The sequence below is a fragment of the Aeromonas taiwanensis genome (assembly GCF_000820165.1).
Lineage (GTDB): Bacteria > Pseudomonadota > Gammaproteobacteria > Enterobacterales > Aeromonadaceae > Aeromonas > Aeromonas taiwanensis.
The window spans coordinates 56,804-148,163 of sequence record NZ_CDDD01000087.1 but is presented as its reverse complement, the minus strand read 5'-3'; the positions used below and the strand labels follow the sequence as shown (position 1 = coordinate 148,163).

General features: G+C 60.4%; 79 protein-coding genes (1 of these 79 only partly in view). 47 read left to right on the top strand and 32 right to left on the bottom strand.

The features are described 5' to 3' along the window. Positions 1-100 precede the first annotated feature (100 nt). The 12 genes from mtnN (at position 101) to BN1136_RS15520 (ending at position 10,918) form a co-directional block, all read left to right on the top strand. Complete coding sequence (gene mtnN, locus BN1136_RS15575; protein ID WP_043761470.1) at positions 101-793, top strand: 5'-methylthioadenosine/S-adenosylhomocysteine nucleosidase; 693 nt, start codon at positions 101-103, stop codon at positions 791-793. 59 nt (positions 794-852) lie between these two features. Next, positions 853-1,752, top strand: coding sequence for a cobalamin biosynthesis protein (locus tag BN1136_RS15570; RefSeq protein ID WP_043761488.1), 900 nt, complete (start codon positions 853-855; stop codon positions 1,750-1,752). Beyond that, positions 1,745-2,587 (top strand): cobalamin-binding protein, encoded by an 843-nt coding sequence (locus BN1136_RS15565; protein WP_043761473.1) that lies wholly within the window; start codon positions 1,745-1,747, stop codon positions 2,585-2,587. The genes BN1136_RS15570 and BN1136_RS15565 overlap by 8 nt, the downstream gene beginning before the upstream one ends. A gap of 103 nt (positions 2,588-2,690) precedes the next feature. Continuing rightward, complete coding sequence (gene pseB / locus BN1136_RS15560; protein ID WP_043761475.1) at positions 2,691-3,695, top strand: UDP-N-acetylglucosamine 4,6-dehydratase (inverting); 1,005 nt, start codon at positions 2,691-2,693, stop codon at positions 3,693-3,695. Continuing rightward, the gene (gene pseC / locus BN1136_RS15555) at positions 3,692-4,834 is read left to right on the top strand and encodes a UDP-4-amino-4,6-dideoxy-N-acetyl-beta-L-altrosamine transaminase (protein ID WP_043761478.1); all 1,143 of its coding nucleotides are present in this window, start codon (positions 3,692-3,694) and stop codon (positions 4,832-4,834) included. The genes pseB and pseC overlap by 4 nt, the downstream gene beginning before the upstream one ends. Next, entirely contained in the window at positions 4,825-5,670 is an 846-nt protein-coding gene (locus BN1136_RS15550; RefSeq protein ID WP_043761479.1) for an aldo/keto reductase, read from the top strand. The genes pseC and BN1136_RS15550 overlap by 10 nt, the downstream gene beginning before the upstream one ends. Further along, positions 5,667-6,422: a cytidylyltransferase domain-containing protein gene (locus BN1136_RS15545; RefSeq protein ID WP_043761482.1), complete on the top strand. Its 756-nt coding sequence runs from the start codon at positions 5,667-5,669 to the stop codon at positions 6,420-6,422. Before BN1136_RS15550 ends, BN1136_RS15545 begins: the two co-directional genes overlap by 4 nt. Then, complete coding sequence (locus tag BN1136_RS15540) at positions 6,419-7,708, top strand: aminotransferase class III-fold pyridoxal phosphate-dependent enzyme (RefSeq protein WP_043808833.1); 1,290 nt, start codon at positions 6,419-6,421, stop codon at positions 7,706-7,708. The genes BN1136_RS15545 and BN1136_RS15540 overlap by 4 nt, the downstream gene beginning before the upstream one ends. Further along, the gene (locus BN1136_RS15535; protein WP_043761496.1) at positions 7,709-8,653 is read left to right on the top strand and encodes a hypothetical protein; all 945 of its coding nucleotides are present in this window, start codon (positions 7,709-7,711) and stop codon (positions 8,651-8,653) included. Then, entirely contained in the window at positions 8,635-9,198 is a 564-nt protein-coding gene (pseH, locus tag BN1136_RS15530; RefSeq protein ID WP_043761498.1) for a UDP-4-amino-4,6-dideoxy-N-acetyl-beta-L-altrosamine N-acetyltransferase, read from the top strand. The genes BN1136_RS15535 and pseH overlap by 19 nt, the downstream gene beginning before the upstream one ends. Further along, a complete protein-coding gene (gene pseI, locus BN1136_RS15525; RefSeq protein WP_043761501.1) occupies positions 9,195-10,235 on the top strand; it encodes a pseudaminic acid synthase in 1,041 nt (346 codons plus the stop codon). Before pseH ends, pseI begins: the two co-directional genes overlap by 4 nt. A 17-nt stretch (positions 10,236-10,252) precedes the next feature. Next, on the top strand, positions 10,253-10,918 hold the full coding sequence (locus BN1136_RS15520) for a class I SAM-dependent methyltransferase (RefSeq protein ID WP_043761503.1): 666 nt from the start codon (positions 10,253-10,255) through the stop codon (positions 10,916-10,918). A 93-nt stretch (positions 10,919-11,011) separates the two neighbouring features. Here the strand turns inward: BN1136_RS15520 and BN1136_RS15515 are convergent, their stop codons facing one another. The 9 genes from BN1136_RS15515 to BN1136_RS20295 form a co-directional block, all read right to left on the bottom strand. Then, the gene (locus BN1136_RS15515; protein ID WP_043761505.1) at positions 11,012-13,114 is read right to left on the bottom strand and encodes a motility associated factor glycosyltransferase family protein; all 2,103 of its coding nucleotides are present in this window, start codon (positions 13,112-13,114) and stop codon (positions 11,012-11,014) included. Then, positions 13,114-13,407 carry a hypothetical protein gene (locus BN1136_RS15510; RefSeq protein WP_043761694.1) on the bottom strand — a complete coding sequence of 98 codons (294 nt, stop codon included), beginning with the start codon at positions 13,405-13,407 and terminating at the stop codon, positions 13,114-13,116. The genes BN1136_RS15515 and BN1136_RS15510 overlap by 1 nt, the downstream gene beginning before the upstream one ends. Before the next feature lie 29 nt (positions 13,408-13,436). After that, a complete protein-coding gene (fliS, locus tag BN1136_RS15505; RefSeq protein ID WP_043761507.1) occupies positions 13,437-13,859 on the bottom strand; it encodes a flagellar export chaperone FliS in 423 nt (140 codons plus the stop codon). Between the two features lie 20 nt (positions 13,860-13,879). Continuing rightward, the gene (gene fliD, locus BN1136_RS15500) at positions 13,880-15,274 is read right to left on the bottom strand and encodes a flagellar filament capping protein FliD (RefSeq protein WP_043761510.1); all 1,395 of its coding nucleotides are present in this window, start codon (positions 15,272-15,274) and stop codon (positions 13,880-13,882) included. Positions 15,275-15,308: 34 nt separating this feature from the next. Beyond that, positions 15,309-15,782 carry a flagellar protein FlaG gene (locus BN1136_RS19990; RefSeq protein WP_231557900.1) on the bottom strand — a complete coding sequence of 158 codons (474 nt, stop codon included), beginning with the start codon at positions 15,780-15,782 and terminating at the stop codon, positions 15,309-15,311. A gap of 41 nt (positions 15,783-15,823) precedes the next feature. Then, a complete protein-coding gene (locus BN1136_RS15490; RefSeq protein ID WP_043761512.1) occupies positions 15,824-16,723 on the bottom strand; it encodes a flagellin N-terminal helical domain-containing protein in 900 nt (299 codons plus the stop codon). Between the two features lie 515 nt (positions 16,724-17,238). Then, entirely contained in the window at positions 17,239-18,138 is a 900-nt protein-coding gene (locus tag BN1136_RS15485; protein WP_043761515.1) for a flagellin N-terminal helical domain-containing protein, read from the bottom strand. A gap of 599 nt (positions 18,139-18,737) precedes the next feature. Next, the gene (locus tag BN1136_RS15480; RefSeq protein ID WP_043761517.1) at positions 18,738-19,637 is read right to left on the bottom strand and encodes a flagellin N-terminal helical domain-containing protein; all 900 of its coding nucleotides are present in this window, start codon (positions 19,635-19,637) and stop codon (positions 18,738-18,740) included. Continuing rightward, positions 19,634-20,020 carry a hypothetical protein gene (locus BN1136_RS20295; RefSeq protein WP_152552625.1) on the bottom strand — a complete coding sequence of 129 codons (387 nt, stop codon included), beginning with the start codon at positions 20,018-20,020 and terminating at the stop codon, positions 19,634-19,636. Before BN1136_RS20295 ends, BN1136_RS15480 begins: the two co-directional genes overlap by 4 nt. On the opposite strand from BN1136_RS20295, the gene BN1136_RS15475 reads away from it, so the two are divergent. Both BN1136_RS15475 and BN1136_RS15470 read left to right on the top strand, forming a co-directional pair. Further along, positions 20,019-20,651: a trimeric intracellular cation channel family protein gene (locus tag BN1136_RS15475; RefSeq protein WP_043761701.1), complete on the top strand. Its 633-nt coding sequence runs from the start codon at positions 20,019-20,021 to the stop codon at positions 20,649-20,651. The two genes, BN1136_RS20295 and BN1136_RS15475, sit on opposite strands and share 2 nt — an antisense overlap. 113 nt (positions 20,652-20,764) lie before the next feature. Then, a complete protein-coding gene (locus BN1136_RS15470; protein ID WP_043761519.1) occupies positions 20,765-21,157 on the top strand; it encodes a hypothetical protein in 393 nt (130 codons plus the stop codon). 68 nt (positions 21,158-21,225) lie between these two features. On the opposite strand, the gene thiI is transcribed toward BN1136_RS15470, so the two are convergent. Continuing rightward, positions 21,226-22,674 (bottom strand): tRNA uracil 4-sulfurtransferase ThiI, encoded by a 1,449-nt coding sequence (gene thiI / locus BN1136_RS15465; RefSeq protein ID WP_043761521.1) that lies wholly within the window; start codon positions 22,672-22,674, stop codon positions 21,226-21,228. A 164-nt stretch (positions 22,675-22,838) separates the two neighbouring features. Here thiI and BN1136_RS15460 point away from each other — a divergent pair, with 164 nt between their 5' ends. Then, a complete protein-coding gene (locus tag BN1136_RS15460; RefSeq protein WP_043761522.1) occupies positions 22,839-23,798 on the top strand; it encodes a hypothetical protein in 960 nt (319 codons plus the stop codon). 93 nt (positions 23,799-23,891) lie between these two features. Here the strand turns inward: BN1136_RS15460 and pbpC are convergent, their stop codons facing one another. Beyond that, complete coding sequence (pbpC, locus tag BN1136_RS15455; RefSeq protein ID WP_043761524.1) at positions 23,892-26,111, bottom strand: penicillin-binding protein 1C; 2,220 nt, start codon at positions 26,109-26,111, stop codon at positions 23,892-23,894. Between the two features lie 73 nt (positions 26,112-26,184). Continuing rightward, positions 26,185-31,041 carry an alpha-2-macroglobulin family protein gene (locus tag BN1136_RS15450; RefSeq protein ID WP_043808830.1) on the bottom strand — a complete coding sequence of 1,619 codons (4,857 nt, stop codon included), beginning with the start codon at positions 31,039-31,041 and terminating at the stop codon, positions 26,185-26,187. A 541-nt stretch (positions 31,042-31,582) separates the two neighbouring features. Here BN1136_RS15450 and BN1136_RS15445 point away from each other — a divergent pair. Genes BN1136_RS15445 through BN1136_RS15425 form a run of 5 tightly spaced genes read left to right on the top strand, consistent with a single transcriptional unit; the run spans position 31,583 to position 36,705 of the window. Next, positions 31,583-32,620: an AI-2E family transporter gene (locus tag BN1136_RS15445; RefSeq protein ID WP_231557899.1), complete on the top strand. Its 1,038-nt coding sequence runs from the start codon at positions 31,583-31,585 to the stop codon at positions 32,618-32,620. Between the two features lie 4 nt (positions 32,621-32,624). Then, the gene (locus tag BN1136_RS15440; protein WP_043761528.1) at positions 32,625-34,136 is read left to right on the top strand and encodes an efflux transporter outer membrane subunit; all 1,512 of its coding nucleotides are present in this window, start codon (positions 32,625-32,627) and stop codon (positions 34,134-34,136) included. Beyond that, a complete protein-coding gene (locus tag BN1136_RS15435) occupies positions 34,129-35,223 on the top strand; it encodes an HlyD family secretion protein (protein ID WP_043761530.1) in 1,095 nt (364 codons plus the stop codon). The genes BN1136_RS15440 and BN1136_RS15435 overlap by 8 nt, the downstream gene beginning before the upstream one ends. 23 nt (positions 35,224-35,246) lie before the next feature. Next, positions 35,247-36,275, top strand: a complete 1,029-nt coding sequence (locus BN1136_RS15430; RefSeq protein ID WP_043761531.1) for a DUF2955 domain-containing protein — start codon at positions 35,247-35,249, stop codon at positions 36,273-36,275. Position 36,276: 1 nt separating this feature from the next. Further along, positions 36,277-36,705 (top strand): ion channel, encoded by a 429-nt coding sequence (locus BN1136_RS15425; protein WP_043761533.1) that lies wholly within the window; start codon positions 36,277-36,279, stop codon positions 36,703-36,705. 86 nt (positions 36,706-36,791) lie between these two features. Here the strand turns inward: BN1136_RS15425 and BN1136_RS15420 are convergent, their stop codons facing one another. Beyond that, on the bottom strand, positions 36,792-38,477 hold the full coding sequence (locus BN1136_RS15420; RefSeq protein ID WP_043761535.1) for an FAD-dependent oxidoreductase: 1,686 nt from the start codon (positions 38,475-38,477) through the stop codon (positions 36,792-36,794). Between the two features lie 134 nt (positions 38,478-38,611). Here BN1136_RS15420 and BN1136_RS15415 point away from each other — a divergent pair, with 134 nt between their 5' ends. From BN1136_RS15415 to BN1136_RS15405, 3 genes are all read left to right on the top strand, one after another. Then, the gene (locus BN1136_RS15415) at positions 38,612-41,551 is read left to right on the top strand and encodes a sensor domain-containing phosphodiesterase (RefSeq protein ID WP_043761537.1); all 2,940 of its coding nucleotides are present in this window, start codon (positions 38,612-38,614) and stop codon (positions 41,549-41,551) included. Positions 41,552-41,626: 75 nt separating this feature from the next. Continuing rightward, positions 41,627-42,469, top strand: coding sequence for a pyruvate formate lyase 1-activating protein (pflA, locus tag BN1136_RS15410; protein WP_081843780.1), 843 nt, complete (start codon positions 41,627-41,629; stop codon positions 42,467-42,469). 97 nt (positions 42,470-42,566) lie between these two features. Next, positions 42,567-43,208 carry an energy-coupling factor ABC transporter permease gene (locus tag BN1136_RS15405; protein WP_043761538.1) on the top strand — a complete coding sequence of 214 codons (642 nt, stop codon included), beginning with the start codon at positions 42,567-42,569 and terminating at the stop codon, positions 43,206-43,208. 74 nt (positions 43,209-43,282) lie between these two features. Here BN1136_RS15405 and BN1136_RS15400 read toward each other — a convergent pair whose 3' ends face one another. Then, positions 43,283-43,807: an acyloxyacyl hydrolase gene (locus BN1136_RS15400; RefSeq protein WP_081843781.1), complete on the bottom strand. Its 525-nt coding sequence runs from the start codon at positions 43,805-43,807 to the stop codon at positions 43,283-43,285. A gap of 738 nt (positions 43,808-44,545) precedes the next feature. Here BN1136_RS15400 and BN1136_RS15395 point away from each other — a divergent pair. From BN1136_RS15395 to BN1136_RS15340, 14 genes are all read left to right on the top strand, one after another. Beyond that, positions 44,546-44,920 (top strand): hypothetical protein, encoded by a 375-nt coding sequence (locus tag BN1136_RS15395; RefSeq protein ID WP_043761540.1) that lies wholly within the window; start codon positions 44,546-44,548, stop codon positions 44,918-44,920. A gap of 26 nt (positions 44,921-44,946) precedes the next feature. Continuing rightward, complete coding sequence (locus tag BN1136_RS15390; protein WP_043761541.1) at positions 44,947-46,716, top strand: polysaccharide biosynthesis/export family protein; 1,770 nt, start codon at positions 44,947-44,949, stop codon at positions 46,714-46,716. A 61-nt stretch (positions 46,717-46,777) separates the two neighbouring features. Continuing rightward, positions 46,778-47,578 carry an ABC transporter permease gene (locus BN1136_RS15385; protein ID WP_043808827.1) on the top strand — a complete coding sequence of 267 codons (801 nt, stop codon included), beginning with the start codon at positions 46,778-46,780 and terminating at the stop codon, positions 47,576-47,578. An 11-nt stretch (positions 47,579-47,589) separates the two neighbouring features. Continuing rightward, a complete protein-coding gene (locus BN1136_RS15380; protein WP_043761542.1) occupies positions 47,590-48,240 on the top strand; it encodes an ABC transporter ATP-binding protein in 651 nt (216 codons plus the stop codon). Positions 48,241-48,255: 15 nt separating this feature from the next. After that, a complete protein-coding gene (locus tag BN1136_RS15375; protein ID WP_043761543.1) occupies positions 48,256-49,458 on the top strand; it encodes a sugar transporter in 1,203 nt (400 codons plus the stop codon). 77 nt (positions 49,459-49,535) lie between these two features. After that, positions 49,536-50,522 (top strand): CgeB family protein, encoded by a 987-nt coding sequence (locus tag BN1136_RS15370; protein WP_231557898.1) that lies wholly within the window; start codon positions 49,536-49,538, stop codon positions 50,520-50,522. After that, positions 50,522-51,727, top strand: a complete 1,206-nt coding sequence (wecB, locus tag BN1136_RS15365) for a non-hydrolyzing UDP-N-acetylglucosamine 2-epimerase (RefSeq protein ID WP_407921455.1) — start codon at positions 50,522-50,524, stop codon at positions 51,725-51,727. Before BN1136_RS15370 ends, wecB begins: the two co-directional genes overlap by 1 nt. Positions 51,728-51,793: 66 nt before the next feature. After that, positions 51,794-53,050, top strand: a complete 1,257-nt coding sequence (gene wecC / locus BN1136_RS15360; protein ID WP_043761546.1) for a UDP-N-acetyl-D-mannosamine dehydrogenase — start codon at positions 51,794-51,796, stop codon at positions 53,048-53,050. Between the two features lie 59 nt (positions 53,051-53,109). Further along, on the top strand, positions 53,110-55,875 hold the full coding sequence (locus BN1136_RS15355; protein ID WP_043761548.1) for a glycosyltransferase family protein: 2,766 nt from the start codon (positions 53,110-53,112) through the stop codon (positions 55,873-55,875). A 9-nt stretch (positions 55,876-55,884) separates the two neighbouring features. Next, entirely contained in the window at positions 55,885-56,619 is a 735-nt protein-coding gene (locus tag BN1136_RS20290; protein WP_156135312.1) for a DUF6270 domain-containing protein, read from the top strand. 51 nt (positions 56,620-56,670) lie between these two features. After that, positions 56,671-58,575: a hypothetical protein gene (locus BN1136_RS20285; protein WP_156135311.1), complete on the top strand. Its 1,905-nt coding sequence runs from the start codon at positions 56,671-56,673 to the stop codon at positions 58,573-58,575. Positions 58,576-58,581: 6 nt separating this feature from the next. Next, positions 58,582-59,637: a galactosyltransferase-related protein gene (locus BN1136_RS15350; protein ID WP_082035002.1), complete on the top strand. Its 1,056-nt coding sequence runs from the start codon at positions 58,582-58,584 to the stop codon at positions 59,635-59,637. 19 nt (positions 59,638-59,656) lie between these two features. Beyond that, positions 59,657-61,699, top strand: a complete 2,043-nt coding sequence (locus tag BN1136_RS15345) for a capsular polysaccharide biosynthesis protein (protein WP_043761551.1) — start codon at positions 59,657-59,659, stop codon at positions 61,697-61,699. A gap of 3 nt (positions 61,700-61,702) precedes the next feature. Continuing rightward, positions 61,703-62,929, top strand: coding sequence for a capsule biosynthesis protein (locus BN1136_RS15340; protein WP_043761553.1), 1,227 nt, complete (start codon positions 61,703-61,705; stop codon positions 62,927-62,929). A gap of 162 nt (positions 62,930-63,091) precedes the next feature. Here the strand turns inward: BN1136_RS15340 and BN1136_RS15335 are convergent, their stop codons facing one another. From BN1136_RS15335 to BN1136_RS15320, 4 genes are all read right to left on the bottom strand, one after another. Beyond that, positions 63,092-63,784 carry an ABC transporter permease gene (locus BN1136_RS15335; protein ID WP_043761554.1) on the bottom strand — a complete coding sequence of 231 codons (693 nt, stop codon included), beginning with the start codon at positions 63,782-63,784 and terminating at the stop codon, positions 63,092-63,094. A gap of 3 nt (positions 63,785-63,787) precedes the next feature. Continuing rightward, positions 63,788-64,528 carry an ABC transporter permease gene (locus BN1136_RS15330; protein WP_043761556.1) on the bottom strand — a complete coding sequence of 247 codons (741 nt, stop codon included), beginning with the start codon at positions 64,526-64,528 and terminating at the stop codon, positions 63,788-63,790. Between the two features lie 109 nt (positions 64,529-64,637). Beyond that, a complete protein-coding gene (locus BN1136_RS15325; RefSeq protein ID WP_043808824.1) occupies positions 64,638-65,411 on the bottom strand; it encodes an ABC transporter substrate-binding protein in 774 nt (257 codons plus the stop codon). Between the two features lie 64 nt (positions 65,412-65,475). Beyond that, on the bottom strand, positions 65,476-66,246 hold the full coding sequence (locus tag BN1136_RS15320; protein ID WP_043761558.1) for an ABC transporter ATP-binding protein: 771 nt from the start codon (positions 66,244-66,246) through the stop codon (positions 65,476-65,478). Between the two features lie 532 nt (positions 66,247-66,778). Between BN1136_RS15320 and BN1136_RS15315 the strand changes: the two genes are divergently transcribed. Next, positions 66,779-67,681 carry a LysO family transporter gene (locus BN1136_RS15315; RefSeq protein WP_043808820.1) on the top strand — a complete coding sequence of 301 codons (903 nt, stop codon included), beginning with the start codon at positions 66,779-66,781 and terminating at the stop codon, positions 67,679-67,681. Between the two features lie 92 nt (positions 67,682-67,773). On the opposite strand, the gene iadA is transcribed toward BN1136_RS15315, so the two are convergent. Beyond that, a complete protein-coding gene (gene iadA, locus BN1136_RS15310) occupies positions 67,774-68,904 on the bottom strand; it encodes a beta-aspartyl-peptidase (protein ID WP_043808817.1) in 1,131 nt (376 codons plus the stop codon). Positions 68,905-68,962: 58 nt separating this feature from the next. Beyond that, complete coding sequence (locus BN1136_RS15305) at positions 68,963-69,742, bottom strand: ABC transporter substrate-binding protein (RefSeq protein ID WP_043761712.1); 780 nt, start codon at positions 69,740-69,742, stop codon at positions 68,963-68,965. A gap of 408 nt (positions 69,743-70,150) precedes the next feature. Here BN1136_RS15305 and BN1136_RS15300 point away from each other — a divergent pair, with 408 nt between their 5' ends. Continuing rightward, positions 70,151-70,750, top strand: coding sequence for an acyl carrier protein phosphodiesterase (locus BN1136_RS15300; protein ID WP_043761560.1), 600 nt, complete (start codon positions 70,151-70,153; stop codon positions 70,748-70,750). A gap of 38 nt (positions 70,751-70,788) precedes the next feature. On the opposite strand, the gene BN1136_RS15295 is transcribed toward BN1136_RS15300, so the two are convergent. The 3 genes from BN1136_RS15295 to arsC form a co-directional block, all read right to left on the bottom strand. Further along, positions 70,789-71,859, bottom strand: a complete 1,071-nt coding sequence (locus tag BN1136_RS15295) for a linear amide C-N hydrolase (protein WP_052365685.1) — start codon at positions 71,857-71,859, stop codon at positions 70,789-70,791. A 260-nt stretch (positions 71,860-72,119) separates the two neighbouring features. Next, positions 72,120-72,494: a DUF2069 domain-containing protein gene (locus tag BN1136_RS15290; protein WP_043761562.1), complete on the bottom strand. Its 375-nt coding sequence runs from the start codon at positions 72,492-72,494 to the stop codon at positions 72,120-72,122. Further along, a complete protein-coding gene (gene arsC / locus BN1136_RS15285; RefSeq protein ID WP_043761564.1) occupies positions 72,491-72,841 on the bottom strand; it encodes an arsenate reductase (glutaredoxin) in 351 nt (116 codons plus the stop codon). Before arsC ends, BN1136_RS15290 begins: the two co-directional genes overlap by 4 nt. A gap of 58 nt (positions 72,842-72,899) precedes the next feature. Here arsC and BN1136_RS15280 point away from each other — a divergent pair, with 58 nt between their 5' ends. Beyond that, entirely contained in the window at positions 72,900-73,388 is a 489-nt protein-coding gene (locus BN1136_RS15280) for a TlpA family protein disulfide reductase (protein WP_043761565.1), read from the top strand. A 72-nt stretch (positions 73,389-73,460) separates the two neighbouring features. Here BN1136_RS15280 and bepA read toward each other — a convergent pair whose 3' ends face one another. Further along, positions 73,461-74,915 carry a beta-barrel assembly-enhancing protease gene (gene bepA, locus BN1136_RS15275; RefSeq protein ID WP_231557897.1) on the bottom strand — a complete coding sequence of 485 codons (1,455 nt, stop codon included), beginning with the start codon at positions 74,913-74,915 and terminating at the stop codon, positions 73,461-73,463. A 127-nt stretch (positions 74,916-75,042) separates the two neighbouring features. Here bepA and BN1136_RS15270 point away from each other — a divergent pair, with 127 nt between their 5' ends. The 3 genes from BN1136_RS15270 to BN1136_RS15260 all read left to right on the top strand — a co-directional run bounded on the left by BN1136_RS15270 (position 75,043) and on the right by BN1136_RS15260 (position 77,413). Next, positions 75,043-75,279: a sulfurtransferase TusA family protein gene (locus BN1136_RS15270; protein WP_043761567.1), complete on the top strand. Its 237-nt coding sequence runs from the start codon at positions 75,043-75,045 to the stop codon at positions 75,277-75,279. A gap of 22 nt (positions 75,280-75,301) precedes the next feature. Next, positions 75,302-76,372 (top strand): AI-2E family transporter, encoded by a 1,071-nt coding sequence (locus BN1136_RS15265; protein ID WP_043761569.1) that lies wholly within the window; start codon positions 75,302-75,304, stop codon positions 76,370-76,372. 231 nt (positions 76,373-76,603) lie between these two features. After that, positions 76,604-77,413, top strand: a complete 810-nt coding sequence (locus tag BN1136_RS15260) for a MipA/OmpV family protein (RefSeq protein ID WP_043761571.1) — start codon at positions 76,604-76,606, stop codon at positions 77,411-77,413. A gap of 81 nt (positions 77,414-77,494) precedes the next feature. Here BN1136_RS15260 and BN1136_RS15255 read toward each other — a convergent pair whose 3' ends face one another. Continuing rightward, entirely contained in the window at positions 77,495-78,295 is an 801-nt protein-coding gene (locus BN1136_RS15255; protein ID WP_043761573.1) for an alpha/beta fold hydrolase, read from the bottom strand. A 177-nt stretch (positions 78,296-78,472) separates the two neighbouring features. On the opposite strand from BN1136_RS15255, the gene ppk2 reads away from it, so the two are divergent. Then, positions 78,473-79,300, top strand: coding sequence for a polyphosphate kinase 2 (ppk2, locus tag BN1136_RS15250; RefSeq protein ID WP_043761575.1), 828 nt, complete (start codon positions 78,473-78,475; stop codon positions 79,298-79,300). A gap of 66 nt (positions 79,301-79,366) precedes the next feature. Here the strand turns inward: ppk2 and BN1136_RS15245 are convergent, their stop codons facing one another. Both BN1136_RS15245 and BN1136_RS15240 read right to left on the bottom strand, forming a co-directional pair. Then, positions 79,367-80,440: a M14 family metallopeptidase gene (locus BN1136_RS15245; RefSeq protein ID WP_043761577.1), complete on the bottom strand. Its 1,074-nt coding sequence runs from the start codon at positions 80,438-80,440 to the stop codon at positions 79,367-79,369. Between the two features lie 9 nt (positions 80,441-80,449). Beyond that, the gene (locus tag BN1136_RS15240) at positions 80,450-81,211 is read right to left on the bottom strand and encodes a transporter substrate-binding domain-containing protein (RefSeq protein ID WP_043761579.1); all 762 of its coding nucleotides are present in this window, start codon (positions 81,209-81,211) and stop codon (positions 80,450-80,452) included. Positions 81,212-81,322: 111 nt separating this feature from the next. On the opposite strand from BN1136_RS15240, the gene BN1136_RS15235 reads away from it, so the two are divergent. Further along, a complete protein-coding gene (locus tag BN1136_RS15235) occupies positions 81,323-82,717 on the top strand; it encodes an aminotransferase-like domain-containing protein (RefSeq protein ID WP_043761581.1) in 1,395 nt (464 codons plus the stop codon). A 111-nt stretch (positions 82,718-82,828) separates the two neighbouring features. Here BN1136_RS15235 and BN1136_RS15230 read toward each other — a convergent pair whose 3' ends face one another. From BN1136_RS15230 to yejK, 5 genes are all read right to left on the bottom strand, one after another. After that, positions 82,829-83,965: an ABC transporter ATP-binding protein gene (locus BN1136_RS15230; protein WP_043761584.1), complete on the bottom strand. Its 1,137-nt coding sequence runs from the start codon at positions 83,963-83,965 to the stop codon at positions 82,829-82,831. A 69-nt stretch (positions 83,966-84,034) separates the two neighbouring features. Then, the gene (gene malG, locus BN1136_RS15225; protein WP_043761586.1) at positions 84,035-84,925 is read right to left on the bottom strand and encodes a maltose ABC transporter permease MalG; all 891 of its coding nucleotides are present in this window, start codon (positions 84,923-84,925) and stop codon (positions 84,035-84,037) included. A gap of 12 nt (positions 84,926-84,937) precedes the next feature. Further along, complete coding sequence (gene malF / locus BN1136_RS15220) at positions 84,938-86,593, bottom strand: maltose ABC transporter permease MalF (RefSeq protein WP_043761588.1); 1,656 nt, start codon at positions 86,591-86,593, stop codon at positions 84,938-84,940. A gap of 75 nt (positions 86,594-86,668) precedes the next feature. Further along, entirely contained in the window at positions 86,669-87,850 is a 1,182-nt protein-coding gene (gene malE, locus BN1136_RS15215; RefSeq protein ID WP_043761590.1) for a maltose/maltodextrin ABC transporter substrate-binding protein MalE, read from the bottom strand. A gap of 395 nt (positions 87,851-88,245) precedes the next feature. After that, positions 88,246-89,307: a nucleoid-associated protein YejK gene (yejK, locus tag BN1136_RS15210; protein WP_043761592.1), complete on the bottom strand. Its 1,062-nt coding sequence runs from the start codon at positions 89,305-89,307 to the stop codon at positions 88,246-88,248. A gap of 73 nt (positions 89,308-89,380) precedes the next feature. Between yejK and BN1136_RS15205 the strand changes: the two genes are divergently transcribed. Together BN1136_RS15205 and BN1136_RS15200 are read left to right on the top strand one after the other, a co-directional pair. Beyond that, positions 89,381-89,608, top strand: coding sequence for a YejL family protein (locus tag BN1136_RS15205; protein ID WP_043761594.1), 228 nt, complete (start codon positions 89,381-89,383; stop codon positions 89,606-89,608). A 43-nt stretch (positions 89,609-89,651) separates the two neighbouring features. Further along, positions 89,652-91,360 carry the 5' portion of a DUF3413 domain-containing protein gene (locus tag BN1136_RS15200; protein WP_043761596.1) on the top strand. Its footprint extends 139 nt past the window's final position, so the window shows 1,709 of its 1,848 coding nt (coding positions 1-1,709); the start codon lies at positions 89,652-89,654; the stop codon falls past the right edge of the window.

Below are 91,360 nucleotides of genomic sequence, written 5' to 3'. Positions count from 1 at the left end.
CCCCCCTATCCCCCCCTCGCAATGCTCGGCGCCACCGCCAAGTTTTGTTATCATCCCCGCCAACTTTTCCGGCCCAGCGGCCATCGAGACGAGGTAGATGATGAAAGTAGGTATTATCGGCGCCATGGAGCAGGAAGTAGCCCTACTGCGCAGCCAGCTGAGCGAGCCCACCACCCTGCAACTGGGCGGCTGCGAGTTCTACCAGGGCCGCCTGGCCGGTAAAGAGGTGATCCTGACCCGCTCCGGCATCGGCAAGGTCGCCGCCAGTGTCGCCACCAGCCTGCTGCTGGAGAAATTCGCCCCCGACTGCGTCATCAACACCGGCTCCGCCGGCGGCTTCGCCCAGGATCTGCACATCGGTGACGTGGTCATCGCGAGCGAAATGCGCTTCCACGACGTGGACGTGACCGCCTTCGGTTACGAGATGGGCCAGATGGCCCAGCAGCCCGCCGCCTTCCCCTGCGATGAAAAACTGATCGCCCTGGCCCAGGCCTGCATCGCCGAGCAGGGCAAGCACCAGACCAAGGTCGGCCTCATCTGCACCGGTGACCAGTTCATGTGCAAGCCGGACGCCATCGCGAAAGCGCGCGCCGACTTCCCGCAGATGCTGGCGGTGGAGATGGAAGGGGCCGCCATCGGCCAGGTGTGCCACATGTTCAAGGTGCCCTACCTGGTGGTGCGCGCCATGTCCGACATCGCCGGCAAGGAGCAGGTAGAGTCCTTCGATGCCTTCATCGAGGTGGCGGGCCAGCACTCCGCCGAAGTGATCATCGCGCTGCTCGGCAAGCTGTGATCGACGCCCCCGCCTGGGATGCCCAGCTGACCGCCCTCGCCTCGACGACGGCGGCCATCATGGTAGGCGCAGCCCTGCTGGAAGCCGTGCTGCCCTGGCCTGCCCGCTTTCGGCCTGGCGCCACCGTACCCCTGCTGGCCCGCCTCGGCCAGAAGGTGTATCGCCCCGACGGCTCACCCCGCCAGCAGGCCCAGGCGGGGCTGCTGGCCCTGCTGGTGGTCTGGGTACCCTGCGCCGCCGGGCTCTGGGCGGTGCGCAACCTCTCCCTGTCGGAGCCCCTGTTCGATCTCCTGTTCCTGCTGTTGATGCTCGAATCCCGGCCCCTGCGTGAACTCGCCCAGGCGAACCAGTCCCTGGCGACCCAGGAGAGCCTGGTCGTGGCGCGGCTGCAGGCGACCCCCTGGCTCCAGCGGGAGACGGGCAAGCTGTCGGTGATGGGGCTGAACAAGGCGATCGGCGAGACCTGCGTGCTGCGCCTCGTGGGCCAGTGGGCCGGTCCCTTGCTGGGCTTTGCCCTGGCCGGCGTACAGGGGGCCCTGCTCTGGCGCCTCGCCCAGCTGATGAACCAGGCATGGAACCCCAAGCAAGCGGCGTTCGTCCACTTCGGCCGCGCCGCTTCGGCGCTCTACCAGGGGCTCTGCGCCCCCGCGACCCTGTTGCTGGCGCTCCCCCTGTGCCTGCCCCGGCTGCGCCAGCTTGGCAGCACGCTGCGCCCGGCCCTGCAGTGGCCCTATCCGGCCATGGGTTGCCTGCTCAGCCTGCTGGCCCGGGTCACGGGCAGCCGGCTCGGCGGGCCGCGCTACTATCAGGGCCAGCTGGTGCGCCTCCCGGTGCTGGGGGAAGGCCGCGAACCCGATGCTCCCCTGCCACGGCGCCTGCTTCGCTGCCTGCTGCTGGCGGGCTGGGGCTGGCTGGCCCTGGCACTGCTCCTGACCCTGCTGGTACTGCACCATGGCTAATTCCTTCCACTGGCGGGCCTTCTGCCTGCTGCTCTGCCTGGTGAGCGCCCCCCTGCTGGGCGCGACGCCCCCGGCGCCACAGCGCATCATCACCCTCACCCCCCATCTGACCGAGCTGCTGTATGACATCGGGGCCGGGGATCGCATCGTCGCCACCGACGACGCCTCCGATTATCCCGCCGGGGTGGCGGCCCTGCCGCGCGTGGCAAACTATCGCAGCATCAACCTCGAGGCCCTGCTGGCCCTGAAACCGGATCTGGTGGTGGCCTGGCGCTCGGCCCAGGCTCGCATGCTGGCCCCGGTCGAGCGGCTCGGCATCCCGGTCTTCTACTCGGAGCCCACCGACTTTGCCTCCCTGGCCACCGAGATGCGAAGCCTCGGGCGCCTGCTCGGCGTCTCCCAGCAGGCCGACGAGCAGGCCGACGCCTATCTCGCCAGGTTAAGCAGCCTGGCGACACGCTATGGCGAGCCCAAGCCCGTCTCCGTCTTTTACCAGCTCTGGTACCCGCCGCTCACCAGCGTCAACGATTCGACCTGGCCAGGCCAGGCCATCGGCCTCTGCGGGGCCCGCAACATCATGGCGCAGGCGGCCACACCCTATCCCCAGGTCGGGCTGGAGCAGGTGATCAAGGCCAACCCCGGGCTCATCCTGGCCGGCGGCCGGGACCCCAAGGTGCTGGACCACTGGCGGCAGTGGCCCATGCTGGATGCGGTCAATCACCGCCGCCTCGCCCTCATCAACGCCGACGAGCTGCACCGCTTCACCCCCCGCGCCCTCAACGCGGTGGAGCAGATATGCGAGGCGATCGCCCAGAACGCTCAACCGGGCCCCTGAGCCATCATGGCAATGGGCTTGGGTCGCCCATGGCGTCCCAGTGATATGGCATAGAATATGCTTCACACTCTGACAGACACTCACTCCATAACGGGACAATGACATGTTCAACGGAAAAACGATCCTGATCACCGGGGGTACCGGCTCCTTTGGCAAGAAGTTCATCGAGATGGTCCTCTCCCAGTACACGCCGAGCCGTTTGATCGTGTATTCCCGTGATGAGCTCAAGCAGTTCGAGATGCAGCAGCGCTTCAACCATCCCTGCATGCGCTACTTCATCGGCGACGTGCGCGATGGCGAGCGCCTCGACATGGCCATGCACGGAGTGGACTTCGTGGTTCATGCCGCCGCCCTCAAGCAGGTGCCAGCCGCCGAGTACAACCCCATGGAGTGCATCAAGACCAACATCCATGGCGCGGAAAACGTCATCAAGGCGGCCCTCAACAACGGCGTCGAGAAGGTGATCGCCCTCTCCACCGACAAGGCGGCCAATCCGGTCAACCTCTATGGCGCTACCAAGCTCTGCTCCGACAAGCTGTTCGTGGCCGCCAATAATATGGCGGGCAAACATCCCACCATCTTCTCGGTGGTACGCTACGGCAACGTGGTCGGCTCTCGCGGCTCCGTGGTCCCCTTCTTCGACAAACTGATCCGGGAAGGTGCCAGCCGTCTGCCCATCACCCATGCCGAGATGACCCGCTTCTGGCTCACCCTGCCACAGGGGGTGGAGTTCGTGCTGACCAACTTCGCCCGCATGAAGGGGGGGGAAGTGTTCGTTCCCAAGATCCCGTCGGTGCGCATCACGGATCTGGCCAGCGCCATGGCGCCGGACCTGCCCCAGGAGATCATCGGCATCCGCCCGGGAGAGAAGCTGCACGAGGTGATGTGCCCGGCCGACGACTCCTACCACACCTATGAATTTGATACCTACTACGTCATCGCTCCCAGCATCACCTTCACGAGTCGCAACAACGACTTCGCCGTCAATGCACAGGGGGAGCGTGCTACTCAGGTCGAACACGGCTTCGAATACAATTCCCTCAACAATCGCCATTTCCTGTCGATAGAAGAATTGAAAGTCATGAATCAACAGGTGCTAGCCGAATGATCCCCTATGGACGCCAATCCATCACGGATGAAGATATCGAGGCTGTCGTCGCTGTCCTGAAGTCGGACTACCTAACCCAGGGCGAGACGGTGCCCGCCTTCGAGCAGGGACTGGCCAACTATTGCCAGGTTCCCCATGTGATCGCCTGCAACAATGGCACCACGGCCCTGCACCTCGCCTGCGCAGCACTGTCACTGGGTGAAGAAGATTGGGTCTGGGTCTCCGCCATCAGCTTCGTCGCCTCGGCCAACTGTGCCCGCTACTGCGGTGCCCAGGTGGACTTCGTCGACGTGGAGCCCGATACCGGCAACCTCAGCGTGACGGCGCTGCGCGAGAAACTGCAACGGGTTCAGGGTACCACTCGTCAGCCGAGAGCCCTGGTCGCCGTGCATCTGGCGGGTCAGCCCTGCGATCTCGCCGAGATAGGCGCCCTGTGCCGGCAATACGGCGTGCACCTCATCGAGGATGCCTGTCATGCTCTGGGCGCCAGCTATCAGGGGCACCCCATCGGCAGCTGCGTTCACAGTGACATGACCGTCTTCAGCTTCCACCCCGTCAAACCCATCACCACGGGGGAAGGGGGAGCCGTCACTACCCGCTGCGCCGAACTGGCCGCACGGCTTCGCCTCTACCGCAGCCATGGGATTACCCGGGATGCCGAACAGCTCTGCGCCCCCAGCCCGGGGGGCTGGTACTACGAACAGCAGGTGCTCGGCTTCAACTATCGTCTGACCGACATTCAGGCTGCGCTCGGGCTGAGTCAGCTCGGCCGCTTGCCTCGCTTCATCGAGCTGCGCCAGCAGTTGGCCGCCCGCTACGACGAACTGCTGACCCGGCTACCGGCGCAACCCCTGCGCCAAATAGATGACAGGCACAGTGGCTACCACCTCTATGTAATCCGGGTCACCGACCGGGATCGGGTGTTTGCCCAGCTGAGGGAGGCCGGCATCGGCGTCAACGTCCATTACATGCCCATTCCCGCCCAGCCTTACTATCGCGAGCTGGGCCATGATCCTGCGGCCTACCCCGGCGCCCAGACCTATTATCGGCAGGCAATCAGCCTCCCCCTCTTCCCCACCCTCTCTCTGGATGAGCAGGATCAGGTGGTGCGGGCGCTGGAATCCGTGCTATGCGCCTAGCCCTGGGGACAGTCCAGTTCGGACTCGACTATGGCATCAGCAATCATGCGGGCGAGGTGCAGGATGACGAGCTCGTCGCCATTCTGTCCCTGGCCCGCAAGCTGGGGATGGATACCCTGGATACGGCCCAGGCCTACGGCAAGGCCGAGGAGAGGCTCGGGCACCACCACAGCGCCGACTTTCAACTGATAGACAAACTGGCGCCGGGCATCCAAGCCGCAGACGTCGCCACCTCGGTGGAGGCCAGCCTGCAACGCCTGGCGCGCGCAAGGCTGGATGGCTTGCTGCTGCACCGCAGCCAGGATGCCAGCCCCGCCCTGTTCGAGCAGCTGGCAGAGCTGCAGCATCAGGGCAAGGTGGGCAAGGTGGGCGTCTCCGTCTATGCCCCCGAAGAGCTGGCACTGTGGCTGGATCAGGGTTATCCCCTGGAGCTGGTGCAGCTCCCTGCCAACCTGCTCGATCAGCGTTTCCTGCGTTCGGGCTGGCTCGACAGGCTGCAGGCAGCCGGATGTGAGATCCACGTGCGGTCCCTGTTCCTGCAAGGCCTGCTCCTGATGCGGCCAGATCTTCGCCCCGATTATTTTGATGCCTTCCGTGAACCGCTGGCACGGCTGGACGGGTGGCGCCCCCATCTCTCCTCCCTTCACAAAGCGCTCTCCCTGATCCCGGCTCTGCCCCAGGTCAGCCGCTTCGTGGTGGGGGTCTGCCATGCACACGAGCTGGCAGCCATCGCATCAGCCCATCTCCATCTGCACCCCAGTCATGACGACGAACTGGCCACCCTTGCCTGCAGCGAACCGGCCCTCATCAACCCAGCCATGTGGAGAACATCATGATCCTCGGAATACTACAGGCGAGGGCAGGCTCCAGCCGGCTGCCGGGCAAGGTGCTCAGGCCCCTGCTCGGTGTGCCCATGCTCGCCCGCCAGATCGAGCGGCTCCAGCGCTCGGCCAGGCTGGATCAACTGGTGGTCGCCACCAGCGACCAGGCCGGGGATGAGGCCATCGCGGCCCTTTGCACCGAGCTGGGCGTCCCCTGTTTTCGCGGCCCGCTGGACGACGTGCTGCAACGCTTCCAGCTGGCGGCCCAGCCCTTTGCCCCCGCTCATGTCGTCAGGCTGACCGGGGATTGCCCGCTGGCGGATCCCGCCCTCATCGACGAGCTTATCGAGCTGCATCTGACCGGCGGCTACGACTACAGCAGCAACTGCTGGGACCCCAGCTACCCGGATGGGCTGGACGCCGAGATCCTGAGCGCCGCCACCCTGGATCTGCTGGCTGGGTGCGCCCACACCCCGACCCAGCGCGAGCACGTGACTTACTACATCCGCCAGCACGAGGCGCAGTTCAAGATAGGCAAGCTGGTGCGCCAGCCGAGCCTCGCCCATCTGCGCTGGACGGTGGACGAGCCCGCCGACTTCGCCCTGGTCGAGCAAATCTATCAGCGGCTCTACCCGTCAAAACCGGCCTTTGCCACCGACGACATTCTCGCCCTGCTGGCGCGTGAGCCGCAGTTGGCGACCCTGAATACCCAACATCAACGCAATGAGGGGCTGGCAAGCTCGCTGGCCAAGGAGAACTACTCATGACCTCACGGTATCAGCATTCACTGACCCTCTCCGCCCGGGCCGAGCAGAGTATTCCCTTGGGCTCCCAGACCTTCTCCAAGAGCCGCCTCTGCTTCCCCTACGGTGCGGCGCCCCTCTTCATCGAACGTGGCCAGGGCGCCAGGGTCTGGGACGTGGATGGCAACGAGTATCTGGACTTTGCCAGCGGCCTTCTGGCCATCAGCCTGGGTTACTGCGACCCCGAGGTAAATCAGGCGGTGCAGGAACAGCTCAATCTGGGCTCCATCTTCTCCCTGCCCCACCGCCTGGAAACCGAGGTGGCGGAGCAGCTCATCGAGCTCATTCCCTGCGCCGAGATGGTCCGCTTTGGCAAGAACGGCACCGACGCCACCTCCGCCTGCATTCGCCTCTCTCGCGCCGTGACTGGACGGGAGCGGGTCGCCGTCTGCGGCTATCACGGCTGGCAGGACTGGTACATCGGCTCCACCACCCGCCATCTGGGAGTGCCCGAATGCGTGCGCGAGCTCACCCATCGCTTCGACTACAACGATCTGGCCTCGCTCAAGGCGCAGCTCGAGGCCCATCCCGGCGAATTTGCCGCCGTGATCCTGGAACCCATGAACGTCGCCTGGCCCGCCCCGGACTTCCTGCCCGGTCTGCGCCAATTGTGCGATGATCACGGCGCCCTGCTCATCTTCGACGAGACCATCACAGGTTTTCGCTTCCATCTGGGCGGCGCCCAGACCCTCTTTGGCGTCACGCCGGATCTGGCCGCCTTCGGCAAGGGCATGGCCAATGGCTTCCCCATCTCCGCCGTGGTGGGCCGCCGCGAATACATGCGCCGCATGGAAGACATCTTCTTCTCCGGCACCTTCGGCGGCGATGCCATCGCCCTGGCGGCGGCCAACGCCGTCATCAAGAAGATGCGCCGGCTCGATGTGCCAGCACGGCTGGCCGAGCGAGGCCAGCAACTGCAGAGCGGGCTCGATGCCCTGCTCCAGCAGTTGAACGCCCCAAGCTGGTTGCAGAGTGCCGGTCATCCGAGCTGGAGCTTCCTGCTCATCGGCGACTCCCCCAACCACTCCAGCTGGCTGCTCAAGAGCTATTTCATCCAGGAGCTGTGCAAGCGGGGCATCCTCAGCCTCGGCAGTCACAACCTGAACCTTGCCCACGGCGAAGAGGATGTCCAGACCCTCTTGGCCGTCTACGCCGAGGTCCTGCCGGCGCTTATCCGCCTAGACGCGGACAAGGCCATCCATCAGGCTCTGGACGGCGAACCCATCCAGCCGGTATTCAAGGTGCGCTGAGTGCTGCCACTGTGGATTTTCAGTGAAGGGGACAAGGCTCGGGGCCTCGGTCACCTCAGCCGCTGCGGCGCCTATGCGCAGGCCTGGCGACAACAGGGGGGCGCCGTCCACTGGGTGGTGGACGGCGATGCGCTTGCCAGTACCCTGCTCGAAGGGGAGTCCGTCAGCTGGGGGCGCTGGCAGCAGCAATCCATCCCCCCGCAACAGGCGGTCGCCATCGTCGACTCCTACTCGGCCACTCTGGAGACGCTGCAGAGCATGGCCGCGGGATTTGTGCGAGTGATGTACCTCGATGACACCGAACGGCTGGATTACCCCCGGGGGCTGGTGATCCACGCCTGCCCCGGCGCTCCGGGCATCCCATCCGGCTCCGCCACCTGGCGGTGGGGACCGGGCTGGCAGCCCCTGCGCCCCCCGTTCTGGTCCGTGCCTCCTCGCACTCGAGTCTCCGAGCGCATCGAGCGCATCCTGATCATCATGGGGGGAACCGACATCCGCGACCTGACGCCGAGTCTGGTGACCTTGCTGCACCAGCACGCCCCGGAAGCCGAGTTGCACGTCGTCAACCGCGAACCGGATCCCCGCCTGTGGGGATGCCAGCAGCATCACAACCTCGACGCCACCCAGATGGTCGATCTCATGTGTCACTGCGATCTGGCCATCAGCGCAGCCGGGCAAGCGGCCTATGAGCTCGCCCGCTGTGGCTTGCCTGGCATGCTGATTGGCGTCGCCGACAACCAGGCCAACCAGCTGGCGGGCTGGTGCGGCCCTGATGCCTTTCTCTCTGGGGGATGGTGGCATGATCCGGCCTTGCTCTCCCGCCTGGAGCTGGGGCTGTCCAGGCTGGCGGTATCGGACGAGCGTGCCAGTCGGGCGCACAGATTGCAGGCACTCATGGCAGGTAACGGCACCCTGGAGGCACTCGCATGGCTCAACCAGGCCTAGTGCTGCAGCAGCGCTTCAATCTCGCCGGGATCCACCTCATCCCTTTCGCCATGCTGGACGAGCAGCAAGTAGTCACCGTCTGGCAGATGCGAAACCACCCGGAGGTCGCGCGCTGGATGAACAGTGGGGGTGACATCAGCCTGGAGGCACATCTCGCCTTCATGGCGCGTCAGTCTGAGGACACTCGCAACGTCAACTATCTCTGCCTGGACGACCGAGGGTCTGCCGGCGTCATCTCCCTGCATCGGCTCGACTGGCACAACCGCCTGGGCTGGCTCGGGATCTATCGCAATCCCTTTCGCCCCGACAAGGGGCTGGGCGCCCGCCTGCTGGCCACCGTCAATCGGCTCGCCTTCGAGGTCGCCCAGCTACACACCCTCAAGCTCGAGGTCGCGGCAGACAATGAAAGAGCCATCCAGGCCTATCTGCGCGCCGGCTTTCGCCATGAAGGCGCCTGGCGAGAGGCCGTCAGCCGCCCCCAGACAACCAACTATGTCGATCTCGTGCTCATGGGGATCACTGAACAGGAGTGGAAACATCCATGACCCAAGCCATGGCTAACGTCATCAATCCGAATCACTGCTTCATCATTGCAGAGCTGTCGGCCAATCACGGCCACGACCTGGCAACGGCCCTCGCGACAGTGCGCGCAGCCAAGGCGTGCGGGGCCGATGCCATCAAGATCCAGACCTATACGGCCGACACCATCACCCTGGATTGCGACAATGAGTACTTCCAGATCAATCAGGGCACCCTCTGGGATGGCACCACCCTGTACAAGCTCTACCAGGAGGCATACACCCCCTGGGAGTGGCATGCCGCCATCCAAGCGGAAGCGCACAAGGAGGGGCTCATCTTCTTCTCCACTCCCTTCGACCCCAGTGCCGTCGATTTTCTGGAGGCTCTCGACGTCCCTCTCTACAAGATCGCCTCGTTTGAAATCACCGACATTCCTCTGATTGAGTACACCGCCAGCAAGGGCAAACCGATGATCATCTCGACCGGCATCGCCACCCTGGCCGACATCGATGCCGCCGTGCAGGCCTGCCGACGCGTGGGCAATCACGACATCACATTGCTCAAGTGCACCTCCTCCTACCCAGCCCCGGTGGAAGAGGCCAACCTGCTTACTATCCCCAATATGAGGCAGACGTTTGGTGTCCAGGTGGGGTTGTCCGACCATACCCTGGGAGAAGCGGTCGCCATGGCCGCCGCCGCCCTGGGCGCCCGCGTGATAGAGAAGCACTTCATCCTGGATCGTGCGCTAGGAGGACCGGATGCCTCCTTCTCCATGACACCTGACGAGTTCGCCCATATGGTCGAGGGGATCCGGCAAGTCGAGGCCGCCCTGGGAGTGGTCAACTACCAACTCAACGACAAGACGCTGCGAAATCGGCAATTTGCCCGCTCCCTCTTCGTCTGCGAGGACATGAAAGCGGGGGATACCTTCACGTCCCGTAATGTGCGCTCCATCCGGCCTGCCCACGGGTTGCCCCCAGTTCATCTTCCCTCCCTGCTGGGTCGCCGTGCCAGCCAGGATATCCAGGCCGGCACGCCCCTGGCCTGGTCATTGGTTTCCTAACGGTCGAGGAGCTCTGCATGGATCAGAAGAACGTCTTCATGTCCCGGGAAGGGAACGAGTGGTACGAACGCAACAAGACCGCCATCCTAGGCAAGTCCCTGGCAAGCGACCCCATCTTCAAGGCGCTGGAATACCTGGGCAGAAAACCCGCCAGGATCCTGGAGATAGGCTGCGCCAACGGCTGGCGGCTGGCACAGCTGGCCGAGCATTACGGTGCACGCTGCTATGGGGTGGATCCCTCGGCCAGCGCCATCCAGGATGGCCTCTCCCGCTACCCTGGATTGCACCTTACCGTGGGGACGGCCGACAACCTGCCCGAGATGGAACCCGTCGACCTCATCATCTTCGGCTTCTGTCTCTATCTGTGCGATCCCCAGGATCTGTTCAAGATTGCCGCCGGCAGCGATGCGCTGCTGGCCGATCGGGGCCTCATGACCATACTGGATTTCAACCCGCCAGCCGGACACTATCGCAACGACTATCAGCATCACGCCAATCTCTTCAGCTACAAGATGAATTACAGCGATCTGTTTGCCTGGCATCCGGGATACCACCGTCTGTTCGAGCATGTGCAGCATCACGACGGCGACACCGAACTCGAGCCGGATGCGCTGATCTCGGTGCAGATCCTGCGCAAGGATGCGAGGCTGCTCGCGGCGCAAAACCCCTACCCTTCAAGATAAAAAAATACCGACCTCAGGGTCGGTATTTTGTTGCTTCACGTCTGGCTCCGGGAACGGCATCAGCTCATCTCGCGGCACTCCCGGCGCGTCCAGTCAGCTTTTCACGGTTTTCTTTCTAAACAGCGCCATCACTTCGTTATCGATCATGTCTACGCTGTCGAGCGCCCTGGGATACATCTCCCTCACCTTCCCCAAAAACTCCAGCCAGAGTTCGATGGCGGGTTGCATCAGCTCCAGAGTCTCCTCTTCCCCCTCAAAGGAGTAGAGAATGGAGCTCAACAGGGTGAAGACATAGTTCATCGATCCCACCATGGTCTGGGAGATATGCTGCTGGCGCGTGGCGGCTATCTGGGCGAGATAGCCAAAGTTGCGCAGCATCAGCTGGTTCAGCTCATTTCGGGAGGAGAAGGGTTGACGCCACTCATCCATCATCTTGTCGACGAAGATATTGAAGAACTCGACGTCGAGCAGTGACGAGAAATCGTCCTTGGACAAGGGGATAGGGGCACAGAGCGCAGCAATCTCATCGAGCAGGGCGGCCTTGTCGACAGGCTGGGAGAGGCTTATCTCACCGCTTGGCAAGGCCCTGGTATGGGCAATCCTGGCGCCATCGCTGCAGTTGAAGCAGCGTACCTCGTCATTGTTTGCCAAGACCTGCTCCATCACGCGGCGGGAGGTATCAAACATGGCATTGCTGATGACGGTGCCGCCAAAGTTGCCTTCCCGCTGCCATAGGCTGTCGCCATACATCATCTCCCCCAGAGCACCGGCGTTCTCTTCGTCGTTGTAGTAGGAGCTGAGTTTGGAGTGGTGGTGTCCTTTGTGCTTGTAGCCATTGTCCAGACCGAACAAATAGAGCTGCTTGAAGCCCAGATGGACGGGGGCACTGATGCCGATGTTACCCACCAGGGGATTGACCCCACCGAGGGCGGCACAGGGCTTGAGCGACGAGAAGTAGTTCTGGTACAGCACTACACCGGGCTCGCTAAGTTTGAATGCGAGAGCCGAGCGGTTGAACAGTGTGGCGCAGTCGGGGTGGATGACGTCCGTACTCAGGAACAGCACGTCACGCAGATATTCGGGGTCTTCCAGATTCACCAGGAAGTCGTAGACAATCTTGGTGCGCTCGGTCTCGACATGGATATCCGGCTTGATCCCCACCCTGTGCAGCGCCGAGATGGCACTGCCACAAGAGATGATGACGGCCTTGTCCTTGTTGCGCTCGATGACAGCGATGGATTCGTCCAGCGAGGGGCCGTTGGCGACGATGAAAACCGGGGTACGCTGATACAGGGAGGAGAGCCGTCGATCTTTTTGCAGGAACGGAACCCCGCGCTCGATATTGTGGATGGTGTGGGACAGGGCGATCAGGTTGTCGTCGAAGAAACCCCATCCCATCACCAGCAGGTAATATTCCTGCTGCACCTTCTCGATCAGTTTCTTGATCTTGTCGTTCTGATAGCCCCACATGATGAAGGCATTGGCGATGAGGAAGGAACCACGTTGGTGAATGGCCGAGGCGAAATCCTTGACGATGGTCTCTTCATCCTGTCCCAGCAGGATCTGCATCCCCAGATTCTCCTGGTGCAAGTAATCGAGCAGCGGCGCCCAGTCGAAGCAATAGAGCGAGGCGTAAAAGAGATCCAGGTCCGGCTCGAACAGGAAGAGAGTGCCTATCTTGCACCTTTCATAGAGATAGCCGAGGTGATACCCGAGACCAACGCCGAATACCAGGGCACTGGGTACCTCGTTGGGCACGTGTCCAAGCAAGGCTTCCTTGGCAGAAATGTCGTCAAGGTAGGCGTTCAGCTTGTTGAGGTACTCGACGTGCATAAAGCCAAGGGGGTTCGCCTCCTGGCTGAAAGAGAACTTGGATAGCCCCCCTTTCTCCATGAACTCGGTGACCAGCGTCTCACAGATGAGGTAGGGCTCTTTGCCGTAGACTGCGACATCATCGTCAAGCCAGGCCAGGTTGGGTTGGCCATTCTCGTTGCAGAAGAACCGGAATGGGCGGATGGGCTGGTATGACTCATACATGTCGGCAACGTGGGGAATATATTGGCGAAATGCCGCCATATTCTGTTCAAAGCGCAGCGGCAAGGCCACCGCCATGGCCGCTTCCTGATCCGCCTGCTGTTGAAGCCGCCGAGCTTCCTGTTCTGCTTGAACCAGGGCCGCATCGATATTGAGGGACATCAGTACTCCTTGCTGTTCACGCGATAGGCTTGCCCGGCCCGGTTGGCTCTCCCGACCTGCGCCAGCCGTTCGAAAATGGCGTGATGATGGCTGGCCGCCAGGGCCTTCAGGTTCTCTTCCTGGATAGACAGAGCAGCGGCCAGGGCCGCCACTGCGGACTGCTGTGCCGGATCCGTGCTGGCCAGTTGCACCAGACTGTCGATCAATGCCAGCCGTTCATCCATGCATTGCAAGGCCTCGTCATACTCCTGGCGTTGCAATAGCTCTTCGATCAGATGGGCATTATTGGCCATTGCCGCTTCGAGGGCCGCCAACGTGCCGCTCACAGCTCACCCAACTGCTGTCTCATCTGAAAGCCTTGCTGCTTTTCTGCTTCTGGCACCTGATCCCAGCCAGACTTGATGGTCAGCATCAGCGCCATGACTTCGTCCAGGGGCGCGACGTCCCGCGCCAGGCTGGCATCCCAAACTCGTTCATCCATATAGGCATAGAGCCCGTAAAGATTCTCGGCCATGGCCCCCTGGCTCAGATCCAGTGCATCCTGCAACCCGTGCAACAATCCTTGAGCCTTGGAGACGGCGATGGATTTCGCCTCCATGTCGTTGCGCTCTATGGCGCCCTTGGCTTGGGCCAGGCGCTCCAGGCAACCCTGCATCATCAGCTGGATGACGCGATGGGGATCTGCCGTGGCCAGATCGGCAGCAAGATTGCCAGCCGTATATGCTTTGATATTGCGTTTGTACATATTTTACGTCTCTCGATCTATCAAGAGTTCTGATAATTCGTCTGCAAGGTGGCCAATGCAGAGGCAGAATTGTTCATCTTGACCAGCAAGGCATCCAGGCTGCCATATTGGGCACGCAATGCCGCTTCATATTTTGCCAGCTGGGCATTTGCCGTCGCCGTCTTCTGGGTCAGCGCACGCAAGTCCGAATTCAGAACATCTTCCCGCTGTGCCAGCATGCCGCCACTCTTGGTGTACTCCTTCAGGCCGGAATTCAGGGTGGCAGCCAGCCCCTTCTCCTCACCAAAGAGTGCCACTACCTGATCGAAGTTCTTGTCGACGGCCTCGCCGAACTTGGTCTTGTCCAGCGACAGCTTTCCCTTGTTGTCCATCTTGATGCCAACCTCGAAGATGGTGGAGTAGGTACTGCTGTTCTCGGAGGGGCTGACCAGCAAGTTGCTCATGAACGAGCTGATGGCACGGGTCGTGGAGTCCCCCGCCAGCGCGCCGCCATCGTCCTGCTTCTCCCCCCCCACGAAGCTGTTGCGTTTGCTCAGAGCAGTCATCTTGTCCTGCAGGGTGTTGTAACCATCCACAAACTGCTGAACCAGATCCTGAATGGATGTCTTGTCGGTCGTGATATCGACCTTGTTGGCCTTGAGATCCCCTGCGCTGTCCTTGTCCGACACACGAAGTACCGTCACCTTGAGATCCTGAATGGAATCATCAAAGGTGTTGGTGTCACTCTTGAGGACGTTGCCATCCACGTTGATCTCGGCACTGCTGGCCGCACGAGTCTGATTCATGACACCGCCACCCGCCTCGAAGATAGCAAGCTCGGCGGTATTCCCGGTGATGGTCAAATCTTTGCCATCGCCCGAGATGCCGGAGTCGATCACCAGCTTGGCCTTGCCGTCCGCGGTGTTGACGATGTTGGCGCTGAGGCCGAAGTTGTCGCCATTGCTGTTGATGCTCTTGCGAATGTCTTGCAGGGTATCCCCCGCTTTGACATCGACCGTGAAGGTCTTGTCGCCCGCCTTGAAGGTCAGCTGTCCGTCCTGAGTGGCCAGAGACGTGGTCGAGCTGTCGAAAATCCCCTCCTGGCGACTCGTCTCTGCCAACTTATTGACGATGATGTTGTATTGCCCATTGGAGGCGCCTGACTTGCTCTCCACCTTCAAGACAGGGTCATCTTTGCTCTGGGTAATGTTGATGGCACGCTTGTTGAACGCACCAGGGGCACTCAGCTTCTCGAGGATGTCGGTAAAGGCAGAGATGGAGGACTTGAGTTGCCCGATGCCAGACAAGGAGATCTGGGTACTGTTCTGCTTGGTAATGATCGGCTGTTGCAACTGGGCCTTCTTGGCTGACACACTCGCCGAAATCACGCTCTCAAGATCGAGTCCAGACCCCGCCCCCGCAGAGGTAATTGCCATCACGTCCTCCTGTCTATCAACTTAAAAAAGAGGGTCACACCTGACCATCAAACAGGATCCCGGAGAGGCTGGTCACATTGCCCCCGTCCTGTTCCATAGCCTGCAACCTTTTGTTCATCAAGAGCATTTCTTCACTGGGGATCTGACGGATGACCTGTTTGGTTTCCACGTCGATCACCTTGACCACAGGTTGTTCAAACTCGGGGACCAGACTGAAATTGATCGTCCACCCCTTCATTTTGCTGAGGTTGTCCAACCTTTCTTGCAATTCTTGGGCCTGTTTCTCCATCAAGGCTTTCTCTTTGTTCAACTCCTGCGCTTTGGCATGAACAGAGGGCTCCTTTGATGGCTTGGCTGCTGATGGCTTGACTGCCGGCTCGACACTTGCCTGTTTTGCCTGGCTTTCTCCACCCGCAATGGGGGAAGAGGCAGGCATGGCGGCCTGAGGGCCGCCATGTTGTGTGGGCGTCGAAGTAACAGAAGGCATGGCTATCGATTCATTGGCCATCTGCTGCTCCTCATATCAATGATGTTGACGTTATGGCCCGCTTAACCCAGCAGCTGCAGTGCAGACTGCGGACGCTGATTGGCCTGGGCCAGGATGCTGGAAGCCGCCTGTTGCAGGATATTCTGCTTGGTCATGTTGGCGGTTTCGGTCGCAAAGTCCGCATCACGGATACGGGAACGTGCTGCACTCACGTTTTCCGAGATATTGGCCTGGTTGCGAATGGTGGAGTCCAGACGGTTCTGCACCGCACCCAGCTCGGCACGCTTGCTGTCAACCACCCCCAGCATGGCATCGGCAGCAGCCAGAACCTGCTGAGCGCCACTCTGAGTGCTGATGCTGATAGAGCTACCTGCAGCAAAAATTGCCGTGACGTTGATGGCAGTACCGATGACGGTCCCGACATCCACGGTCGTGTTGGCCGCAGCGGCAATACCGGAGATGCTGAATCCATCAGCCTGGGAGAGGCTGAAACCGATGGTCTGGTTGGCATCCGCCCCCACCTGGAAGCTACCGCTGTAGTTACCATCCAGCAGCTTGGTACCGGCAAAGGTGGTGTCCTTGGAGATACGGTTGATTTCGGCCCCCAGCTGATCCACTTCCTTCTGCAGAGCCTCGCGGTCCTTGGAAGAGTTGGAGCCGTTGGCAGATTGCTGTGCCAGGGTGCGCATACGCTGCAGCATGCCAGTCACTTCGTCCATGGCCCCTTCTGCGGTCTGCGCCAGGGAGATGCCGTCGTTGGCGTTGCGGTTGCCCTGATCCAGGCCGTTGACCTGGGAGGTCAGACGGTTGGAGATCTGTAGCCCCGCCGCATCGTCCTTGGCACTGTTGATGCGCAGGCCAGAGGCCAGACGGGTGTATGAGGTATCCAACGATTTGGTGGTGTTCATCAAGTTACGCTGAGCGTTCAATGATGAAGTGTTGGTGTTGATAAACATGGCCATAAAAGAGTTCTCCTGATGAACAAGAAACTGCGGGCTCTGCTGATATCTATACAGTCAGGATCCCACCGTTCAGATGGACAGATTGAACGGTCTGTGCCATCTGGCGGATCCGCTGTTTGAACGGACATCGAACCCGCAGTTGCGCAAATGCTGGATTTCCGAACACCCCTCAATTTGCTTCATATCTTGTAACGGCAGCCTCATCGGAAGCTTTAGGAGATTTATTGCCGCTCTCGTCAATAAAGAGGCAAATCCCTTCCGCTCAGGAAGAGATCAGAAAGTAAATGTGTGTTGTGCGAACGCTGATGTCCGACTCTCGGCGCTTCAACAAAAGGAAAATTGCAGCAACTGATGGGTAAGTTCTGGCTAACCCCTTATGGTGCCAATAAAAAACCGACAAGCGTCGGTCAACAAAACATTCAGGCTCACCTAGAGCAGGATAGAAGGGGTCACCAGCGCTGATGCCCCCATTGTGCGGATCGGGGTGGTCTGAACGACCTCCCCTTTCAAGTCTATTAGCCCAGCAGCGACAACGCAGACTGCGGACGTTGGTTGGCCTGGGCCAGAATGCTGGACGCAGCCTGCTGCAGGATGTTCTGCTTGGTCATGTTGGCGGTTTCGGTCGCGAAGTCCGCATCCCGGATACGAGAACGGGCGGCGCTCACGTTCTCAGAGATGTTGGACTGGTTACGGATGGTGGAGTCCAACCGGTTCTGCACCGCCCCCAGCTCGGCACGCTTGCTATCCACTATCCCCAACATAGAATCGACGGCAGCCAGAACATTTTGCGCATTGGTTTGAGTACTGATACTGATGCCACCCGCACTACCACTCAAGAAGATGGTACTCACGGCCAGGGTACCACCACTCGCGGCAGTCACTGTTGTGTTTGCAGCAGCGGAAATACCGGAGATGCTAAATCCCCCAGCCTGAGAGAGGCTGAAACCGATGGTCTGGTTGGCATCCGCTCCCACCTGGAAACTACCGTTGTAGTTGCCATCCAGCAGCTTGGTGCCGGCAAAGGTGGTATCGGTGGAAATACGGTTGATCTCGGACCCCAGCTGATCCACTTCCTTCTGCAAGGCCTCGCGATCCTTGGCGGAGTTGGAGCCGTTGGCAGATTGCTGTGCCAGGGTGCGCATGCGCTGCAGCATACCGGTCACTTCGTCCATGGCCCCTTCTGCGGTCTGTGCCAGGGAGATGCCATCGTTGGCGTTGCGGTTGCCCTGATCCAGGCCGTTGACCTGGGAGGTCAGACGGTTGGAGATCTGCAGGCCCGCCGCATCGTCCTTGGCGCTGTTGATGCGCAGGCCGGAAGCCAGACGGGTGTAAGAGGTATCCAACGACTTGGTGGTGTTCATCAAGTTACGCTGGGCGTTCAATGATGAAGTGTTGGTATTGATAAACATGGCCATAAAAAATTTCTCCTGATGAACAAGAAACTGCGGGCCCTGCCGGTGCCAATACACGGTCAGGATCCCACCGTTCAGATGGACAGATTGAACGGTTCTGTCTCACCTGGCGGGCCCTCTGTTTGAACGGACATCGGACCCGCAGTTGCGCAAATGTTGGATTTCCGAACACCCCTCGATTTGCTTCACCTTCTGTAACGGCCATCTCGCCAGAAGCTTTAAGCAATTTATGCACGACCCTAATACTGTCCGAGTTTGGATATCACAAGAAAGGATCGGGAAGCCCGGCCATGTCGCCATGAGGCTCGTCATCAGTCCACGGAAGATATTAACTGGCACGGTTTGTGCTTTATTTTTGGTGTCGCCATTTTTTCGGCGCCCATAAAAAAGGCCGACAATGTCGGCCAAAGAAGAGCTTACGCTCAGGAGAACAACCTCGAGGATGACAGAGTGAACGATCTGCGCAACACTCGAGGGGTATACCAATAAGAGAACTTCTCTTTCGATAGAACAAGGCGTAAATCCGAACACCCCATTGTTCCATCTTGTTTACCAGGGCGGCCTGAACAACCGCCCTTTTCTTTTTCTCAAACTTCCCCTGCTTAGTTTTGCAGCAGGGAGAGTGCAGACTGCGGACGCTGGTTGGCCTGGGCCAGGATGCTGGAGGCGGCCTGCTGCAGAATGTTCTGTTTGGTCATGTTCGCAGTCTCGGTCGCGAAGTCCGCATCGCGGATACGGGAGCGGGCGGCGCTCACGTTCTCGGAGATGTTGGCCTGGTTGCGGATGGTAGAATCCAGCCGGTTCTGCACCGCACCCAGTTCGGCACGCTTGCTGTCAACTACGGTCAACATGGAATCAACGGCAGCCAGTACGTTTTGGGCGTTGCTCTGGCTGCTGATGCTGATGCCACCGGCGCTACCACCGACAAAGACGGTTGAAATGCCAACGGCTGCGGCCGTGGTGGCAATAGTGGTTGCCGCTGCTGCAGCAATCCCGGAGATGCTGAAGCCATCGGCCTGACTCAGACTGAATCCGATGGTCTGGTTGGCATCTGCACCGACCTGGAAGGTACCACCAAAGGTGCCATCGAGCAGCTTGGTACCTGCAAAGGTAGTGGCGGTGGAGATACGGTTGATCTCTGCACCCAGCTGATCCACTTCCTTCTGCAGGGCCTCACGATCCTTGGCAGAGTTGGAGCCGTTGGCAGATTGCTGGGCCAGGGTGCGCATACGTTGCAGCATGCCGGTCACTTCGTCCATGGCCCCTTCAGCGGTCTGCGCCAGGGAGATGCCGTCGTTGGCGTTGCGGTTACCCTGATCCAGACCGTTCACCTGAGAGGTCAGACGGTTGGAGATCTGCAGGCCGGCCGCATCGTCTTTCGCGCTGTTGATGCGCAGGCCGGAGGCCAGACGGGTGTAGGAGGTATCCAGGGATTTGGTGCTGTTCATCATGTTACGCTGAGCGTTGAGCGATGAAACGTTGGTATTGATATACAGACTCATGACTTTTCTCCTAAGCTATTAAAATTTATCTTTAATTCACTCAGGCTTTCTTTTGTTTTGTGCCTGATATGTTTAGTTAACGGCGTCTTTTCGTGAGACTTTAATTTCTTTTTTCTGCCTTTATGGCAGTAATCGCCGCCTAACCTATATATCGGCCTCAATCCCTCACCCTTGAGGAAAAATTCGGGATTTTTTCCCGCCGTGCGCACCCAGCCCATGGGCAAAGGGGCGGATCCCGCGCCAGACAAGGCGAGGCGGCCATCCAGGCCACGTATCCAGAAACCGGCGCTGGCTCTCACTTTTGCACTCCTCCATTGTTCATCCCCACGGCTTGCCCCTAAAATCGCCGCCCCATCATCTATTGGACGTGAGTTGTTCTCCATGCAGACTCTGGTTGAGCAGATTGTTTACATCAGCGACATGTTTGGTACTGCGGTATTTGCGTTTTCGGGGGTATTGGTGGCTGGGCGGCTCAGGATGGATGGTTTCGGTGTCATGGTGCTGGCCGCTGTCACCGCCATCGGCGGCGGCACTATCCGCGACATGATCCTGGGGGCGACCCCGGTGTTCTGGGTGCGCGACACCCTCTATATCTGGGTAGTGATCGCCACGGCGCTCATCGGCATGTGGATGGTCAAGTTGCCCCGCCGCATGCCCTGGTATGTGTTGCCAGTGGCCGATGCCTTCGGGCTGGCGCTCTTTACGGTCATAGGTGCCCAGAAGGCGCTCAATTTTGGCACCTCCGGGCTGATTGCCATCCTCATGGGGACCATGACCGGGGTGGCGGGTGGCATGATCCGGGACGTCCTGGCCCGGGAGGTACCCATGGTGCTGCAAAAGGAGATCTACGCTACCGCCTGCATCCTGGGGGGCATCCTCTATACCCTGTCACTGGAGGTCGGGGTGGAGAGGGTGAGCGCCATGCTCATCAGCATGCTGGGGGTATTCGGCCTGCGCGTGGCGGCCATCTACTGGCATCTCTCCCTGCCCACCTTCTCGCTGCAGCGCAACTGAACCGGTCAGGGTGGGCCAGCTCCCACCCTGACCGGGGCGAGATTGAACCAAGTCCGCTTTTCTGTTGTCATACAGGAGTCGTTTCAATCCGGACTCTCTCAATGCATTCTCTCATGCAAAAACTTGGGCTCATTACCACGCTTGTTCTGATGACGGTCGCGGCGGCTCATGCGGGGGCACAGACCCTGTTCGGACGTCTGGCATCCACCCCGGTGCAGCAGTTCAACCAGCAGATCCGTCAGGCGAGCAGCAGCCAGCAAAGCTGGGTCAACGACTATCGTGAGGTGGCTCGCCGTTTCGTCGGCCATGAAGACGTGCCTACCCGTATCCATGCCCAGCAGCTGGACAACGATCTGGTGCTCTCGGTGGCCCTCGACGGCCAAAGGAGCGACATCCTCTATATCCTGACCCTGTTTCGCAGCAACAATCTGTGGCAGATGCGTCAGGCCGAAATGGGCTGGCGCTGCCAGGGGCAATCCACCTTTACGCCCGTCCCCTGCCCCTGACGTCATCCCGAGTGAAATAAAAAAATCCGGCACATGGCCGGATTTTTTGTGGGCGGAGGTTCGCCGGATCAGGGGCGATAGACCTTGACGTTGGCAAAGCCCTTCTCTTTGAGGTAGAGCGCCTGCAGCTTGCTCATCACGCCGCGGTCGCAATAGAGCAGGTAGGTCTTCTCCTGAGGCAGATCGCCAAAGGCGGTGGCCAGCTTGAAGAAGGGGACATGGATCACTTCACGCCCTTCCACCACCAGCGGCTTCTCGTCGTGTTCGTCCATGGAGCGGATATCCAGGATCACCTCATCGTCACCGCTCTCGGCGGTGGTCTCCACCTCCTGCACCTCGGCGGCGGTCTCTTCACCGATGCGGCGGATGTCAAGGTAACGGGCCTCGGCCACTACCTTGTCCAGAATGGCAAAGTCGAAGTTCTCCTCTTCCGCCTCAATGCGCGCCAGATCCGCCTTCACGGTCGGCTTCTTGGAGATGACGCCGCAATACTCCGGCATGGTCTCGGCAAACTCCAGGGTACCGATGCGACGGGCTTCGCTGATGATATCCGGCTTGTCCCAGGTGATGAGGGGGCGCAGGATCACCTTGTCGGTCACCCGGTCGATGACGTTCAGGTTGGTCAGGGTCTGGCTGGAGACCTGGCCCACACACTCACCGGTCACCAGGGCCGGGATCTGGAACTCGTCAGCCACCTTGGCGGCGGCGCGCATCATCATCCGCTTGAGCACCACCCCCATCTGGCCGTTGTCGATCTTCTCGAGGATCTCGGCTACCACGGGCTCGAAGTCTACTGCGGTGAAACGCACCCGGTGGGAGGAGCCGAAACGGTTCCACAGGTGATAGGCCACCTGCTTGACGCCGATCTCGTGAGCGGCGCCGCCCAGATTGAAGAAGCAGTAGTGCACCCGGCAGCCGCGCTTGATGAACTGGAAGGAGGCCACGCCGGAGTCAAACCCGCCGGAGAGCAGGCTCAGCACATCTTCCTGGGTAGCGATGGGCATGCCGCTCAGGCCCTGGTGGATGGCGCTGACGATGAACAACTCCTCGCCGTCGATCTCGAGGTTGATCTTCACGTCCGGGTTCTTGAGGCGCACGCCGTTGCTCACGCAGTGCTGGTTCAGGCCGCCGCCCACATAGCGTTCGATCTCGAGCGACGAGAACTCGTGCTTGCCGTGGCGCTTGGCGCGCACGCAGAAGGTTTTCCCCTCGAGCTGGTCACCCCACACGGCTTTCACCTGCTCGAAGATGTCGTGCAGGTCGGTAAACTTGCTCGCCTGCACCTCGAGGAAGGCTTGAATGCCGGGAATACAGGCCAGGGCTTCGATGGCCTGTTCACGGAACTGGTCATTGCGGGAGCTCACGATCAGCTTGTCCCAGTCCATCCGCACTCGGGCGTCGTCGTCGAAGCGTCGCAGGACGTTGCGGATGTTGCCCTGCAGTATCTTGATGAAACGCTGGCGAACCGACTTGCTCTTGATGGTGATTTCCGGGAACAGCTTGATAATGAACTTCATGGTATTGACTCGGGTGACCTTGATTTAAGGGCGCGAATTATATCAGAACTTTGTGCCCAGCGCCTACTGGATGAGCGGTTGCTCACATTCCCCCACGCAATGTTTGCCGCACCCTGGCCATCTTGCGTATATTCCCCAACCTGCGCCCCGGCAACACGACACCCATGAAAACCCATATCTACTACCCCGGCATGGAAGTGCGGGATGAACTCTGGCTCAAGTTTGCCCTGCTCTACCTGGAACGGCTCGCCTTCGTCTTCACCGTGAGCGAAAAGAGCGGTCTCACCGCGCTGCTGGAGACCCTGCGCCGGCAGACCGACCTGCTGGCCGAACCGCCCGAGCCTGCCTTCTTTGCCGCCATCACCCCCCAGATAGAGAGTCAGATTGCCGGCCTGGTCACCCCCGACTTCGTCCGCCACAAGGTGTTTGGCAACAAAGAACTCATCGCCCGCTGGCGCATGCCAGCCAACCACGACTGCTTCTGCCCCGCCCAGGCCGGCCTTGAGCAGTTGCACGGGTTTTGCCTCGCCCACGGCTTTGCCAGCCGGGACGAGGGGGGGATCAGGATGGCGCGGCGCTTCGCGAATCTGCTCTCCATGCGGCTCGCCCGCGAGTGGGCACTCGCCAATGAGGGGGCGCTCATTACAGATCACGACTATCTGGACCGGCTGCTCCATCTGCTCGAGTCCCGCTACCACAATCGCGGCGGCCAGGATTGCTTCCATCTCGAGATCCCGCTGCGAGTGCCCGTCAACTTAAGCGAGATCCCCTTTGCAGAGCTTATTGCCCTGCGCAGCCGCAGTGGCTTTCGCCAGCGCCTGGCCGAGTTCCATCAGGCCCTCGACGCCCTGCTCGCCATGCTGGGCAGCGGCTACGCCGCGCCCGCCGTGCTGACCCGCTTCGAGCAGGCCCAGCAGGGGCTCAACCCGCTGCTGGGGCCCGAGACGGTCAGCCTGCCGCTCACCACGCTCGTCAGTACAGGCTTACCAGCCATGGCAATGATCCACCGCCTCAAGGCGAGCCACCCCGGAAGCAACCTGGTGTTTCACCCCATCAAGAAGAGCCACTTCCACCAGCGCAAGAGTCAGCACTTCTTCACCCGGCTGGGTCAGGTCAAACCCTGACTCCCCGCCCCCTGCCGGGGAATCGACATTCAGCTGACGGCATCGGAGCCATTCACGATGCCGTCAATATTCTGGCGCTCACCACCACGTCCCTCAGGAGGGGTTTTCCAGCCGAAATTCGATGCGATCGCTGTTGCCCGCCTCGTCCACCACCACCAGCTGGTAGCGGCCCGCCTCGCTCAGCACCTGATCCCCGTCCCAGCGCAGCCGCTGGCCGTTGAGAAACCAGGCCTGTTTGCCGACGCCTCCCAGCACCCTGGGTTGCAGCCGGTAACGCTGGCTGCGAACAAGATTCCCCTCCCCCAGCGCCAGGATGCGGATGGGGGCCTGCAGCTCGGCGCTCTGCCCTTCCCCCGCACAATGGCTTGCCAGCAGCGCCTGCCGTCGCTCGCCGGGTGAGCGCCACGGCTCCAGCGACAATGGCCAGAGCACCCGAAAACCGGATTGCGCCGCATCCTGACAGCGGCTCAGAGTGGGTTTTCCCTGATCGGTCAACGCAACCTGGCGCAGCGGCGAGGGCCAATCCATGGGATCCGGCAAGGTGGGGGGATCGCGCCCTTCCAGCAACCAGGCGCTCTGGCGCTGCAAACAGGTCTCAGGCAGGGTCGCGCTCACCCTGCGCCCCAGCGGCCAGCAAACTTCGGCCTCGCTCACCGTGTTGGGCTGCATCGGCAGAGGGCTGTTGTCAGCCAGTCGCGAGTAGACGGAGAGCAGCAGCGGCACCGCCGCGCTCTGGCCGTAAAAACCGGGCATGGGGGTGCCGTCGGGGCGCCCCAGCCAGACGCCGATGGTCCAGCGACCGGAGACCCCCATGGCCCAGCTGTCGCGATAGCCGTAGCTGGTGCCGGTCTTCCAGGCCAGCCGGTTGACCCGGCCGGTCGCCTCGCTGGCAAAGGGCTGATCCGCCCGCCCCTGCGCGCTCAATATTTGCCAGATGATCCAGGCCGCCCCAGGGCTCAGCAAGGGGCGCGATACCGCCTGCTGCCCCGCCAGCCAGACCGGCATTGCCACCTGTCCCTGCCGGGTCAGTGCGCTGTAGAGCGCCACCAGTTGCTCGAGTCGGATCCCCGCCGCACCCAGCGCGATGGCCGGGTTGGGCTTGTCGGAGAGCGCCAGCCGCACTCCGGCATTGTCGAGGCGGCTGACCAGCTTGTCGGGCCCGAGCGCCTCCAGCACCTGCACCGCCGGCACATTGAGGGATTGCTGCAGCGCCTGGGCAAGCGTCACCGGCCCCTGAAAGGCGCCGGAAAAGTTGGCGGGGCGATAATCAGACCCGAGCCTCGGCGCATCGGAGAGCAGGGAGGCCGAATGCACCAACCCCTCGTCCATGGCCAGACCGTAGATGAAGGGCTTGAGGGTGGAGCCGGGAGAGCGGATCGCCTGCACCATGTCGAGGTAACCGTGGCGGCGCAAATTGCCATACTCGGCGCTGCCCACATAGGCGCGCACCGCCATGGTTTTGTTGTCTACCAGGAGCAACGCTGCTGAGGTCTGCTCGGGGAAGCGGCGGATATAGCTCGCCACCCGCCCCTCCAGCCAGCGCTGCAGATCGCCGTCTATGGTGGTATGCACCAGCGCCCCGGCCTGATTGTCGGCGGCGAGGCGGGCAAACAGCGGCGCCTCCATCGGCGTGAAGTGACCACGGGCCAGCACCGGTTCGATGCGCCCCTCCAACCACACCTGCTCGGGCCAGACGTCCTGCGCCACCAGCCGCTGCATCACCTTGTCGCGGGCGGTGCGGGCCCGCTCGGGATGCCGGTCCGGCCGGTTGCGGCTGGGGGCCTGCGGCAGCACCGCCAAGAGCGCAGCCTCGGCATGGGTCAGCCTGGCGGCACTCTTGCCGAGATAGGCAAAACTTGCCGCCTGCACCCCCTCCAGGTTGCCGCCAAACGGCGCCCGGTTGAGGTAGACGGTGAGCAGGGTGCGCTTGTCATGGTGCCACTCCAGCTGCAGCGCGCGCGCCATCTGGCGCAGCTTGCCGGGCACGCTCCTGTGATAGGGCTCGATAAGGCGGGCCACCTGCATGGTGAGGGTCGAGCCGCCCGACACGGCCCGCCCGTAGCGCAGCCACTGCCAGACCCCGCGCACCATGGCCACCGGATTGACCCCGGGATGACGCCAGAAGTAGCGATCCTCGTAGCCCAGCAGCGCCTCGATATAGCGGGGGGAGACCTGCTCCAGGGTCACGGGGTAACGCCACACGCCGCTGGTATCGGCAAAGGCGCGCAGCGGTCGCCCCTTCATGTCGAGCACCACCCGCGCATAGGCCGGGTCGAGTGGCGGCGGCGGGAACATACGATCCAGCGCCAGCAATGACAGGAGCAGTGCTACAACGCCCAGCACCGAAAAGCGCAGCCAGCGTGGCAGGCCACCAAGCCAGCGCCAGCTACTCAGAAATCGTTACCTCGTGGATATCCTCACCCAGAGCCCGGATCTCGGGTCGGTACATATCCTCCACCTGGGTCGGCGGCACCAGATAGCGACCCGGCGTCACCGCCCGCATCAGGTAGACCAGTTGCTGGTTGCTCCCGGCGCTCAGATCCAGCGCCGCCGTGTAGCGGTCGTCGCGAAACTCCTGATGCTTGAGATAGTCGCTCCACTCGCTCTGCCACGCAGCTTTCCCCTCGATGGAGAGCTCTTCGAGCTTGATGCTGTTGCCAAGGGCCGGGTTCTCCAACTCAAAGCCAGCAGGCACCATCTCCACCAGCAGGGCATCGGGCACCGCCGATCCGCTGCTGACATTGAGCCGCACCACCACCAGATCGCCCACCTTCACCTTGGCGGGATCAAACGGCTGACCATCGCTATTGAACCAGCTGCGGGTCACGCTCATCCCCTGACTCAACCGGACAGGAGCCTGTTCGGGGTAACCGACCAGAGTGCGCTGCACATAGAGGGATCCCTTGCCCTCGTTGGTGACGGCGCTCACCGCCAGCGCCTCGGGGGCGCCCAACTGCAAGGCGGCCGAACCGCTCAGGGATCCACTGCCAAGAGAGGAAGTCACCCTAGCCTGCCAGTCGACGGCCGGATCGAAGCGGGCGAGTCGCAGCAGGGCGAGCCGCTCCTGAGTACTGAGCCACTGACGGTGAGCCAGGGTATCGGCCACCTTGGCACTGAGATCAGGCCAGCGCTCCGCAGCCAGCTTGTGCTGGCGCAGCAAGGCGAGCTCGAGTGCCTGATCGCGCAGCGCAGAGCCGTAATCCCCCAGATAGTCGTCTCCTCGCTCGGTCGCCAGTGCCCGGCTGAGGGCCTTGGCGGCATTCTGCTCATCCCCCATGGCCGAGAGCGCCAGCGAGAGGTGCAAGAGCGGCAAACCGGAGCGAGCGTGATCGGCCTGCTGCTCCCAGACAAGGCGCAAGGTAGCGAGTGGGGCCTTGCCCACCCGGGCCAGCACATAGGCACTGTAAGCCTGATAGGCCAGCCGGCTGTGCTCGGGGGCACTGCTCCAGCGCTCGCCGTACTGACTGTCGGTGAGATAACTCTGCAGCCGGTTCAGCGCCTGACTGAGCATGGCCTCCGGCACTGCATCACCCGTCTCCTTGCGCGCCAGCAGGTAGTCGGCGGCATAGGCGGTGAGCCACTGCTCCTCGTCGGAGCGGCCATCCCAGAGGCCAAAACCGCCGCTTGGTAGTTGCAACCGCTGCAGCCGTTGCAACAGGGCGCGTTGCACGTCCGCCTCGTTCGCCGCCTTATTGCCCTGTGCGGGTTTGCTCCAGGCGGTGCGCTCATCCGCCGTGGTCAGCAAGTAAGGCCAGGCGCGGGACAGGGTCTGCTCCAGACAGGCGTAGGGGTAGTCGGCCAGCGCCTGCCACTGGGCTGCCGGATCCCAGGGCGGGGTGCCGGAGAGGCTGAGCAGCCCCTGCAGGTTGGCGCGATCCAGCCCGGCCAGCTCCTCTGGCGCAAAGCGCATCTGCTGGCCGGGGGCCAGCATCTGATGGCGCTGGCGAGTCTCGGCCGGCCAGGGGGAGCGCAGCGGCAGAGTCCAGTCGCGGCTGATGGCAAAATCCTTGCCGCTGGCTGCCAACTGCAGGCTTGCCACGCCGCTCGCCCCGGTCACGGTGAGCGGCAGGGTCAGCCACTGCTCCTCGCCATTTTTGAGGGACAGGGTACTGGGCAGCTCGCCGTTTGCTTTCAGCCCACCGTTGAGGGTCCAGACAAGGGAGAGGGTCTGATCCTCACCGCTCATGTTGCGCAGCTGCACCAGCGCCCGGGTCTCATCCCCTCTGGCGCCAAAGCGCGGCCAGCCGATCTCGGCCACCAAGGGCGCCACCACCTTGACGGCGCGCTCGGCCTCACCGACTTGCTGTTCGTTCCAGGCCAGCGCCATCAGCGCCAGCTCGCCGTTGAAGTTGGGCAGTTCGAGCGGGATCACCGCCTTGCCCTGCTCGTCAAAACTCACCTCGCCACTCCAGAGCGCGGCGATCTCGACCCGGCTCTCCAGCGCGCCGCCCTTTTTCAGCGGCGCCCGGTCCCCCCCGTAGTTGAGGCGGGCCAGCTTGCCATCCTGCGGCGGGATCACCTGGCCATAGTTGTCGAACAAATCTTGGGCGAAGCGCTTGCGGCCAAAGAAGATCTCGAACGGGTCGAGGGGCTGGTAATCGCTGATGTTGAGCACGCCCCGATCCACCGCCGCCAGCACCACCCGCCCCTGACTGTTGGGGGTGGAGGTCGCTGTCACTTCCAGTCGGGTGAGCGGCACCGCTTTGTCCGGCGCGCTCAGGGTGAGCGGCAGACGGCGCGCTTCCCGATCCAGGGTGAGCGGCACCAGGCCGACCGAACGCAGGCTCTGCCCCTGCTGCTTGCCAGCCGGTTTGGAGGCGCTGTCTGGCGCGGCGATCTGGGCCGAGATATGCAGATCATGACGCTGCCACTCGGGGCTGACCGGGATCTCGAACTCGCCACGGGCATCCTTGGTATCGCCACCGGCGACGTCAAGCTCGATGCGCTGCCACCAGCGCAGGCCGTCGCCATCCTCCACCAGCAGCAACCCCTTGCCGGGGCGCGGGGCAACCAAAGTCACCTTGGCCTTGTCACCCGCCAGATAGGCGCGCTTGTCGAGGGTGATGGCAATCTTGTCGGGCCGTGCCTGCTCGCCACCGCCGCCCCAGGCGTAACTGCCGATCTCCACCCGCAGGCTCGATTGATGGCCCTGACTGTTCTCCACCTCGAGGCGATACCAGCCCGCCGCCAGTTGCAGCGTGAGCGGGGTCGGGCCCTTGCCGTCCAGCTGCAGGGTCTGCTCCTGCTCCAGATAGGGCTGGCTGTTGAATTCGTACTTCCACCCCTCTCCATCGGCGTAGTGCCAGTAGTAGTCGCGGTACTCGTTGATGAGGCGCACCTTCACCGCCCCCGCCACCGGCTGCCCCTTGTCATCGAGGTTGAGGATTTGGAAGGGGAGCGGCTTGCCCCCCTCTACCCGATCCGCCACAAAATCGGCCTTGAGCGCCGGCCACTGGCTGCCCGCGGGCCAGCCATACTGGGTGCGGCTGCGATTGACGGCGCGGCCACCGGGCTCGGAGAGCGACACCCGATAGGCCACCTCCAGCGGCCCGAGGGCACGCACCCCGTCGAGCTCATCAGCAAGCGAAAAAGCCCCCTGCCCCTGCGCATCTAGGGTGAGATTGAGGGGTTCAAGATCCTTGGCCTGCTCGGCGAGCAGCACATCCCCCAGGGTGAACTCCTGCCACTGGGTAAAGGGCATGGTGGCGCGGCTGATTTTCACCTCCGCCTTCGCCTTGGTGGCGCTCGCCGGCGCGCCGTAGAGATAGTCCCCTTGCAGCGGCAGGGTGAGGGCGGCGTCCAGACTCGTCACTTCCCCATCCGGCCCCTTGCCGAGCTGCAGCTTGAGCCGCTCCGGCAAGAACTCCTCCACCAGGAAGGGCCACTCGAAGCGGCTGCCAGTGGCGGTCTTGAGGTTGATGGTCCAGCGCCCGAGCGGTGCATCGTCCGGCAGACGCAGGCCGTAGTGGGCGGCGCCCAGGCTGTCCGGCAGCAGCCGTTTTTGCTCCAGCAGCTGACCATCCGGCTGCTTCACCTCCAGCTCCACCGCCATGCCCGGCAGAAGCTGGCCATCCTGGCCCTTGAGCAGGATCTCGCTGTCGAGACGCTCGCCGGGGCGATAGAGGTCACGCCCGCTGAACAGATAGAGCTGCTGGGCCTGCCAGGGCTGGGTGCCGAGATCGAAGGTGGAGAGATCGAGCGCCGCCCCGTCGAGGCGCAGCACCGCCAGATGGCTTCCCTGCTCGGCCAGCAGCAGGCGGGCCCCTTGCACTGGGTCAAAGCGCCGATGACCACGATTGTCGGTCTGCTGCACCTGCAGCCGGTTGCCCTTCTCGTCGAGCAGGGAGAGCTGCACATCCTTGAGGGGATCGGCGCTCGCCAGGGAGCTCACAAACACCTCCAGCTGATCCCGGTAGCGGCGGGCACTGAGCCCCATGTCGCTCACCGCGAAATAGGTGGTCTCCTTGCGCCAGTCGTAGTTGCCAAGGGGCGACATCACCGCAAAGTAGACGCCGGCCTCGGCCAGCTGCGGTTCCTTCACATTGATGAGGCGGGTCTCCCGCCGGTTGGGATCCAGCGACAAGGCATAGCGACCGCTGAACACCCGCTTGGCCCGCTGGGTGATCTGCTCGAGATCCCAGTTGCCCATGCCGGCGCCGGGGCGATACTCGGCCAGAAAACGGGGCAGATATTCCGCATCCACCCGGAAGAAGTCGATATTGACCTCGTCCACGTTGACCGCGCTGATGGGCAGACGCAGATCGTCGCGCAGCGGCAATACCATGCCGCTCGCGGTAAACGAGGCCCCCGCCTCCAGCGGACGGGTCTTGAGGGTCCAGCTCTGGGGAGATGGGCCCAGCCCCGCCTTGAGGCTCACCTCATAGCGCTTGTCGGGCTGGACGTTCGGGAAATAGAGGGTGCGGCCATCGTCGGCGAGGATCCACTCCCCCTGCACCTGCTTGCCCCCTTCACTGACCGCAAGCCAGCTCTGCCAGCTTGCCTTGGGGGTCAGGGGGCCGGAGAAGACCAGCGCCAGCGCCGGCGCATCCCGATACTGGCGGGCATTGGCCTGTACCACGGCGTTCGGCGCCCCGTCGACCGGCTGCGCAGTCGTGTCCGTGGTCGATGCCTTGTCTGCGGGCTTGTCCTGGCCGCAGCCAGTCAGCAGCAGGGCGACCAACCCGACCAGCCACCAGGAGAGACGAGGAAGACGAGAGTGAGGGCAGGGTATGAGGGGGCGCATAGATTCCATCCCAGATTGAGTCGCCACCAGCGCAGCGCAGGAGCCAATAGGATAAACCCCCATCCCGTGAACACCAAATGCCCGGACAGATCATGGATACAAGCCGGATGAACACAAATTTTTCACATCCTGCACTCATCATGTCCACTCTGGCCGGTTCGGCCTCTGGCATTTCATTTTATATATGCAAACTTGTTCCTCTTTTCTGAACGCAGGCTAGACTGGAAACAATTGTTCACTTGTACTACGCAAGGGCATTACATATTATTTGCCCTAGCAGGATCTTTGAACAATCCAACCAATATCAATTAGTTAAATATTTTTTAAACATTAAACATCTGTACCGGAAATAACGTGCAGATGACGTCAATGCCTCTTCTTGAGGTAGACAGGCGTTTCATTTATTACAGTAAAAACCATGTTTTCTGACCCGGCGTCCCATGGCCGAGCCCCTATCCCTTGTTCTTGTTGGAGTCATACCAGAATGGAAAATAACGATCTGTCTGTCGTTGAAAAGAGAGTGGTTGCCAGATTCCTGGATATGTTCATCAAGTTTGGCCTGATCCTGGCGCTGGGCTCCTTCTGCTTCACCGTCTTCTCCCCCTTCATGAACATGATGCTGTGGGCCCTGATCCTGGCTGTGACCCTCTACCCCCTCCACCAGCGTCTTGCCGCACGTCTGGGCGGAAAGCAGGGCCGGACCTCCACCCTGCTGACGCTGCTGGGCATCCTGTTGCTCGTGGTGCCCACGGTCGCCATGTTCAGCTCCCTGGGTGACAGCGTCAGCGTCCTGGTCGACAAGGTGAACAACGATACCCTGGTGATCCCGGCCCCCTCCGCCGAGATTGCCAACATCCCGCTGATCGGCACCAAGCTGCATGCCCTGTGGACCAAGGCGTCGATGGACCTGTCCAGCTTCATCGTCAGCTACAAGCCGCAGATTGGGGAGCTCACCAAGCGGGCCCTCGGCCTGCTGGCCAGCATGGGGGGCGACCTGCTCGGCTTCGTGTTCTCCTTCATCGTGGCCGGCATCATCATGGCCTTTGGTGCCTCGGGCGCCAACAGCGCCGATCGCATCTTCATGCGCATCACCAATGAGAAGAAAGGGCTGGAGCTGACCAAGCTGTGCACCAGCACCATCCGGGCCGTCTCCATGGGGGTCATCGGGGTGGCCTTCATCCAGGCCTTGCTGGCCGGCATCATCATGTCCATCGCCGGGATCCCGGCGGCCGGTGTCCTGTTCGTGCTGGCCTTGATCCTGGGGATCGCCCAGGTCCCCGTCCTCCTGGTCACGGGGCCGGTCATCGCCTACATGTGGATGTCGGGGGATCACGGCACCCTGCTCAACATCGTCTACACCGTGCTGCTGCTCGTGGCCGGCATGGCCGACAACGTGCTCAAGCCACTGCTGCTGGGACGCGGTGTCGATGCCCCCATGCCGGTGGTCCTGCTGGGCGCCCTGGGCGGCATGGCGACCAATGGCATCCTCGGCATGTTCATCGGTGCCACCATGCTCTCCATCGGGTATCTCATCTTCATGGCCTGGGTCGACGACGGTCTGGCCAACCCGGAAAAATAACCCCATGGCCGAACGACCCGTCATTCGCCCCCTGCTTGTCGGGGGGTCTTGCCTGTTGCTGAGCGCCTGTACCCTGCTTGGTCCCGACTATCAGACCCCCCGGGTCGAGGAGATAAGCAGCTGGCAGGGCGCCCGCGAAAGCCAGCAGGCGGCGACCACCGCCGACTACCGCCAGTGGTGGGACAAGCTGCACGATCCCGTGCTCAGCGCCCTGGTGCAGGAGGCGCTGCAAAAGAACCCGGATGTCCGGATTGCAGGGCTTCGCATCCTCGAGGCCCAGGCCCAGCTCGGCATCGCCGAGAGTCTGCTGGGCCCCCAGGCGACGGTGGGCACGGCAGAGTTCCTGCAGGCCGGCCAGAGCCGCAACGGCCACAGCAGCGCGGGCAGCAGCTACGGCGCCGGGTTCAATCTCGGCTGGGAGCTCGACTTCTGGGGCAAGTTCCAGCGCGGGGTCGAGGCGGCGGACGCCAGCTACTTTGCGACCCTGGCCCAGTATGATGACGTCCAGGTGCTGATGGCAGCCCAGGTGGCCCAGCTCTACGTGAGCATCCGCACCCTGGAGGCCAGACTCATCATCGCCCGCGAAAACGCCCGCATCCAGGAGCGTAGCCTGCAGATCACCGAGCGGCAGTTCAAGAGCGGCAACACTGCCGAGCTGGACGTGCAGCAGGCCAAGACTCAGTACCTGGGCACCCTCTCCAGCATTCCCCAGCTCGCGACCACGCTGCGCCAAAGCCAGAATGCCCTCTCCGCTCTGCTCGCACGCTCCCCCGGGCCCCTGCCCGAGATGCAGGAAGGCACAGGCGTCATTCCCAAGGGCGAGCTGGCGCTGGTTGCCGAGATGCCCGCCGAACTGCTGCGCCGTCGTCCCGACGTGCGGGCGGCAGAGCGACAGCTGGCCGCCCAGTCGGCCCTGATCGGCGTGGCCGAGAGCGATCTCTATCCCTCCATCACCCTGCTCGGCACCCTCGGGATCAACGCCGTCGGCGGTGAGAGCGGCACCTACTCCTGGGGGATTGGCCCCTCGCTGAGCTGGAACCTGTTCGATCAGGGGCGTCTTGGCAACCAGATCCTGGTGCAGGATGCCCGCTTCCAGCAGCTTCACGAACGTTATCGCGACAGCGTGCTGCAGGCGGCCCGCGAGGTGGATGACGCCGCCGTGGCCTATGCCAACGGCCAGGAAGAGATCACCCTGCTGACCCAGACCGGCGAGGCGGCCCGCCGCTCACTCGAGATCGCCAACACCCAGTATCGCGAGGGCATGGCGGACTTCCAGCGCGTGCTCGACTCCCAGCGCGCCCTGTTCAGCCAGCAGGAGCGGCTGGTCAACAGCCGGGGCGCCCGGATGCGCGACCTCATCACGCTCTACAAGGCACTGGGCGGCGGCTGGGAGCAGGGGCGCGAACGCCCCCTGGTCACCTCCGAAGTGGATGCCCAGCTGCGCAAGCGCGCCGACTGGGTTCCCCTGCTCGACGCCGCCCGCCCCATGACTCAGAAGGCAAGCGCCCATGACTGACAACACCACCTCTCCCGGCCAGTCCAGCCGTCGGGCCACCCTAGGGCTGCTGGGGATCATCCTGCTGCTGCTTGGCTGGTATCTGCTGGCCGACAGGCTCACCCCCTACAGCTCCCAGGCCCGCGTGCAGGCCTTCGTGGTGCCCATCGCCGCCGAGGTCTCCGGCCAGATCCAGAAGGTCCATGTACGCGACAACCAGGACGTGGATGCCGGCACCCCTCTGTTCGAGATCGATCCCGAGCCCTATGACATCGCACTCGCCAAGGCGAGATCCGACTATCAGACGGTCCTGAGCGGCGTCAAGGCGAGCACCGAAGGGGTCAAGGCGGCGGAAGCCTCCCTGATGGCCATGCGCGCCGCCTATGACAACGCCGCCAAGGATGCCCAGCGCCAGGAGCGGCTCTATCGCGAAGATCCGGGGGCCATCTCGGTGCGCCGCCTCGAGGTGGCCCAGGCCAACCGCGAGACCGCGAAGAGCCAGGTGGCGGCGGCCGAGGCCGACGTCCGGCGCGCCATCGAGGCGGCTGGCGCAACCGGGGAGGACAACTCCCAGCTGCTCAGTGCCCGCTCGGCGGTCAACAAGGCCGAGCTGGATCGCCAGAACACTCGCGTGGTGGCGCCGGGGCGCGGCCTCATCACCGATCTACGCACTGATACCGGCCAGTTTATCGGTGCCGGCTCCCCGGCCATGACCCTGATCGCCATCCACGACGTCTGGGTCTCGGTGGACATGACGGAGAACAACCTGGGCAACATTCGACCCGGTGACAAGGCCGCCATTTTGCTCGACAGCCTGCCCGGCCAGCTGTTCGAGGGAGAGGTGCTCAGCATCGGCTACGGAGTCAGCACCGGCAAGAGCCAGCCCGCCGGCACCCTGCCCACCGTGGACAACAGCCGCGACTGGCTGCGCCAGGCCCAGCGTTTCCCGGTCAAGATCGCCTTTCGGGCCGACGATCAGCCCCCGGTCGGCGCGCTGCGGGTCGGCGGGCAGGCCGACGTGCTGGTCTACACCGGCGGCAACTGGGTGATGCACTGGCTGGGGGGGCTCTACATCCGGTTGATGAGCCTCTTCTCCTTCCTCTATTGAGGTCCATGACGTGGAGCCGTCCCATGCATAACCTCGACCGGGCAGTGCTGCGCATCGGCACCGGCATCGGGCTCTCGGCAGGCCTCTGTTACGGCATGGGCCTGCCCATGCCCCACCTCGGCGTCATCATCGCCTGGGTCGTGCTGTGCCAGCCCGGCGAGCCGATCGGTATCAAGAAGGGGGCCCTGGGCGGACTCCTGCTGCTGGGGATCATGGTCTCCGGGGTGCTGCTGGTGCCCCTGCTGACCCACTACGCCCTGGCCAGCGTTCTGCTCGTCACCCTGATGCTTTATCTGCTGATGCAACAGGGGATGGCTGGCAAAGGCGCCGCCGCCATGCTGCTCACCATGGCCATCACGGTGATCCCGATAGCCGGTCTCATCGAGCAGCGACTGGCCATCGCCATCGCCCAGATGATGGGGGTGGGGATCCTGGTGGGCGTCCTGGTCAACCGCATGGCGCATGCACTCTTTCCCCCCATGCCGGTGGCGGCCTCCCAGAAAAAAACCGCCCACCAGCCCCCCGAGCATCCCGAGCGGCTCGCCCTGCGCGCCGTGGCCATCGTGCTGCCGATCTGGCTGCTGGCACTCGGCAATCCGGCGTTCTACATCCCTGCCGTCATGAAGACGGTGGCCCTGGCCCAGCAGAGCACCTCCCTCAATGCCAGACTGGCGGGTCAGGAGCTGGTGCTCTCCACCCTGATGGGGGCCCTGCTGGCGCTCGCACTCTGGATGGGGCTCAGCCTCTGGCCGTCCCTGTTGATGCTGGTGCTGATGCTGGTGCTGATGACGCTCTGGGTGGCGCGACGTCTGGTGCCGCTGGCGGCAAGCCGCTTCCCGCCCTCGTTCTGGAGCAACGCCTGGATCACGGCACTCATCCTGTTTGGCCCGGCCATCGAGGACAGCGCCAACGGCAAGGATGTCTGGATGGCGGCCGCCATGCGGTGCGGCCTCTATCTGTTGGTGGCCGGCTACGGCTGGTTGTGTATCTTGCTGCTGGAGCAGTGGTGGCCGGTCGGCCGCCCCCTGGCAGAAGCCAAATTAGGAGAGTGACATGTTCCTCATTTTTATGGTCGGCATCCCGGTGATCCTGGTCAACATGCTGCTGCAATCCCTGGTCTCCGTCTGGTGTGTTCGCTTCTATATCAAACACTTCAAGGAGCAGGAAGGGGCCCTGGCCGGCATACTGGCCCTGTTTGGCATCATCACTCTGGTGATGCTGGGCAACCTGACACAGATCGGGGTCTGGGGAGCGCTTTTCCTCTGGCTTGGGGAGTTCAGCACCCTACACGAGGCCATCTACCACTCCGGTGTCAACTTCGCCACCCTGGGGTATGGGGACATCGTCATGAGTGACAAGTGGAAGCTGCTTGGCCCGCTGGAAGCCGTCAACGGTGCCCTGATGGTAGGTCTCTCCGGCGCCTGCATGCTGACCGTGCTGCAGCAACATATCGGCAAGCAGCTGAAGAACAGAGGCCACTGACCCTCCCCGCCTGGAAGAAGAAAAGCAAGGGGCCGCTCTGTCGAGTGGCCCCCTTGTCATTGAGAGCGGCCAGCGATGGCCCTCCCCTATTCGGCGATCGCCATCTGCCAGGTCTTGAAGCCGCCGGAGAGGTTCTTCACCTTGAAACCGTGCTGGCTCAGCAGCCGGCAGGCCACGTGGCCGCGCAGCCCCACCTGGCAGCTGATGAGCAGCTCCTTGTCCCTGGGCAGCTCATCGAGGCGGCCGCGCAGCTCGTCGAGGGGGATATGCATCGCCCCCGGGATGCGGCCCAACTTGTCGAGCTCCGGGGTGTTGCGCACATCCAGCACCACCTGATGAGGATGGCGGGCCTGCACCTCGGCTGCGTGGCAGAGGGTGGTATCTCCTTTCAGATGGTTGCTCGCCACGAACCCCGCCATGTTGATCACGTCCTTGGCCGAGCCAAAGGGCGGTGCATAGGTGAGCTCCAGATCCTGCAGATCGAACACGGTGAGGCCGGCACGCTGGGCCACCGCCAGCACGTCGATGCGCTTGTCGACGCCGTCCTTGCCGATGGCCTGGGCGCCGTAAATCTTGCCATCCGGGGCAAACAGCAGCTTGAGGCTGACCGGGTGGGCGCCGGGGTAGTAGCCGGCGTGGCTGCCCGGGTGGACATAGGCCTTCTCGAACGGCAAGCCCAGCTGCACCAGCCGCTTCTCGTTCAGACCTGTGCTCGCCACCGCCAGATCGAACAGCTTGCAGATGGCGGTCCCCTGGGTCTTCTTGTAGGTTTCGCGTCGCCCCAGCATGTTGTCGGCGGCGATGCGGCCCTGACGGTTGGCCGGGCCCGCCAGGGGAATGAGCACGGATTCTCCGGTCACGAAGTCGGTCTCCTCCACCGCATCCCCCACCGCATAGATGAAGGGATCCGAGGTGCGCATGCCCGCATCCACCTTGATGCCGCCCCGCGGGCCCAGCTCCAGTCCGGCCTGGACGGCGAGCAGGGTCTCGGGTTTGACCCCGATGGCGAGGATCAGCAGACCGGTGTCGAGATGGGTGCCATCGCTCAGGGTCAGACGAAGCCCACCCCGTCGTTCGGCGGTCACGGCGGCGGTGTCCGCCAGCACATCCAGGCTCTCGATGGCCGAGAGGCCGGTACGCAGGCGCAGATCCACCCCCTCCTCGCGAATGCGGGCGTGAAGCATGTTGGCCATCTCTTTATCGACAGGCGCCATCACCTGATCGGAGAGCTCCAGCAGGGTCACTTCCAGCTTGCGCTGGTGCAGGGCCTCCATCATCTCCAGGCCGATGAAACCGCCCCCCACCACGGTGACGTGGCGAGGCTTGCCCTGCTCAAGGGCCGCCAGGATGCGGTCCATGTCCGGGATGTTGCGCAGGGTATGCACGCCCGGGCTGTCGATGCCGGGGAAGGGCGGGCGAATGGGGGTCGCACCGGGGCTCAGCAACAGGGCATCATAGGGTTCGCGCAACACCTCCCCGTTTTGCAGGTTGCGTACCAGCAGATTCTTGCCTGCCTTGTCTATCTCGATGACCTCGTGGAAGATCCGCACATCGACGTTGAAGCGTCGCTTGAAGCTCTGCGGTGTCTGCAGCAAGAGGGCATCACGGCCCGGAATGTCCCCCCCGATGTGATAGGGCAAGCCGCAGTTGGCAAAGCTGACGAACTCCCCCCGCTCGAACACCACTATCTCGGCCTCTTCATTCAAGCGCCGCGCTCTGGCAGCCGCCGATGCTCCCCCGGCCACGCCGCCCACGATCAGGATCCGTTTCATCTGCAAGACTCCACTCAACTGGAAATGAACAATAAATTAGATCTTTCTAATTTAGACTTCAATGAAATTTTGTTTGCCACGGTTTTGCAGTATTCTTGGCCTCCGGCAATTGCTCAACAGGATAGTGTCCGTTCATGTCGTCTACCGCGCTCAGTCATCTTCCGACCGCCAGCCAGGCCCCGCTGTTCTTTCGCCTGGATACCCGTAGTCAACGGCTGGTTGCCCTGACCGATGTGATGCAGACGCCGCTTCACTGGCTCGATGAGCCCCGCAGTGCCTGGCCTGCCCAGTTGCCTGACGCCCTGCGCCAACCCATCGAGCAACGGCTCGCCAGCGGCAAGGGGGGCAAGCTCCTGCTGCGTTTCGCCTCCCAGCAGTGGCACATCTCCCTCTCCCGCGAGCAGGACGCCTTCTGGCTCATCTGTCTCCAGACCCAGTCTCAGGAGAACGCGGCCAGCCTGTCGCTGCAACTGCCTCGCCTGAGCCAGATGGCCAGCCAGCAGCAGTACGCCGCCATGCTGGAGAGCCTCAAGGAGGCGCTGGGGGCAGATCGCCTGATCCTCTGGCACTACCAGGCCAACGGGCCTCTTGGCAGCGAACAGCTGACCCCCGTCTTCACCCTGAATGTCGAGTCCCTCGGCGCCATTCGTGGCGACAGTCGCTATATCCGGGCCCTGCGTACCCGGGGCGCCCTGAGCTTCTCGGAGGCGGCCCACCAGCCCATGCTGAGCCAGCACTATTACCTGTCCGATGCCAACGTCTGCTCCCGCCTGGACGGTGCCCTGCTGGAGCAGGAGAAACTCATCGGCGTGCTCAGCCTCGAATATGCCGAGAGCACCCTGATCGGCGACGAGGCCCTGCAGCTGGTGCGCCAGTGCGCCCAGTTGCTGGGTCACTGGCAACCGGAACCCGTGGAGGCGGAGTCCCCCTCCATGGCCCCTCCCGCCGACCTGGCTGGCAAGACCGGCAATGACTACTGCCGCACCCTGCTTCGCTGGGCCATGCAAGCCTGTGGGGCCCCCCTCGGCTGGATCGGTGAGTTCCAGCCCCGCGGCCAGGATCTCTGGTTCATTCCTCGCTGCGTGCTGGATGGAGACAGCTTCTCCACTTTCAAGGCCATGCGCATGGAATTTGGCCCGGGCCAGGAGATCTTCCAGCACGGCCAGAGCCTCTATGTGGAAGATCTCGCCCTGCGCTACCCCCAGGCCGGCCAGTTGCTGGCCCTCAATGCCAAAGCCTACCTCGGCATTCCGCTGCCTGGCCCTAACGGTGTCCCCCTGGGCCAGCTTACCCTGTTGCTTGGCGGGCCTCTGGCCGACCCCATGCCCCTGCTCGACGCCCTCTACGAACAGCGTGAACGGGCCGCCGTCGAGCTAGGGCGCCTTGTCAACGATGACGCCCTGCGCCTGGCCGAGGTGGCCTTCAATACCCACGATGGCCTGCTGGTGATGGATCACGGTGGCATCATCCTCAAGGTCAACGCTTCCTTCAGCCGCATCACCGGCTTCGTGGGCGAGGAGATGATCGGCCAGCACATCGAGGCCCTGAGACCCACCTACTATGGCGACAGCCTGAAAGAGGACGTGATCACCGCCGTCAACCGCCAGGGATACTGGCTGGGAGAGGAACAGTGCCTGCACAAGGAGGGTCGTCTCTTCCCGGTACGGCTCATGGTGAGCGGTGTCAGGGATGAGGCAGAGGAGTTCAGCCACTTCGTCTGCAGCTTCCACGACATCACCCAGGAGAAGGAGGCGGCCCGTCACATCGAGCGCCTCGCCTATTACGACGACCTGTGCGATCTCTACAACAGGCGCAGCCTGAACGACATCATGCAGCGCACCCTGCAGGCCCCGAACGGTCAGTGGGGGGCCCTGCTGCTGCTGGATCTGGACAACTTCAAGTCGATCAACGACTCCCTCGGCCATGCCAGCGGCGACCTGCTGCTCCAGGCCGTGGTGGTGCGCCTCAAGTCCCTGCCCCAGGAGAACCTGGTGCTGGCCCGCACCTCGGGGGACGAGTTTGCCCTTCTTTTCACGGCGCTCGGCCAGGGCTATGTTACCGCCAAGATCCTGGCGGAGCATTTCGCCCGGGAGCTGATGGGGCTCTTCCGTGCCCCCTTCGACATCGGCGAGCACAAACTGCACTGCAGCGCCTCCGTGGGGATCAGCCTGTTCAGCGATGAGGACAAGGATCATCTGGCCCTGATGCAGCAGGCCGATACGGCGGTACACATGGCCAAGCGCGCCGGCCAGGGTAACCACATCTTCTTCAGCGAGGCCATGGCAGAGAGGGAGAAGAGCAAGCTGGCCCTCAACAACCAGTTGCGCGATGCCCTGCGCAACAACGAGCTGGTGCTGCACTACCAGCCCCAGTACAGGGTCGACAATGGCAGCCTCTCCGGGGTGGAGGCCCTGCTGCGCTGGCAGAAGGCCGACGGCACCATGGTCCCTCCCGGCGAGTTCATCCCCATCGCAGAAGAGACCACCCTGATCCAGGAAATTGGCTACTGGGTGATAAAGACCGCCTGTGCCCAGTACAGCTACTGGCTCAACAACGGCCTCATCATTCCCCACCTGTCGGTCAACGTCAGCGCCCGCCAGTTCCACACCGCCGGCTTCGTGCAACAGGTGGAGTACATACTGCGGGACACCGGCGTGCCCCCGTCGCGCCTGCTGCTGGAGATCACCGAGTCCGTGGTGCTGGAAAACCGGCTGGAGAGCATCGCCAGGATCCGCCAGCTCAAGGCCATCGGCCTGCTCATCTCCATCGACGACTTCGGCACAGGCTATTCTTCCCTCGCCTATCTGCGCGATCTGCCCGCCGACGAGGTCAAACTGGATAGGAGCTTCATCCAGACGCTGGTGCACAGCGAGCAGGACAAGGCCATCGTCAAGGCCATCCTGGATCTCGCCCGGGTATTTCGCTTCACCGTCACCGCGGAGGGGGTAGAGGAAGAAGAACAGCTGGCCGTGCTCAAAACTCTGGGGTGCCAGCATTATCAAGGCTTCCTCACAAGCCGGCCACTCCCCGTCAAGGCGCTGGAGAGCCTGCTGAGTACTGCCGTCTCAGGCTAAACATGTAGGATTTATAGGGCTTTTTGTCATAAAATAACGACCGCTCGAACCTTGTCCGAACCATTGGAGTCGTCTATGTCAGTCATTAACCGGATCCCTGCCGTTGAACCCAAGGGGCCTGCCGACCAGGGCTCGCGGCAGATCGCCGCCGTTGAAGCCAGCGACACCAGCAGCACCGACGTCATTGGCCGGATCCACTCCGTCGAGACCTGCGGCACCGTCGACGGCCCCGGCATCCGCTTCATCGTCTTCATGCAGGGCTGCCTGATGCGCTGCAAGTACTGCCACAACCGGGACACCTGGGACACCCAGGGTGGCCGCGAGGTCACCGTGCCCGAGCTGATGAAGGACCTCACCAGCTATCGCCACTTCATGAATGCTTCGGGCGGCGGCGTCACCGCCTCCGGGGGAGAAGCCATGCTGCAGCAAGGTTTCATCGCCGAGCTGTTCGCCGCCTGCAAGGCACAAGGGATCCACACCTGCCTGGACACCAACGGCTTCGTGCGTCACTACGACGAGCTGCTCGATCGGGTGCTCGACAACACCGATCTGGTGCTGCTCGACATCAAGCAGATCAACGACGAGAAGCACATTCCGCTTACCCACGTCAGCAACAAGTACACCCTGGAATTCGCCCGTTATCTGGCGTCCCGCGGCCAGACCATGTGGATCCGCTACGTGGTGGTGCCCACCTGGTCCGACGATGACGAGAGTGCCGAAGGGCTCGGCCAGTTCATCGCCGAGCTGGGGGAGTGCGTCGAGAAGGTGGAACTGCTGCCCTACCACGAGCTCGGCAAACACAAGTGGGACGTGCTGGGAGACACTTACGATCTGGTCGGCATCAAGCCCCCCAGCAAGGAGACCATGGACAGGATCCAGGGCATCCTCGGCAAGTATCACCCCAACGTGAAGTATTGAGACAGGAGGCCGCCCGGCACAGGGCGGCCTCTTTGCATTGCGCCGCAGGCGCCCGCCACGGCGTCATCACTGACAGCGACACCCGAGGGAACAGGTCATGAGTGAAGGACAAGTCGCCGCCCTCCTGCTCTGGCTGGTGCTGCTCGCCTTCAGCCTGAGTGCCTCCCTGCTGCGCACCCTCCACGCCAACCCGCTCTACCAGCACCTCTGCCTGGGAAGCGCCATCGTCCTGGTACCGCTCTGGACCCTGCGGGCCGGGCTGCACGAGGGGCTGGAGATCCACTTTCTCGGCCTCACCAGCCTGACCCTGCTGCTGGGCTGGCGCCTCGCCCTGCTCGCCCCCTGCCTCACCCTGCTGATCCTCTCAGCCTTCGATGTCACCGAACTCGCGGACATCGGCTGGCAGGCCCTGATCGGCGTCGCCCTGCCGGTGGCCACCAGCTGGCTGCTGTTTCTGGCGACCTGGGCCTGGCTGCCCCGCCACCTCTTTGTCTACCTGTTCGTGGCCGCCTTCCTCGGAGGGGCCCTCAGCATCTCGGTCAAGATCCTCGCCAGCGCCCTGCTGATGGGGATGAGCGGCACCTACCCTTGGCATATCATCAGTGCCGACTACCTCTCCATCTGGCCGCTGCTGCTCTTTCCCGAGGCCCTGCTCAACGGCATGACCATGACCCTGCTCGCCGTCTACCGCCCCCACTGGGTCAATACCTTCTTCGATCGGGAGTATCTGGGGCGCTAAAAACGGGCTTCATATTGGCGGCATGACGACTAATCACTGCCGCCATACCGCACCATGCCTAGAGGCCTGACAGGCTAAAATCTGTACTCTATATGCAGGGTATGACTATCGAGCGAGGGATTGGAATCATACATTTTGCCATTGGACATGTGCTCATATTGGTAGCCAATCATCCAGTTCTGATGAAAGACGTAACCCACTCCCAACCCTGTCGATAGCTGGAAAGGACCTCCATAGTCCTTGAAGCCATTTCCTCTATGCCCAAACTCATACTTGCTGAGCCACAGCACTTCAAACGGCATCCATACGACCCAATTGCCCCATAGACATTCGGCGCGCGCCCCGGCTCCCAGCCTGGCCCCAGCCTCATGACCCACATCCAGCAGGCCGCCACGCCCCCCCAAGCCAAACTGGCAGCCTGACTCACCCCATTGCCAAAACATGTGATGGTATTTCACATCGACGGTAAATATGTCGAGTTTCTCGCTTTCAGCCGGCGTTCCCAGTTGCAAAGCCAGGATGCTGTCATCGGCATGAACACTCGAGCAGTTTGCCCACACACCAACCCATACAACCATCAAGAGAGCCTTTACGTCCATGTTCCCCTCCTACTCCTGTCTCCTGTGCTTAAGCGCCAAAGCACACTTCAGGCATAGTCAGTCCGGACGCCGGTTGTCAAATGGATATTAAAACTAAAAAATCACACTTTTTTAGTGGAGTGGTCTACCAATATTTGTCCAGAGAGAAATTTACAGATTAATTCACTGTCTCATCATGAGAAAAACATGACACCTCTAATAATATTTAATAAATAGACTGTCATACCGTGAGTTAGATATTTCAATGAGCGAATCGCAACCTTGTTCGTTTCATCCGGCCATAGCCTCGCTCCCAACATAGGCACCAATGGAATAAAAACGTCCAAAAATACACGGACTGGTTATTTTTTGACCTAACACTTTGAGGTCAAAGCATTAAAAAAGGCTTATATTGCTCATCATGGTACTCGTATGGGTTGATCCTGCCTGGATTTACATTTAGGATCGCATGAGTCTTGGGCGCCCTTTGGCGCCCTTGCTATTACTGGATTTGAAGTGGCACGGGATATATCTATTAGCCAGTCAACAAAACAACATTAAAGACTGCGCGCCTTTTCATTCCTTCATAACATAGCTGCTTCTTTGATGGGGTAATGACGCACTCCGTGCGGTAGCTTTGCTCTTTTTCGGCTCACAGGCACTCTCCTCTCCAAAATAATGACAAAGCACTTGTACAACATAGTGGTGCACAGCTTATCCCTAGGTTTCAGATTTCGACTTCGTGGACAATATTGACATATGAGCTACACAACCCGTTTCCTGGCATCACTGCTGGCACTACAAATTGCTGGTTGCGCCTACGAGCCAAAGCTGGTCGAAGCCTCTCGCCCGCTTGTCAATCCATCAGCCACCAGCACTCAACACACCATGCCCGCAGACTTGCAGCAGGCGCTCAATACCCTGCCTCAAGGGACTGCCATCAACACAAACAGCATCACATTCACCCTTGGTCAGCGCTACGTGTCCGCCTTGGGGCTTGAATGTGTTGAGCTGCTGGTGAACAGCTATCAAGGCCACTCTCAAAGAAGTGCCGCATGCAAACGTGAAGAGCTTTGGTACCAGGTCCCCCAACTGGAACAGGCATCTGTCGGCAACCTGTTGGCTGACCAATAAACATGAAGGGATATGTTTTGAAGAAAATGAACTTTCGTCAGCTGAGTGCCTTCCTGTTTTTCGTCAGTGCCTCTTGCACCACCATGGCGGCCAGCGCACCGGATCTGTCCCAATCAAATGGCACATCGTTTGGTTATAACCTGTCCGGTCAGGCCAGTGATAACCATCGGCCTCAACTCGGGGGCTTATCCACATTGAGCGGCCAAGCCAACACGAGTGCCACAACCGGTAGCTTTGCCCAGCAAAACCGGCAAGGCATGTTACTGCCCGGCGAAGCCGATGTGCGGAAGTTGCTGCCACAGGCTGAGGCCGGACTCCCTCCCCCCTATGGAGCCAATCTGTTTGCCGGGGGATATGAAACAGAACGCAGCGATGGCTTGAATGACAATTATCTGATAGCGCCCGGGGACAAGCTGAATATCTGGATCTGGGGGGCGGTCAACTTCTCCAACGTCGTGACCGTCGACAATCAGGGCAACATTTTCATTCCCGACGTGGGCCCCATCAACGTCAAGAATGTCCCTGCCAGCCAAATCAATAATCTGGTCACCAGCAAGATTGGGGATGTGTTCACCAACAACGTCAATATCTATGTCAATTTGCTGACGACCACCCCGGTGAGTGTATTCGTCACCGGCCCGGTGATCCGCCCAGGTCAATATGCCGGACAATCTTCCGACAGCGTGCTCTACTTCCTCAAGCGGGCTGGCGGTATCGATTCAGAGCGCGGCAGCTACCGTAAAATCAAGGTATTACGCCAGAATCAGGTCATACAGCAGATCGATCTGTATGAGTTCATGCAGAAAGGTCGCATGCCCAAGCTGTCGCTTAAAGATCAGGACGTCATCCTGGTCGAGCCTCAAGGGCCCATGGTCAATGTGGCTGGCAAGGTTCGCAATCCGTTCCGCTTCGAGTTGAAACAGCACAATACGCTGGGGGCTGAGCTGGTCAATTATGCCCTCCCCCTCGCCAAGGTGAGCCACGTCGGGGTGGTTGGTGATCGCTCAAGCGGTCCCTTCTCCATCTATCTGCCCTACAAGGATTTTGCCCAGGTACAGCTCAAGGACGGCGACAAGGTCCTGTTCAACGATGATATGCACGCACAGGTTTACGACGTGCAGGTCAGCGGCAGTTATATGGGCCCCTCCTACTTCACCGTGCGCAAAGAAACCAAACTGCACGACCTGCTCAACCACATTCCGATCAATCCGGATCTGGCTGATTACCAATCCATCTATCTGATGCGCAAGAGTGTGGCCATCCGCCAGAAAGAGATGCTCGATGAGTCTCTAAACCGGCTGGAGCGCAGCGTATTCACCGCCCCGGCCAGTTCGGATGGTGAAGCGACCATTCGGGCCAAGGAAGCCGAACTGGTCATGCAGTTCGTAGACAAGGCGCGCAAGATCCAGCCCCTTGGCAAGGTCGTGGTCGCCGACAAGGGCATCATCGCCAACATTCAACTGGAGCAGGGCGATCAGATAGTGATCCCCAACAAGACGGATCTCATTCAGGTTGGCGGTGAAGTGCTGATGCCGCAGGCCGTGGTCTACAACCCCAATGCCAACCTCGATGACTATGTCGCCTGGGCGGGTGGGTTTAGCGAACGTGCGAACGATCAGCGCATCGCCATCGTACATGCCAATGGTTTGGTGGAGTTCAAAGGGCAGGGCAATGTCCAGCCAGGAGATCAGATCATGGTGTTGCCCAAGGTCGACAGCAAGACCATGCAGTCTGTCAAAGACATCACCCAGATCATCTATCAGATCGCCGTGGCGGCAAACGTAGCCATCAACTAAGCCGCTCACCAAACCATGCGGGCTCGTCAATCGGCAAGCCCGCCATACGGCACAGGACCCCATGCATAAACCCATCCTCAACCAAACGTCCAGAACGTCCTTGCAGGTGCTGCGAGATGTCACATTTGGTCTGCTTATCCGTGAACTGAAGACCCGTTTTGGCAGCTATCGGCTGGGTTACGCCTGGGCCTTGCTCGATCCCTTACTGATCATTGGAGCATTTAGCCTGATTTTCGGGTTGCGTGGCCACAGCGGGTTTGGGGGGGCCCCGGCACCACTCTTTATCACCGCCGGCTATCTGCCTTTCATCTTTTTCAAGAATGTCGTGACCAAGCTGCAATCGGCGGTCAGCGCCAATATGGGGCTGTTCTGCTATCGGCAAGTGACCCCTTTTGCCACCTTTGTCTCCCGCTTCATGCTCGAAGCCATGGTGGGCATGATTGTGGGAATCATATTGGTGTTGGGACTGCTCTGGTTTGGTTTCGATGCCATTCCGGCAGACCCCTTGCAGGTTATTCTCGGCTATTTGCTGTTGATGGTGTTCTCGTTTTCCCTCGGAATCGTGTTCTGCATCATCAGTACGCTATTTCAGGAGGCAAACAAATTCCTCGATCTGCTGATGATGCCGCTGATGTTTATCTCTTGCGTGATGTACCCCTTGATGAGCATCCCGGCTCAGTATCAGCACTGGTTTTTGTGGAACCCATTGGTTCATGCCCTCGAGCTCATACGCAGTGGCTGGATCACGGGGTATAGCAGCCCCAATGTCAGTTGGGCCTATCTTTCCGGTATTACCTTGCTGTTGCTGACTTTTGCCATGAGTGGCTATCGCCTGAGCCACCGCCGACTCATCGCCAGTTAACGCGGAACCCTATGATCATTCTTGACAGTGTCTCCAAATACTACCCCACCAGGTTTGGCCGCAACTATGTGCTGCGTGATGTCAGCATCGCGCTGCCACGGGATCGCAATATCGGCATATTGGGCGTCAACGGTGCGGGTAAATCCACCCTGCTGCGCCTGCTGGGTGGCATGGATATGCCCAGCAAGGGCAAGGTGATTCGCCAATGTCGCGTCTCCTGGCCGCTGGCCTTGAGCGGCGGGTTTCAAGGCAGCATGACGGGACGGGAAAACACCCGTTTCGTCTGCCGCATCCACGGGGTGCGCGATACCCGGGAAGTAGAAGAGTGGGTCAAGGAGTTTTCAGAGATCGGCCAGCATTACGAGCTGCCGATCAAGACCTACTCCAGCGGTATGAGATCCAAGTTTTCCTTTGCCGTCAGCATGGCCTTTGACTTTGATATTTATCTGACCGACGAGATCACGTCGGTGGGGGATACACGCTTCAAACAGAAGTGTATAGATACCTTTAATCAGAAACGTGAAACCGCGAGCCTTATCATGGTCTCCCACGACATGAAGAATCTGCGTCAGCAGTGCGACATGGGAATATTGCTGCGCAACAGTACATTGGAAGTCTTCGACGATATCGACGATGCCATCCGTATTTATCAGAATCTATAACAAGTTCAAACCAACATGACTCAACCTATCAGACCCGCCAAGCCATCACGCCTTATTCGTAAACTGCGTAAACTCGGCAATGAGCCAAAGCAATTTTTTATCGACTCAAGCGGCTTTCAGATTGCGCATCGCTCCTGGCAGCAGAGTCTGAAACTCGGCAGCTTTCTCTGGGTGCTGGCCTGTTTCTCCATCGCAGTGCTCTACCTGGGCTTCATCGCTTCCGACCGTTATGTGAGCCGGGCAGAAGTCATCATCAAGCAGGCGGACCAGATCAAGATGCTGCCCGATGCACTGTCTATGCTGGGCATCGGTGGCAGCAATCATCAGGATGTATTGCTGGTGCAAGATTATCTGAAGTCCTGGGATCTGCTCGCCAAACTGGATAAAGAACTGGCTCTCAAGTCCCATTACCAGAGCGACAAGGCCGACTATTTCTCGCGCCTGCCGGACGAGGTCAGCCGGGAAGACTTTATCGAATACTACCGAGAGCACCTGACTCTGCACCTCGATGAGCTCTCGGGTGTGCTCACCATCGAGTTGCAGACCTTCGAACCCGAATATGGCCGGCAAGTGGTGAGCCTGATGCTCAGGGAATCCGAACGCTTCATCAACAAACTGGGGCACCAGGTCGCGCTGGATCAACTGGCATTCGTCGAAAAAGAGGTCAATAGGGCCTATCAACGGGTACAGGATGAAAAGGCCAAGGTCCTGGCCTTTCAAAACAGCCATCAACTGATCAGCCCGGAATCCACCAGCAGTGCTCGCCTGGGAGTCGTCAGCCAGATTGAGGCCGAGCTGGTGAACCAGCAGGCGGAATTGAAGCAACTGAGCAGCTACATGAGGGACACGGCCCCAGCCGTCATCTCGGTACAGGCCCGCGTCGATGCCTTGACCAAGCAGCTGCAGCAGGAAAAAGCCAAGCTCACCGGACTCGACAACAACGCGATGAACGAAGTCACGGCCGGTTACATGGATGTGCAGACCCAGGCGACCCTGGCCATGGATCTCTACAAGACGGGCCTGATCAGTCTGGAGCAGGCCCGGGTCGAGGCTTATCGCAAGCTGAAACACCTCTTGGTCATCACCCAGCCCACCCTGGCCGAAGATGCCGAATACCCGCGCCGCCTCTACAACCTGGCCACCATAGGCGTGCTGCTCTGCCTCTTCTATGGCCTCATCGTCATGGGTCTTGCGACCCTGCGCGAGCACCAGGACTGACTGAAACGTAAGGGAGCCAGCACAGGCTCTGTGTAATAGCGGGCGCACGGATCGCCCTTGCCTGAGAAGTATCGCCGTTGTCTACATGGAACAAACCGACCATCGCTCTCGTAGCGGACGAATTCACGACTTACAGCCTGGCCCCCGATGCCAACCTGATCAGGCTGACTCCGACCAACTGGCGCTGGAAGCTGAGGTGGTATAAGCCCGACTATCTGCTGGTCGAATCAACCTGGCGCGGTCACGGGGATAGCTGGCGGGGCAAAGTCGCCTCCTATCCTCATACCCAAGACAAGGAAGAGCTCAGACAGCTGGTTGAGTTTTGTCGCAAGTGCGGCATTCCAACCATTTTCTGGAACAAGGAAGATCCGTTTCATTTTCAACGTTTTGCCGATGCGGCGGCCCTGTTCGACCTCGTCTATACCACGGACTCGCGCTGCATCGAACGCTATCAAGGGCTGCCTCACCAGCGTTTTCGCCACGTCGGGTTGTTGATGTTCGCCGCCCAACCGGCCCATTACCACGCAATGAGCACGCCGGCGGCCTCCCCCCTGGCATTCATGGGGGGGTACTACGGTAATGAATTAGCCGACCGCAGTCGCCAACAGGATGAGATCCTCAGTGCCCTCACCGACAAGTCACTGGTGATTTATGACCGTTTCTGGGCTCGAGGAAAGAGCAGCTCCTACCCCGAGCACATTCGTCCTTTTTGCCGACCCGCTATCAGTAACAGGGAAATACCCTCCCTGTGCCATCAGTACGAAATACAACTGAACTTCAACACGATTCAGGACTCGCCGACCATGCTCTCACGGCGAGTCATTGAACTGGCCTGCGCCGGTTGCGTGATCATCAGCACGCCCTCGCTGGCCATGGAAAACATCTTTGGCGACAGCATCGCGGTCGCCAAAGATGGTGCTTCGGCACGCGCGCTCTACGAAGCGCTTCACAACAATAAAAAACAACAATCTGACATCAGGAATGCTGTCAGAAGAGTTGTGCTTGAGGAACACACGTGGCGTCACCGCCTGGAGCAACTGAAAAGAGACCTCCTCTCTTTTTAATGACAACACCTTTATTCACGGGAATGAATAACATGCTCTCATCGCAGCGCGTACTGATCGTATTCGGGACTCGTCCCGAGGCGATCAAGATGGCCCCAATAGTCAAGGCCTTCAAACGACAACGTCATGTCGATATCCGGGTTTGTGTCACTGGACAGCATCGGGAAATGCTGGACCAAGTGCTCAACCTGTTCGAGATCCAGCCCGAATACGATCTCAACATCATGAAACCGGGCCAGGATCTGAACGATGTCACTACCGCCATCCTGCAAGGGCTCAAGCCGGTATTTGACGACTTCAAACCAACCCGGGTACTGGTGCACGGCGACACCGCCACCTCGTTTGCCGCCACCCTGTCTGCCTACTACCACAGGGTTGCCGTCGGCCACGTCGAGGCGGGTCTTCGCACCGGCAATATCTACTCCCCCTGGCCCGAGGAAGGGATGCGCCGTCTCACCGGCGGCATCGCCGACCAGCACTACACTCCGACCGTCAGCTCCCTGAAAAACCTCATCATGGAGAACATCGTCCCCGAGACCATCTTCATCACAGGTAACTCGGTGATCGATGCCCTGCTGGATGTTTCGGCGAAGATCGACGGCGACGCCGCCCTCAATGGCGAGCTGGCCGCCCGCTTCCCCTTCCTCGATGCCACCAAGAAGATGGTGCTGGTCACCGGTCACCGCCGCGAGAACCACGGCGAAGGTTTCGAGCGCATCTGCAAGGCGCTGGCCGCGCTGGCCGAGCGCGATGATGTCCAGATCGTCTATCCGGTGCACCTCAACCCCAACGTGCAGGAGCCGGTCAAGCGCAACCTCAGCGGGTTTGACAATGTGCACTTGATCGAACCGCAAGACTACCTGCCGTTTGTCTACCTGATGAAGCGCAGTTACCTCATCCTGACCGATTCTGGCGGTATTCAGGAAGAGGCGCCGACATTGGGCAAACCTGTGCTGTGCATGCGCGACACCACCGAGCGTCCGGCCGCCGTCAAGGCTGGCACGGTGCGACTGGTGGGCACCTGCGATGCAACCATCGTGGCCGAAACCACCCGTTTGCTCGATGACGAACTGGCCTATCAGGTCATGAGTCATGCCAACAACCCCTATGGGGATGGCAAGACCAGCCAGCGCATCGTGGATGCCGTGCTTGGCCTGGGTGGCGCCCTGGCCCAGCAGATCGACAGCAGCCTTCAGGTCGCCTGATCGCACCGACTACACACAGTTATGGGGGCGGGATGCCCCTCTATTTCCCTTGAGAGCACATAAATCATGAAATTTGAGACTATCTCCGTTATCGGTCTGGGTTATATCGGCCTGCCGACCGCCGCCGTCATCGCCAGCAACGGCATTCGCGTCATCGGGGTCGATGTGAACCAGCATGCGGTAGATACCATCAACCAGGGCAAGATCCATATCGTGGAGCCGGGCCTGGAAGATCTGGTCAAGCAAGCAGTCGCAGAGGGTCACCTGAGCGCACACACAGCCCCGCAAAAAGCCGATGCGTTCCTGATCGCCGTGCCCACCCCATTCAAAGGCGACCAGCACGAACCGGATCTGAAATACATTGAGAAAGTTTCTCGCACGCTGGCCCCGATCCTCGAGAAAGGCAACCTGGTCGTGCTGGAGTCCACCTCGCCAGTTGGCGCCACCGAACAGATGGCCAAGTGGCTGGCGGAAGGACGCAGCGATCTGACCTTCCCGCACACCGTCGAGGAAGGCCAGACCCCTGACATCTTTGTGGCGCACTGCCCGGAACGCGTGCTGCCGGGTCAGGTGATCCGTGAACTGGTCGAGAACGATCGCATCATCGGTGGCATGGATGCCCTCAGCACTCAGGCGGCTACCCAGGTGTACAAGATGTTCGTGAAAAAGGGCGAGTGCATCGCCACCGAAGTGCGTACCGCCGAGATGAGCAAGCTGACCGAGAACGCCTTCCGTGACGTCAACATCGCCTTTGCCAACGAGCTGTCGCTGATCTGTGACAAGCAGGGCATCAATGTGTGGGAGCTGATCTCGCTGGCCAACCGCCACCCGCGTGTCAATATCCTGCAACCGGGTTGTGGCGTAGGAGGCCACTGCATCGCGGTCGACCCCTGGTTTATCGTCAACCAGAACCCGGACACCGCCAAGATCATCCACCAGGCGCGGCTTATCAACGACTACAAGCCCCACTATGTGGTCGAGAAGGTCGAACAAGCAGTTGCTGGCCTGACCAACCCGAAAATCGCCTGTCTGGGGCTGGCCTTCAAGCCGGACATCGACGACCTGCGTGAGAGCCCGGCGCTGGATATTACCAAGACCCTGGCCAACAACCCTGCCTATCAGATTCTGGCGGTTGAACCCAATATCGAAGCGCTGCCGCCGGTACTGGAAAACCGTAACAACGTCCTGCTGTCTAGCCTCTCCGATGCCCTACAACAGGCTGATGTGGTACTCATTCTGGTCAAGCACACGCCGTTTATCGGCCTGAACCGCAGCGATATCAGCAAGGCTACCCTGCTGGACTTCGTGAACGCCGCCCAGTAACCCTTCCTTGAAACAGTGGTCGCTCACACCGGCCACTGCTTACACAAAAGAACACGGATATGTCGACCCGACTCTCAAAGAAAAACGCAAAGAAGAACCACCCTCCACGTCAAAGTGAAACCCAGCTCAACACTGCTTTCTCTATATATGATGAGCACCTCGATCGCCTCTACCGTCAGCTGGCCCGCAAGACGGACAAGATCGAATGGGTAGAGCAGACTTACCCTCATCTGCCTTTCAGTACCATTTCCAATACCGAGTCGGCTTCAGCTTGGCTGCTGCCTGCTGACAACGAGCGCAACAAGCGCATCACGCTTGAGCAAAGTGGTGAGCTGTTGCTGGAGATGGATCTGGTGGATGGTGATTCGTTCTACCTGCAGACAGGTAGCATGGACATCAATGGCTTGCCTCTGGATAAGGAGTCTTGGCGCATTCAAGGCGGTCACAAGTATCGCATCATGCTTGATGCCATGTACGGTGAAAACCGTCCGGACTGTGCCGCGTTCTTCATCCAATACGACGAAGAAAAGCGCATTGCGCACAAGTACCAGCAGATCTACAACGGCCTCAACAAGATCGAGTTCGAAACCGTACCGGAAGCGCGCTATCTGAGTATCGCCGTGCGTTTCAAAGGCCAAGGCTCCCTGCGCATCAAGCCCATCAAGATCATCGCCGAAGAGATGTTGCCGGTAAACGCTATACGACTGGAAAACTGCGAAAGCCAGGAAGAGATCGCCCGCATCTTTGAACTGAAGGCCAAAGCACTGACTCAGGCATTCGAAAAGCGAATCCTTTCTCTGCCTGATTCTCCGTTGGTGCAAAAGAGCAACCTGGAAGATCTCAAAGACAAGCTCGCGCTGGCGCTGTACGAGAAACAGCAGCTTGAGAAATCGCTCTATTACCGCTTGGGCAAGACACTGGCCGAAGCCAAGCGTAACAAGTTGGCAGGTTTACTCTCCTTGCCGCAGAAGATCATCAAAATCCGCGCAGCCAAACGCAAAGGCAAGTTCGAACAGGCTCCGCTTAACAGCGGGATCAAGCAACAGTTGCTCGAGAGCGTGGGCATCTTCAACGAAGCCCGTCCCAATGACGAGATAACCTGGCCTGCATTCGAACCTCGCGCCCGCCTGCGCAACCAGCATATCAATGTCGTCTCGATCAGCGACAAGTTCACTTACGAATGTTTCCGCTACGAAGCCAACTTTATTCCGCTGACCAAGAAAAACTGGAAAGCCGAGATCGATGCCGCCAACCCCGTGCTGTTCTTCGTCGAATCTGCCTGGAATGGCAATGATGGCGAGTGGACTTACACCATGGCCAGCTACAAGAAGCACCTGGGTGATCCGCTACGTGATGCGATCAAATATTGCCAGTCCAAGAACATTCCCGTGGTGTTCTGGAACAAGGAAGATCCGACCAACTACGACGTCTTTATCGATGTAGCCGCCGATTGTGACTACATCTTTACTACCGATGGCGGGATCGTGGACAAGTACAAGGTCCGTGTCGGCCATGACAGGGTTTACCCGCTAGCCTTTGCAGCGCAGCCGGCAATTCACAACCCGATCCGTGACAAGCGCAAGAATCTGCCTACCTATGAAGCCTGCTTCGCCGGTAGCTGGTACAACAATGGCCATGATACCCGCCGTATTCAGACCGAGATCGTCCTCGATGGGGCTATGCATCGTGAACTGCACGTCTACGACCGTATGCTACACGCTACCCAACATCGTGAATCTCGTATCTTCCCGGCCAAATATCAGCCATTTATTGTTGGATCTCTCAGCTATGACCAGATGGTCACCGCTTATCGCCAGTACAAGCTGTTCCTCAATATCAACACGGTACAAGATTCACCGACTATGTTCTCTCGTCGGGTCTTCGAAATTCTGGCTTGTGGTACGCCTGTAGTGTCGACGCATTCCGATGGTATGAAGGCGATGTTGGGTGATCATGTTTATATAGTTGATAATAAAAACACAGCAAAAATAAATATCGATATTTTATTAAATGATGAGGATAAACGTCGAGCTGTTGGTCATCTTGCATCTCGTCATACATTACAAGAACACACATATAAAAATAGATTTGAGTATATTGTAAATAAAATAAATGGAAATATTAGTCTTTATAATGAACAACCTCTTGTATCTATAGTAATGTGCACGAACAGACCACATAACATAGACTTAATGATTAATAACTTCATACAACAAAAGTATGACCGGAAAGAACTGATTGTTATCATAAACACAAGTGATGTTGATTTAAAATCAATCAGTGAAAAGCTATCAAAAATAAAAGATCATAAACTGGTCCAAATGGCTGATAGTTTTACACTTGGGGAGTGTTTAAATAAAGCTGTGGAATTATCCAGTGGCGATGTTATCGCCAAACTAGATGACGATGATATTTATGGTTCGCATTATATAACTGATGCTGTACTTGCTCTGGAGTATTCTGGCGCTGATGTTGTCGGAAAGGATTCTCATCTTGCATATGTTGAATCAATGGATAAGACATTTTTAATCAGAAGTGATAAGGACTGTCGATTCAGTGACTTTATAATTGGTGCAAGCCTAATAATCAGAAAAGAAGTATTTGAAAAGGTCACTTTCCATAATAAAAATAAAGGTGAAGACTCTCAATTCTTGAAAGACTGTAATGCAAACAAACTGAAAATATATTCTTCTGACATATATAACTATATAACCATACGTAGCAAAAGCTTGGATAACCATACTTGGAAAATAGAGGATAAAGAATTTGTAAAGAATGCAAAATTCATCTCTAATGGATTGCCAAAAGAAATTTTTTGTATATAAGGAGGATGTTTGAAAAAGATTTCAATAATTGGTTCCTGCGTTACCAGAGATGCATTTGAACTACATAAAGATTTATTTGATGTTTCTGGGTCTTATTTCCCTAGAGTTTCAGTAATCAGTATGATGTCACCTGTCATCAATATAGATCACACAATTTTAGAGTCTGAAAATCAATGGCTCAAATGGGTGGTCCTCAATGATTATAATAAATCGACATTTTCTCAAATAGTCCAAAAAAAACCAGAGATAATAATTATTGACTTAATCGAAGAACGTTATGACTTGATAAAAATAGGAAATAGTTTTATCACTCGCTCAGATGAACAAGTAAAAATAAACCCTTCTATAAAAAAATACCCTGAGGAGATGATTGTAAGAAGAGATAGTGATCTTGCACAAAAATTATTTGAATCGAATGCTAACTTGTTCTGTAATAAAATAAATACTTTATTTCCTGATATAAAAATAGTATTGCATAACGCAAGATACAGTGACTATTATATCTCTAATGGAAAAATATTTAGATTTGATGATTTTAAATGTACCCAAAACAAGAAATCTAATTTGCGGCTAGATTATTACCTTTCTATTCTATCTGAAAATATAAATAATTCTTGCGTTATCTCTATCGACAAAGAGTTATCTATTGCTAATAATAACCACAAATGGGGTCTATCCCCATTTCACTATATAGATGAATATTATGAGGAGTTTATTAAGAAGCTCCAGTTGATAACTGCTTGAGAAAGCTGAATTCAAAATCAAATAACTGCATACTTAAAGAGGCCATCGTTGTTGAGCTCTATAGATAATCAAGAAAATAAATTGCCACCATACATAAATGGTTTTCTTTTTGCTCCAAAAAATCATTCTTGCGATTTATCACCAGGCTGGAAAACACATTTTGTTAATGAATTTTTCTTACACTGTTCTTCTGAAAGTAAATGTGATTACATTATAAATGGTCCTTCATTTTTTATTATTGTTGGAATGGCAATCCATCTCCAAGATGAAGGAGACCTGAAAAGTATAAGCAACCATTTATATACAAAGCTGATAGTCTCTGAAAAAGATTTTTTTGACGAGCTTGATGAAATAAATGGTCGTTTCACAATAATATTTAGAGGTCTTGATGGAGTAGTAAAAATATTAAACGACGCATGTGGGATGAGGAGTGTCTTTTACTCTAAAAGTATTGAAAATACTTACTCATCTCATCCTTCTTTACTTGCAAGTGTAATAAAAGCAGAGAAAAACAGTTATGGTGTATTTTTAAGTAAGTACTCGAGTTATCATTTACCAGGTAATGTAACTACATATGATGATATATTTCAGCTAATTCCTAATCATTATCTAGATGGAAACTCTAAAAAGCTAGTTAGGTTTTTTCCCAGGAAGGATTTGGAATGTGCCAAGGATATTTCTGAAAAACGTAAAGAGTTATCATCACAATTGTCTAGTCAGCTTAAAAAACTACATGGTAAATATAACTTACTCTGTTCAATAAGTGCAGGGATAGACAGTCGCGTAACATTATCAGCAACTCGAGAGTTATCAAAACAAATTGATTACTTTACTTACTATGGAAGTAAAGGGAAAAGTAAAGATATATTAGATGTTGATATGTCAGTAGTTTCAGATATTTCATTTAACTTAAATCTGAATCATGAAGCATTTGAACTTCCATCATCACACTCATCTCAAGCAATTGATCTTCAGGCTTATTTTTTAAAGCAATCACATGTCACTCATCAAGCAAGTGTATCTCTTGAATTCATTAAAAGATTCAAACAAAAAAATTATTTACATATTCGTTCCAATCTACTTGAAATTGGTCGGGCATTCTATCGTGAGCACTATAACCTTAAAGAAAAAAAGCTAACTTTAGATGATGCTATGTTATGCTACTCAGGACAAAATATTAATGATGGCGATATTGCATCTATATTCAAAAGTTTCTTTGAAGAAGTTTCCTATGATAATTTACCATCAGGTTATGATCCTTTTGACCTGTTTTATTGGGAGTATAGAATGGGAGTTTGGCACTCCTTGATTTTATTGGAGTCAGATCCTGCATTTAATACCTTTGTATTGTTCAATAACCGTTCTTTTTTAAAAAATCTGCTATCTATACCATATGACATAAGAAAGGAAAATAAATTTTACCTTGCGATGTGTGACGATAACTGGCCCATTCTCTCTAATTGGGGAGTTAATGATAAGTATCATGCAACATCATCATTTGATAAAGATGTTCATATTCCAAAGAATTCAGTTCCTTTAACAAAATCTGAATTCATTAGCGGTTCAAACATTAGAGATCGAAAGCCTGAGCTCCGTTTTACTAAAAAAGACTTTTCTGCAATTTTTCATTTAACTAATAGTGCACCTTTAAAAGGTGACTTTGTTTCTCTAGTTACAACGATTGAGTCCACTAGGGCAAATTGTTTAGTTATAAATCTTAGAACACCATATGCAAACCCTAAGCTCACTGGTCGGATGGGTGTTGTTGTCGAGTTTGATGGAGAACAAGTCTGGGCTCAGGATGCTTCCTCATGGAAAGAGACACAACAAATTGTTATAGATATAAATATTGGAAACCATCTATTAAAGATAACATCTATTGCACTTAAAAACTGTGAGCCGTGGTCATGGGGTAAGGCTGGGTGTGTTATTGTTGAGCGATTAAGCTTTGTTTGATTTTAAATGTGCAGAATAACTATTATATCGCCTTTTCATGAGAGAGAATACTGCAGTGATATAAGCAGACTGCGTGGTCTCCAACAATTTTCTATAGAAAATACAACTATAGATTTCCTAATACCTTCAACAGACCCGTCATTAAAAAGCATGTCTGAAAACTTCAGTTTCATGCATGCCGGCATTAGTTCTAGTTACTATTCCGCTGGAATAGCAAGAAATATTGCAGCAAAGAATACTACAGCTGAAAAAATTTTTTTTGTTGATCTGGATTTATTGTTTCCTGCTTCTTTAATCACGCACTTAATCTCATCGGATAAAGGACTAACTCGCGTAAAAATAAATTTTGAAATGTACCCCTGCCTCTATCTGACCAAGGAAGAGACAGAGCGCTTTGACGGGGATTTTCAGGGGTGTCTGGAGTCCTTTCTGCGCGGTGAGAATCATCGGGTTGAGGGGATTGCCCTGGCCAGCAGCTGTCTGTTGATAAACCGCGAGTGGTTCTTGCAGCTCGGCGGCTTTGACGAGCGCTTTGTAGGCCACGGAGGCGAGGATCTGGAACTGATCGACAGGCTCACCCGCCACTACCCCATCGGGCCGAGGCCGGATGACTATGCCCTCAATATCAAGGCGCAGCACCCGGGGGATTATCAGGGCTTTCGCCGCTATTTCAGCTACTACGCCCTGCCCCATCTGTTTGCCGGGCGATTTCTGGTCCATCAGTGGCACCCGCGCCCACTGACCCATCCTTATCACCGTCGCCGTGCCGGCAACGACGCCATGCTGGAGCAGATGCTGGCGCTGCCCGACGATCAGCGGCCACCGCTGCGCGGGCCCGTGGTGCCCAATCCGGCGCTCGGCGGGGTGTTGCCCGATTTTCGCGAGTGGATGATTGGCCTGCAGGAGGCCGCCGGTTATCCGGTAGCCGACTACCCGGGCCTGCTGCGCTGGCAAGAGGGGGTGACCCGTCGCCGCCCCTTGTGGCGAAAAATCCGCAAGCTTTACCTCAATCCCGTCGCTTTCTTTCGGGACATGTTCCAATCCAAATCCCGTGCCGACTAGGCATCTATTGTGTGACACCATGACTATACGGACATTATCACGAGGCTTGCTCGCCCGTTCAGCCCAGCTGCGGGCCTGCCTTGGCCAGGAGGTCGCACTGCATGACGGCGCAGGCCCCCTGCAGGCAGACGACATCCTGGTGGGTTGGGGCAACAAGCAAAACAGCGCCGCGCTGAGGGATCTGGCCAGCCGCGAGGGACGCCCCTTCTGGCGCCTCGAGGATGGCTTTATCGGCTACCTCGGCCATCCGGCGCGCGGCGGGGTGGCGCTGGGCCTGGTGTGGGACGATCAGGGCATCTATTACGATGCGCGTACCCCCAGCCGGCTCGAGTCGCTGATCCCGGCCCCCCTGAGCAAGCAGGCGCAGGCACGGGCTCAGGCGCTGATCGCGCTTGTCCGCACCCACGGCGTGACCAAGTACAACCTCTATCCGGGACAGGACGATCCCGTGCGGCTGCCCCCCTCCCTGGCGCGCCGCTTCGACATGGACAATCGCCCTCGCATCCTCCTGATTGATCAGGTGGCGGGGGATCTCTCCATCGCCGGCGCCCTGGCCGACGAGCAGCGTTTTATCGACATGGTGCAGACGGCCCGCTTGCGCCACCCCGGTGCACGTCTGCTGCTGCGCACCCACCCCGACACCCGGCTGGGAAAGAAACGCGGCGCACTGGCCAGGCTGAACCTGCCGGATCTCGAGGTGGTGAGCGAACCCTGCCACCCCCACGCCCTGCTGCGCGTCGTGGATGGAGTCTACACCGTCTCCTCCCAGATGGGCTTCGAGGCCCTGCTGCTTGGCAAGCCGGTCTACTGCTTTGGCATGCCCTTCTACGCCGGCTGGGGACTGACCCGGGACGAACTGGCGTGCGAGCGCCGCACCCAGGTGACGCTGGAGCAGCTGGTGCACGGGACGCTGATCGCCTACCCGCGTTATTGCGATCCTGTGCTCGGTCAGCCGTGCGAGGTGGAAGAAGTCATCGCCCTGATAGCCGCCCAGCTCAAACCGGCGCCGCGCTGGCAACGCCTCTATCTGGTGGGTTTCAGCCTGTGGAAGCGCGCCTTTATGCGCGCGTTTTGCGCGCACCTGGCCCGCGAGATCCGCTTCGTACGCAGCCCCCCTCGCCGCCTCACCGGCGACGAGCAGGTGCTGGTGTGGGGCCGACAATACCCCGAGCTCACCAGCGCCATCCGGGTCGAGGACGGCTTTATCCGCTCGCGCGGGCTGGGCTCGAACCTGTGCCGCCCCTCGTCCCTCTCCATCGATCCGGTCGGCATCTATTTCGACAGCACGGCCCCGAGCCAGCTCGAACAACTGCTTGGCCACCACACCTTCAGCGAGGCGGATCTCCAGCGCGGCCGCGCACTGCTGGCGTTGCTGCGCACCCACAAGGTGAGCAAATACAACGTGGGCGACAGCCGCCCCTGGGCACCCGCCAAAAGAAAGAAAGCTTGTGTGCTGGTGGTGGGGCAGGTCGACGGGGATGCTTCCATCCTGACCGGCAGCCCGGTCATTCGTAGCAACGAGCAGCTGTTATGGGCGGCGCGCGCCGCACGCCCCGATGCCTATATCCTGTTCAAGCCCCATCCCGACGTGGTGGCCGGCAACCGGGCGGGGGCCATCTCGGCCGCGTGTCTGGCCGAGTGCGTCGACGAGCAGGTGCTGGATGTGGAGCTGGGCAGTCTTTACCCCCATGTGGACGAGCTGCACACCATGACGTCCCTCAGCGGGTTCGAGGCACTGGTGCAAGGGGTGCGGGTCGTGGTCTGGGGGCAGCCCTTCTACAGTGGCTGGGGGCTGACCCTGGATGCCAACCCGCTGACGCGGCGCAAGCGAGCACTCACCCTCGAGCAGCTCACCCTCGCGACCCTGGCCCTCTATCCCAGCTATTTCGACTGGGACAGCCGGCTGTGGATCACCCCGGAACAACAGATAAAAAGGCTATCACAGCAGGGCCAGACCGAGGTGCGCCCCCTGCCCCGCCACCGCCGCTGGGGTCTCAAGCTGGGTTATCTGGCCCAGACCCTGTTTCGCCCTCCCCTTCCTCTTTTGAACAAACAACAATAACGAATGAATATATTGCTATTGCAAGGACCGCTTGGCCCCTTCTTTCAGGTGCTCAGTCATCAGCTGCAACAGGCCGGCCACCAGGTGTGCAAGGTCCATTTCAACGGTGGCGACGCGGCCTGGCCCTGCGCCGGGGACAATGTGTCGTTCACCGGCACCCCACAGAGCTGGAACGGGTTTGTCCGTCGCCTGATCAAGCAGCGCAAGATCGACACCGTCATCTGCTACGGGGATTGCCGCTTCTACCACAAGGTGGTCAGCCGCCTGTGCCGTCAGAAGAACATCCCCTTCTGGGCCATGGAAGAGGGGTATCTGCGACCCGATTTCATCACCCTGGAGTGCGGCGGTGTCAACGCCTTCAGCCCCTACTACCCGCAGCGCGATCGGCTGGTCGAATCCCCTTGGCCAACACCTTACCAGAGCAATCTGGTGGTCGGCCCGACCTTCACCCGCCGTGCCTGGTACGCCACTCGCTACCATGTGAGCAAGGCCCTGCTGTGGTGGCGCTATCCCCATAACAGCAACCACAGACCCTGGAGCCTGTATCAGGAGGCCAGGGGCTGGGTCATGGGGGGCGTCACCAAGTGGCAGCACAAGCTGCCCGACCACCGGCTGATGAAGACCCTGACCCAGTATCGCGGACGCATCTTCTTCGTTCCCTTGCAGGTGACCGAGGACTTTCAGATCCGCGAGCACTCGGACCTGAGTGGTGTCGAGGAGATGGTGGCCCAGGTGATCAACTCCTTTGCCCAGCACGCCCACAGCAACGACATTCTGCTGTTCAAGCACCACCCCATGGATCGCGGCTATGTCAGCTACCGCGCCCAGATCGATCGCCTGTGCAAGGTGCTCGGGTTGCAGGATCGGGTCTTCTATGGCTTCGAGTTGCCGCTGCCGGCCCTCTACCCCCTGCTCAAGGGAGTCGTCACCATCAACAGCACGGTGGGCCTCTCGGCCCTGCTGCACGAGGTGCCCACCTTCTGCATGGGCCGCGCCCTCTACGACATCGAGGGGCTGACCAGCCGCGGCAGCCTGGCGCGCTTCTGGGACCATCCGGCACCGGTCTGCCCGGAGCGATTCGAGCGCCTGCGCCAGTCGCTGCTGCACCTGACCCAGCTCAATGCCAGTTTCTACCGGCACCTGAGTCATGGGGCCGCCCTGGTGGCGCGGCGGGTAACCGGGGAGGAGACGGCGCGCCTGCCGGCCCGCAAGCTGAAAGCCAGCGCTTAGACGAGACGCCCTGCGGGGCGTTTTTACATTGCGCGAAGCCGATACAGAGTGGATGACACAATGCCTGCCATGAATACTGCAGCCCAGTCCATGCTCATCATCCATGACCCCTGTTAAGATATCGTCTTAAAACAAAACGCCCCTTGCGGGGCGCTTTTCGTTTTATACGCTGCGGGGGCGCAGGTGGGCGTGCCAGCGTGCCTCCCACTTCTTGAACAGCCAGACGATGGCGAAGGTGAGCAGCATGTAGAGCAGGCCGGCGGTCAGGAAGGCCTCGAACGGGCTGTAGTAGCGGGAGTTGATGATCCGCGCGGCCCCCGTCAGGTCGACGATGGTGATGATGCCCGCCACCGCCGAGCCCTGCAGCATGAAGATCACCTCGTTGCTGTAGGCGGGCAGCGCACGGCGGAACGAGTTGGGCAGTATGATGCGGGTGAGGGTCTGCCAGCGGGTCATGCCGAAGGCGCTTGCCGCCTCTATCTGCCCCTTGGGCATGTTCATCACGGCGCCCCGCACTATCTCGGCGGTATAGGCACCGGTGTTGAGGGTGAACGCCAGCAGGGCACAGAACCAGGCCTCGGAGAAGAGGGACCAGGCCGCGCTGTTCTTCAGCCACTCCCACTGGGCAGCGCCGTAGTAGATGATGAAGAGCTGCACCAGCAGCGGGGTGCCGCGGAAGAAGTAGATATAAGCCCAGATAGGTCCCTTTATCAGCCAGTTGCGGCTGTTGCGCAGTATGCCCATGGGCACCGCCAGCATGAGCCCCAGCATGAGGGAGGCCGCCACCAGCCAGATGGTGGTGTAGAAGCCCTCCCAGTAGGTGGGCCACTCCGTGAGAATGATCGAGAAGTCCATGGCTTACCTCGTCTTGATCGCGTAGTGACGCTCGGCCCACTTGAGCGCCGAGGTAGAGACTGCGGTGAAGATCAGGAAGATCAGCGCCACCGCCATGTAGAAGGTGAAGGGCTGCTGGGTCGAACCCGCCGCCAGCGACGCCTTGCGCACCATGTCATCGAGCCCGATGATGGAGACCAGGGCCGTGGTCTTGAGCAGCACCAGCCAGTTGTTGCCAAAGCCCGGCAGGGCGTGGCGCATCATCTGGGGGAAGAGGATCCGCACAAACACCTGGCTCGCCCGCATGCCGAAGGCGCGCGCGGCCTCGAGCTCTCCCTTGTCCACCGCCAGGATGGCGCCGCGGAAGGTCTCGGTCATGTAGGCGCCGAAGATGAAGCCGATGGTGGCCACCCCGGCCGCAAACGGGCTGATGTCGATGTAATCCGGCAGCAGCGAGACCCACTCCTGGTTCGGATTGCTCTCGAGAAGGTAGTTGTTGTAGGCCTCGTTGACCCAGGTGCAGACCCCGTTGATGAGGACCTGGCCGCCGAAGAACAGCAGCATCATCAGCACCAGGTCGGGAATGCCGCGAATGACGGTGGTATAGCCCGCCGCCACGCCGCGCGCCCACTTGTAGGGAGAGAGCTTGGCCAGAGCCCCCAGCATGCCGAGCACCAGGGCCAGCAGCAGGGAGGCGAGCGCCACCTCCAGGGTGATCCAGGCCCCTTCCAGCAGGGAAGTTTCGTATCCTTTCAAATCAAACATATGCAATGCAGCTCCATCGCAATCGGGCCCGTCACTCCCAGCGGAAGGCAACGGGCCCGATGACTACTGACGGGATCAACCTGTCGTTGTTCGCCTGACGTTTCCCGGCTTATTCGCCGTATACGTCGAAGTCGAAGTACTTGTCGTTGATTTCCTTGTACTTGCCGTTGGCACGCAGGGCCAGGATGGCGGCATTGAATTTCTCTTTCAGATCCTTGTCAGCCTTGCGCACCGCGATGCCGGCACCCTCGCCAAACCACTTGGGATCGGTCAGTTTCGGGCCGATGAACTCGTAGGCATCGCCCCCTTCCTTCTTCAGCAGGCCGTCGCTGATGGCGGCGGAGTCGGCCATCACATAGTCGACACGGCCGGATTTCAGGTCGAGGTAGGCCTCGTCAGCGGTGCCATAACGCTTGATGGTGGCGTTGGGGAAGTTGTCCGTGATGTAGGTGTCCATGGAGGTGGCGCGCTGCACGGCGATGGTCTTGCCATCCATGAAGGCCTTGTCCAGCTGGATTTCGGTGCCCTTCTTGGCGGCGAAGCGGGCCGGAATGTGCTGGTACTTCTGGGTGAAGTCCACCTTCTTCTTGCGCTCTTCGGTGATGTCCATGGTGGCGATGATGGCGTCATACTTGCGCGACAGCAGCGCCGGGATGATGCCGTCCCAGTCCTGCTTGATCAGGGTGCACTTCACCTTCATCTCTTCGCACAGGGCGTTGGCGATGTCGATGTCAAAACCCTTCACCTCGCCGCTCGGCTCGGTCCAGGAGAAGGGGGGGTAGGCCCCTTCCACCCCGATACGCACCTCTTTCCACTCCTTGGCCATCAGGCTACCGGAACACAGGGCCGTCATCACGGCGGTCGCCAGCATCAGCTTGTTCATGTATCTCTCCTTGATAAACACGTCGATCGTTGAAAGTACGGATTGTGAAATTGACTCCCGTCCATCAATAGATGGAGGAGATGAATTGTTTGAATCGCTCCGACTTGGGATGGGCAAAGATCTCCTTGGGATTGCCCTCCTCCTCCACCCGCCCCTGGTGCAGGAACATCACCTTGTTCGACACGTCGCGGGCAAACGACATCTCGTGGGTCACCACCATCATGGTGCGCCCCTCTTCCGCCAGCTCGCGCATCAGGCCGAGGACCTCCCCCACCAGCTCGGGGTCGAGGGCCGAGGTGGGCTCGTCGAACAGCATCACCTCGGGATCCACCGCAAGCGCACGGGCGATGGCCGCCCGCTGCTGCTGGCCACCGGAGAGGTGGCCGGGGTAGTAGTCGCGCCGCTCCCACAGGCCAACCCGGTTGAGCAGGTGTTCCGCCTTGGCGATGGCCTCGGCACGGGGCACCTTGAGCACCTGGATGGGCACTTCGATGATGTTCTGCATGATGGTCATGTGCGACCAGAGATTGAAGCTTTGAAACACCATGGCCAGCCGGCTGCGGATACGCTCCACCTGGCGCATGTCCTCCGGCAACCGCTCACCGGAACGACTGGTCTTCATCCGGATCAGTTCTCCGTGCAGGGAGACGCTACCCGATGAAGGGGTTTCCAGCAGATTGATACAGCGTAGAAAGGTCGACTTCCCCGAACCCGAGGAGCCGATCAGGGAGATAACATCCCCCTTGTGGGCCGTCATATCGATGCCCTTGAGCACTTCGTGGGTGCCAAAGTACTTGTGCAGATCACGAACTTCCAGTGCGGCAACGTCGCTCATCCATTACAACCTTGTCTGTCCCTAGACGCCGCTTCGGCGTGACACCGCCATCGTTCATTTAACAAAACGTTAACCGATGGCAACCTTCAGCGAAAATATCATTCAGATAGTTAAAAAACAATACAGAACCGAGGTATTTGGTGTTTTATCTGTATTTTTATTGGTCAGCTTGGTATTTTTCAGCACTTTGTCTGCATAAAATTCGTTTTTCACCTGCCATGCCATACCGACCTTTTATACCCGCAACGCACTAGTAGCAAGAATATTCCACCATTCCCCCAGGATGTCACTCAAAACGACTTTATTCACCCAAAGCGGCCAGGGCTAGCGCGTGATTTTATGGGGATGGAATTGATTTTACTGGCGATGTCCCCTCCTTGCCTGTCTCCTGCCCCTCTCCTCGTTCATCAAGAAAACATAACAATGTGATAAAAAAGCCCCGCACGGGGCATGCAAACTCACTGATATGTGACACAGATGCAACAAGTCGTGATAATGTGCCGTTTCTCCCAGTTTTGTGACCGAGGCCCCAATGTTGCTCAATGTGTTGCTGATCCTGCTGCCGCTCGTGATCGGCTATCTGGTTCCCCTCTCCTCCCCCCGGCTGATCAAGCTGGTCAACCAGTCTCTGGGCAAGATGGTCTATCTCATCCTGTTTCTCATGGGGCTGGGGCTCGCCTACGTGGAGAACCTGGGCAGCAACCTGGCGGTGATCTTCAAGGTGGCCGGCGTGATGCTGGCCGCCATTACCCTGTGCAACCTGCTGGCCCTCTGGTGGCTGGACAGGCGCTCCCCCCCCACCCACGAGACCATCGACGGCAAGATGCCGAGCAAGCTGCACCTGCTGTGGGAATCCCTCCAGCTCTGCTTCGTGGTGCTGGGGGGCGTTCTGCTGGGGCTGCTGGTCGACCTGCGCGCCCTGCCCATCGACAAGTTGAGCGAGTGGGCCCTGATGCTGCTCCTGCTGCTCATCGGCATCCAGATGCGCAACTCCGGCATGCACCTGCGCCAGATATTGCTCAACCCCTGGGGCATGAAGATCGCCGCCACCGTCATCCTCAGCAGCTGGCTTGGCAGCCTGCTGGCCGCGCAACTGCTGGGCATGCCCTTTGCCCACGGGCTGGCCATGAGCTCCAGCTTCGGCTGGTATTCGCTCTCCGGCATCCTGGTGGCGGACAAGCTGGGCCCCGTGCTGGGCTCGGCCGCCTTCATCAACGATCTGGGGCGCGAGCTCATCGCCATCCTCATCATCCCGGTGCTGATGCGTCGCCACCCCAGCGCGGCCATCGGCTACGGCGGGGCCACGGCGCTGGACTTCACCCTGCCGGTGATCCAGAAATCCGGCGGCATCCAGGTGGTGCCGGTAGCCATCGTATCCGGCTTCATCCTGAGCCTGCTCGGTCCCATTCTGATCCTGGGGTTCCTGGCCATCTGACCGGGGCATGCACAGCAAAAAAGAAAGCCCGGCAGCAGTGCCGGGCTTTTTGCATGTGAGCGGGAATGGAGAGACCCGGTTGGTGCAGCCACTCAGGCTCGCCACTGGCCGCCGCTCATCACCCGCCCTATGGCGAGCGTCTCGGGGTCGATGAGCAGCAGATCCGCATCCTGCCCCACTCCCAGGGTCCCCTTGCCGGTCAGCCCCAGCGCCCTGGCAGGGTTGGCCGTGACCACCGCCAGCGCGCTGGCAAGGGGCACGCCGAGGGCACAGGCCCGGCTGAATTGCTGCCACAGGCTCCCTATCTGACCGCAACGCAGCTCGATGAGACGCCCCTCGCCGTCGAAGCGTGGCAGGCTGGCATTGGCGTCCGAGCTGAAGCTGATGCGCTCTGCGGGTACCCCGGCGGCCAGCAGCGCCACCAGGGCATCCGCCGCCAGCTGCTCGCCATCGTCCAGCAGATCGGGAAAGCTGGAGGCGGTGAGATCGACCCAGCCGCCGGCCCGCCCCCACTCGATGGCCTCGGCAAAGAGCCAGGGGTTGCGGTTGCAGTGGGTGGGGTAGAGCTGGCGCAGCGGGATGTCGGTGCCGTCCCGCAGGGCCCGCAGCGGCGCCAGCGCCCCCCGGCCATCCCCCAGATGGAAGAAGCTCACCCCGCTCTTGCCCGCGAGCAGCCCGGCCACCCGCGCCTCGCTCGCCAGTCGCGCCAGCTCGTCATGGGTCGGTGCGCTGGATCTGTGATCGCTGATGGCCACCTCCCCCACCCCCAGCACCTCGGGAATGAGCATGATGTCCGACTCCACCGAGCCGGTGAGGGTCTTGACCGGCAGGTGGTAGGAGCCGGTGTACATGAAGGCGCTCACCCCGGCGGCGCGAAACTCCCGCACCTTGCCGAGCACCTGGGCCGGCGTACGGGTCAGGCTGTCGGTGCCGAGTGCCGCCACCAGGGTCGTGACCCCGGCTTGCAGGGCCTCGCTCGCCGCGAGCTCCGGGGTACGAAAGGCAAAGCCCCCTTCGCCTCCGCCCCCCGTGATATGGGCGAGCGGGTCCACCAGCCCCGGCACCAGGTAGCGGCCACGGCCGTCGACGCGGGCCAGCGGCCAGTCAGCTGGCACCGTCAGCCCCTTGCCCATCCAGGCGATGCGACCATCGGCCACCAGCAGATCCTGCTGGCCGAGAGGGGCCGGACTGAATACCTCGGCCCCCTCGATCAGTGTCAACATGGGGTATCTCCTTGCTGCATGAAAAAAGAGGGAGCAAGCTCCCTCTGCCTGTTACCCATCAACCGCCATAGATATCGTACTTGAAGTACTTCTGGTTGATCTCCTGATACTTGCCGTTGGCGCGCAGGGCCTTGATCGCCTCGTTCAGCTTGGCCCTGAGATCCTGATCCCCCTTGCGCACCGCGATCCCCATGCCGTCGCCAAACCACTGGCGATCGGTCAGGGCCGGCCCCACGTACTCGAACTTGTCGCCTCCCTCCTTGCTGAGCAGCCCCTGATCGATGGCCGAAGCATCCGCCAGCAGGGCCAGCACCCGACCCGCCTTCAGATCGAGGTAGGCCTCATCGGCACTGCCATAGCGCACTATGGTGACGTTGGAGCCAAAGTTGTCGGTCAGGTACTTGTCGTGGGTGGTGGCACGCTGCACCCCGATGCGCTTGCCCGCCATGCCCTCCGGCGTCAGCGTCAGCTCGGTGCCCCTGGCCGCCACGAAGCGGTTGGGGATGCGGGCGTATTTCTCGGTGAAGTCGACCTTCTTGCGCCGCTCGTCGGTGATCGACATGGCGGCGATGATCCCGTCGTATTTGCGCGACAGCAGGGCCGGGATCATGCCGTCCCAGTCCTGGGCCACCAGCTCGCACTTGACGGCCATCTGCTGGCACAGGGCGTTGGCCAGATCGATGTCGAAGCCTTTTATCTCCCCCGACGCGTCGGTCCAGGAGAAGGGAGGGTAGGCCCCCTCCACGCCGAAACGAACGGTCTTCCACTCCTTGGCGGTGACGGGGGTAGTCAGCAGGCAGGCAGCAAACAGGGCTGACAGAGTCAGTGTGGTCTTCATCATGAGTACTCCATTACATAGAAAGCGCACAGGCGCGGTCAAGGCATCGCAAGCGCGGGCAAGCGATGGCCAAAAAACGGCAAATTGCAGATGAGCAGGATTACGCCGCCAGGGGCATCATTCGATTGGCAGGCGTCAATGAACTGCTCCGGGGCCTCGACTTATTCGTCGAACCACTCGGAGAGATAGAAAGGCTTGAAGTAGAAGGCCAGAAAAAAGCCTCTGGCTTTGCGCATCATGGTGATTTGTCGCGTCCTGTGACAAAGATGACATGCACCTTAACACGCCCCAAATTTTCCCCGCAAGGGGGCGCTGGGGGCCTGATGAAAAATCCTGCCCATGGTCAATCCCGCCAGCATCCGTTAGGCTCGGATCATCCCGTCAACACCCTGCTCGTGAGCCCCATCCATGAATTTTCTGGCCCATCTCCATCTGGCGGCCCATACCCGGAGCTCCCTCACCGGCAACCTGCTGGGGGACTTCATCAAGGGCCCCCTGCCCACGGGCCTGCCTGCCCCCTTCGACGAGGGGATCTGGCTGCACCGCAAGATAGATGCCTTCACCGACGCCCACCCCAGCCACCGGGCGGCAGTCGCCGGGTTCGAGGCCCCCTGGCGCCGCTTTGGCGGCATCCTGGTGGACATGCTCTACGATCACTGGCTCTCCCTGCATTGGCAGCAATTCAGTGGCGCCCCCCTGCCCCGCTTCCTGCAGCAGAGCTATGCCCAGCTGCTCGCGGATCATCACCGCCTGCCACAGGGGCTGCCGATGGCCCTGCGGCGCATGGCCGAGCAGGACTGGCTCGCCTCCTACCAATATCGGGAAGGGGTGGGGGCGGCCCTCGACGGCATCGGCCGCCGCCTGCGGCGACCCCTGCCCCTCGGGGAGGCGCTCCTGACCCTGGACGAACCGCGCTGGCGCGAGGCCGAACACGGCTTCCTGCACTTCTATCCCGAGTTGATGCGCTTTTGCGAAGAGCAGATCGCCGCACGCCGCGATCTGCCATGAAAAACGCCCCTGGTGGGGCGTTGTCGTGAGGGGGCGTTTCAGGCCTTCGGGCTGGCCGGCAGGAACGAAAACGCCTTGGCCGGGACGAATTTGTCCGCCGTCTCGCCGGCATAGAGCTGCTGCTCGGTCAGCGGCAGCTTCCTGACCGGTGCCCCCGGGCGGAGATCCAGCTTGTCCATGCTCACCCAGAAGGTGTTGGGCAGGTGGGTCAGCTCGAAGAAGTAGCGCCGATGCTGCTGATCCGCCACGCTGCGCCACAGGGTGGTGGAGATGTTGGGCTGATCCGGGGTGCTGATCCCCATGGGCACGGAGACGTTGCGCATCACGCTCATCACCCCGGCCACCGCCTCGTTGGCCTGCTCCGTCCTCGGCAGGGTCTTGATGTAGAAGGAGGCGCGGGCGAAGCGATCCGCCGAGCGATTGGTGCCGGGCAGCATGGTGAGGCCGCCAATCTCTTCCCAGTACTCGTTGAGGGCGAGCTGCTTGTCGAAAGTCGGCGAGTTGGTCATCACCTGGTAGCGGCGGTCGTGGTAGATCTGCAGCTTGCCCCCCACGTACTGGAAGATGGCGGAGTCACCGCTCGCATCCGAGAGGGAGAGGTGCAGCTGGCCCGGCTTGCCATCCGGGGTCAGGGTGGTCACCACATAGAACTCGTCACGGGAGAGCGCCGCCACCGCCTCCGCCACGGTGGCGAAGTTATCCAGGGCATACTGGGCCCAGAGGGAGATGGAGAGGGTCTTGCGGGGATCCTTGTCACTCGGGGTCACGTACTGGGATTCGGTCAGATAGAGCAGATTGGCCACCAGCCCCTTCTCGTTCATGCCGTCGGCGGTGCCCGCATCGAAGCCCGCCGCCACCACGGAGCCGTAGCGAGCCGTCCACGTCATGGAGCGTGCACCGGCCGCCCCCTCTCGTTCGATGCCGCCGGGCAGAGCCCAGAGGTTGGTGGGCATGGCGCTGCGCCAGTCCATGGTCCGGCCGGTCACCACCAAAGCGCCCTCCCCCTGATAGACGGCGCGGGTACAGGCATCGGCCAGGGAGCTGACGGAGAGGGAGACGGTCAGGGCCAACAGGGTCTGCTGGAACAGGGGGGAAAGCGACATTTTCATATGAACCACTCGAGTCTGGTGAAAACCCAAGCATACCCCTTTAGGACTAAAGGTGTTCGATGGAGGCCGATTTATCTGCCGGGCCGCGCCGCCAAGAAAAACGGACATCTCCCAGGCAAAGAGGGTTATTTACACATTAATCAGATAGATAGGGGGAGTGAACCGGGCGGCACCTGGCCGGCACCGCACTGCTCCCCCCGAAGGGGCTGCGACGGTTTCAGACATGTCCCGCCCGCGACCAGAGTGCGGGCGGGCCGGGCTCAGCCCTGCTTCTTGCGAATGCTCAGCCCCAGCTCCCGGCCGCGCAGCCGGGCGTAATAGATGGTGCCTACGAAGGCGAGCGTGGTGAAAACCAGCTCCACCGCTGCGAGCCAGCGCTCCCCCTCATCCGTGGTGATAAGCGTCAGGGCGTGGAGGAAGTAGGGCATCAGCACGAAGTTGCCCCAGGCATGGGTGTAGGGGTTGCCCTGCACTATCCCCTTCAAGGGGAAGAGCAGCGGCACCGTCCAGATCACCGGCAACAGCCAGGGGGCAAGACCCGGGTGGGGCGAGAGCCACAGATGCCACAGCAGGACCCAGCCCAGCAGGCCGAAGAAGCCGACCAGGGTCAGCAGGCGGGCGAAGCGGGTGCTCACTTGAGGATCTCCAGCACCTGCTCCGGCGGGCGGCCGATGCGGGCCTGACCGTTCTTGATGACGATGGGGCGCTCGATGAGCTTGGGATGCTGGTGCATGGCGGTGATCAGGGCATCCCCCTCTTGCTCGGCCAGTCCCAGCTCCTTGTAGAGATCTTCCTTGGTGCGCATCAGCTGGCGCGGGTCGCTGAAACCCAGCTGGCTCAGCAGGGTGCGGATGGCCTCCTCGCTCGGCGCCTGTTCCAGATAGAGCACCACCTCGGGGACGACCCCCTGCTGTTCCAGCAGGGCCAGGGTTTCGCGGCTCTTGGAGCAGCGCGGATTGTGGTAGATTTGGGTCTCGCTCATGGTAACTCCCTGATATTGCAAGATGGGACAACAAATGGCGCTATTGTAGGGGAAACGGATGGGCAGGGTAAGCGGGAAGGCTATGGAAATGAAACGGATCTGTTGGCTGATTGTGGCAACCCTGCTGACGGCCTGCTCGCCAGCGCCGCACTTCACCGACAGTGCGGGCCAGCGGGTCAGCCTGACGGCGTTCGAGGGCAAGCCGCTGCTGGTCAACTACTTCGCCCCCTGGTGCGCCCCCTGCCTGCGGGAGATGCCCCTGCTCGCGGCGCTGCACCGGGAGGGGCGGATCGGGGTGATCGCCATCCACTATGATCCCGCCTCCCCCGCCGAGCTGACCGAGCTGGCCCGGCGCCACCGCATAGCCGTGCCCCTGATGATCCCCGAGGACGACGCCCGCCTCCCCTTCCCCAAACCGGGGGCCCTGCCCACCAGCTACCTGCTCGACCGGGAGGGGCGTCTGCAGGAGACCCTGGTGGGAGAGCTCGATGACGCCAAACTGGCCGCCCTCAAGGCGCGGGTCCTGACCCCCTCCACGGCGCCGTGAGCGGACACCCACAACGAAACGGGGCGCCCCTCGCCGGTGCGCCCCGTCTTGCCAGCTCCTGTGCGGGGCCGATTAGCCCTTCAGGCTGTCCAGATCCTTCTTGGCCCGCTCCAGCTGGGTGATGCGCGCCTCGATGCGGGCCAGGGTCAGCTTGTCGGTGGTGGTGCCGCGAGCCACGATCAGCTCGTCGATGGCCGCCTGGTAGTCCCCGCGCAGGGAGAGGGTCTCCGCCCGCGCCATGTGCAGATCCGTCATCCTGCCCGCCTTGCGATAGGCATCCGACAGCAGGCTCCAGGCCAGGCTGTTCTCGTCGTGCTCCCGGGCATAGGGGTCCAGGATGGCGATGGACTTCTTGTAGTTGCCCCCCTCCAGATAGGCGTTGCCGAGGTTGACCACCACCACCTCGTTGTCCGGCATCCGGGTGCGGAAGCGTTCCAGCCTGGCGATGGCCTGGGCGCTGCGCCCCTTGGCGAGATCGATGTCGGTCAGGGCATCCACCACGAAGAGATCCTCCGGGTGGCGGCCAGCCAGCTCCTGCATCAGGGCGTCGGCCTCGTCGGTGCGCTTGAGCTGCAGCAGGGCCAGCGCCTTGCCATAGATGGCGGCGTCCTTGAGAGGGTAATCCCCCTTCTGCAGTCGGCTGTCGAAGTAGGTGAGCAGCCCCTGGGGGGTCTCGGTGCCGTAGCGCACCTGGATGCGCACCTTGGCCAGCCAGAAGTCCAGGCTCGGCGCCAGGGCGCGGCGGCCATAGCTGCCGGCACGGGCGCGGGCCTCGCTGATCCGGGTCTCGGGCAGGGGGTGGGTCAGCAGCATCTCCGGCGGCTTGCTGGCGTAGCGGTACTCCGCCGCCAGCTTCTGGAAGAAGTTGGCCATCCCCATGGGATCGAACCCGGCGTCATACAGCGTCTTCATGCCGATGCGATCCGCTTCGTATTCGTTGTCCCGGGTGTAGTTGATGGCCGACTGCATCGACAAGCCCAGCGTGGTCTGCAGGGCGGCGATGCCGGCGGTGGGGTTGATCACCGCCAGCGCGATGGAGCCCACCAGGCCGGCCAGGGTCATGGCGGAGCTGCTCGCCTGCGCCTCCATGTAGCGGGCGATGTGGCGCTGGGTCACGTGGGTGATTTCGTGGGCCAGCACCGAGGCCAGCTCGCTCTCGCTCTCCGCGTAGAGGAAGAGACCGGTGTGCACCTTGACCCGGCCACCGAGGAAGGCGGCCGCGTTGATGCTGGGATCGTTGATGAGGAAGAAGGTGAACGGGAAGCGCACCCCGTCGGCATTGGTCAGCAACCGCTGGCCCAGATCGTCGATGTACTCGTTCAGCACGGGATCATCGATGATGGGCAGCCCGGCCCTGGCAAAGCGCATGAAGGCGTTGCCATAGCGCACCTCCTGCTCGATGGGGAGGGCGGCGACGCCGGCGGTACCGATGTCGGGCAACTGGTTGCTCCCCTGGGCATGGAAGGTCGCGCCCATCAGGGTGACCAGCAGGGGAAGCGATGCTATCAGGGGGGAAAAACGTGCCACGTTATCTCTATCTCCAATCAGACCCCAGCGGGCATCGGCAGAATACCCTTGCCATTCAAGGCCCACAAGCGTTGTTTCATCCTGCCATCACGGCCATAATGACGACCACCCACGCGATGGAAATCTCATGGAACAGCTCGACCTGACCCCCTGGCGTTGTCCCGAGCCGCTCATCCGGCTCAAGCTCTGGTTGCGCCAGGCTCGGCCCGGTCAGTCTCTGCTCATTCTTCTGGCGGATCCCGGCTCAAGGCAAGACATTCCTGCCTATCTGCGCCGCCAGGGCCACAGCGTCCAGTCGCTAGAGGAGTCCCCCACCCGTCTCTCCCTGCGGCTCGAGGTTGCCATGAGGCCGCCCTCGTCCTGACCCGTCATTCAAGGAAGCCTCGATGTTAGATGTATTGAAGCGCTGGTATCAGACCCGTTTTTCCGACCCTGACGCCGTCACCCTCTTCCTGCTGCTGGTGTTCTGCTTTGCCGTCATCTGGCTGTTTGGCGATCTGCTGGCACCGCTTCTGGTGGCGCTGGTGATGGCCTATCTGCTGGAGTGGCCGGTCAGCCGCCTGCAACGCACCGGTCTCTCCCGCACCCTGGCCACCAGCCTGGTGCTGCTGCTGTTCATCGCGGTGACGGCCACGCTGCTGCTGGGGCTCATCCCGACGCTGGTGAGCCAGGGGGTCAACCTGGCCAAGGAGGCGCCCGCCATGCTGGCCCATGCCCAGGACTATGTGCGCACCCTGCCGGAAAAATACCCCGAGATCATCGACGTCAGCCTGGTCGAGACCATCATCGACAACATCCGCCAGCGCATCCTGACCGGTGGCGAACAGCTGGTGAGCGCCTCTTTGAGCTCCCTCATCAACGTGGTAGCCATCCTCATCTACGCCATCCTGGTGCCCCTGATGGTCTTCTTCATGCTCAAGGACAAGCAGGTGCTGATGGCCGGTCTGCGCCGCTTCCTGCCCCGCAACCGCACCCTGGTCAACCGGGTCTGGGTGGAGATGAATGACCAGATCATCAACTATATCCGCGGCAAGGTGATCGAGATCCTCATCGTCGGTGTGGCCACCTACATCCCCTTCGCCCTGATGGGGCTGCGCTACTCCGTGCTGCTGGCGGTGGCGGTCGGCTTCTCCGTGCTCATCCCCTACATAGGTGCAGTGGCGGTGACCGTGCCCGTCGCCATGGTGGCCCTGTTCCAGTGGGGCCTGACCCCCGACTTCGCCTGGCTGATGGTGGCCTATCTGGTCATCCAGGCCCTGGACGGCAACCTGCTGGTGCCCCTGCTCTTCTCCGAGGCGGTCAACCTGCACCCGGTGGCCATCATCATCGCCGTCCTGGTGTTTGGCGGCCTGTGGGGCTTCTGGGGGGTCTTCTTCGCCATTCCCCTGGCGACCCTGGTCAAGGCGGTGCTCAACGCCTGGCCCAAGCGGGAAGATCTCCCCCGCCCCGCCCCCTGACGACGCCACGGCAAGGGGCGAGGCCGGACTTCGCCCCTTGCCGGTGGTGGCCCATCCCCGTGCGGGGAGGCCATCCACGCCTGCCCAAACAGCTCCGAACGACGACCACCCCGGGCGCAATGTACTCTTTTTGCTCTATCGGTTTGAATCCAAAACAAAAATCGGCTTAACTGGCTACGCCACCATATTCAGTCATCACTGTTCAGGTCAGCGACCAATAAGGATGTTGCCATGCTCCCAGCCCCGGCCCTGCGTCATGCCTCTCTTGGTGCCCTTCTGGCACTGCTGCTCTCATCCCCCGTCCGGGCCGAGATCGATCTCGGTTCCCTCGACATCTTCGTGCAGGACAGCCCGACCAGCCCGGTGCCCAAGGGACTGGTACTGGGGGGCGCCGTCATCGGTGGGGATGCCCGCTACCAGGGGCAGGATGACACCGCCCTGGTCCTGCCCGGTGCTGTCTACTTCGGCGATCAGTTCATGTTCCTCGGGGACAGGGCTCGCTACTACTTCCACAAGGATGACAGCTTCGCCGCCTACGGCTTTGGCCGGGTGCGCTTCGGCAACCTGGATCCCGACGATGCTCCCGAGCTGGCCGGCATGGAGAAGCGCGAATGGGAGCTGGAGGGGGGCGTCGGTGCCAGCCTCATCACCCCCTACGCCCTGCTCAGCACCCGCCTCAGCACGGACGTGACCGGCACCAGCAAGGGCCAGGAGTGGCTGCTGTGGGCCGACTTCCCCATCATTCGTGACAAGCTGCTCATCATGCCCGGCATGGGGGTGATGATCCGCAGTGACAAGATGGCGAACTACTACTTCGGCGGCGTCTCCGGGAACGAAGCCAGGGCACAGCGTCCCGAGTGGGACACCGGCACCACCTTCTCCCCCATGGCCGCCATCATCACCAGCTACCGCTTCACCCCCCACTGGATCGGCATGTTTGCCGCCAACTACGAGCTGTACGACAACGACACCGCGAACAGCCCCATCGTCCAGCACGATGGCGAACTCTATGCAGGCATCGGGGTTGGTTATATCTGGTAAGCCGGCACTGTCGTCAGCAGGCATCAACAACAGAAAGGGAGCCCATGGCTCCCTTCTTTGCTATCCGGCAAGACGTCTCCCTCACAGCCCGGCCAGAAACGCCCCCAGCGCGGTGTTGACGAAGGCGGGATTCTCCAGGGTCGAGATGTGGCCTGCGGCCGGGATCTCCCTGAACGGGCAACCCAGCACCTCGGCCATCAGATAGCCCTCCAGCACCGGCCTGGCCTTGTCCTCGCATCCCGTCATCACGAGCGCGGGCAGCGTCATCTCCTCCAGCCAGTCGATGCGATCCTCCCGGGTCACGAAGCTGCGCCCCACCGCCACCAGGCTCGCCACCTTGTCGGCAGGCCATTGCGCCAACCTGGCCTTGAAATCGGCCATCAGGGCCGCGTCCGGCGCATTGGCGAAGAAGAGCGGCGCCACCTGTTCGGCGATGGGCGCAGGCACGGCGCCGAGCTGCTCGATCATGGCCAGCATGCCGAGGTAGCGCTCGCAGGTGATCTGGGGCTCGAGGCCGACGAAACTGTCCATCAGCACCAGGCCCTTGAGGCGCTCAGGCGCCATGCGCGCGAGCTCCACGCCCCACATGCCGCCGATGGAGAGCCCCACCAGCACGCACTCCTGGATGCCGAGGCCGTCCAGCAGCGCCAGGTGATCCCGGGCCAGGGTCGCCAGGGTGCAGGGCCCCTCGGGCAGCACGTCGGAATCCCCGTGCCCCCAGAGCTCGGGCACGATGCAGCGATACTGCCCCTTGAGAGCCTCGATCTGGGGCGCCCACATGGCGCTGTCCCACAGGTAGCTGTGACCAAACAGCAGAGCCGGGCCCTGTCCCTCGTCCAGATAGGCCATGCGGCGACCTGCTATCTCCATAAACTGCTTCATGTTTTCTCCTGTTGCCAACGGCTGACGATGAGGCGCAGTGCACATCGCCATCAATGGCGTCATGTTTTTCTATTGCCAGCGCTGATGAGGCGGCAGTGTACCACGCCCCCCTTGGCAGTGGTGCCTGCCTGGTGCAAGCTGGAGTGACTCACAAGAGGACTCATCAAGGAGAGGCAGATGGCCAAGGAAAAGAGCAAGAAACGCCCCCGTCTGGACAAGAAGACCTATGAGCATCACCTCGGCCACCTGCAGGAGGAGCTGGTCAAGTTGCAGGAGTGGGTCAAGCAGGAGGGGCTCAAAGTCGTGGTGCTGTTCGAGGGGCGGGACGCCGCCGGCAAGGGGGGCGTCATCAAGGCGATCACCGAGCCCCTCAACCCCCGGGTCTGCCGGGTCACCGCCCTGCCCGCACCGTCGGACAGGGAGCGTACCCAGTGGTACTTCCAGCGCTACGTGGCCCACCTGCCCGCCGCCGGGGAGATGGTGCTGTTCGACCGCTCCTGGTACAACCGGGCCGGGGTCGAGCGGGTGATGGGCTTTTGCACCGACGGCGAGTACCGCGAGTTCCTGCGCGCCTGCCCCGAGTTCGAGCGGATGCTGACCCGCTCCGGCATCACCCTCATCAAGTACTGGTTCTCGGTCAGCGACGAGGAGCAGGAGAAGCGCTTCAAGGAGCGCATCAACACCCCTATCAAGCGCTGGAAGTTCAGCCCCATGGACCTGCAGTCCCGCTCGCGCTGGGTAGAGTACTCCCGCGCCAAGGACGACATGTTCACCTACACGGACACCGAGGACTGCCCCTGGTTCGTGGTGGAAGCCGACGACAAGCGCCGTGCCCGCCTCAACTGCATCTCCCACCTGCTGGGCAAGGTGCCTTACGAGGCGATCCACTACGAACCCATCAAGCTGCCCCCCATCAAGACCGAGGGCTACGAGCGCCCGCCGCTCTCCAGCCAGCACTTCGTGCCGGACGTCACCGCCGAGTTCGACACCAAGGACGCTCACTGAGAAACACCGGCCTGGCCCGCCGCTCTGGCTGGCCAGCCAATCTGACCCAATGTCTCTGCCGGCGATTCACAGACCCAGCAAGTCTCCTTCCCGGTGGGGCACCTCACCGGCCAGGAAGATCACCTCATCCCCGGCGCAGGCCAGCCGGTTGAGCACCCTGGCGTAACAGAGGCCACCGTGATGTGCGCTGAGCGCAATGCGCTCCCCGGTCTGTGCATCCGTCAGCCAGCCTACCCGCTGCCCCGCCAGCACCCGATCACCGGGTGCGACCTCGTAGCTCAGGATCCCCGCCGCCGGAGCCGGGATCACCTCCACGGCCGAGAGGGGCGTCACCACGCCTTCGATCGCCGCGAAGTGATCGACAGGCGCGCTGAATTCAGGGTCAATCCAGCCCCGCTCCTGCAGGCAGGCCAGCAGCCGCCGGGCATCCTGTTCGGCCAGATGTTCGGCCACATCCTGTTGTCCCCTCAGCTCCACCGTCACCGCGACCGGCACCTTTGGTCCCTCCATCAGGGCATACCAGTTCTGCAGCAGGGCATCATCGAAGGACATGCCCCCCGCCTGCTCGCTGAGCAGCATTACCCCGGCACCGAGACAGGCCCCGAGGCGCGCTACCTGGCTGCGCTGGCGAGCGTGGCCATAGAGGTGCAGCAGGGCGTCGCTGTCGCAATGGATGTCCAGCACCAGCTCGGCCTCCAGCGCCCAGCCAAACAGGGTGTGCTGCAGCCACGCCAGTTCGCCGCGGGGACGCCGTTCGGCCAGCCTGCCCAGCAGCAGTTCCCGCGCCGTCAGGTGGGGCGGGATCGCCTCCCCCTTCGCCACCAGCAGGGGATAGCCCCGGTTGAAGTTCTGCCCGGTGGCGGCCAGGAAGCGCCCCTGATGCAACCCCAGGTGCCACTGGGACAGACCGATGGGATTGGCCTGGGGCACCAGACGGATGCGCCCCAGCAGGGCTCCCTGCTGCTCCAGGGCCATCAGATGCCGGCGCAGGCGATGCAGGACCAGCACCCCGGGCAACTCGTCGGCATGCAGACCCGCCTGCAGATAGGCAAGGGGCCCGCAGCTGCCAAATTCCCAGGCCTGCAATACCCGTTGACTACCCGGCGTGCCGCCGGGCAGGGGGAGCTTGAGTTCGTGCATTTCGCCCCCTTATTCGTACTGGTCGTAATCGAAGTACTTGTCGTTGATCTGCTTGTAGGTGCCGTTGGCCAGCAGGGTGCCGAGCGCCTTGTTGACCTCCCCCAGCAACCGGGTGTCCTGCTTGCGCACCGCGATGCCGGAGCCGGTACCGAAGTAGGCGGGGTCATTCATCCTGGGGCCGAAGAAGTCGAACCCGGCCGCCCCTTCCCGCTTCTTGAACTCCATGCCGACGCCGACTTCCACCACGATGGCATCCAGCCGACCCGCCATCAGATCCAGCCAGGCCTGCTCTGCCGAGCCGTAGGTACGCACCTCGGCCCCCGCCTTGCCATAGACATCCTTGGCATAGTTCTCCTGGATGGAGCCAAGCTGCACGCCGATCCGCTTGCCGACCATGGCGGCGGGCTCACCACTCAGGGACGTATCGCGAGACCCCATGAAACGGGAGTAGCCACCCTGATACTTGTCGCTGAAGGCTATCTGGCGCAGGCGCTCCTCGGTGATCGCCATGGAGGCGACGATCATGTCGAATTTTCTGGCCTTGAGCCCGGCTATCATGCCGTCGAAGTCGTATTGCCTCAGCTCGCAGGTCACCTTCATCTCGGCGCACAGCGCATTGGCGATATCGACATCGAACCCGGCCAGCGAACCGTCCGGATTGACCGTGCTGTAGGGCGGGAAGGTGCCGTCGGTCGCGATGCGAAGGACGGGGGCGGCCAGAACGGACTGGGCAAACAGCAGGCCGGTGAGTAATAACAGGGCTCGTTTCATGGTGTCACTCCTCTGGGTAGATGGCTCGACACTATTGCATTTGCCCTATACGTTACATATACAATCCATTAACAACCGCCCCAACCGTACAGGTCAAAGAGCCACTACAGTATGCCCTCCCTCTCTCTCGACCCGACCCAGGGCTCCCTGATCCAGCAGGTGATGCACGCCATCCGGCAGGCCATCGCCGGGCACCAGCTTGCGCCCGGCCAGCGCCTGCCCTCGGTACGCCAGCTCGCCACCACCCTTGGCATCAGCACCTTCACCGTTGCCGACAGTTACAACCGGCTGGTACAGCAGGGGGTGATCCTCGCCAGACGGGGGGATGGCTACTATGTGGCCCGCACGCCGCTGGCCCCGCCCATGGCACCGCCCCCCGTCCCCGATGCCCGCTGGCTGACCGACCACAGGATCACCCCGGGCCCCGAGGTGGTGCAGCCCGGCTGTGGCTGGCTGCCCAGCCAGTGGTACCCGACCCAGATCCTGCAACGCGCCCTGCGCCAGCAGGGGCGAGAGGCCGACGGCGGCATCGCCTACGGCCACTCGGCGGGCTGGCAGCCGCTGCGCCAGCACCTCTGGCAACACCACGAGGCGCTCGGCATCCCGGTGGATCCGCAGGGGGTGTTGCTGACCCAGGGGGCCAGCCAGGCCCTGGCGCTGGTGGTGCAATCGGAACTTCGCGCTGGCGACACCGTGCTGGTGGACGATCCGGGCTACTGCAATCTCATCGCCCTGCTGCAACACGCCGGCATGAGGGTGATGGGCGTCCCCTGGACTGCCCAGGGCCCCGATTGCACCGCGCTGGCCGAGCAGCTGCACCTGGCACGGCCCAAGGCCTTCTTCACCAACCCGCGCCAGCACAATCCCACCGGCGCCAGCTACTCGGCCGCCACCGCGTTCCGGGTCTTGCAGCTCACGGCGCAGCACCACTGCCTGATCGTCGAGGACGACGTGAGCGCGGCCCTGACCCAGAGCGCCACCCCGACCCTGGCGGCGCTGGCGGGTCTGGAGCACATCATCTACATCGGCAGCTTTGCCAAGGCACTGGCACCGGGCCTGAGAGTGGGTTATCTGCTGGCAAGTGCAGAGCGTACCGACCGCCTGCTGCGCTACAAGGTGATGAACGCCATCGCCTCCTCCGAGTTGGCGGAGCGCCTGGTGCTGCGGATGCTCAAGGATCCCGACACCCCGAAAGAGCAGCAGCGACTGCGGGATAGGCTGATGCGGGCCGGAGAACGCTGGCAACAGGGGCTGGAGCGGATCCGCTGGCAGAGTTTCTGTCCTCCCCAGGGCGGGCTCTTCTCCTGGGTCAGGCTGCCGGCACCCCATCAGGATGCCCTGTCCCTGAGCGAGGCCGCATTGGCCGAGGGGCTGCTGCTGGCCCCGGGCAGTCAGTTTCGGGTCGATGCCCCGCCCACGCCCTGGCTGAGGTGCAACCTGGCATACAGCCACCAGCCCCTGCTCGACTTTCTGCAAGGCTGGGCCCGCCGACAGGAGGGGGCATGATGGCGCACCGCGCGATGGGGATCCTGGATGACAGGCAATAAAAAGCCGGTCTTGCGACCGGCAAAAGGCATTGAACGTGAAGAAGGGAAAACCCCGGCATCCTGATCCCGATCAGGTGCGGATATATTTGGCCGTGCGCGGGAACGCCTGCTCCTTGGCATCGAACAGGTAGCACGCCTCGGCCGGGATGCCGACGCTGTACTCCTGACCGGTGGCCACGTCCACGTCGGAGCTCGCCTTGACGGTGAAGTCGTGGCCGCCCACGTCCATGTAGACGAAGGATTCCGCCCCCAGGTGCTCGGCCACCTGTACCACACCGCTCACCCGGCTGTCGGCATGGGCGTGGCCGAGCGGCACCAGGTGTTCCGGGCGAATACCCAGCTCCACCTTGTCACCGACCGCGCCGCGGCGCGCATCGACCCGCACCCGCACGTTGTCGCCGGTGGTCAGCTTGACCAGACACTCCCGCTCGCCGATCTCCACCAGCTCGCCCGCCAGGAAGTTCATCTTGGGGGAGCCGATGAAGCCCGCCACGAACTTGTTGTCCGGGTTGTGGTAAAGCTCGAGCGGGGTGCCGAACTGTTCCAGGTTGGTGGCCGCCTCGCCCTTGAGGGGGCTCAGCACCACGATGCGGTTAGCCAGGGTCATGGCCTCCACCTGGTCGTGGGTCACGTAGATGATGGTGGAGTTGAGCTCCTTGTGCAGCTTGGCGATCTCGATGCGCATCTTGACCCGCAGGGCGGCGTCGAGGTTCGACAGCGGTTCGTCAAACAGGAACACCTGGGGCTGCTGCACAATGGAGCGGCCGATGGCGACCCGCTGGCGTTGACCGCCGGAAAGCGCCTTGGGCTTGCGGTCCAGCAGGGGCTCCAGGCCCAGAATCTCAGCTGCGCGCATCACCCGCTTGTGGATGCTCTCCTTGTCCATCTTCTTGAGCTTGAGGCCGAAGGCCATGTTCTCGTAGATGTTCATGTGCGGATAGAGGGCGTAGGACTGGAACACCATACCCACGTTGCGCTCCACCGGCGGCACGTCGTTCATGTAGCGCCCGCCGATGGTCAGCTCGCCGCTGGTGATGTCTTCCAGACCAGCGATCATCCGCAGCAAAGTGGACTTGCCGCAACCGGACGGGCCGACGAAGACGATGAATTCCCCTTCCTTGATGGCCAGGTTGATATTGCGCAGGGTGTCCTTGTGGACAGCCGGGTCGTAATTTTTGCGAACGTTGTTGAGTACTACTTCAGCCATGTCGAGCTCCGCTCTTGAATCTTTGCAAATCGTGACGGCGGGGGGAGTCGGCTCCCCCGGCCATGAACCTTAACCTTTCACACCACCGGCGGTGAGACCGCCCACCAGCCAGCGCTGGGCGAGCAGGAAGACGACCGTGATGGGGAAGCCGGACAGCACGGCTGCTGCGGCGAAGTCACCCCACAGGTAGTTCTGCGGATAGAGGTACTGCTGGGCACCGACCGCCAGAGTCAGGTTGTTCACATCCTGCAGCAGGATGGAGGCCATTGGCACCTCGGTGATGGAACCGATGAAGGCCAGGATGAACACCACCGCCAGGATGGGCACCGACAGGGGCAGCAGGATCAGGCGGAACGCCTGCCACGGGGTGGCACCGTCGATGGCCGCCGCCTCTTCGAGCGATGAGTCGATGGTCTCGAAGTAGCCCTTGATGGTCCAGACGTGCAGGGCGATGCCCCCCATGTAGGCCAGGATCAGACCGCCGTGGGTGTTGAGACCCAGCCAGGGGATGTAGTCACCGATCTTGTTGAACAGGGCATAGATGGCCACCAGGGCCAGCACCGCCGGGAACATCTGGAAGATCAGCATGCCCTGCAGGATGGTGGACTTGCCACGGAACCGCAGACGGGCGAAGGCGTAGGCACAGGTGGTGGAGAGCACCACGATCATCAGGGCGGTGATGCCCGCGACCTTGATGGAGTTCCACAGCCAGGTCAGCACCGGGAACGGCGGCGGCGTGACGCTGCCGTCGGCATTGGTGATGGACATGCCGAGTGCCAGCTTCCAGTGATCCAGGGTCGGATTGGTGGGGATGATTTCCCCCACCGAGAAGTTGCCGTTACGGAACGAGATGGCGATGACCATGATCAGCGGGAAGATGATCAGTGCCAGGAAGCCCCACATCACCAGGTGGGTTGCCCACACCCGGTATTTGACAGACTTGGGTTGTACGATTGCCATGTTGAAGCCTCCTTACAGTTGCTTGTCGGCTTTGGACAATTTCAGGTTGAGCAAGGCCAGCGCACCCACGATGAGGAAGATGGCGGTGGCGATGGCACTGGCCAGACCGTAGTCCTGACCACCCGAGCCCTGGAACGCGATCCGGTAGGTGTAGCTCACCAGCAGGTCGGTGGTCCCGGCTGGCGTGGTGGCCCCTATAATGTCCGGTGCCCCGTTCGTCAACAGCTGGATAAGTACGAAGTTGTTGAAGTTGAAAGCAAAGGATGCGATCAGCAGGGGTGTCAGCGGCTTCATCAGGAGCGGTACGGTGATCTTGAAGAAGTTCTGTACCGGACCGGCCCCGTCCATGGCGGACGCCTCGTAGAGATCTTCCGGGATGGCCTTGAGCAGGCCCATGCAGAGGATCATCATGTAGGGGTAGCCGAGCCAGGTGTTGACGATGAGGATCATCACCTTGGCCAGGAAGGGGTTGGTGTACCAGTCAGGCTTGATGCCGAACGCCGCTTCCAGGAACAGGTTGATCTCGCCGAAGTTCTGGTTGAACAGGCCCTTGAACACCAGGATGGAGATGAACGCCGGAATGGCATAGGGCAGGATCAGCATGACCCGGTAGAAACCGCGCCCCTTGAGCTGTTCCCACTGCACCAGACAGGCCAGCACCATGCCGATCGCCAGGGTGAACGCCACCGAGCAGGCGGAGAAGATCACGGTCCAGACGAAGATCTGCATGAAGGGACCCTGGATGCCCGGGTCGGTCATGATGCGCATGAAGTTTTTCCAACCCACGCTCACCACGAAACCGGGGGCAACGCCCTTGCCGACGAAGTGGCCTTCTGCATCGATGTACTGGTAGAAGCCGGTGTCACCGTTGGGCAGCATCAGCTCGCCGCTCTGGTTGTCACGCAGCAGGTTGCTTTCCTTGATCATCACGCCCGACTTGAGCACGACGCCGTCGACCAGCTGGGTATAGAGCGGCTTCTGGGCGGCGAACTTGCGCAGGCTGCTCAGGGTCAGGTGGATGTTGCCCTCGGGCAGCACCACATCCAGCGCGCTCAGGTGAGTGCGGTGATCGACGATGGCACGGATGGGGGCCGCCTTGTCGGTCGCCTCCCCGGCCAGGGGTTGCAGCTGAACCACCTGGGGCTCGTCATGGACTCGCCCTTCACGGACTGCCAGTTCACGGGCCTTGTTGTTCAGCAGAGTAAGAGGTTGACTGATAAAGGATTGCTCGTCCTGTTGCAGCAGAAGCTGAAACTGATTGTTCTCACCACCCAGGAGGGTGAAATCGAATTCACCGCCCGCCACCTTGTAGGTTTTTTTAAGATGGTAATCCCGTGCCTGCTCGATGGAGAGCAGGTTGGACCCCGAATAGTTGGTGAAGGCGATGCCGATGGTGTAGGCAAGAGGGAAGATGATAAAAACAACCATGCCTGCCACACCGGGGAAAATATAGCGGTGGGCATAGGTCTTCTTGTTCATGAAGACATAGAGACCGACGGAGACGACCACCAGATCGAGCAGGGCAAACACCCACTCACCGCTGGCATACATCATCACGGCCGCATAACCATTAAGCACTGCGATCAGTGCCGCCATGGTCCACTTTAGCCAGACGTACTTGTCTTTCTTCGGACCGGCATAGGATTCGAGAGCAGGTACTACTTCCATGCCAATTAACCTTTATTGCGCCAAGAGAGATTTGAGAGAGTGGGAGGCCGTTGCGGCCTCCCGGATAGTGCGTGCTTACTGAACGATACGCTTGGCAGCGGTATCCAGCGCTTCGTCAACGCTCTGACGGCCAGAGGTGACGTTTTTGAGGGCAGTTTCGAAGGAGGACCAGAAACGGCTCATCTCGGGCACGGACGGCATCGGTTCGCCATTCTGGGCGTTCTGCATGGTGGCCTTGATGTTGGGGTCCGCTTCCAGGGTCTTCTGGAAGGACTTCAGGGCCACGGCGCCCAGCGGCTTGTCGGCGTTAACCGGCGCCAGACCGGCGTCGGTCAGCAGGTAGTTCTCGAGGAACTCGATGGCCAGATCCTTGTTCGGGCTGGCGGCGTTGATGGTGGCACCGAGCACGCCGACGAAGGCCTTGGCCGGCTGACCCTTCAGGGTCGGCAGCGGCGCGACGCCGTACTTGATGCCGCTCTTGTCCAGGTTGCTCCAGGCCCAGGGACCATTGATCATCATGGCCACTTCGCCCTTGTTGAACTTGGCATCCATCACACCGTAGTCGATGCCCTTCTCCAGGTGACCGGACTTGATCATCTCGGAGATGTAGCCTACGCCAGCCTTGGCACCAGCGTTGGCCACGCCGGTGTCTTTCACGTCATAGCCGGTGGCGGTCTTCTTGAAGGCATAACCACCGTTGGCAGCCACCAGGGGGTAGCTGAAGTAGGGGGTGTCATAGGCCCACATGATGGCGCGCTTGCCATTCTTCTTCAGCTCTTCGTCGATCTTGGCGATCTCTTCGAAGGTCTTCGGCGGGTTGGGCAACAGATCCTTGTTGTAAATCAGGCTGACGGCTTCAACCGCGACCGGGTAACCGTAGGTCTTGCCATCGACGGTCATGGCATCCCAGGCGAACTGCTCGAACTTGGCCTTGGTGGCGGCGTTCGGGGTCACGGGTACCAGCAGACCGGACTTGACCCACTCACCGTAACGGTCGTGAGCCCAGAAGAAGATGTCCGGGCCGTTGCCGGTAGCGGCGGCTTGCTGGAATTTCACTTCAACCTGATCCGGGTGAGCGACGGTCACCTTGATGCCGGTCTCGGCTTCGAATTTCTTGCCGACTTCGGCCAGGCCGTTGTAGCCCTTGTCACCGTTGATCCAGATGGTCAGCTGACCTTCGTCAATCGCAGCAGTGGCAGAGCAAGCCACGCCCAGGGTAGCCAGACCGATCAGGGATGACAGCAATTTCTTTTTCATGAGCCTTTCCTTGTATTAGTTCCGCGCTGTAAGAGCATTGTGTGCAAGGTGAATATTATCCCAAGCGGTCAACGCCTCACATGACACGCCTCGCATTTTTGAAATGCAATTACGTATTTTCTTCCAGAAAGTTATGAAAACATTTTCTTATTTCAGCGACTTAGCGAGAGTCACCCCCATATTTTTGCCAAGATTCAGAAATTAAATTACCGAAAAGAAATATATTTACACCAATGAAAGGGATTTCATCACATTGAAAACCCTTTCATCCGCATTATTTTGATTTATGTGTTAGCAAAAGTACCGCACCGGTTTCCAACTTCATCACCCCTTAAATAAAAAGGCACCGGAGGGCGCTCCGGTGCCTTTTTGCAAAATTTGATGCCTGGATCACATTACGACTGGCGCAGCAATTGATCCTTGAGATTGGGCGGCACGCCCTTGATGGTCAGGGTGTCGGTCTGGGGATCGTAGAAAATCCGGCTGTTGAGCAGCTTCTGCTCGAAACTCAGGGTCAGGCCGCCCCCCGAGCCCACAAACTTGGTCAGACCGCGCAGGGTGGAGCGGTCGGCCGGGAAGCGCTCCTCCAGCTCGTATTCCTGACCGATGAAGCTGTAGAAATCGAGATCCCCTTCCCCCGCCTCTTTCGACGCGAGTTCGGCAGAGAGCTCCCTGATTTCGATCTCTTCGCCGGCGCTCGCCTGCTCGGTGCAATATTTGAAGACCTGCTTCTTGTAATCATTGCGCTCGGCGGGCTCGAGCTGGCGGCTGTCGCAATAATCGTCCACCGCCTGCAGCAGGCCCTTGTTCTGGATCTTGGCATCCATCCCCTCGCGGGCCCCCAGCAGATCCATGAAGAAGTCCCCCAGCTTGCGGCCGACCCGGCCCTTGCTGAAGGTGATGTAGCGACGCGAATCGCCCTGGGTCTTCCACTCGGTGAGATCTATACGGGCCACCAGATTGAGCTTGCCGATATCCAGATACTGGATGTGACGCAGCTCCAGCGCCTCGCTGACGGTGACGCTCTCCTTGCCCTCCAGCAGGGCAATCATCAGGTAGTCGACCCCGACGTAGTTGTACTTGGCGATGAGCAGCACCCCCTGCTCGTCGAGGGCATGCTCCACCAGCTGTTTAACCAGCATCTGGGTCAGGTTGACAGAGAAGGGTACGAACTCGCTCTGCTCGGCCAGCAGCTGCTCCAGGGCGATGCGAAAAGCGGGGGAAGGCTGCTTGGGGGCATCTTCCCCCTCCGCCAGCTCGGCGACGGCGGCCTCGGGGTCGGCGAAGAAGCCGAAGCCCTTGCCCCCCTTGCCGTTGTAGATGCGATGCAGCTCGGCCATCAGCCCCTGTACCGCCTCGTCGGCAGGCAGGGTCTGACTGCGGGTATCGGCGTGGGGCTGGCCATCGGGGCCGGGGCGCAGGGAGTGAAGAATGATCTTGTCGATATCGAGACTCATGTCACAAAGCCATAGTGTTAGCCGAAAGGGTGAAGTATTATAAGGCGCTTTGAACCGAGATGAACCCAAGATTATGCCCATCGTATCAAAGTACAATAACGAGCAGTTTGACGCCCTGATGAACGACCTGATCACCGCCCTGGAGAAACACAAGGCCCCGGTGGATCTCAGTCTGATGGTGCTCGGCAACCTGACCACCAACATCATCAACGGCATGGCTCCGGCCCAACGCCAGGCGATCACCGAGAAGTTCGTCCAGGCGCTCACCGCCTCGGTAGATCATCGCCACGATGCTCACTGAGTTTCTTCGCATTCTTTGATGTTTTTCAAGCAGATGGATCACTATGGTCGAAACCGGCAACCCCTATCGTGATAATGTCTCTCGCCTGATCACCTGGGGGCATTGGTTCTCCTTCTTCAACATCATCCTGGCCATGCTGATCGCGACCCGCTACCTGGGCTCCATCAGCTGGCCGTCGACCACGCTCGGCGTGACCTATCTCATCATCAGCTGGATAGGTCATTTCTCGTTTCTGAGCTTCGTCACCTATCTGCTGACCATCTTCCCCCTGAGCTTCATCCTGCCGAGGGAGAAACCCCTGCGCTTCGTGTCGTCCATCATCGCCACCCTGGCGCTGGTGCTGCTGCTCATCGACACCCAGGTGTTCCAGCTGTTCAAGTTCCACCTCAATGGTCAGGTATGGCAACTCTTGCTGGATCAGGCGCAGACCGAGGAGGGCTCTATCTGGAGCATCATCTTCGTCGCCGTGCCCGCCATCTTCCTGCTGCAGCTGCTGCTGTCGGCCTATGTGTGGCGCAAGATCAACAAGCGCAAGCGGCGCCAGTACGGCAACCAGGTGGGGCTGGCCCTGCTGGTCTGCTTCATCCTGACCCACCTGGTCAACAGCTGGGCGGATGCCACCCTGTATCAGCCCATCACCATGCAGCGCGCCAACTTCCCCCTCTCCTACCCCATGACAGCCAGAAGCTTCCTGGCCAAGCATGGCTGGCTTGATCTCGAACAGTATGAGAAGAAGGCCGAGGATCAGGGCAGCGCGGAGCACCGCCTCCTCTATCCGCTGCGCCCCCTCAGCGTGAGCGCCCCGAGCGAGCACAAGAACCTGCTGGTGGTGGTGGTCGACTCCCTGCGGGCCGACATGCTCAACAACATCAACATGCCCAATCTGCAGCGCTATGCGGATCAACACTTCAACTTCCGCAACCACATGAGTGGCGGCAACGATGAAGCCATGGGGATGTTCAGCCTCTTCTACGGGCTGCCCGGCCACTATTACGGTGACATTCGTGCCGACAAGCGCCCGCCGGTGCTGTTCGACGAGATGCTGCGCCAGGATTACCAGTTCGGCCTGTTCGGCGCCCTCGAAGATGCCAAGCAGTACAAGCAGAGCCTGCTCGCCGGCCTGCGCAAGCAGGTCTTCGTCTCCCGCCAGACCGACGACAGCCTGCTGATCGACGACTGGCAGCAGTGGCTCGACACCCGCACGACGGACAGACCCTGGTTCTCCCTGGTCTATCTCTCGAGCCCGGGGGACTATCAGGTGCCAGCCAGCATCAAGGGGCCCTTCCAGCCCGAGCTGACCCGGTTCAACCCGGCCACCGCCTATCGCCCCGAGAACCTGGCGAAGCTGGAGAATCGCTACAAGAATGCGGTCTTCTACACCGACCAGCTGCTGGAGCAGATGGTGACCCGGTTGCAGCAGCAGGGGCTCGACGATCAGACCATAGTCGTCATCACCTCCAACCACGGTCAGGAGTTCAACGAGACCCAGAGCAACAGCTGGGGCTATGGCAGCAACTACTCGACCTATCAGGTGCAGGTGCCCATGGTGCTGGCCTGGCCGGGCGCCGAAACACCGCCCCCGGCCCAGGCGAGCAGCCATCTGGATCTGGTGCCGACCCTGATGAAGGGCATGCTGGGGGTGCGCAACCCGTCCCGCGACTACAGCACGGGACGCAGCCTGTTCGACGCCAGTCCGCGTACCTGGCTGCTGGCCGGGGATCAGAACGACTTCGCCATCTATCAGGACAACAC

What these genes read in the sequence shown, in the direction of transcription:
- mtnN (WP_043761470.1), top strand. Translation starts at nt 101, where the DNA reads ATGAAAGTAGGTATTATCGGCGCCATGGAGCAGGAAGTAGCCCTACTG.
- BN1136_RS15570 (WP_043761488.1), top strand. Translation starts at nt 853, where the DNA reads ATGGTAGGCGCAGCCCTGCTGGAAGCCGTGCTGCCCTGGCCTGCCCGC.
- BN1136_RS15565 (WP_043761473.1), top strand. Translation starts at nt 1,745, where the DNA reads ATGGCTAATTCCTTCCACTGGCGGGCCTTCTGCCTGCTGCTCTGCCTG.
- pseB (WP_043761475.1), top strand. Translation starts at nt 2,691, where the DNA reads ATGTTCAACGGAAAAACGATCCTGATCACCGGGGGTACCGGCTCCTTT.
- pseC (WP_043761478.1), top strand. Translation starts at nt 3,692, where the DNA reads ATGATCCCCTATGGACGCCAATCCATCACGGATGAAGATATCGAGGCT.
- BN1136_RS15550 (WP_043761479.1), top strand. Translation starts at nt 4,825, where the DNA reads ATGCGCCTAGCCCTGGGGACAGTCCAGTTCGGACTCGACTATGGCATC.
- BN1136_RS15545 (WP_043761482.1), top strand. Translation starts at nt 5,667, where the DNA reads ATGATCCTCGGAATACTACAGGCGAGGGCAGGCTCCAGCCGGCTGCCG.
- BN1136_RS15540 (WP_043808833.1), top strand. Translation starts at nt 6,419, where the DNA reads ATGACCTCACGGTATCAGCATTCACTGACCCTCTCCGCCCGGGCCGAG.
- pseH (WP_043761498.1), top strand. Translation starts at nt 8,635, where the DNA reads ATGGCTCAACCAGGCCTAGTGCTGCAGCAGCGCTTCAATCTCGCCGGG.
- pseI (WP_043761501.1), top strand. Translation starts at nt 9,195, where the DNA reads ATGACCCAAGCCATGGCTAACGTCATCAATCCGAATCACTGCTTCATC.
- BN1136_RS15520 (WP_043761503.1), top strand. Translation starts at nt 10,253, where the DNA reads ATGGATCAGAAGAACGTCTTCATGTCCCGGGAAGGGAACGAGTGGTAC.
- BN1136_RS15515 (WP_043761505.1), bottom strand. Translation starts at nt 13,114, where the DNA reads ATGTCCCTCAATATCGATGCGGCCCTGGTTCAAGCAGAACAGGAAGCT.
- BN1136_RS15510 (WP_043761694.1), bottom strand. Translation starts at nt 13,407, where the DNA reads ATGGCCAATAATGCCCATCTGATCGAAGAGCTATTGCAACGCCAGGAG.
- fliS (WP_043761507.1), bottom strand. Translation starts at nt 13,859, where the DNA reads ATGTACAAACGCAATATCAAAGCATATACGGCTGGCAATCTTGCTGCC.
- fliD (WP_043761510.1), bottom strand. Translation starts at nt 15,274, where the DNA reads ATGGCAATTACCTCTGCGGGGGCGGGGTCTGGACTCGATCTTGAGAGC.
- BN1136_RS19990 (WP_231557900.1), bottom strand. Translation starts at nt 15,782, where the DNA reads ATGGCCAATGAATCGATAGCCATGCCTTCTGTTACTTCGACGCCCACA.
- BN1136_RS15490 (WP_043761512.1), bottom strand. Translation starts at nt 16,723, where the DNA reads ATGGCCATGTTTATCAACACCAACACTTCATCATTGAACGCTCAGCGT.
- BN1136_RS15485 (WP_043761515.1), bottom strand. Translation starts at nt 18,138, where the DNA reads ATGGCCATGTTTATCAATACCAACACTTCATCATTGAACGCCCAGCGT.
- BN1136_RS15480 (WP_043761517.1), bottom strand. Translation starts at nt 19,637, where the DNA reads ATGAGTCTGTATATCAATACCAACGTTTCATCGCTCAACGCTCAGCGT.
- BN1136_RS15475 (WP_043761701.1), top strand. Translation starts at nt 20,019, where the DNA reads ATGCAGACTCTGGTTGAGCAGATTGTTTACATCAGCGACATGTTTGGT.
- BN1136_RS20295 (WP_152552625.1), bottom strand. Translation starts at nt 20,020, where the DNA reads ATGGAGAACAACTCACGTCCAATAGATGATGGGGCGGCGATTTTAGGG.
- BN1136_RS15470 (WP_043761519.1), top strand. Translation starts at nt 20,765, where the DNA reads ATGCAAAAACTTGGGCTCATTACCACGCTTGTTCTGATGACGGTCGCG.
- thiI (WP_043761521.1), bottom strand. Translation starts at nt 22,674, where the DNA reads ATGAAGTTCATTATCAAGCTGTTCCCGGAAATCACCATCAAGAGCAAG.
- BN1136_RS15460 (WP_043761522.1), top strand. Translation starts at nt 22,839, where the DNA reads ATGAAAACCCATATCTACTACCCCGGCATGGAAGTGCGGGATGAACTC.
- BN1136_RS15450 (WP_043808830.1), bottom strand. Translation starts at nt 31,041, where the DNA reads ATGCGCCCCCTCATACCCTGCCCTCACTCTCGTCTTCCTCGTCTCTCC.
- BN1136_RS15445 (WP_231557899.1), top strand. Translation starts at nt 31,583, where the DNA reads ATGTTCATCAAGTTTGGCCTGATCCTGGCGCTGGGCTCCTTCTGCTTC.
- BN1136_RS15440 (WP_043761528.1), top strand. Translation starts at nt 32,625, where the DNA reads ATGGCCGAACGACCCGTCATTCGCCCCCTGCTTGTCGGGGGGTCTTGC.
- BN1136_RS15435 (WP_043761530.1), top strand. Translation starts at nt 34,129, where the DNA reads ATGACTGACAACACCACCTCTCCCGGCCAGTCCAGCCGTCGGGCCACC.
- BN1136_RS15430 (WP_043761531.1), top strand. Translation starts at nt 35,247, where the DNA reads ATGCATAACCTCGACCGGGCAGTGCTGCGCATCGGCACCGGCATCGGG.
- BN1136_RS15425 (WP_043761533.1), top strand. Translation starts at nt 36,277, where the DNA reads ATGTTCCTCATTTTTATGGTCGGCATCCCGGTGATCCTGGTCAACATG.
- BN1136_RS15420 (WP_043761535.1), bottom strand. Translation starts at nt 38,477, where the DNA reads ATGAAACGGATCCTGATCGTGGGCGGCGTGGCCGGGGGAGCATCGGCG.
- BN1136_RS15415 (WP_043761537.1), top strand. Translation starts at nt 38,612, where the DNA reads ATGTCGTCTACCGCGCTCAGTCATCTTCCGACCGCCAGCCAGGCCCCG.
- pflA (WP_081843780.1), top strand. Translation starts at nt 41,627, where the DNA reads ATGTCAGTCATTAACCGGATCCCTGCCGTTGAACCCAAGGGGCCTGCC.
- BN1136_RS15405 (WP_043761538.1), top strand. Translation starts at nt 42,567, where the DNA reads ATGAGTGAAGGACAAGTCGCCGCCCTCCTGCTCTGGCTGGTGCTGCTC.
- BN1136_RS15400 (WP_081843781.1), bottom strand. Translation starts at nt 43,807, where the DNA reads ATGGACGTAAAGGCTCTCTTGATGGTTGTATGGGTTGGTGTGTGGGCA.
- BN1136_RS15395 (WP_043761540.1), top strand. Translation starts at nt 44,546, where the DNA reads ATGAGCTACACAACCCGTTTCCTGGCATCACTGCTGGCACTACAAATT.
- BN1136_RS15390 (WP_043761541.1), top strand. Translation starts at nt 44,947, where the DNA reads ATGAACTTTCGTCAGCTGAGTGCCTTCCTGTTTTTCGTCAGTGCCTCT.
- BN1136_RS15385 (WP_043808827.1), top strand. Translation starts at nt 46,778, where the DNA reads ATGCATAAACCCATCCTCAACCAAACGTCCAGAACGTCCTTGCAGGTG.
- BN1136_RS15380 (WP_043761542.1), top strand. Translation starts at nt 47,590, where the DNA reads ATGATCATTCTTGACAGTGTCTCCAAATACTACCCCACCAGGTTTGGC.
- BN1136_RS15375 (WP_043761543.1), top strand. Translation starts at nt 48,256, where the DNA reads ATGACTCAACCTATCAGACCCGCCAAGCCATCACGCCTTATTCGTAAA.
- wecB (WP_407921455.1), top strand. Translation starts at nt 50,522, where the DNA reads ATGACAACACCTTTATTCACGGGAATGAATAACATGCTCTCATCGCAG.
- wecC (WP_043761546.1), top strand. Translation starts at nt 51,794, where the DNA reads ATGAAATTTGAGACTATCTCCGTTATCGGTCTGGGTTATATCGGCCTG.
- BN1136_RS15355 (WP_043761548.1), top strand. Translation starts at nt 53,110, where the DNA reads ATGTCGACCCGACTCTCAAAGAAAAACGCAAAGAAGAACCACCCTCCA.
- BN1136_RS15350 (WP_082035002.1), top strand. Translation starts at nt 58,582, where the DNA reads ATGTGCAGAATAACTATTATATCGCCTTTTCATGAGAGAGAATACTGC.
- BN1136_RS15345 (WP_043761551.1), top strand. Translation starts at nt 59,657, where the DNA reads ATGACTATACGGACATTATCACGAGGCTTGCTCGCCCGTTCAGCCCAG.
- BN1136_RS15340 (WP_043761553.1), top strand. Translation starts at nt 61,703, where the DNA reads ATGAATATATTGCTATTGCAAGGACCGCTTGGCCCCTTCTTTCAGGTG.
- BN1136_RS15335 (WP_043761554.1), bottom strand. Translation starts at nt 63,784, where the DNA reads ATGGACTTCTCGATCATTCTCACGGAGTGGCCCACCTACTGGGAGGGC.
- BN1136_RS15330 (WP_043761556.1), bottom strand. Translation starts at nt 64,528, where the DNA reads ATGTTTGATTTGAAAGGATACGAAACTTCCCTGCTGGAAGGGGCCTGG.
- BN1136_RS15325 (WP_043808824.1), bottom strand. Translation starts at nt 65,411, where the DNA reads ATGAACAAGCTGATGCTGGCGACCGCCGTGATGACGGCCCTGTGTTCC.
- BN1136_RS15320 (WP_043761558.1), bottom strand. Translation starts at nt 66,246, where the DNA reads ATGAGCGACGTTGCCGCACTGGAAGTTCGTGATCTGCACAAGTACTTT.
- BN1136_RS15315 (WP_043808820.1), top strand. Translation starts at nt 66,779, where the DNA reads ATGTTGCTCAATGTGTTGCTGATCCTGCTGCCGCTCGTGATCGGCTAT.
- iadA (WP_043808817.1), bottom strand. Translation starts at nt 68,904, where the DNA reads ATGTTGACACTGATCGAGGGGGCCGAGGTATTCAGTCCGGCCCCTCTC.
- BN1136_RS15305 (WP_043761712.1), bottom strand. Translation starts at nt 69,742, where the DNA reads ATGAAGACCACACTGACTCTGTCAGCCCTGTTTGCTGCCTGCCTGCTG.
- BN1136_RS15300 (WP_043761560.1), top strand. Translation starts at nt 70,151, where the DNA reads ATGAATTTTCTGGCCCATCTCCATCTGGCGGCCCATACCCGGAGCTCC.
- BN1136_RS15295 (WP_052365685.1), bottom strand. Translation starts at nt 71,859, where the DNA reads ATGAAAATGTCGCTTTCCCCCCTGTTCCAGCAGACCCTGTTGGCCCTG.
- arsC (WP_043761564.1), bottom strand. Translation starts at nt 72,841, where the DNA reads ATGAGCGAGACCCAAATCTACCACAATCCGCGCTGCTCCAAGAGCCGC.
- BN1136_RS15280 (WP_043761565.1), top strand. Translation starts at nt 72,900, where the DNA reads ATGGGCAGGGTAAGCGGGAAGGCTATGGAAATGAAACGGATCTGTTGG.
- BN1136_RS15270 (WP_043761567.1), top strand. Translation starts at nt 75,043, where the DNA reads ATGGAACAGCTCGACCTGACCCCCTGGCGTTGTCCCGAGCCGCTCATC.
- BN1136_RS15265 (WP_043761569.1), top strand. Translation starts at nt 75,302, where the DNA reads ATGTTAGATGTATTGAAGCGCTGGTATCAGACCCGTTTTTCCGACCCT.
- BN1136_RS15260 (WP_043761571.1), top strand. Translation starts at nt 76,604, where the DNA reads ATGCTCCCAGCCCCGGCCCTGCGTCATGCCTCTCTTGGTGCCCTTCTG.
- BN1136_RS15255 (WP_043761573.1), bottom strand. Translation starts at nt 78,295, where the DNA reads ATGAAGCAGTTTATGGAGATAGCAGGTCGCCGCATGGCCTATCTGGAC.
- ppk2 (WP_043761575.1), top strand. Translation starts at nt 78,473, where the DNA reads ATGGCCAAGGAAAAGAGCAAGAAACGCCCCCGTCTGGACAAGAAGACC.
- BN1136_RS15245 (WP_043761577.1), bottom strand. Translation starts at nt 80,440, where the DNA reads ATGCACGAACTCAAGCTCCCCCTGCCCGGCGGCACGCCGGGTAGTCAA.
- BN1136_RS15240 (WP_043761579.1), bottom strand. Translation starts at nt 81,211, where the DNA reads ATGAAACGAGCCCTGTTATTACTCACCGGCCTGCTGTTTGCCCAGTCC.
- BN1136_RS15235 (WP_043761581.1), top strand. Translation starts at nt 81,323, where the DNA reads ATGCCCTCCCTCTCTCTCGACCCGACCCAGGGCTCCCTGATCCAGCAG.
- BN1136_RS15230 (WP_043761584.1), bottom strand. Translation starts at nt 83,965, where the DNA reads ATGGCTGAAGTAGTACTCAACAACGTTCGCAAAAATTACGACCCGGCT.
- malG (WP_043761586.1), bottom strand. Translation starts at nt 84,925, where the DNA reads ATGGCAATCGTACAACCCAAGTCTGTCAAATACCGGGTGTGGGCAACC.
- malF (WP_043761588.1), bottom strand. Translation starts at nt 86,593, where the DNA reads ATGGAAGTAGTACCTGCTCTCGAATCCTATGCCGGTCCGAAGAAAGAC.
- malE (WP_043761590.1), bottom strand. Translation starts at nt 87,850, where the DNA reads ATGAAAAAGAAATTGCTGTCATCCCTGATCGGTCTGGCTACCCTGGGC.
- yejK (WP_043761592.1), bottom strand. Translation starts at nt 89,307, where the DNA reads ATGAGTCTCGATATCGACAAGATCATTCTTCACTCCCTGCGCCCCGGC.
- BN1136_RS15205 (WP_043761594.1), top strand. Translation starts at nt 89,381, where the DNA reads ATGCCCATCGTATCAAAGTACAATAACGAGCAGTTTGACGCCCTGATG.